This window comes from Trueperella pecoris (assembly GCF_014926385.1).
GTDB classification, from domain to species: domain Bacteria; phylum Actinomycetota; class Actinomycetes; order Actinomycetales; family Actinomycetaceae; genus Trueperella; species Trueperella pecoris.
This window is the reverse complement of record NZ_CP053291.1, coordinates 1,148,681-1,264,023: the sequence shown is the minus strand read 5'-3', so window position 1 is coordinate 1,264,023 and position 115,343 is coordinate 1,148,681. Positions and strand designations below refer to the sequence as shown.

Annotated in this window: 102 protein-coding genes, 3 tRNA genes, 1 other RNA gene and 2 pseudogenes (2 of these 108 running past the window's edge); 78 read left to right on the top strand and 30 right to left on the bottom strand. The window is 61.0% G+C overall.

The window, feature by feature from the left end:
- The 4 genes from HLG82_RS05995 to HLG82_RS05980 all read left to right on the top strand — a co-directional run.
- Window positions 1–1,123: the 3' portion of a hypothetical protein gene (locus HLG82_RS05995; RefSeq protein ID WP_193325975.1), read on the top strand. It extends 326 nt beyond the left edge of the window; only the last 1,123 of its 1,449 coding nucleotides appear in the window; the start codon falls outside the window, past its left edge; it ends in the stop codon at window positions 1,121–1,123.
- Between the two features lie 9 nt (window positions 1,124–1,132).
- Complete coding sequence (gene dapA, locus HLG82_RS05990) at window positions 1,133–2,026, top strand: 4-hydroxy-tetrahydrodipicolinate synthase (protein ID WP_193325974.1); 894 nt, start codon at window positions 1,133–1,135, stop codon at window positions 2,024–2,026.
- Window positions 2,027–2,132: 106 nt separating this feature from the next.
- On the top strand, window positions 2,133–3,809 hold the full coding sequence (locus tag HLG82_RS05985; RefSeq protein WP_197551607.1) for a ribonuclease J: 1,677 nt from the start codon (window positions 2,133–2,135) through the stop codon (window positions 3,807–3,809).
- Between the two features lie 177 nt (window positions 3,810–3,986).
- Entirely contained in the window at window positions 3,987–6,611 is a 2,625-nt protein-coding gene (locus HLG82_RS05980) for an FtsK/SpoIIIE family DNA translocase (RefSeq protein ID WP_193325973.1), read from the top strand.
- 139 nt (window positions 6,612–6,750) lie between these two features.
- Here the strand turns inward: HLG82_RS05980 and HLG82_RS05975 are convergent, their stop codons facing one another.
- Complete coding sequence (locus tag HLG82_RS05975; RefSeq protein ID WP_255313832.1) at window positions 6,751–8,037, bottom strand: CapA family protein; 1,287 nt, start codon at window positions 8,035–8,037, stop codon at window positions 6,751–6,753.
- A gap of 13 nt (window positions 8,038–8,050) precedes the next feature.
- Here HLG82_RS05975 and pgsA point away from each other — a divergent pair, with 13 nt between their 5' ends.
- The 8 genes from pgsA to miaA all read left to right on the top strand — a co-directional run bounded on the left by pgsA (window position 8,051) and on the right by miaA (window position 14,400).
- Window positions 8,051–8,629: a CDP-diacylglycerol--glycerol-3-phosphate 3-phosphatidyltransferase gene (gene pgsA / locus HLG82_RS05970; RefSeq protein ID WP_246462391.1), complete on the top strand. Its 579-nt coding sequence runs from the start codon at window positions 8,051–8,053 to the stop codon at window positions 8,627–8,629.
- The gene (locus HLG82_RS05965; protein ID WP_193325970.1) at window positions 8,619–9,116 is read left to right on the top strand and encodes a CinA family protein; all 498 of its coding nucleotides are present in this window, start codon (window positions 8,619–8,621) and stop codon (window positions 9,114–9,116) included. The genes pgsA and HLG82_RS05965 overlap by 11 nt, the downstream gene beginning before the upstream one ends.
- 108 nt (window positions 9,117–9,224) lie before the next feature.
- Window positions 9,225–9,602 carry a helix-turn-helix domain-containing protein gene (locus tag HLG82_RS05960; protein WP_281388957.1) on the top strand — a complete coding sequence of 126 codons (378 nt, stop codon included), beginning with the start codon at window positions 9,225–9,227 and terminating at the stop codon, window positions 9,600–9,602.
- Window positions 9,599–9,823, top strand: a complete 225-nt coding sequence (locus tag HLG82_RS05955) for a DUF3046 domain-containing protein (RefSeq protein WP_193325969.1) — start codon at window positions 9,599–9,601, stop codon at window positions 9,821–9,823. The genes HLG82_RS05960 and HLG82_RS05955 overlap by 4 nt, the downstream gene beginning before the upstream one ends.
- Window positions 9,824–10,202: 379 nt before the next feature.
- Window positions 10,203–11,258 carry a recombinase RecA gene (gene recA / locus HLG82_RS05950; protein WP_193325968.1) on the top strand — a complete coding sequence of 352 codons (1,056 nt, stop codon included), beginning with the start codon at window positions 10,203–10,205 and terminating at the stop codon, window positions 11,256–11,258.
- Window positions 11,258–11,842, top strand: coding sequence for a regulatory protein RecX (locus tag HLG82_RS05945; protein ID WP_193325967.1), 585 nt, complete (start codon window positions 11,258–11,260; stop codon window positions 11,840–11,842). The genes recA and HLG82_RS05945 overlap by 1 nt, the downstream gene beginning before the upstream one ends.
- Window positions 11,843–11,932: 90 nt before the next feature.
- Complete coding sequence (gene miaB, locus HLG82_RS05940) at window positions 11,933–13,462, top strand: tRNA (N6-isopentenyl adenosine(37)-C2)-methylthiotransferase MiaB (protein WP_193325966.1); 1,530 nt, start codon at window positions 11,933–11,935, stop codon at window positions 13,460–13,462.
- Complete coding sequence (miaA, locus tag HLG82_RS05935; protein ID WP_193325965.1) at window positions 13,462–14,400, top strand: tRNA (adenosine(37)-N6)-dimethylallyltransferase MiaA; 939 nt, start codon at window positions 13,462–13,464, stop codon at window positions 14,398–14,400. The genes miaB and miaA overlap by 1 nt, the downstream gene beginning before the upstream one ends.
- Window positions 14,401–14,476: 76 nt before the next feature.
- Here the strand turns inward: miaA and HLG82_RS05930 are convergent, their stop codons facing one another.
- On the bottom strand, window positions 14,477–15,085 hold the full coding sequence (locus tag HLG82_RS05930; protein ID WP_193325964.1) for a class I SAM-dependent methyltransferase: 609 nt from the start codon (window positions 15,083–15,085) through the stop codon (window positions 14,477–14,479).
- An 84-nt stretch (window positions 15,086–15,169) separates the two neighbouring features.
- On the opposite strand from HLG82_RS05930, the gene hflX reads away from it, so the two are divergent.
- Both hflX and HLG82_RS05920 read left to right on the top strand, forming a co-directional pair.
- On the top strand, window positions 15,170–16,627 hold the full coding sequence (gene hflX, locus HLG82_RS05925; protein ID WP_193327744.1) for a GTPase HflX: 1,458 nt from the start codon (window positions 15,170–15,172) through the stop codon (window positions 16,625–16,627).
- Window positions 16,620–18,569: an ATP-dependent DNA helicase gene (locus HLG82_RS05920; protein ID WP_193327822.1), complete on the top strand. Its 1,950-nt coding sequence runs from the start codon at window positions 16,620–16,622 to the stop codon at window positions 18,567–18,569. Before hflX ends, HLG82_RS05920 begins: the two co-directional genes overlap by 8 nt.
- Window positions 18,570–18,590: 21 nt before the next feature.
- On the opposite strand, the gene lexA is transcribed toward HLG82_RS05920, so the two are convergent.
- Window positions 18,591–19,307, bottom strand: coding sequence for a transcriptional repressor LexA (gene lexA / locus HLG82_RS05915; protein WP_193327743.1), 717 nt, complete (start codon window positions 19,305–19,307; stop codon window positions 18,591–18,593).
- A gap of 185 nt (window positions 19,308–19,492) precedes the next feature.
- On the opposite strand from lexA, the gene HLG82_RS05910 reads away from it, so the two are divergent.
- The gene (locus tag HLG82_RS05910) at window positions 19,493–20,047 is read left to right on the top strand and encodes a LysM peptidoglycan-binding domain-containing protein (RefSeq protein WP_193325963.1); all 555 of its coding nucleotides are present in this window, start codon (window positions 19,493–19,495) and stop codon (window positions 20,045–20,047) included.
- Window positions 20,048–20,093: 46 nt separating this feature from the next.
- Window positions 20,094–20,543, top strand: a complete 450-nt coding sequence (gene nrdR, locus HLG82_RS05905; RefSeq protein ID WP_193325962.1) for a transcriptional regulator NrdR — start codon at window positions 20,094–20,096, stop codon at window positions 20,541–20,543.
- 50 nt (window positions 20,544–20,593) lie between these two features.
- On the opposite strand, the gene HLG82_RS05900 is transcribed toward nrdR, so the two are convergent.
- The 3 genes from HLG82_RS05900 to HLG82_RS05890 all read right to left on the bottom strand — a co-directional run bounded on the left by HLG82_RS05900 (window position 20,594) and on the right by HLG82_RS05890 (window position 26,000).
- Complete coding sequence (locus tag HLG82_RS05900; RefSeq protein WP_193325961.1) at window positions 20,594–22,489, bottom strand: AMP-binding protein; 1,896 nt, start codon at window positions 22,487–22,489, stop codon at window positions 20,594–20,596.
- A gap of 65 nt (window positions 22,490–22,554) precedes the next feature.
- Window positions 22,555–23,760 (bottom strand): phosphoglycerate dehydrogenase, encoded by a 1,206-nt coding sequence (serA, locus tag HLG82_RS05895; protein ID WP_193325960.1) that lies wholly within the window; start codon window positions 23,758–23,760, stop codon window positions 22,555–22,557.
- Between the two features lie 14 nt (window positions 23,761–23,774).
- Window positions 23,775–26,000, bottom strand: a complete 2,226-nt coding sequence (locus HLG82_RS05890; protein ID WP_193325959.1) for a HelD family protein — start codon at window positions 25,998–26,000, stop codon at window positions 23,775–23,777.
- 157 nt (window positions 26,001–26,157) lie between these two features.
- Here HLG82_RS05890 and HLG82_RS05885 point away from each other — a divergent pair, with 157 nt between their 5' ends.
- A complete protein-coding gene (locus tag HLG82_RS05885) occupies window positions 26,158–27,222 on the top strand; it encodes a PAC2 family protein (protein ID WP_193325958.1) in 1,065 nt (354 codons plus the stop codon).
- Between the two features lie 8 nt (window positions 27,223–27,230).
- Window positions 27,231–28,571 carry an MFS transporter gene (locus tag HLG82_RS05880; protein WP_193325957.1) on the top strand — a complete coding sequence of 447 codons (1,341 nt, stop codon included), beginning with the start codon at window positions 27,231–27,233 and terminating at the stop codon, window positions 28,569–28,571.
- Window positions 28,572–28,612: 41 nt separating this feature from the next.
- On the opposite strand, the gene HLG82_RS05875 is transcribed toward HLG82_RS05880, so the two are convergent.
- Window positions 28,613–29,470 carry a spermidine synthase gene (locus HLG82_RS05875; protein WP_193325956.1) on the bottom strand — a complete coding sequence of 286 codons (858 nt, stop codon included), beginning with the start codon at window positions 29,468–29,470 and terminating at the stop codon, window positions 28,613–28,615.
- Between the two features lie 52 nt (window positions 29,471–29,522).
- Between HLG82_RS05875 and dinB the strand changes: the two genes are divergently transcribed.
- The 23 genes from dinB (at window position 29,523) to dnaE (ending at window position 55,285) form a co-directional block, all read left to right on the top strand.
- Window positions 29,523–30,809, top strand: a complete 1,287-nt coding sequence (gene dinB, locus HLG82_RS05870) for a DNA polymerase IV (RefSeq protein WP_193325955.1) — start codon at window positions 29,523–29,525, stop codon at window positions 30,807–30,809.
- A 96-nt stretch (window positions 30,810–30,905) separates the two neighbouring features.
- On the top strand, window positions 30,906–31,280 hold the full coding sequence (locus HLG82_RS05865; protein ID WP_193325954.1) for a DUF3040 domain-containing protein: 375 nt from the start codon (window positions 30,906–30,908) through the stop codon (window positions 31,278–31,280).
- Between the two features lie 600 nt (window positions 31,281–31,880).
- A complete protein-coding gene (gene mraZ, locus HLG82_RS05860) occupies window positions 31,881–32,312 on the top strand; it encodes a division/cell wall cluster transcriptional repressor MraZ (RefSeq protein ID WP_193325953.1) in 432 nt (143 codons plus the stop codon).
- Window positions 32,313–32,413: 101 nt separating this feature from the next.
- A complete protein-coding gene (gene rsmH, locus HLG82_RS05855) occupies window positions 32,414–33,433 on the top strand; it encodes a 16S rRNA (cytosine(1402)-N(4))-methyltransferase RsmH (RefSeq protein ID WP_193325952.1) in 1,020 nt (339 codons plus the stop codon).
- Window positions 33,430–33,822 carry a cell division protein FtsL gene (ftsL, locus tag HLG82_RS05850; RefSeq protein ID WP_193325951.1) on the top strand — a complete coding sequence of 131 codons (393 nt, stop codon included), beginning with the start codon at window positions 33,430–33,432 and terminating at the stop codon, window positions 33,820–33,822. The genes rsmH and ftsL overlap by 4 nt, the downstream gene beginning before the upstream one ends.
- 10 nt (window positions 33,823–33,832) lie before the next feature.
- A complete protein-coding gene (locus tag HLG82_RS05845; protein WP_193325950.1) occupies window positions 33,833–35,725 on the top strand; it encodes a peptidoglycan D,D-transpeptidase FtsI family protein in 1,893 nt (630 codons plus the stop codon).
- 11 nt (window positions 35,726–35,736) lie between these two features.
- Window positions 35,737–37,248, top strand: coding sequence for a UDP-N-acetylmuramoyl-L-alanyl-D-glutamate--2,6-diaminopimelate ligase (locus HLG82_RS05840; RefSeq protein ID WP_193325949.1), 1,512 nt, complete (start codon window positions 35,737–35,739; stop codon window positions 37,246–37,248).
- The gene (locus HLG82_RS05835) at window positions 37,245–38,633 is read left to right on the top strand and encodes a UDP-N-acetylmuramoyl-tripeptide--D-alanyl-D-alanine ligase (protein ID WP_193325948.1); all 1,389 of its coding nucleotides are present in this window, start codon (window positions 37,245–37,247) and stop codon (window positions 38,631–38,633) included. The genes HLG82_RS05840 and HLG82_RS05835 overlap by 4 nt, the downstream gene beginning before the upstream one ends.
- 4 nt (window positions 38,634–38,637) lie before the next feature.
- Entirely contained in the window at window positions 38,638–39,723 is a 1,086-nt protein-coding gene (mraY, locus tag HLG82_RS05830; RefSeq protein ID WP_193325947.1) for a phospho-N-acetylmuramoyl-pentapeptide-transferase, read from the top strand.
- Window positions 39,705–41,186 (top strand): UDP-N-acetylmuramoyl-L-alanine--D-glutamate ligase, encoded by a 1,482-nt coding sequence (murD, locus tag HLG82_RS05825; RefSeq protein ID WP_255313830.1) that lies wholly within the window; start codon window positions 39,705–39,707, stop codon window positions 41,184–41,186. Before mraY ends, murD begins: the two co-directional genes overlap by 19 nt.
- Window positions 41,173–42,405 carry an FtsW/RodA/SpoVE family cell cycle protein gene (locus HLG82_RS05820; protein WP_193325946.1) on the top strand — a complete coding sequence of 411 codons (1,233 nt, stop codon included), beginning with the start codon at window positions 41,173–41,175 and terminating at the stop codon, window positions 42,403–42,405. The genes murD and HLG82_RS05820 overlap by 14 nt, the downstream gene beginning before the upstream one ends.
- On the top strand, window positions 42,405–43,517 hold the full coding sequence (gene murG, locus HLG82_RS05815; protein WP_193325945.1) for an undecaprenyldiphospho-muramoylpentapeptide beta-N-acetylglucosaminyltransferase: 1,113 nt from the start codon (window positions 42,405–42,407) through the stop codon (window positions 43,515–43,517). The genes HLG82_RS05820 and murG overlap by 1 nt, the downstream gene beginning before the upstream one ends.
- Window positions 43,514–44,845 (top strand): UDP-N-acetylmuramate--L-alanine ligase, encoded by a 1,332-nt coding sequence (gene murC / locus HLG82_RS05810; protein ID WP_193325944.1) that lies wholly within the window; start codon window positions 43,514–43,516, stop codon window positions 44,843–44,845. Before murG ends, murC begins: the two co-directional genes overlap by 4 nt.
- Complete coding sequence (locus HLG82_RS05805; RefSeq protein WP_193325943.1) at window positions 44,842–45,957, top strand: cell division protein FtsQ/DivIB; 1,116 nt, start codon at window positions 44,842–44,844, stop codon at window positions 45,955–45,957. The genes murC and HLG82_RS05805 overlap by 4 nt, the downstream gene beginning before the upstream one ends.
- A 144-nt stretch (window positions 45,958–46,101) precedes the next feature.
- The gene (gene ftsZ, locus HLG82_RS05800; RefSeq protein WP_193325942.1) at window positions 46,102–47,292 is read left to right on the top strand and encodes a cell division protein FtsZ; all 1,191 of its coding nucleotides are present in this window, start codon (window positions 46,102–46,104) and stop codon (window positions 47,290–47,292) included.
- Between the two features lie 65 nt (window positions 47,293–47,357).
- Complete coding sequence (locus tag HLG82_RS05795) at window positions 47,358–48,113, top strand: purine nucleoside phosphorylase YfiH/LACC1 family protein (RefSeq protein WP_193325941.1); 756 nt, start codon at window positions 47,358–47,360, stop codon at window positions 48,111–48,113.
- A 77-nt stretch (window positions 48,114–48,190) separates the two neighbouring features.
- Entirely contained in the window at window positions 48,191–48,616 is a 426-nt protein-coding gene (locus HLG82_RS05790; RefSeq protein ID WP_193325940.1) for a cell division protein SepF, read from the top strand.
- Complete coding sequence (locus tag HLG82_RS05785) at window positions 48,616–48,900, top strand: YggT family protein (protein ID WP_193325939.1); 285 nt, start codon at window positions 48,616–48,618, stop codon at window positions 48,898–48,900. The genes HLG82_RS05790 and HLG82_RS05785 overlap by 1 nt, the downstream gene beginning before the upstream one ends.
- A 261-nt stretch (window positions 48,901–49,161) precedes the next feature.
- Complete coding sequence (locus tag HLG82_RS05780) at window positions 49,162–49,752, top strand: DivIVA domain-containing protein (protein ID WP_193325938.1); 591 nt, start codon at window positions 49,162–49,164, stop codon at window positions 49,750–49,752.
- A 54-nt stretch (window positions 49,753–49,806) separates the two neighbouring features.
- Window positions 49,807–50,286, top strand: coding sequence for a signal peptidase II (gene lspA, locus HLG82_RS05775; RefSeq protein WP_193325937.1), 480 nt, complete (start codon window positions 49,807–49,809; stop codon window positions 50,284–50,286).
- Complete coding sequence (locus HLG82_RS05770; protein WP_193325936.1) at window positions 50,283–51,200, top strand: RluA family pseudouridine synthase; 918 nt, start codon at window positions 50,283–50,285, stop codon at window positions 51,198–51,200. Before lspA ends, HLG82_RS05770 begins: the two co-directional genes overlap by 4 nt.
- Window positions 51,201–51,656 carry a GNAT family N-acetyltransferase gene (locus tag HLG82_RS05765; RefSeq protein ID WP_193325935.1) on the top strand — a complete coding sequence of 152 codons (456 nt, stop codon included), beginning with the start codon at window positions 51,201–51,203 and terminating at the stop codon, window positions 51,654–51,656.
- Window positions 51,657–51,742: 86 nt separating this feature from the next.
- Window positions 51,743–55,285 (top strand): DNA polymerase III subunit alpha, encoded by a 3,543-nt coding sequence (gene dnaE / locus HLG82_RS05760; protein WP_193325934.1) that lies wholly within the window; start codon window positions 51,743–51,745, stop codon window positions 55,283–55,285.
- On the opposite strand, the gene HLG82_RS05755 is transcribed toward dnaE, so the two are convergent.
- From HLG82_RS05755 to HLG82_RS05730, 6 genes are read right to left on the bottom strand one after another with little or no spacing between them, the layout of a single operon-like run.
- A complete protein-coding gene (locus HLG82_RS05755) occupies window positions 55,282–55,491 on the bottom strand; it encodes an RNA-binding S4 domain-containing protein (RefSeq protein ID WP_193325933.1) in 210 nt (69 codons plus the stop codon). The genes dnaE and HLG82_RS05755 overlap by 4 nt on opposite strands.
- 42 nt (window positions 55,492–55,533) lie before the next feature.
- Window positions 55,534–56,052, bottom strand: a complete 519-nt coding sequence (locus tag HLG82_RS05750) for a DedA family protein (protein WP_193325932.1) — start codon at window positions 56,050–56,052, stop codon at window positions 55,534–55,536.
- A gap of 41 nt (window positions 56,053–56,093) precedes the next feature.
- Complete coding sequence (locus tag HLG82_RS05745) at window positions 56,094–56,489, bottom strand: Fur family transcriptional regulator (protein WP_193325931.1); 396 nt, start codon at window positions 56,487–56,489, stop codon at window positions 56,094–56,096.
- A 21-nt stretch (window positions 56,490–56,510) separates the two neighbouring features.
- Window positions 56,511–57,440 carry a metal ABC transporter permease gene (locus tag HLG82_RS05740; RefSeq protein WP_193327741.1) on the bottom strand — a complete coding sequence of 310 codons (930 nt, stop codon included), beginning with the start codon at window positions 57,438–57,440 and terminating at the stop codon, window positions 56,511–56,513.
- A gap of 11 nt (window positions 57,441–57,451) precedes the next feature.
- Window positions 57,452–58,234, bottom strand: coding sequence for a metal ABC transporter ATP-binding protein (locus HLG82_RS05735; RefSeq protein WP_193325930.1), 783 nt, complete (start codon window positions 58,232–58,234; stop codon window positions 57,452–57,454).
- A 12-nt stretch (window positions 58,235–58,246) separates the two neighbouring features.
- Window positions 58,247–59,410 (bottom strand): metal ABC transporter substrate-binding protein, encoded by a 1,164-nt coding sequence (locus tag HLG82_RS05730; protein WP_193325929.1) that lies wholly within the window; start codon window positions 59,408–59,410, stop codon window positions 58,247–58,249.
- A gap of 210 nt (window positions 59,411–59,620) precedes the next feature.
- Here HLG82_RS05730 and HLG82_RS05725 point away from each other — a divergent pair, with 210 nt between their 5' ends.
- The 3 genes from HLG82_RS05725 to dusB are packed head-to-tail and all read left to right on the top strand — an operon-like array spanning window position 59,621 to window position 63,493.
- Window positions 59,621–61,015, top strand: a complete 1,395-nt coding sequence (locus HLG82_RS05725; protein ID WP_193325928.1) for a glycine--tRNA ligase — start codon at window positions 59,621–59,623, stop codon at window positions 61,013–61,015.
- 4 nt (window positions 61,016–61,019) lie between these two features.
- Window positions 61,020–62,213 carry a YibE/F family protein gene (locus HLG82_RS05720; RefSeq protein ID WP_255313829.1) on the top strand — a complete coding sequence of 398 codons (1,194 nt, stop codon included), beginning with the start codon at window positions 61,020–61,022 and terminating at the stop codon, window positions 62,211–62,213.
- Window positions 62,210–63,493 (top strand): tRNA dihydrouridine synthase DusB, encoded by a 1,284-nt coding sequence (gene dusB / locus HLG82_RS05715; RefSeq protein ID WP_193325927.1) that lies wholly within the window; start codon window positions 62,210–62,212, stop codon window positions 63,491–63,493. Before HLG82_RS05720 ends, dusB begins: the two co-directional genes overlap by 4 nt.
- An 18-nt stretch (window positions 63,494–63,511) precedes the next feature.
- Here dusB and HLG82_RS05710 read toward each other — a convergent pair whose 3' ends face one another.
- Window positions 63,512–64,570, bottom strand: coding sequence for a LysR family transcriptional regulator CynR (locus HLG82_RS05710; protein ID WP_193325926.1), 1,059 nt, complete (start codon window positions 64,568–64,570; stop codon window positions 63,512–63,514).
- Between the two features lie 35 nt (window positions 64,571–64,605).
- Between HLG82_RS05710 and HLG82_RS05705 the strand changes: the two genes are divergently transcribed.
- Together HLG82_RS05705 and dnaG are read left to right on the top strand one after the other, a co-directional pair.
- Window positions 64,606–65,853, top strand: a complete 1,248-nt coding sequence (locus HLG82_RS05705; RefSeq protein WP_193325925.1) for a deoxyguanosinetriphosphate triphosphohydrolase — start codon at window positions 64,606–64,608, stop codon at window positions 65,851–65,853.
- 89 nt (window positions 65,854–65,942) lie between these two features.
- Window positions 65,943–67,895: a DNA primase gene (dnaG, locus tag HLG82_RS05700; RefSeq protein WP_193325924.1), complete on the top strand. Its 1,953-nt coding sequence runs from the start codon at window positions 65,943–65,945 to the stop codon at window positions 67,893–67,895.
- Here the strand turns inward: dnaG and HLG82_RS05695 are convergent.
- The 4 genes from HLG82_RS05695 to HLG82_RS05680 are packed head-to-tail and all read right to left on the bottom strand — an operon-like array spanning window position 67,892 to window position 69,621.
- On the bottom strand, window positions 67,892–68,155 hold the full coding sequence (locus tag HLG82_RS05695; protein WP_193325923.1) for a DUF6457 domain-containing protein: 264 nt from the start codon (window positions 68,153–68,155) through the stop codon (window positions 67,892–67,894). The two genes, dnaG and HLG82_RS05695, sit on opposite strands and share 4 nt — an antisense overlap.
- A gap of 2 nt (window positions 68,156–68,157) precedes the next feature.
- Entirely contained in the window at window positions 68,158–68,898 is a 741-nt protein-coding gene (tatC, locus tag HLG82_RS05690) for a twin-arginine translocase subunit TatC (protein WP_193325922.1), read from the bottom strand.
- A gap of 32 nt (window positions 68,899–68,930) precedes the next feature.
- Entirely contained in the window at window positions 68,931–69,278 is a 348-nt protein-coding gene (gene tatA / locus HLG82_RS05685) for a Sec-independent protein translocase subunit TatA (protein ID WP_193325921.1), read from the bottom strand.
- Window positions 69,279–69,315: 37 nt separating this feature from the next.
- A complete protein-coding gene (locus HLG82_RS05680; protein ID WP_193325920.1) occupies window positions 69,316–69,621 on the bottom strand; it encodes a twin-arginine translocase TatA/TatE family subunit in 306 nt (101 codons plus the stop codon).
- Window positions 69,622–69,688: 67 nt separating this feature from the next.
- On the opposite strand from HLG82_RS05680, the gene HLG82_RS05675 reads away from it, so the two are divergent.
- The 16 genes from HLG82_RS05675 (at window position 69,689) to HLG82_RS05600 (ending at window position 86,729) form a co-directional block, all read left to right on the top strand.
- On the top strand, window positions 69,689–70,315 hold the full coding sequence (locus HLG82_RS05675) for a TorD/DmsD family molecular chaperone (RefSeq protein ID WP_193325919.1): 627 nt from the start codon (window positions 69,689–69,691) through the stop codon (window positions 70,313–70,315).
- Window positions 70,308–71,171: a 4Fe-4S dicluster domain-containing protein gene (locus tag HLG82_RS05670; protein ID WP_193325918.1), complete on the top strand. Its 864-nt coding sequence runs from the start codon at window positions 70,308–70,310 to the stop codon at window positions 71,169–71,171. Before HLG82_RS05675 ends, HLG82_RS05670 begins: the two co-directional genes overlap by 8 nt.
- Window positions 71,172–71,200: 29 nt before the next feature.
- Window positions 71,201–71,274 (top strand) — tRNA-Ile (locus tag HLG82_RS05665).
- A gap of 953 nt (window positions 71,275–72,227) precedes the next feature.
- Window positions 72,228–75,290 carry an HtaA domain-containing protein gene (locus HLG82_RS05660; RefSeq protein ID WP_193325917.1) on the top strand — a complete coding sequence of 1,021 codons (3,063 nt, stop codon included), beginning with the start codon at window positions 72,228–72,230 and terminating at the stop codon, window positions 75,288–75,290.
- A 111-nt stretch (window positions 75,291–75,401) separates the two neighbouring features.
- Window positions 75,402–76,487 carry a heme/hemin ABC transporter substrate-binding protein gene (locus tag HLG82_RS05655; RefSeq protein ID WP_193325916.1) on the top strand — a complete coding sequence of 362 codons (1,086 nt, stop codon included), beginning with the start codon at window positions 75,402–75,404 and terminating at the stop codon, window positions 76,485–76,487.
- A gap of 12 nt (window positions 76,488–76,499) precedes the next feature.
- The gene (locus HLG82_RS05650) at window positions 76,500–77,549 is read left to right on the top strand and encodes a FecCD family ABC transporter permease (RefSeq protein WP_193325915.1); all 1,050 of its coding nucleotides are present in this window, start codon (window positions 76,500–76,502) and stop codon (window positions 77,547–77,549) included.
- 50 nt (window positions 77,550–77,599) lie between these two features.
- The gene (locus HLG82_RS05645) at window positions 77,600–78,346 is read left to right on the top strand and encodes a heme ABC transporter ATP-binding protein (protein ID WP_255313828.1); all 747 of its coding nucleotides are present in this window, start codon (window positions 77,600–77,602) and stop codon (window positions 78,344–78,346) included.
- Between the two features lie 264 nt (window positions 78,347–78,610).
- On the top strand, window positions 78,611–79,123 hold the full coding sequence (locus HLG82_RS05640; RefSeq protein ID WP_193325914.1) for a DUF6318 family protein: 513 nt from the start codon (window positions 78,611–78,613) through the stop codon (window positions 79,121–79,123).
- Window positions 79,120–79,971, top strand: coding sequence for a hypothetical protein (locus tag HLG82_RS05635; protein ID WP_193325913.1), 852 nt, complete (start codon window positions 79,120–79,122; stop codon window positions 79,969–79,971). Before HLG82_RS05640 ends, HLG82_RS05635 begins: the two co-directional genes overlap by 4 nt.
- A gap of 58 nt (window positions 79,972–80,029) precedes the next feature.
- Window positions 80,030–80,269, top strand: coding sequence for a hypothetical protein (locus HLG82_RS05630; protein ID WP_193325912.1), 240 nt, complete (start codon window positions 80,030–80,032; stop codon window positions 80,267–80,269).
- The gene (locus tag HLG82_RS05625) at window positions 80,253–80,747 is read left to right on the top strand and encodes a hypothetical protein (RefSeq protein WP_193325911.1); all 495 of its coding nucleotides are present in this window, start codon (window positions 80,253–80,255) and stop codon (window positions 80,745–80,747) included. The genes HLG82_RS05630 and HLG82_RS05625 overlap by 17 nt, the downstream gene beginning before the upstream one ends.
- A gap of 194 nt (window positions 80,748–80,941) precedes the next feature.
- Window positions 80,942–81,016, top strand: a tRNA-Asn gene (locus HLG82_RS05620).
- A 434-nt stretch (window positions 81,017–81,450) separates the two neighbouring features.
- The gene (locus tag HLG82_RS05615; protein WP_193325910.1) at window positions 81,451–84,672 is read left to right on the top strand and encodes a CAP domain-containing protein; all 3,222 of its coding nucleotides are present in this window, start codon (window positions 81,451–81,453) and stop codon (window positions 84,670–84,672) included.
- A 58-nt stretch (window positions 84,673–84,730) separates the two neighbouring features.
- On the top strand, window positions 84,731–85,222 hold the full coding sequence (gene def, locus HLG82_RS05610; RefSeq protein WP_193325909.1) for a peptide deformylase: 492 nt from the start codon (window positions 84,731–84,733) through the stop codon (window positions 85,220–85,222).
- The gene (locus HLG82_RS05605) at window positions 85,219–86,142 is read left to right on the top strand and encodes a TIGR01777 family oxidoreductase (protein WP_193325908.1); all 924 of its coding nucleotides are present in this window, start codon (window positions 85,219–85,221) and stop codon (window positions 86,140–86,142) included. The genes def and HLG82_RS05605 overlap by 4 nt, the downstream gene beginning before the upstream one ends.
- Before the next feature lie 83 nt (window positions 86,143–86,225).
- Window positions 86,226–86,729, top strand: coding sequence for a DUF3145 domain-containing protein (locus tag HLG82_RS05600; RefSeq protein WP_193325907.1), 504 nt, complete (start codon window positions 86,226–86,228; stop codon window positions 86,727–86,729).
- Between the two features lie 244 nt (window positions 86,730–86,973).
- Here HLG82_RS05600 and HLG82_RS05595 read toward each other — a convergent pair whose 3' ends face one another.
- Entirely contained in the window at window positions 86,974–87,426 is a 453-nt protein-coding gene (locus HLG82_RS05595) for a hypothetical protein (protein WP_193325906.1), read from the bottom strand.
- A 66-nt stretch (window positions 87,427–87,492) separates the two neighbouring features.
- Here HLG82_RS05595 and HLG82_RS05590 point away from each other — a divergent pair, with 66 nt between their 5' ends.
- From HLG82_RS05590 to HLG82_RS05580, 3 genes are read left to right on the top strand one after another with little or no spacing between them, the layout of a single operon-like run.
- A complete protein-coding gene (locus tag HLG82_RS05590) occupies window positions 87,493–88,122 on the top strand; it encodes a hypothetical protein (RefSeq protein ID WP_193325905.1) in 630 nt (209 codons plus the stop codon).
- Window positions 88,122–88,742, top strand: coding sequence for an L-threonylcarbamoyladenylate synthase (locus HLG82_RS05585; RefSeq protein WP_193325904.1), 621 nt, complete (start codon window positions 88,122–88,124; stop codon window positions 88,740–88,742). The genes HLG82_RS05590 and HLG82_RS05585 overlap by 1 nt, the downstream gene beginning before the upstream one ends.
- A complete protein-coding gene (locus HLG82_RS05580) occupies window positions 88,743–89,447 on the top strand; it encodes an HAD hydrolase-like protein (RefSeq protein WP_193325903.1) in 705 nt (234 codons plus the stop codon).
- Between the two features lie 36 nt (window positions 89,448–89,483).
- Here HLG82_RS05580 and HLG82_RS05575 read toward each other — a convergent pair whose 3' ends face one another.
- Both HLG82_RS05575 and HLG82_RS05570 read right to left on the bottom strand, forming a co-directional pair.
- Complete coding sequence (locus HLG82_RS05575) at window positions 89,484–91,292, bottom strand: ABC transporter ATP-binding protein (RefSeq protein ID WP_193325902.1); 1,809 nt, start codon at window positions 91,290–91,292, stop codon at window positions 89,484–89,486.
- Window positions 91,289–93,061, bottom strand: coding sequence for an ABC transporter ATP-binding protein (locus HLG82_RS05570; RefSeq protein WP_255313827.1), 1,773 nt, complete (start codon window positions 93,059–93,061; stop codon window positions 91,289–91,291). The genes HLG82_RS05575 and HLG82_RS05570 overlap by 4 nt, the downstream gene beginning before the upstream one ends.
- A 76-nt stretch (window positions 93,062–93,137) precedes the next feature.
- Between HLG82_RS05570 and HLG82_RS05565 the strand changes: the two genes are divergently transcribed.
- On the top strand, window positions 93,138–94,481 hold the full coding sequence (locus tag HLG82_RS05565; protein ID WP_193325901.1) for an MFS transporter: 1,344 nt from the start codon (window positions 93,138–93,140) through the stop codon (window positions 94,479–94,481).
- Between the two features lie 73 nt (window positions 94,482–94,554).
- On the opposite strand, the gene aceE is transcribed toward HLG82_RS05565, so the two are convergent.
- Window positions 94,555–97,311: a pyruvate dehydrogenase (acetyl-transferring), homodimeric type gene (gene aceE, locus HLG82_RS05560; RefSeq protein WP_193325900.1), complete on the bottom strand. Its 2,757-nt coding sequence runs from the start codon at window positions 97,309–97,311 to the stop codon at window positions 94,555–94,557.
- 223 nt (window positions 97,312–97,534) lie between these two features.
- Between aceE and HLG82_RS05555 the strand changes: the two genes are divergently transcribed.
- The 5 genes and pseudogenes from HLG82_RS05555 to HLG82_RS10640 all read left to right on the top strand — a co-directional run.
- The gene (locus HLG82_RS05555; RefSeq protein WP_193325899.1) at window positions 97,535–97,948 is read left to right on the top strand and encodes a DUF3052 family protein; all 414 of its coding nucleotides are present in this window, start codon (window positions 97,535–97,537) and stop codon (window positions 97,946–97,948) included.
- 97 nt (window positions 97,949–98,045) lie between these two features.
- A tRNA-Val gene (locus tag HLG82_RS05550) sits at window positions 98,046–98,118 on the top strand.
- A 364-nt stretch (window positions 98,119–98,482) separates the two neighbouring features.
- Window positions 98,483–98,665 carry a hypothetical protein gene (locus tag HLG82_RS05545; protein ID WP_193325898.1) on the top strand — a complete coding sequence of 61 codons (183 nt, stop codon included), beginning with the start codon at window positions 98,483–98,485 and terminating at the stop codon, window positions 98,663–98,665.
- Window positions 98,662–99,657: an alpha-1,6-glucosidase domain-containing protein gene (locus tag HLG82_RS05540; RefSeq protein ID WP_193325897.1), complete on the top strand. Its 996-nt coding sequence runs from the start codon at window positions 98,662–98,664 to the stop codon at window positions 99,655–99,657. The genes HLG82_RS05545 and HLG82_RS05540 overlap by 4 nt, the downstream gene beginning before the upstream one ends.
- A 36-nt stretch (window positions 99,658–99,693) precedes the next feature.
- Window positions 99,694–99,786 (top strand): annotated as a pseudogene (locus tag HLG82_RS10640) (hypothetical protein); the annotation flags it as partial.
- A 381-nt stretch (window positions 99,787–100,167) separates the two neighbouring features.
- On the opposite strand, the gene HLG82_RS05535 reads toward HLG82_RS10640, so the two are convergent.
- Both HLG82_RS05535 and HLG82_RS05530 read right to left on the bottom strand, forming a co-directional pair.
- The gene (locus HLG82_RS05535; RefSeq protein ID WP_193325896.1) at window positions 100,168–100,533 is read right to left on the bottom strand and encodes a fluoride efflux transporter FluC; all 366 of its coding nucleotides are present in this window, start codon (window positions 100,531–100,533) and stop codon (window positions 100,168–100,170) included.
- Window positions 100,530–101,009, bottom strand: coding sequence for a fluoride efflux transporter FluC (locus HLG82_RS05530; RefSeq protein ID WP_193325895.1), 480 nt, complete (start codon window positions 101,007–101,009; stop codon window positions 100,530–100,532). Before HLG82_RS05530 ends, HLG82_RS05535 begins: the two co-directional genes overlap by 4 nt.
- A gap of 48 nt (window positions 101,010–101,057) precedes the next feature.
- Between HLG82_RS05530 and HLG82_RS05525 the strand changes: the two genes are divergently transcribed.
- The gene (locus HLG82_RS05525; RefSeq protein ID WP_193325894.1) at window positions 101,058–101,852 is read left to right on the top strand and encodes a Nif3-like dinuclear metal center hexameric protein; all 795 of its coding nucleotides are present in this window, start codon (window positions 101,058–101,060) and stop codon (window positions 101,850–101,852) included.
- Window positions 101,853–101,854: 2 nt separating this feature from the next.
- The gene (locus tag HLG82_RS05520; protein ID WP_193325893.1) at window positions 101,855–102,589 is read left to right on the top strand and encodes a zinc ribbon domain-containing protein; all 735 of its coding nucleotides are present in this window, start codon (window positions 101,855–101,857) and stop codon (window positions 102,587–102,589) included.
- On the opposite strand, the gene HLG82_RS05515 is transcribed toward HLG82_RS05520, so the two are convergent.
- Window positions 102,586–103,371: a YaaA family protein gene (locus HLG82_RS05515; RefSeq protein WP_193325892.1), complete on the bottom strand. Its 786-nt coding sequence runs from the start codon at window positions 103,369–103,371 to the stop codon at window positions 102,586–102,588. The genes HLG82_RS05520 and HLG82_RS05515 overlap by 4 nt on opposite strands.
- Window positions 103,372–103,409: 38 nt before the next feature.
- On the opposite strand from HLG82_RS05515, the gene rnpB reads away from it, so the two are divergent.
- An RNA gene (gene rnpB, locus HLG82_RS05510) (RNase P RNA component class A) lies at window positions 103,410–103,762 on the top strand.
- A gap of 44 nt (window positions 103,763–103,806) precedes the next feature.
- On the opposite strand, the gene ppgK is transcribed toward rnpB, so the two are convergent.
- Window positions 103,807–104,580, bottom strand: a complete 774-nt coding sequence (ppgK, locus tag HLG82_RS05505) for a polyphosphate--glucose phosphotransferase (RefSeq protein ID WP_193325891.1) — start codon at window positions 104,578–104,580, stop codon at window positions 103,807–103,809.
- A gap of 43 nt (window positions 104,581–104,623) precedes the next feature.
- Window positions 104,624–105,535 (bottom strand): type I methionyl aminopeptidase, encoded by a 912-nt coding sequence (gene map, locus HLG82_RS05500; RefSeq protein WP_193325890.1) that lies wholly within the window; start codon window positions 105,533–105,535, stop codon window positions 104,624–104,626.
- A gap of 66 nt (window positions 105,536–105,601) precedes the next feature.
- Here map and HLG82_RS05495 point away from each other — a divergent pair, with 66 nt between their 5' ends.
- From HLG82_RS05495 to HLG82_RS05480, 4 genes are read left to right on the top strand one after another with little or no spacing between them, the layout of a single operon-like run.
- Window positions 105,602–105,817 carry a hypothetical protein gene (locus tag HLG82_RS05495; RefSeq protein ID WP_193325889.1) on the top strand — a complete coding sequence of 72 codons (216 nt, stop codon included), beginning with the start codon at window positions 105,602–105,604 and terminating at the stop codon, window positions 105,815–105,817.
- Window positions 105,817–107,151: a glutamine synthetase family protein gene (locus tag HLG82_RS05490; RefSeq protein WP_193325888.1), complete on the top strand. Its 1,335-nt coding sequence runs from the start codon at window positions 105,817–105,819 to the stop codon at window positions 107,149–107,151. Before HLG82_RS05495 ends, HLG82_RS05490 begins: the two co-directional genes overlap by 1 nt.
- An 8-nt stretch (window positions 107,152–107,159) precedes the next feature.
- The gene (locus HLG82_RS05485) at window positions 107,160–110,159 is read left to right on the top strand and encodes a bifunctional [glutamine synthetase] adenylyltransferase/[glutamine synthetase]-adenylyl-L-tyrosine phosphorylase (RefSeq protein WP_216858922.1); all 3,000 of its coding nucleotides are present in this window, start codon (window positions 107,160–107,162) and stop codon (window positions 110,157–110,159) included.
- A gap of 2 nt (window positions 110,160–110,161) precedes the next feature.
- Entirely contained in the window at window positions 110,162–110,773 is a 612-nt protein-coding gene (locus HLG82_RS05480) for a histidine phosphatase family protein (RefSeq protein WP_193325886.1), read from the top strand.
- 397 nt (window positions 110,774–111,170) lie between these two features.
- Here the strand turns inward: HLG82_RS05480 and HLG82_RS05475 are convergent.
- The 3 genes and pseudogenes from HLG82_RS05475 to HLG82_RS05465 all read right to left on the bottom strand — a co-directional run.
- Window positions 111,171–111,383 (bottom strand): annotated as a pseudogene (locus HLG82_RS05475) (integrase core domain-containing protein); the annotation flags it as partial.
- 84 nt (window positions 111,384–111,467) lie between these two features.
- On the bottom strand, window positions 111,468–112,538 hold the full coding sequence (locus HLG82_RS05470; protein ID WP_193325885.1) for an IS110 family RNA-guided transposase: 1,071 nt from the start codon (window positions 112,536–112,538) through the stop codon (window positions 111,468–111,470).
- Window positions 112,539–112,934: 396 nt separating this feature from the next.
- Window positions 112,935–115,343, bottom strand: the 3' portion of a protein-coding gene (locus HLG82_RS05465) for a family 20 glycosylhydrolase (RefSeq protein ID WP_193325884.1). The gene runs 996 nt beyond the window's last position; the window shows 2,409 of its 3,405 coding nt (coding positions 997–3,405); its start codon lies beyond the right edge, outside the window; its stop codon occupies window positions 112,935–112,937.

Below are 115,343 nucleotides of genomic sequence, written 5' to 3'. Positions count from 1 at the left end.
GGGCGCATTCGTTACCTTCCCGGTCATCGCGAGATGGGATCGGACGCACATCGATCGCTTGGCCAGGGAGGCGGTTGCCGACCTGATGAAACAATTTCGCCTCAAGGACCGACGGGCTGAGGCGAACAAACCGGAGAGCTTCAGGGTGGCCATCGGTGATATTTCCAATCGGATCGAAGTGTGTGATTCGTGGGGAGCTCGGCGGTCTTCCGGGCCCGCGGAACCGACCTTGCATGAAGCCGTGAACATCTCTACCGCCGTTCTGGCATTTTTCGCCGTCTCTTCGGCTGGCATAGTCGCGAAACCTGGCGAACCTCCTCTTCTTTCGTGGCAGTCACTGAATCTAATTGAAACCGCGGTAATTGGATTGGGGCTGATGCTAGCTGCTTTCCTGCCGCGCATCTTCGCCCGATTTACCGATGCGATGAGTGGCGTTCCACAGTATTGCGAGGGGCTCCGCGTCAGCTCACACGATCTCGAAAGAGGCAGGGAAATTGCTGAGATGGGGTGCGATTTCGTAGTCAAGGACTACCTAAAATCCAAGGAGAACTGCCTGGACAAAAACGAGAGGCTCATTTGGGTTGAAAGGACACTTCGTTACGTCTTCCGCCGCGCCTGGTGGCTCGTGGGGCTCTCGTGTGTTTTCCTCGCGGTTTCCCTGTGGAGAGTCATCGAACATTTTGGCGAGTATGGCGGCATTGTCCGCGTCGTTGCGTTCTGGGTCGTCATTGCCCTTCCCTTGATCTACTCTGCAATTGTGGGAGCGGGTGACCTCGTGCGCATGGTCATCGACAGGATCAGTGGCAGGTCCATCGTTATTTCCGGTTATGGTTTGGCCATCTTAGGATGTCTCTTTGCTGCTCTCTTTTCTGGCATTCCTTTGTTCGTTACTCTGCGCTTCCGGCCGGATTGGTGGGAGCTTGCGGTCCTGCCGGTCTCCCTGGCATGGGTGATCCTCGTCGTGATGCTACGGATTTTCCTGCCGCGGCGCGTCGACAAGCGACTTGCCGAGAGATTTACCAAGGCTGCGGAGTCGATCACGGCGATTCTCGAGTATCACGCCACCCGAGAGAACGAAGTCCACATGACGAAAGCCTCACCTCGAAAGGGAAACGCTAGGTAGAGTAAGGCCATGGATACTCCTTCGCGTTCATTTGGCTCCGTCAGCGTCGCTATGGTCACGCCGTTCCATCCGGACGGTTCAATCGATATCGATTCGGCCTGCAAGGTGGCGGTCAAGCTTGTCGACGACGGCTGCGACGCTCTCGTCCTGTCTGGCACGACCGGCGAGTCGCCGACCACCCACCAGCCTGAAAAGAACGAGCTCGTGCGGGAGGTTAAGGCCGCTGTTGGCGGGAGAGCGATGATCATCGCGGGCGCGGGCTCCAATGACACCGCCCATGCCGTACGCATCGCCAGGGGCGCGGAAGAATCTGGGGCGCAGGGCCTCCTCGTCGTTGCTCCCTATTACAACCGCCCCTCCCAAGAGGGCGTCTACCAGCACATTGTGGCAGTCGCCGAATCGACGTCACTGCCCGTCATGGTCTACGACATTCCTGGCCGAACCGGTGTTGCCATCTCCGACGAGACACTCGACCGGCTTGCTGCGCACCCGCAGATCAAGGCCGTTAAGGACGCCACCGGGAACGTGCCGCAAGGATTTGAACGGCTCAACCGCACCGGCCTCGAGTATTACTCAGGTGACGACTCGCTGAACTTTGCCTGGCTCGCCCACGGAGCATCCGGCGTCGTGTCCGTTGCCGGCCACGTCATCGCTTCCGGCCTGCGCGCCCTGGTCAGTGAGGTCGATTCGGGTGACCTGCCCGCCGCTCGCGCCGAGTTCGCCAAGCAGGCCGGCATCATCGAGGCAATCATGGGCGGGGGACAGGGCGCAGTCATGGCCAAAGAGGCGATGAAGATGCTCGGCGTGATCGAGTCCGCCACCGTTCGCCTGCCGCTCGTCGGCGCCTCCGACGCCGAACTCGCAGGACTGCGCCGAGCGCTCGAAGCCGAGGGCCTGCTCTAAGGCGGTAGTGGTCCGACGACGAGACGGAAGCAACTCACTGATCGTGACGGGACCCGACGGCGTCGTGGACGTAACAGGAAGAGCGTAAACGTGAGACAATGGGAAGGTGACTAAGACGAAACTACCTCCTCCCATTGACAACGGCACTCTACGCATCGTTCCGCTCGGCGGAATTGGCGAGATCGGCCGCAACATGACGGTCTTTGAGATCGACGGCCGAATGATCATCGTCGATTGCGGTGTGCTATTCCCCGAAGAGTCCCAGCCGGGAGTCGACCTCATCCTTCCCGACTTCGATTACATCAAAGACCGTCTTCACCAGGTGGACGGAATCATCCTCACCCACGGCCATGAGGATCACATCGGCGGCGTGCCTTACCTCCTGCGCCTGCGTGAAGATATCCCGATCATCGGATCCCAACTGACCATCGCGCTGGTCGAAGCGAAGCTCGCCGAGCACCGCATCAAGCCCTACACCATGGTCGTCGAAGAAGGCGACATCGAAAACCTCGGCAACTTCGAGTGTGAATTCGTCGCGGTGAACCACTCCATCCCGGATGCGCTCGCGGTCTTCATCCGCACCAACGCGGGCACGGTTCTGCACACGGGCGACTTCAAGATGGATCAGCTGCCGCTCGACGGGCGCATTACCGACCTGCGTTCCTTCGCCCGCCTCGGCGAAGAAGGCGTGGACCTCTTCATGTGCGATTCGACCAACGCCGAGGTTCCCGGCTTCGTTGCCTCGGAGGCGAACATCGGGCCGGTGCTCGAAAACGTCTTCGCTCAATCGAGTGGAAAGATCGTTGTCGCCTCGTTTGCCTCCCACGTTCACCGCGTCCAGCAGGTGTTGGACGCCGCCTACAAGTTTGACCGCAAGGTGTGTTTCGTGGGCCGGTCAATGGTGCGCAACATGGGCATCGCCGAAGAACTCGGCTACCTTTCGGTGCCTGAAGACACGCTCATCGACCTGAAGAACGCAGATTCGGTTGCCGACGACGAAATCGTCTACATGTCCACCGGCTCGCAGGGCGAGCCCATGGCAGTGCTCGCACGCATTGCCTCGGGCAGCCACAAGACGATCTCGGTCGGCCAAGGCGACACGGTCATCTTCGCCTCCTCACTCATTCCCGGCAACGAAAACTCGGTATTCCGCCTGATCAACGGGCTGATGAAGCTCGGGGCGAAGGTCGTCCATCAGGGCAACGCCAAAGTGCACGTCTCCGGTCACGCGGCCGAGGGGGAGTTGCTCTACTGCTACAACATCCTCGAACCCGAATATGCCATGCCCGTCCACGGCGAAGTCCGACACCTCGTGGCCAACGGTGCGATTGCCGTGCGCACGGGCGTCCCGGCCGAAAACGTCATCCTTGCCGAGGATGGTTCGGTCATCGACATGGTTGACGGAAAGTGTGCCATCGTCGGCGAGGTGCCCTGCGGTTACGTGTACGTGGACGGTTCCTCCGTGGGCGAGATCGGAGAGGCCGAGCTCACTGACCGCCTCACGCTCGGCGAGGAGGGGTTCATCGCGATCTTCGCCGTCATCGACGCCCAAGAACGCAAAGTCCTCACCGGCCCCCACATCCAGGCTCGTGGCATGGCGGAGGACGACTCCGTCTTCGAAGAGATCCTCCCCGACGTGCGGACCGCCCTCGACGAAGCCATCTCAAACGAATCCGCCACCACCTACCAGATGCAACAGGCCATGCGCCGCGTCGTCGGGCGATGGGTGGCGCGAAAGCTCCGCCGCAAGCCCATGATCATCCCGACCGTGATCGAGGCCTGAGCGGGCGCGAACCGGCCGGGCGCGAACCGGCCGGGTACGGACTGACTGAATACATACAATAGGCGGTGGCCGCCTCCCACACAGCTCACATTTCGGAGCCTCCGGCGCGTGAGATACAGAAGTGTCGGAGGCGGCCACTAGGCTCAAAGTGATCTATTGTGCCACGGAAGAGGAGATATGGCTCGGACACCTAAGCCGACCAATTCGCGCGCCTCGTCTGCCAAACGCAACGCCCCGGCAACGAAAAGGCCGGATGTTTCAGATGCGCCACGCAGTTTCGAGGGGCTGGCTTTTATCATGCTCGCGCTCGCGATCGTCGTCGCGCTACGCGAGTGGTTCGGCCTGTCCGGGCTGTTAGGAGATGTCATCCATCATGCGACGGCAGGCGTCGTTGGCGCGCTGTCGATCTTCGTGCCCGTCATGCTTATCGGCGTCTCCGTCAAGCTGTTCCGCCGATCGGTGGGAAACACCAACCAGCGATTCGTCATCGGCCTTGGGCTCCTGACCATCGCAATCACGGGCGTCATGCACGTGGCTCTCGGCCAGCCGAACCCCGCCCAGTCGTTCGCCGGCATCGAGGCGGCTGGCGGAGTAGTCGGCTTCCTCGCTGGCGGTTCGCTTGCCGCGCTTGTTTCGGTGTGGGGTGCCGTGCCGCTTCTCGTGCTTCTTGGCACGTACGCCATGCTCTTCTCACTCGACACCTCTGTCCGGGACATCATCGACTGGTTCAAGGCTCGCCGCGAGGCTCGCCTTGCAGCGATGGAGCTTCACGACGCCGAAACCGAGGTCATCGAACGGCCCGCGCGTTCGCGCGTGCGACGCGGAAAGCCTGAAGAGGCCGAGATCGCTAGCGATTCGCCGGAGTCAGCGGATGCCGACGCCTCTCCGGCGGACGTGCCTGCCACGCAGGCGTTCTCGCCCGCTGCCGACCCCGAGCCGAAGTACCAGCCGGTTCAGCGGCCCAAGGTCAAGGTTCCGGCTATCGTCAAGAAGGCACCCAAGCCGGAGCCGTTGCCGCCGCGTGTCGAGCAGCTCGAATTGTTGTCGAACATTACCTATACGCTTCCGCCCGGGGAGCTGCTGGTTGAGGGCCCTCCCGGGGTGGAGCGCTCGGCTGCCAACGACCATGTGGTCGAATCTCTCACCCGCGTCTTTAGCGAATTCTCCGTCGACGCCGAAGTCGTCGGCTTCTCCCGTGGCCCAACGGTCACCCAGTACGAGGTCGAGCTCGGCCCGGGTGTGAAAGTCGACCGCATCACCTCGCTGTCGAAGAACATCGCATACGCTGTCGCCTCCGCGGACGTGCGCATTCTGTCTCCGATCCCTGGCAAATCAGCGATCGGCATCGAGATTCCGAACACGGACCGTGAGACGGTCATGGTCGGCGACGTCCTCAAGAGCTCGGTGGCCCGGAAGCAGGCGCACCCGCTCGTCGTCGGCGTTGGGAAGAACGTTGGCGGGCAGTACGTCGTGGCGAATCTCGCCAAGATGCCTCACCTGCTGGTGGCCGGCGCCACCGGCGCTGGTAAGTCGTCCTTCATTAACTCGATGATCACGTCGATCATGATGCGCGCCACGCCTGAGGAAGTGCGCATGATCCTGGTCGATCCCAAGCGGGTGGAACTGACGATCTACGCAGGCATTCCGCACCTGATCACGCCGATTATTACCAACCCGAAGAAGGCCGCCGAGGCGCTCGAATGGGTGGTTCGCGAGATGGATCAGCGCTACGACGATCTGGCCCACTACGGCTTCAAGCACATCGACGATTTCAACGACGCCGTCCGGTCCGGCAAGGTCACCGCCACACCGGGATCGGAGCGCAAGCTCCAGCCATACCCCTACCTCTTGGTCGTGGTCGACGAGTTGGCGGACATGATGATGGTCGCCCCGCGCGACGTCGAAGCCTCGATCCAGCGCATCACTCAGCTGGCGCGAGCCGCCGGAATCCACCTGGTGCTGGCGACGCAGCGCCCGTCAGTCGACGTCGTGACAGGCCTGATCAAGGCAAATATCCCTTCGCGTTTGGCGTTCATGACGTCCTCGCTTGCAGACTCGCGAGTCATTCTCGATGCCTCCGGCGCAGAAAAGCTCATCGGTATGGGTGATGCGCTCTTCATGCCCTCAGGTGCCTCGAAGCCGATGCGTGTTCAGGGCGCGTGGGTGACCGAAGATGAGATCGCCGCGGTGGTCAAGCATGTCAAGGAGCAGATGCAGCCGGTTTACCGCGAGGACGTGATCCCGAAGGCAGAGAAGAAGGTCATCGACGAGGAGATCGGGGACGACCTGGATACGCTGCTTCAAGCGGCGGAGCTCGTGGTAACTACCCAGTTCGGCTCGACATCGATGCTGCAGCGTAAACTGCGCATCGGTTTCGCCAAGGCTGGGCGAATGATGGACCTGTTGGAGTCGCGCGAGATCGTTGGCCCGTCGGAGGGCTCGAAGGCGCGCGACGTACTGGTCACTCCCGAGCAGTTACCGACTGTCTTGGCCTTCATCAAGGGGGAGGACGTCAAGCTGCACACGGGCGAGACGTCCGAGGATGAAGACGATCGATACGCGGACGCCGATTTCGGCGACGTCGACGTTGCCCGTGAGCCCGACGCCGATTCTCGCCCGTATGCCAACGGCGAGGCAGGCGCCGGGGTTGACATGGACGCTGCATCGGCAGACGAGCCCGATGAGGGCCGCACCGTGGTGATCAACAACGACCGTTATGCCACCGACCCTCTCGCCTACGACGAGACCGAATGGGACGACGACCCGGACGAGGACGCCTGGCAATTGACCGGCCGGCAGTGACGCCCGTCTCCGTTGGCGTCGCACTTCTCCGCTCGTGACGCACCTCAAACACGGGTGTGAGGTGCGCCGTTAGGCGAGAAGTGCGTCGTGAGTGGGCAAATGCGCCACGAGCGCGCCTCGACCCCTACTTGCGCGGGCCCTACTTGCGCGACGCCGAGAGCGTCGCGCCGGTGGAGGTCGGCGCAACGGTGCGCTCGGGCCCGGAGGTCGCCATGACGGGGTAGGTTACGTCAGCGCGGGCCTGAATCTCGGAGGCACTTAAGCCGAGGCCCTCGGGCCGTTCCCCGCGAACGAGTGGCTGGAGCGGCCAGAGCTTTTCGCCTGCACGGCGATCGTGAGTGACGGCCATCCAATCGAAGTCGACGACCGAGGCTCCCGCCTCATTCGCCTCAATGGTGGCGGTGGTGAGCAGGCCCGTGGTCACGCGGTGTCCGTGGTTCTCGACGCTCTGGCCCGAAATCTGGTTACCCATTGAGTACACCACCCACATGCCCTGGCCCTTTGGTCCGCCGGGCAGTTTGTCGAGCGGTTCGGGGACGTGGCTGTGATTGCCGAACACGAGGTCGACCTGCCCGGAATCGGCAAGAACGCGGGAGATCTCGAGCTGCTCTTCGATCGGCTCCGAGACATATTCAGTTCCCCAGTGCATAGAGACGATGACGATGTCCGCGCCGAGCGAGCGTGCCCGTTTCGCGTCCTCAACGACGCTCTGGACGGGAGCTCCCAAATTGCCCACGACGTTCCACGAATATGGGTGCTGCGCCGGAATCGGGATGCCGTTGGTGAGCGTCGTGGCTGAGATGTGTGCGATCTTGACCGAATGGTTTTTGCCTGTGAGTGTGTAGAACTGGATCTGATCGGCTTCTTCTTGAGTGCGTGCGGCACCAGCCCAGCCCAGGCCCGCTTCGCTGAGCGCGGCCACCGTGGTTTCGACGCCGCCGAAGCCACGATCCATGGTGTGGTTGGTGGCGAAGGCGCATCCGTCAAATCCGACCGCGGCTAACGATTTCGCCAGGTCGTGGGGAGCGCCGAAATTCGGATAATTCGAGGGCTGTTGGTCAGGGGCGACGATCGGGATCTCCAGCGCGCACAGTGCCAGGTCGGAGTTCGCGATGAAATCCTTCATTGGCGCATAGTACGGGGTGTAGTCGTAGTGTCCGTCGCCGGTTCGCGCATCTTCATTGACGGAGAGATGGAGGAGAATATCGCCGCCCGAGCTCACCGTGAATCGCTCCGGTGGGGCAGTGGGGGTCGGTGTCGGCGTCGCCGTGTGCGCAGACGAAACGCGCCCCGACGGCGTCGTTGCCACGGAAGCTCCCGTGGAATCCGTGCAACCGGCCATCAGCGCCAAGACAGCAACAGAGGTGAGGAACCGCAAGTTCATGCGCGCCTCCAGCGAGCGTAGTTCGGAAAATCTTTTCTTCATCTACAGTAGAGGAGTGGAAGAAAAATCTCAGGTGCCTGTCATCAATATCGCTAATGCTTTAACGGTTCTTCGGCTCGTGCTCGTTCCCGTGCTCATTTGGGCATTTCTTGACCCGACGCCGGAGCGTCGCTGGCTGACGTGGGGGATCTTTGCACTCGCCGCAGCGACCGACCAGCTCGACGGGCATTTGGCCCGTAGCCGTGGCCTCATCACGAATTTCGGCAAGCTCGCCGACTCTATCGCTGACAAGTTCCTTATTCTCTCCACGATGGTGATGCTCTCCATCCACGGTTGGCTGTGGTGGTGGGTAACGATCGTCTTCATCATTCGCGAGCTTGGCATCACGCTGATGCGCATGGCGATGGTGAAGAAGAAGGTCATGGCTGCCGGGCGTGGTGGCAAGATCAAGATGTGGGCCCAGTCGCTGGGCGCGGGCGGAATTATCATTCCGTGGCACGCGTTTTTGCCGGTGGTGGTTGCGAACGTCGTCGTGTGGCTGTGCTACGCGCTGATCGCGGTTGCGCTTTTCTATGCGATGAGCTCTGCGCTTGAGTATGTATCCGAAGCGCGGCGGATTTCTCATGAAGTTTAACGACGCCGTCGTGCGCGTCCCAGCCATCCTCGCCGATTTGGTTGCGCGGGGGATGAGCCTCGCTGTCGCGGAGTCGCTCACGGGCGGGCGCTTGGCATCGATGTTTGTTTCTGTGCCGGGTGCCTCGACGTGTTTCCGTGGGGGAGTCGTCGCTTATGCGACCCAGGCAAAATCGGTGGTGCTCGGCGTGAGCGCTGCGCGCTTGGAGGAGACTGGGCCGGTAGACGGCGTCGTTGCCGAGCAGATGGCCGCTGGGGTGGCTGCTTTGATGAAGAGCGACTACGGCCTTGCGACGACCGGCGTGGCGGGTCCGGGGCCGGCCGTTGGGCATGAGGCGGGGACCGTGTGGGTGGGCTTGTCCACCCCGGCGGGGACGTCCTCGCATGAATTTCACTTTGATGGAAACAGGGAGTCGGTGCGCAATGAGAGCGTGTTGGCGGCGATTTCCGTCCTCGCCGAGGCCCTCGAAAATAACGGCGAACTCTGACGAGCCTTTCAGGGAACTTTCAGAAAGCTGTGGGAATATTTTCTCGAAAGGCGAAGTTAGCTTGATTGAGCGAGTTCGCTAGATTGGAAGAAGAGAGTAGATAAGAGCATGACAATGAATGAATCCACCCGCACTGAAACGGTCCTGTTCCGCCGCGAGCTTGGTGATGTCCTGCGCGATTACCGTCAGCGTCAGGGGCGCACCCTGCGTGAGGTCTCTTCGGATGCCCGCGTTTCCCTTGGCTACCTGTCCGAGGTCGAGCGTGGTCAGAAGGAGGCCTCCTCGGAGCTCCTTCAGTCGATCTGCAGGGCGCTGAACGTGCCGATGAGCCACGTTCTTCGTCTCGTCGCTGATCGCATCGATCTTGCCGAGGGGCGCACCCCGCCGATGCTCCGCAAGGTGCAGGCTGCTCGCGCCGCCGGCGTGCGTATTCCTGATACGGCCGAGGCCCTTCTCGCTGGTGAACTTGCCCCGATGGGTGCATGAGGCACACAGAGTTTTGGGCGGTTGTAGAGCGCGCCTTTCCGGACGGGCGCGGCCGGGCGTTAGCGGCTGACCTGCTTTTGGTGGAGCTGGGTTCGCGGACTGCCGAGGAGGCGCTCCGGGACAACGTTGAACCGCAGGAAGTATGGCACGCATTGCGCGTGGCGATGGATCTTCCGGAATCCTATGAGTTCTTGCACCGAAAGAACCCGAGGGATAAGTAAATCTCGTATGAGGGCGGGCCTGTGGGTCCGCCCTCATTTTTGTTTTGTCTTGATTGAGGCAAGACCGTTTCGGCCTGCGAGCGAGGCGCTTGCGTAGCTAGAGCGGGACAAGCGTGGACGAGGCGTGCGCGGGCGTGAGACACAGCGTGGGTGTTTGAGATGGGGAACACACTAGTCACGATGCCGTGTTCGAACGCATGTTCGGATAGAGTTATCCACGGCAACTCGTTTCGCTTGGTGAATCCACAATTGGGGAAAGTGAAATAAAAATGTCGGAGGTCAGGCATAACGTTGCTGGTGTACCGCTCGGAGAGGGCGGGAACCAAAAAGGACCTGTTCTATCCGTCGGCCGCCCGGCCACCTAACATGAAGGAATCTCATGGCAAAGAAAGAAACAGCTGATCGCGAAAAGGCGCTTCAAGCTGCCCTGGGTCAGATTGACCGTCAGTTTGGAAAGGGCTCGGCCATGCGGCTGGGCGATGCGCCTGAGGTGCGCGTGAAGGTCATTCCAACTGGCTCGCTCGCGCTCGATATCGCTCTCGGCATTGGTGGCCTTCCGCGCGGGCGCGTTGTTGAGATCTACGGCCCGGAATCGTCGGGTAAGACCACGGTTGCTCTGCATGCTGTGGCCTCGGCACAGCAAGCGGGCGGCATCGCGGCTTTTATCGACGCTGAACACGCTCTCGATCCGGAATACGCGAAGAAGCTGGGCGTGGATACTGATGCGCTTATCGTCTCCCAGCCTGATACCGGTGAGCAGGCACTCGAAATTGCGGACATGCTGATCAGGTCCGGGGCATTGGACATCATCGTTGTTGACTCGGTGGCCGCGCTCGTCCCCAAGGCGGAAATCGAGGGCGATATGGGAGACTCTCACGTCGGTCTGCAAGCCCGCCTCATGTCGCAGGCGCTTCGTAAACTGACCGGTGCCCTTTCGGCCTCCGGCACCACCGCGATCTTCATCAACCAGCTTCGCGAAAAGATCGGTGTTTTCTACGGCAACCCGGAGACCACTACGGGCGGGCGCGCCCTGAAGTTCTATTCGTCGGTGCGTTTGGACGTGCGCCGAATTGAGACCCTGAAGGAGGGGTCTATGCCGGTCGGCAACCGTACGCGGGTCAAGGTCGTCAAGAACAAGATGGCTCCGCCCTTTAAGCAGGCGGAGTTTGACATCCTCTATGGTCAGGGCATTTCGAAGGAAGGCGGCATCATCGATATGGCTGTCGATGCCGGAGTCGTGCGCAAGTCTGGCTCCTGGTACACCTACGAAGGCGATCAGCTCGGCCAGGGCAAGGAGAAGGTGCGCCAGTTCCTCCGCGATAACCCCGAAATCTCCGAGGAAATCGAATCGAAGGTCAAGTCGGTGCTTGGTATTGGCGCTCCGCTGGAGTCTGAGACGGACAACCCGGCTGATGGCGAATTCGTCGACGAATAATGGTCAACTACGCCGAGGAAGCAGATTTCGTCGGCAAGCAACGCAGGCGGCGGTCTGCGCAGGAGATCGCCGCCCGCAAGGCGGAGCGCGCCGCCGCGCGCAACGACGAGCAGTGGCGCAGTTACGCCCGCGATTTGTGCTATCGCCAGCTTGCCATGATGGAACGCTCATGTAAGCAGCTCGCCGATGCGATGGAACGCAATCTCGTTCCACAGCAGATTGCGGACGAAACATTGCAGGCTTTTGTTGACGCCAATCTTGTCAACGATCAGCGTTATGCGGATGCTTTTGTTCGCTCCAAATTTGCGGGCAAGACCACCTCGCGAAAGGTTCTTCGCCAAGAACTTGAACGCAAGGGGATCAGCGGGGAGATAGCTGGCGAGGCACTCGAGCAGATTGACTCCCAAGATGAGGCACAGGCGGCAACCGACTTCGCAATTCGTAGAATCCGTTCCATGCGTCATCTCAGTGAAGAAGTGCGCCGAAGGCGCCTTTACGGCGCCCTTGGCAGGCGAGGCTTTTCTTCCGCGCAGATTCGCAACGCAATAGAAACGGCGTTCGCGCAACTTGAGGCGGACGAATAGGCGTAGCTGATGCGATCGGGACTTCAGGTGCGTTGCATCTCGCAATCCTGGAACGCGAATTGGATGACCTTTCCCACTAGACTGACCACGATGACTGAGCAAAAGACATATGCGGTTCGCACCCTCGGGTGCCAGATGAACGTCCACGATTCCGAACGGCTGGCCGGCATGCTTGACGCGGCTGGCTATGTCCCCGTGTCCCAGGTTCCGCACAAGGCAGCGCGCGCCACCGATGCAGGTGACGAAGGTGCGGACGTGCTTGTGATCAACACTTGTTCGGTGCGTGAAAACGCCGCCACTAAGCTCTACGGAAACCTCGGGCAGCTCGCCGCTGTCAAACGCGAACGGCCCGACATGCAGATCGCCGTCGGCGGCTGTTTGGCTCAACAGCTGCGTGGCGGAATCGTTGAGAAGGCCCCATGGGTTGACGTCGTGCTTGGTACTCACAACCTCGACGTCTTGCCGGCACTCCTTGAGCGTGCTCGTCACAACAAGGAAGCGGCAGTAGAAATCGAGGAGTCACTCAAAGTTTTCCCCTCCACGTTGCCGACGCATCGCGAATCGGCCTACGCGGCGTGGGTGTCCATCTCAGTGGGCTGCAACAACACCTGCACGTTCTGCATCGTGCCGCACCTGCGTGGCAAAGAGCGCGACCGTCGGCCGGGAGAAATCCTCGCCGAAATTGAGGCGATTGCCGCCGAAGGCGCAATTGAAGTGACCCTCCTGGGGCAGAACGTCAATTCGTACGGGGTAAGTTTTGGTGATCGCGGAGCCTTCGCCAAGCTACTGCGCGCGGCAGGTCATGTCGACGGCCTCGAACGTATCCGCTTCACCTCGCCCCACCCGGCGGCGTTTACTGACGACGTCATTGACGCCATGGCGGAGACTGCCAATGTTATGCCGTCCTTGCACATGCCACTTCAATCTGGTTCGGACCGCATTCTGCGCGCAATGCGCAGGTCCTACCGCTCCGAGAAATTCCTCGGTATCCTTGATCGCGTGCGCGCGAAGATCCCGCATGCGGCCATTACGACGGACATCATCGTCGGCTTCCCGGGGGAGACCGAAGAGGATTTCCAGGCGACGCTCGACGTGGTGGAAAAGTCCCGCTTCTCGTCGGCCTTCACCTTCATCTATTCGCCCCGACCGGGAACCCCCGCAGCCGACATGGCGGATCAGGTTCCCGAGGAAGTGGCCAAGGATCGCTTGAACCGGCTCCTTGCGCTCCAGGAGCGCATCGGTGCTGAGGATGCGAAGAAGCTCGAGGGGAGCACCGTCGAGGTTCTCGTTTCCGAAGGTGAGGGGCGTAAAGACGGTGCCACGGAACGCATCACGGGCCGCGCACGGGATAACCGGCTGGTGCACGTGGCGCTACCCGCCAACCTGGCCGACCATGAGCGCCCGCGCCCGGGCGACTGCGTCACGGCAACCATCACCTATGGCGCTCCACATCACCTCTTGGCAGACTCAGCCCTCGATGGCGGAACGTTCGAGGTTCGTCGCACTCGTGCTGGTGACGCGTGGGAGCGAGCCGAGAAGCGCAAGGCCGAACTAGCTGACGAAGCGGCCGGAATCGCCCCGGTCACGCTGGGCCTTCCGACGATCCGAATCGGCCGATAATGGTGCCGATTGTCGCGGTAGTTGGGCCGACGGCGTCGGGAAAAAGTGCGCTCTCGCTGGAACTGGCCACACAACTCGGTGGCCCCGACGCGGTGGAGATCGTGTCAGCCGACGCCATGCAACTCTATCGGGGCATGGACATCGGCACCGCTAAGGTGCCTCTCGACGAGCGAGCGGGGATCATCCATCACCAGATTGACGTCCTCGATGTCACGGACGTAGCCTCCGTCGCCGCCTACCAACGCCACGGACGAGCGGACATCGCGCAGGTCATGGGCAAGGGCAAGATCCCGATGGTCGTCGGCGGATCTGGCCTTTACGTCTCAGGCCTGCTCGACGAACTCAATTTCCCGGGCACCGACCCCGCCATCCGTGCAGAACTCGAACAGATTCACGTCACCCACGGCCTGGGCCCACTCATCGCCGAGCTTCGTGAGAAGGACCCCGTCTCGGCCAACACGATCAACCTGTCCAATCCCAGGCGCGTTATCCGGGCGCTCGAGGTTGTGCGGCTGACGGGCTCCTCCTACACGCCAGTTTTTCCCCGGCACACCAGCCATTATCCCGACGTCGTCGCGCTCGGCCTGCGCCGGGACAAGGACTGTCTTGACGCCGACATACATGCCCGTGCCGCGGCTATGTTTGCCGACGGGCTCGTCGAGGAGACGGAAGCTCTCATCGCTCGGGGTCTGCGCGACGGTGAAACGGCCCGCAAGGCCACCGGATACGCCGAAGCTATCGCAGTGATTGACGGAAAGATGAGCGTCAGTGAGGCCATCGAATCGGTCGCCTTCGCCACGCGTCGGCTGGCGAAGAAGCAACGCACCTGGTTCGGCCGTGACCCGCGGATCGCCTGGATCGATATCGGGGGGTGCGCGGACCTGCCGAAGGCAGTTCAACGGGCACGCGCAATCCTCGGCCCACTCACGGATCGCTAGGCGAGCCCAGCATCGGCCTGCTGGCAGGCGAACTCACCTATATTTTCGGCTGGGGAGAATGCCCAGCGGTGTGGGACTACGCCAATCGGCGTGGGCCAACCTCAAACACACGGAAGCCTTTCTGTGAGCCGAGCTTCGTCGTCGGGAAACCTTGATCGCTCAGCCACGAGGCGAGGGAGTCCGCGCCGAGGTTACGCTGAACCACGAGGTAGGCCACTCCGGTGGGGGCAAGGCGCGTCAGCCAGGCTATTAAGAGCGTGTGCAGGGAATCCTTGCCGATGCGAATCGGTGGATTGGACCACAGCAAGTCAATGTTTTCCACGCTTGCCGCCGACTCCTCGGCGACGTCGACGTTGGTCAGGCCAGCCGCGGCGGCATTCTTAGCGGTGAGTTCAAGCGCGCGCTCGTTGACATCGATGCCGGTCACGTGGGAATCGCGGTAATGAGAGGCCAGGGCCAGGGTCAGCGGGCCCCACCCGCAGCCGAGGTCGACGATGGTCGAGCCCGCGGGCAGTTGCGGCAGGGGAGCCTTGTGCAAGAGGACGGCGGTACCCTTGTCTATGCCCTGTGGCGAAAATATTCCCGACGTCGTGCTCACGCGGTAGTCTTCACCCAGGATGTGAACGTCAACCTCGCGCGGGGCGTCGGCCGAGGTGGGATGCGCAGAAAAGTAGTGGTCACTCACGCCTTTACGATACCCCGCCCGCTACACGTTTCCCATTTTCTTCGTCGCTGAGGGACAATAGAACAGACATAAGGAGAAGATCCCATTAACGATAAGAGCTTCGAGATTTCCCACGCCGGAACGGCCCTCCAGGCCGACCCGGCCTATCACGGCACCTGGGCGGGCGATTCGTTCGAGCGCGATGAACGCTCTTCTTTGCGTCGTGTGGCGGGTCTATCCACGGAACTTGAGGACGTCACCGAGGTTGAGTACCGAAAGCTTCGCCTCGAGCGCGTAGTGCTAATCGGCGTTGTGACGGACGGCGACATGAAGGCCGGCGAGGAATCGTTGCGCGAACTCGCCGCGCTCGCCGAAACTGCCGGCTCGCAGGTGCTCGACGGGGTGATTCAACGCCGTCAGAATCCTGACCCGGCGACCTTCCTTGGGTCGGGCAAGGCCGCCGAACTCGCCGAACTCGTCGCCACAACCGGCGCCGATACCGTGATTGCCGATTCGGAGTTGGCGCCCTCTCAGCGCCGCGCGCTGGAGGACATCGTGAAGGTGAAGGTCATTGACCGCACCGCGCTGATCCTCGATATCTTTGCCCAGCATGCCAAGTCGAAGGAGGGCAAGGCACAAGTCGAACTTGCGCAGCTCGAATACCTCCTGCCTCGCCTTCGCGGCTGGGGCGAATCGATGTCACGCCAGGCGGGTGGCCGCGTAGCCGGCGGCGAAGGCATCGGATCGCGCGGCCCGGGCGAGACGAAGATCGAACTTGACCGTCGGCGAATCCGCCAGCGGATGGCCAAGTTGCGCAAGGACATCGCGCACATGCTCAACTCGCGTGAGACTAAGCGTGCCGTGCGGCGCAGAAACAACACCCCGTCGGTGGTCGTGGTCGGATATACGAACGCGGGCAAGTCCTCCCTGCTCAACGTGTTGACGGATGCGGGCGTCCTCGTGGAGAACGCCCTGTTCGCCACGCTCGACCCCACGGTTCGCCGCGCGCAGACCACTGACGGACGCGAATTCACACTCACTGACACGGTGGGCTTCGTGCGCAATTTGCCGACCCAGCTGGTCGAGGCCTTCCGCTCCACGCTCGAGGAGGCGGCAGAGGCTGACGTGCTCCTTCACGTCGTTGACGCCGCCCACGACGATCCTGCCGGCCAGATCGAGGCCGTCCACCAGGTACTTGCCGACGTCGAGGGAGCCCTCGATATCCCGGAGCTCATCGTGTTGTCGAAGGCTGACATCGCCGACCCGATCACCGTCGCGACGATGCGCAGTCGTTACCCAGATGCGATCCTCATCTCCGCAGTGACGGGGGAGGGTATCGACGAACTGCGCCACCGTATCGAGGAGGCGCTGCCGCGGCCGGAGTACTCTGTCGATCTGGTCATTCCCTACGATCGTGGCGACATCGTTAGCCGCATCCATGACGAAGGCGAGATCCTACACGAGTCACACGAGGCCGAGGGCACGCACGTTATCGCGCGCGTTACCCCGGAAGTGCGCGGGTTGCTGGCCGAAGCTGGCCTGGTGGAGGCGCTCGGTGAGTGAGGAGCTCGATCCGCGGGCGGTGCTCGCCCACGTCGTCGAGGCGATCGGGGGTAAGCCACGCGAGGGACAAGAACAGATGGTCGACGCCGTCTACGAGGCCCTTACCTCGGAGGCCCACCTCATGGTCGAAGCCGGAACGGGGACCGGTAAGTCGCTCGGTTACCTCGTTCCGGCGATGGTGTGGTCCGCGCTCAGCGGGCAGCGCGCCACGATCTCGACGGCGACGCTGGCCCTTCAGCGCCAGATCATCGGCCAGGACGCGCCTGCGGTTGCTCGCGCGATTCGCTCGCTGTCCGGCAAGCACGTCGAGGTGGCGCTCCTCAAGGGCTGGAACAATTACGCCTGCCTGCGCAAGGTGGACGGGGGATACCCCGAAGATGACGCGCTGCTTTCGCGAGCGGAGGGTGAGGTTGGCGCCACCGCCACGGGTGAGGAGGTCATGCGTGCGCGCGAGTGGGCGCTGGGATCTGACACGGGCGATCGCGACGACCTGGTTCCCGGCGTCTCGGATCGCGCGTGGAATCAGATCTCCATCCCCAAGCGCGAGTGCATCGGCGAACGATGTCCGTTGCGGGCAGAGTGTTTTCCTCAACTTGCGCGCGTGAAGGCGGACGAGGCCGACGTCGTCGTGACAAATCATGCGTTGCTCGGCATCCAGTCTTCGGGAATGCCGGTGCTGCCGGAGTCGGATGCGTTCGTCGTCGACGAGGCTCACGACCTCGTTGATCGGGTGACCACTCAGCTCACTCGATCGTTGGCTGGCTACGATCTTCGATCGTTGGCTCGGATGTTGCGCCAGGCTGGCCTCGATGACGAGGGGTTGCCGGACGCTTCGGACGAGCTGACCGAGGTGCTCGCCGGCATGAACGAGGGCCGCATTCTGCGGGTGAGCGAGCCCTTGCGAGACGTGATGGCCCGCATCTTGGGAAAGGTGCAGTCGGCAGGCGAGCAGGTCTCATCGCTGTCGAGCTCGAATGAGGAGGCGAATGCGACTAAGCAGGTGCTGCGTTCGAGGATCACGGTCACGGCGGAAATGTGCATGGACTTTCTCAGCGACGCCGTCGAGCAGGGCAAGCTCGTGGCCTGGGTGAGCGAATTCAACGAAAATTACACCCTTTACCTCGCGCCGCTGGATGTGTCGGTGTCCATCGCGACCAATCTTTTCGAGAACACGGGCGTCGTCTTGACCTCGGCGACATTAAAGGTGGGCGGTAGCTTCGATCCGGTTGCGGGCCGCGTGGGCTTTACCTACCCCAGTCAGGGGCCGTGGACGGGTCTCGACGTCGGATCGCCATTTGACGCGCCTAAACAGGGCATTTTGTATGTTGCCTCCCACCTGCGCGCACCCGGCCGCGACGGCTATGGCGAGGGCCATCTTCAAGAGGTCCTCGATCTCATTGAGGCGTCGAAGGGTGGCGCGTTGTGCCTGTTCACGTCGAAGGCGGGGGCTGTGCGCGCGGCCGAGTATGTGCGTGAACGAAGCGACCTTCCCGTCCTGTGCCAGGGCGAGGATCAGCTGTCGACCCTGCTGGAGGATTTCGCTGCGGACCCTTCGGCCTCCTTGTTCGGCACGCTGTCGCTGTGGCAGGGAGTCGACGTTCCTGGCCAGACATGCCGGCTGGTCATCATCGACCGCATTCCTTTCCCTCGTCCCGACGATCCGCTGATTCAGGCCCGCACGCAGGCCGCGAGCGAGGCTGGCCGCAATCCTTTCATGACTGTCTCCGCCACACACGCTGCGCTCCTGTTGGCGCAGGGAGCGGGCCGGTTGCTTCGACGCGTCGACGACCGCGGTGTTGTTGCCATTCTCGATTCGCGGCTGCGCACGGCTCGCTACGCGGGCTTCCTCCTGGCCTCGTTGCCAAATATGTGGCGGACTGTGGACCGAGAGCTCGTGTTGTCCGCCCTCGATCGCCTTTCGCCGCAGGAAAAGGCAGAGTAACGACGCCGTCAGGCCGCGGCGCTATAGCGCGCGCAAGACGGTGACGACCTTGCCGAGGATTTCGGCCTCGTCGCCGGGGATCGGTGCGTAGTTCGTGTTGCGAGGCAGGAGCCAGACATGGCCGTCCTTGCGGGAGAGCGTCTTGACCGTGGCTTCGCCGTCAATCATCGCGGCGACGATCTCGCCGTTTTCAGCCACCTGCTGGCGCCTGACAACTACCCAGTCCCCGTCACAGATCGCGGCGTCGATCATGGAGTCGCCATGGACGCTGAGCATGAACAAGTCCCCGCCTCCGGTCAGTTGGCGAGGGAGCGGAAAGACGTCTTCAATGAGTTGCTCGGCGAGAATGGGGCCGCCGGCGGCGATGCGGCCGACTGCGGGAACATTCACCGGCGCGCTGACCGTGTATTCGACATCGTCCATCCGGAACGTCTCGTCGTGATCTACCACCTCGCGCAGCGAATCGCTTGAGGGAACGCGGGTGGGGGCCGAGGCGTGGGGAAGCCCGGCGAGGGCGAGGCCTTCGTCGGTGACTTCGATCGTTCTCGGCCGGCGCGGATCCCTGACGATGAGCGCGAGGCTCTCGAGGCCGTCGAGGTGGTACTTGACGGAGGAGGGGGAGTTGAGGCCGACCGCCTCACCGATTTCACGGACCGTGGGAGGGAAGCCGCGATCGGCGATCGCGTGGCAAATGACGCGAAGAATCTCGCGCTGGCGTTCGGGCATCGCGTTCGTCATCATTCCTCCTCGGGGCCGACGAAAAAATGTCGGAGGCCCCTGTTTGACTGTTGCCAAGCCTATCGGGTCAACCGAGGGAGTTCAAACACCTGTTCTAGAGTGTCGAACGCGCGTTCTAGACAGGCGGGCTTTTCTTGGGTAGTATACAAACAGATGTTCGACGAACAGTTGTTCGAGGAGGAAAGATGACCGCACTTCGAATGGAAGCAGTCAAGGTTCAGCCCTCACGCCTTCGCGCAGTCACGGGGCAGGCGCAGGTAATCAGCTACGGTGCGCCCGTGCGGCCGGATCGCCCCGCATCTACCCAGGTGCGCCACCTGCATGCGGTCGCCACGCCTGCATCGGCCGATTCGGCGAGCGTCGAATGGAACGTCGCTTCTCCGGTGCGCGCTGATCGGAGCAGCATGCGCCGGGCCGCTCCTCGTCCGCAGTCTCAGCCCCAGCCGCGGTCTCGGGCGCGGGTGCGTCCGCAGCTGCACAGTGCTGTGCTGGCAACGTTATTCGTGGCGGGCATGCTTGCTACGATGGCCCTTGGCATGTTGCTGTACACGGCCCTCGGTTTCGGGATGGAAGCTGGCTCTGCCATCACGGTGATGAGCGGAGAATCGCTGTGGTCCATCGCCGATGCGATGGGTGTGGATGTACCCACCTCGCAGATTGTCAATGACATCGTGGCCCTCAATTCTTTGGACGGGGCACACATCGAGGCAGGATCCACGCTCCTCCTGCCCGCCTACTAATGGTGGCGTTTGCTCATTAATGACATGGGGCGGTAGTTTAATGAACATGTTCTGCCCCTTTTGTCATCATGAAGACTCCCGCGTGATCGATACGCGCACGTCAGACGACGGCCAGTTGATCCGGCGTCGTCGCGAGTGCCCATCGTGTGGGCGCCGATTTTCTACGGCGGAAACCGCCATGCTGATGGTGACGAAGCGATCGGGGACAACCGAACCGTTCTCGCGAGACAAGATCATCTCCGGCGTTGGGCGTGCGTGCCAGGGGCGTCCGGTCACAACCGACCAGCTCGCAGTGTTGGCGCAACGGGTCGAGGAAACGATCCGGGCGTCGGGTGCCGCACAGATTGATTCCCAAGATGTTGGCCTGGCCATTCTGGAGCCGCTTCGCGAACTCGACAAGGTGGCCTACCTCCGCTTTGCCTCCGTCTACTCTGACTTCGATTCGCTTGAGGACTTCGAGAAGGCAATCGCCGATCTCAGGCAGTCGCAAGACTAGTCCTCGAAGACTCGCCCCCAGAGGCGAGCCCCCAAAGACTTCTTCAAGGCTTAGGCGTCGCCTCGCTCGTCATCCTTCCCGGAAGGGCGTTCTGGCGACACCAGCGGGCTTGCGTGCTTTGCGTGTGATTCGGATGCGTGGCCGGTGGATATCGAGGAACGCGCGGCAGCAGCCTTTTCCTTGACTGTGGCGACGTACTCGTCGAGCAACTCGGCGCTCTTGGCCGAGGCTTCCGACATGCGCTCGCGCCACTGCCCGGACACCAGCTCCAGGTTCTGCAGGCGTTCCTTGACGTTCTTTCGCAGTACCTTTCCCAGCTGCGAACGAGGCAGGTCGTCGAAAATCGCGATCGACTTCGGCATCGCATAATGTGAGAGCTTGTCCTCCGTCCACTTACGCACGGCTTCGAGGTCTACCACCGCGCCCGGCTCGAGAACCAGGGCAGCGACCACCGACTCGGAGAACGTGTCTGTCGGCATGCCAACCACGGCAACATCCACCACGCCCGGCATCTGGCGTACCGCCGACTCGACCTCCGAGGGGTAGACGTTGAAGCCTGAGTTAATGATCATCTCCTTGCGGCGGTCGGCCATCACCAGGAAGCCGTCATCCCAGCGGGCAAGATCGCCGGTCAGGAGCCAGCCGTCACGGATTGCGTTGGCCGTCTCCTCAGGATTCTTGAAATACCCGGCGAACACCTGCGGCCCGCGCACCGCGATTTCGCCGACCTCGCCCGGGGCGACCTCCACGGTGTGATCCTCCGGGTCAACGATCTTGACCTCGGTCGAGGGGAAGGGCAGGCCGAGCGTGGACGGACGGCGTCGTTCGGACAGTGGGGAACCGGCGATGACCGGGGACGCCTCCGTCATGCCATATCCCTCGATCATGTAGCCGGCGCATGCCTCCCAGCGTGTGGCGAGTTCAGGGTCGAGCGCCATCGCGCCGCACACGGCGAAACGAATGCTCGAAAGGTCGGCGGCCTTGCCCTCATCGATCGCGTCAAGCATCTTGCGGAACATCGGGGGCACGCCGCCGAAGAACGTGATGGGGTGGCGGCGGTGGGCGGCGAAGAGAATATCGACGTCGAAGGATGGCGTCATCACCTGAGTGGCGGCAATGTTGACGCACATGAGCATCGACAGCTGCATGCCGAAGGCGTGGAAGAAAGGCAAGACGGCCCCGACTGTCTCTTGACCGTAGACGAGGTCGTTGAGCCAGAGCTCGACCTGCTTCGTGTTTGACAGGAGCGTGCGGTGCGTCAGCGACACGGCCTTCGGCGTGCCCGTGGTGCCGCCGGTCATGAGGAGGGCCGCAATATCGTCGAGAGAAGGGCCCTCAGCTTGCGCGAAGTCAAACGGCGCATTGTGCTTGACCTGGTTATCCCACGAATGCACCCCTGCGGGCACGCGCCCGCGAAGCTTATTGCGCTGCGTGCGGGCAGCCTTGAACGGGAGCTTGAGGAGCATCTGCGACTTTTTCGGCAGTGCCTTAGTGAGGTTTACCGCCAGGTAGGTGCGTCCCTTGAAGTCGCCGTCGGCGAGTAATTTGCCCAAGGTCTGTTCCCACCCGATGACGACGGTCGAGCCCACGAGTTTGATCTGGGCCTCGATTTGGGCCGGCGGGGCAAGCGGATTGTGCTCGGCCACCGTCACGCCGAGGAACTGGGCCGCGTAGAAGGCGACGTAGTGCTGGGGGCAGTTGGGCAGGATGAGCGAAATGACGTCGCCCTTGCGCACGCCGCACATCGTCAGAACCTGGGCGGCGCGGCGGACCTCGTCGAGGATCTGAGCGTAGGTGTATTCGTTGGCGAGGAAGTCGATGGCCACCCGGTCGGGGAAATCGCGAGCGGCCCGAAGGAGCAGGTGGTCGATCGTTGTCTGAACGGGCTCGATCTCGGTTGCCACGCCCGGCGCATAGTAGGAATGGGCTAGCTCCATCTGGTCCATGATTTTCCTTCCGTTGGTAGAACCAGATTACTCCGTCGAGGTGGCTACGTCAGAACCGTAGTCACCTATTGCCGCGTCAACAAGCGCAGCTTGATGTGGGCTTTTGCCTGCTCGAGGCGTTCGAACACTGCCTCCGGAATCTCGGTGGCAGTGTCCGTGACCATGTATCCGTACTCGCCTTTGGTTGCCAGCGACTGGAAGGTGACGTTGACGCCTTCCTCGGCGAAGAGGCGGTTGACGTCGGCCAGAGCGCCGGGAGTGTTCCAATGGAACCACACCACGCGGTGGAGGGAATCGGCGTCCGGAGATGTAGAAATATTGGGGATGTTGACCGAGAGTTCGGTCGATCCCTTGCGCCAATAGTTGACGAGCTTGGCTGACACGAAGCTGCCGATCGACTCTTGGGCCTCGAGCGTCGAGCCGCCGATGTGCGGGGTGAGGATCACGTTGTCGAGTCCGACGAGGATCGATGAGAAAGGATCGCCGTTCTTGAGCGGCTCGGTGGGGAAGACGTCGACCGCGGCGCCGGCGACCTGGCCGGTCAGGACGGCTTCGTGAAGGGCATCGAGGTCCATGACGTGCCCGCGGGCAAGGTTGAGTAGGATGACGCCGTCCTTGAGCTTGGAGAACTTTTCGGCGTCAAAGTAGCCGGTGTTCGAGCCGCGCCCGTCGATGTGGATGCTGACGACGTCGGAGGTGGCCAGGAGCTCATCGAGCCCCACGCGGGTGGCGTTACCGAGGGCGAGTCGCTCGGCGATGTCGTGGAAGATCACCTTCATTCCCAGTGCCTCGGCAACGACGGATAGCTGGGAGCCGATCGAGCCGTAACCGATGATGCCGAGCGTCTTCCCGCGCACCTCGTGGGACCCTTCGGCGGTCTTCTGCCACACGCCGGCGTGAAGGGCTTTGTTCTTTGAGGGAATGCGCCGCACGAGAGAGATGAGCTCGCCGATGGCCATCTCCACCACGGAGCGGGTGTTGGAGTAGGGGGCATTGAAGACGGGGATGCCATAATCGGAGGCCGCCTCGAGATCGATTTGATTCGTGCCGATGCAATACGCACCGATGGCAGCGAGCTGTGGGCACGCCTCGATGACTTCGCGGGTGACGTTCGTCTTCGAGCGGATGCCGAGCATGTCCACGCCTTGTAGCTTGTCGATCAGCTCGGCTTCGGTGAGGGACCCGGCCACGCGTTCGACCTCGATCCCGTAGCGGGAGAAGACCTCGTCCGAGACTTCGTGGGGACTTTCAAGGAGCAGGATCCGTGCCACTGTTCACTCTTTCGTTAGAAACCCTTCGGCAGTGGGCCGCGCGAGAGGACGTCGAGTCTCCTAGTCGGACGGGTCATGGCGACGTAGAGATCGCCGGGCCCGTCGCCCAGGATTGCCTCGGGTTCGACGAGCACGACGACGTCGTACTCCAGCCCCTTGGACATCCACGCGGTCAACATATGTATTCTCGCCGAAATCTCAGAACCCGTGCGATCCAGTGTCCACGTGGTGAGACGAGGGGTGTTTGCGAGTGTGTCTCCGACCCGGTCGTAGAGCTCCTTCGGGGCGATCACGCCCACCGATCCCCTCCCCAGGCCAAACTCCTCATCCAGCTCGAGGCACGCCTTCTCGATAAGGTCGATCAGTACCTCCTCGCCGCCACGGTGATATGCCAGCGACCCTTCGAGGTCGCGTGCTGCCCGCATGAAACCAACCGGGTAGCCGTTGGCCTCCATGACCTCTCCCGCCTTCGTTAAGACGGTGGACGGGGTGCGATAGGAAATAGTCAGCTGGTCGACGCGGTGAAACTCCGTGAGCGGCCCGAGCGCTGACGCCCAGCCGCCGTCGGGTGCGCCAGAGGGGCGCTGATCGAGATCACCGACGAGCGTCATCGACCGCGACGGATTGCGCCGCGCGATCATACGCCACTGCATGGGTGAAAGCTCCTGGGCCTCGTCGACGACGACGTGGCCGTACGTCCACGACCTGTCGCTTGCCGCCCGCTCGGCGAGTGTCTCACCCGCACCCGCCTCGGCGACGCGTTGGGTAATCATCGCCGAATTGACGATTCCGCCGCCCAATCCCATCGAGTTCATCGTTTGCGAGACATACTCGGACAGCTCGTGGTCGGCGTTTTCCTTGGCCGCCAGGCGGCGTCGATCCTCGTCCGAGGCGAAGGGGCCAAGAAGCTCGGCCAGCTCGTCAATAATCGGGATATCTGCCGGCGTCAGGCCGTTGCCTCGCTCGCGGCGAAGAAGGGAACGCTCCTGGGCGGTGAGCTCAGGGGCGATGCGCTCAAGCAACTCGGGGAAGTGGTAGATGCGCTCCAGCAGGGTGACGGGGGAGGACGGAAGCCAATGCAGGTTGATCTCCCGGCGAGCGTCGGCAGAACCGGCGACGTCGGCAACCAGCCAATCGGAATCCTCGAGCGTGGTCTCAAACGCCTCGGCGAGCTGCCCGGCGAGGGCACTCACAAGGCGCTTGGCATAGATATCGCGAGCTTGGTTGTGAGGCTTGCCCGAACGGCGTGCGCGGCGCTGGGCGTCCTCAACCATAGCCGGCGTCAGCGTCAGCTTCTTACCATTGACGGCAAAAGATACAGGCGTCGCAAGCGGTTTCTGGACGATCCTGCGGATTGCACGCTTGGCGAACTCACCCCAGATGGGACGCCCCTTAATCCGGGCCACCTGCTCGGGTTCGCTCGCCGAGGCGCGCACGCCAGGAACCAGATCCTCGATCGTTGCCCCAACCACGTCGGACTCGCCCAACGAAGGCAGGACCTGGTCAATATAGCGCAAGAAGACGGGGGAGGGGCCAATGATGAGCACCCCGGAGCGAGCCAGGCGCTCCCGGTGAGTGTAAAGCAGGTACGCGGCACGGTGGAGCGCCACGGCCGTCTTGCCAGTGCCGGGCCCGCCCTGGACCACGAGGACGCCCGCCGCGTCAGCGCGAATAATGCGATCCTGTTCGGCCTGGATAGTGCCGACAATATCGCCCATCTTTCCTTCACGCGCCTGCGACATGGCCGCCATGAGTGCGCCCTCGCCCGTGAGGTTGAGGTCGGAGAAAGGAGCCGTGTTTCTCAACAGTTCGTCTTCGACACCGGTGACCTCACGAAGGCGCGTCTGAATGTGACGGCGTCGCACAATATCTTCTGGATGTGCTGCCGTTGCCTGATAGAACGGCTCAGACTGTGGCGCGCGCCAATCCGTCAGAAGGATGTTCTGGTCCTCGTCGCGCAACGTCATGCGCCCGATGTGGGTGACAGTCTCGTCCTCATGGTCAAGGCGGCCCATGACGAGGCGATTTTCCACGTTGCGCAAACGCAGCAGATTATCCTCGTAATGGCTGGCGAAAGAGTCACGCTCCGACACGGCCCCCGGGGTTCCTCGCCCGCCCTGCGCGCGAACACGCGTAAGCTGATCGCGGTAGTAGTCGTGCTGACGGTCGAGAGCGGCGTATGCAAGGTCAACAAAGGCCTGTTCCTCGGCGATCGCGCGCTCAATGGCGGTTTTTTCCACTGGATACCCCCAAACTTTGTGGCATTCAATTATTCATGATTCCGCCCCAAGATGCACATCGAATCCGGTAGCGTGAGCCGCAGGGTGAGGGGCGCAACCAGCGGAATATTTCGCCAAAGTCTCTGCGTTGTGAGAATGTAGAAAGAGGAGGGTATACGTGGCACATTTCTTCACACTTGATGACATCGCCAGCGGGTTGCGCGTGCGTACGCTCGTCATTAACCTCATTGACCCGCTCATCGACGCCGGCGACACGGCACAGGCCATCAACGCCACGATCGACACGCTCGATGCCGAACTGATCGGCACCTTCGATTCGGACAAGCTTTTCGATCTGCGCGCCCAGCGTCCGATCGTCAGCTACGCCGACGGGCACATCGTTGCCCTGACGATGCCACAGATGCGCCTCATGCTCGTGACGGACGTACACGGCGAGTCATTCCTTTACCTGACCGGGCAGGAACCCGATTTTCGTTGGTGCGCCGTCAGCGAGGACATCCTCGAGATCATCGAACGCTTCGGGGTGGAGAACGTCTTCTCCTTCGCGGCCATGCCCGCGCCCATTCCGCACACCCGTCCCGTCGATATGCTCATTCGCACCACCGCCTCGGCGGGGGACCACCCCGTCGTCGAGGGCTTTGCCGAACACTTCGCGCAGCTGTCCGACGTCTTCGAACACATGGCCGGAGAAAAGTCGATCTCGGTGGTCAACATCCGCGTGCGCGTCCCCTTCTACCTCGTACGAGGAGAAGCCCCCTTCTTCGCCGGTGCGCTCGCGGCTATCAAGATGCTTGCCGCGCGCGGTGGGCCCACCTTCCCACTGGGCGATCTCGAACAGCTCGAAGATTCACAACGCGCCGCGATCTCGCAGCTACTGGTAGAGGGCTCCGACTTCGATCAGCTCGTGACCAAACTTGAAGAAGACTACGACGCTTCCGAGGCGGGCTTTGTCAAGAACGAGGAGACCATCCCCGTTATCCCCTCGTCAGACGAGATCGGCGACGCCGTCGAGCAATTCCTCGCCTCGCACGATTCCTCGCCGCTCGAGCGAGTCCACAAAGACAAGCCCGAACGCAGGCACTTCTCCGACGAGTTCCGCCGCATTGGCCAGGGCTTCCGCGTGGGCTTGGGCCGGCTCTCACGCGAGGACAAGACGCAAGCCAACAGCCCCGAGGGAAACGACGGCCCAGCAAGCGAATCCACGAAGGACCACGAGGAATAAAAGTACGCATGAACCGCCACAAAGCGGCACTCGTCGTGTGGGGCATAGCCGTCGCGGTCTACGCCGTGGCGGTTGCTGGCCGCACCTCGTTCGGCGTGGCCGGCCTGAGCGCCATCGATCGCTTCAACATCACGGCCGCTACGCTGTCACTTTTCACGATCGTCCAAGTCGGGGTATACGCCGTCGCTCAACTGCCCGTTGGCCTGCTGCTGGACCGTTTCGGAGCGCGCATGCTCCTGGGATGCGGCGCCATGATTTTGGCCGTCGGGCAGGTGGGAATGGCGTTCGCGGACACGGTGGGCTGGGCACTGGTGGCGCGTTTCTTGATCGGGCTCGGGGACGCCACGGCGTTCACCTCGGTGATTCGACTCGTGCCGTCCTGGTTCAGCCCGCGCAGGGCGCCCCTGATCACCCAACTGACCGGAATCGTGGGAGGCTTTGGGCAGTTCATTTCCTCTCTGCCCTTCGCCTTTGCCCTCGCACATGTCGGTTGGGCGCCTGCCTTCTCGGCGTTGTCCGTGATCGGCGTGGTCGCCGCTGCCGCCGCGTTTGGGGTGATTCGTGACGCGCCGGGCGGTGGCGTGACCGGTGACGCGGCTGAGTCGGGCGACGTCGTGACGCAGGCCCACCCGACGATCGGTGACACCCTCCGTGAGCCGGCAACCTGGCTCGGCTTTTGGACCCACTGGACGTGTAACTTTCCGCTGACCGTATTCACGCTCCTCTGGGGCGTGCCCTTCCTCCAAATTCACAACGGGTACGGGCCGGCCGTGGCGTCGGCGCTGCTCGTGGTCATCACGGGCTCGGGAATGGTCTTCGGCCCGCTGATAGGGGAGCTGACAGCCCGGCACCGGCTCCGGCGCGTGTGGCTGGTCAACGCAGCGGCGATCATGGTCCTCCTCGCCTGGGGCGCCGTGATTATCCTGCCCGCACCCGCACCCGGCTGGCTGACCATCCTGCTCCTCTTGACCATCTCCTTCGCGGGACCCGCCTCGTCGATCGGCTTCGATTTTTCTCGTACGGCGATTCCCGTCAGCCGCCTCGGCACGGCTAACGGCGTGATCAACACCGGCGGGTTTATCGCTTCGCTCATGAGCGCAGGCCTCATCGGTCTCGTTCTCGACTGGTCCGCCGCGGGTCAGCCATTCAGCGCGGGCGATTTCAAAATCGCGATGTCCACCCAGCTCCTAGCGTGGGCTATCGGCATGCTTAATATCGAGATTTATCGCCGCCGGGTGCGCAAGAACGACGCCGCCCACGGAATCGTCGTCCCGTCTCTGGCCGAGGTGGCAGCGCGGTATCGGTCGCGAGCAAGGGGAAACACGCGCGGCGGTGGTTGCGGGCTCTAACCGTCGCAGGCTCACCGGTGCACCCTTAAGAGGCCACAGGCTCAGGCCGGCGCCGAATGACGCGATCGCTCATCGACCGCGCCAGGCTGAGGCGGCCAGCCGACGTCGGCGTCGTGAATAAGTTGCGCCCCTACCGCGCGCTCTTCGAGTGGCGCCTGGCCTAGGGCGACGGTGGGAAGCGGAAGACGCCGCACGGCCCGCGAAATGGACTCGAGCGGAATCGGGCGCTGGCTCGCCAGAAGAATGACGTTGCCGAAACGGCGACCCTTGACGATGGCCGGGTCCGCGATCGCCGCGATATGAGCGAAACTCTCCCGCAGCGCCCTGACCTCCCGGTATACCGGAGCCAATCCCGCCTCGCCGGCAATATTGAGCGCGAATAACCCATCGTCGGTGAGGAGGCGAGCGGCGCGTGCATGTGCCTCAACCGTTGCCAGGTGTCGAGGAATGCGGCCTGAAGCAAAAGCGTCCCGAACGATGAGGTGCCACGAGCCCTTGTTCGTCTCCAGCGTCAAGCGCGCGTCCTCTGCCCGGATCCGCAGCCGGGGCGCCGGCGGCAGATCGATCCAGTGGCGTACCTGGGCGGCGAGCTCGGCGTCGATCTCAATCGCCAACTGGCGCGAACCGGGGCGCAAAGCATCGATCGCGCGAGCCAACGCGCATCCTGCCCCGCCCAAATGCAACGCACGGATCGCAGACCCAGCTGGGAACAGGGAGTCTAGCGCAATCTGAATATGTTGCATGTACTCGAACTCGAGATGCGTCGGATCGTCGAGGGCCAGGGCTGAGGACTCGACACCGTCGACATACAGAGTCAGAAGGCCATCGCGCTCAACCAGATCGATCGTCGACATCGCGGTCTGGACGCGCGTAGGGGATGCTTTGGACTTGCGTGGCATAAGAGCAGTCTAGACTCTTCAATGGCAGGACCGAGAACGCGGAAGGAGGGTCATGTCACGGGCACCGAGATCACAGACAGCCAAACGAGATTGGGGAAGCGACGACTCGCGCACCAACATTCTGCACGTGGATATGGATGCCTTCTTCGTGTCCGTCGAGCTCCTCACAAAGCCCGAACTGGTTGGTAAGCCCGTAGCCGTGGGTGGGCAAGAACGCGGCGTCATTTCCGCCGCCTCCTACGAGGCGCGCCGCTTCGGCGTCAACTCCGCCATGCCGGTGGTGCGCGCCAAACGGCTGTGCCCGCACCTCATCATTCTCCCCGCCACTCACGGGCTCTATGGCGAGGTGTCGGATCGGATCATGAAGATCCTCGGGGACGTAACGCCCCTGGTTGAGCCGTTGTCCGTGGACGAAGCCTTCCTCGACGTCTCAGGCGCGCGCAAGATCTTCGGCCCACCCGTGGACATCGCCGAGCACATCCGGGAGCGAATCCGTGCCGAGGAGCACGTGCCCGCGTCCGTCGGTATCGCCTCCACCAAACACGTCGCAAAAATAGCCTCCGCCCATGCCAAACCCGACGGCCTCCTCCTCATCCCCGAAAATCGCACCCTTGAATTTCTTCACGGCCTTCCCGTGGGAGCCCTCTGGGGTGTGGGGGAGAAGACCTACGACAAGCTCGAGCGCAAGGGAATCCGCACGATCGGTGATCTGGCTGCCCTCGGCGAGGTCCGACTCCGCCGCCTTCTCGGGGAGGCCGCCGGGTCGCACTTGTACGCGCTCGCGATGGGCGTCGACGTCCGGCGCGTCACGCCCGAGCGTCAGGAGAAGTCAATCAGCCGGGAACAGACGTTCTTCGGCCCAATCCACGATCCGCAACAGGCTCACAAGGTCTTGCTTCATCTTGCCGACGACGTCGCCCGCCGCCTTCGTTCACACCATGTCGTGTCTCGGACCATCGGGATCAAGGTCAGGTCCGCCGCGGACTTTTCGACCGTCTCCCGCACGGTGACGCTCGGTGCCCCCACTGACCTCGCCTTCGATGTCTACGACGCCGCCCGGCGTCTTTTCGACGCTTTGACGCTGCCGGGGAATCGTGACGGGCTGGGGAAGCCGGGAGACGGCGTCGGGTCGGGGGTGCTCGCCGGGGGTATTCGGCTGTTAGGTGTGAAGGCAGAAAACCTCTCCGACGCAGATGAGGGCGTACAGCTTTCCCTGGGCGATGACGGTCGGCGTGGCAGAGCCGAAGCGGCGATGGACTCTATCCGCTCGAAGTTCGGGCGAGGCTCTTTGAGCGCGGGTTCCCTGCTCGGGGGCTTTGACGATCCGCGTTCGCTATAAGCGCGCGTGAGCGGAGCTGGTTCTGCGAGGCTGGCTTGCCCTGTGTTTTCATCGATGGGGTATGGTTGAAATGACCAACGACCGCTGGGGGTAGACATGGCTCTTTCTGATTACGAACGCAAGATGCTCGAACAACTTGAGGCGCAGCTTGCTGACGATGACCCGACTCTTGCGCAGTCGCTTGCGACCGACGAGCACGCTCCGACAGCTACGGCGTTTTCACCCAAGCACCTCGTGATCGGCCTCATTGTTGCGGTCCTCGGGCTACTTATTGTCCTCGGTGGGGTTGCGGCCGAGATCATCCTCGTCGGGGTGCTCGGCTTCGTTGTCGTTTTTGCCGGCCTGTGGTATCTGTCGGAAGGTGTTACCAAAGTTGCGGTCCCGGCCGGGGGCCAGGCGCCACGGCGTAGTCAGGGGCCGAGTTTCATGGAACAACAGATGGAGCAGTGGCGCAAGCGCCAGCAAGGCTAGCGTTCATTGCGGGCAAGGCTGGGGTGCCGGCAGATGAGGCTGGCAATTCGTCTTCACAGAGCTAGCGATGCCCTAAGTGTCAAACACGTCAGAGTGCGGCTTCGGCCGCACTCTTTTTATATGTAAGCCGTGGGGGTGTGGGGGTCGCGGCTGTGTATGGCGCCCGGCCGCTGATGCCGTGGCTGGTTCCTTCCGCCTGCCCGCTGATGCCGCGGCTGCATTAACCTGCTCGGCGCTGTATTAATGTGCGGCAGATTACTAAAGTGCGGGTCAGGTTACTACAGCACGGGCCCCGGCCAGCCAGCGGGCCCCTGCGAGGCAGCGCTGGACGGTAATCGCCAAGCTGTCCCTCCACTTTGCCCCACCGCGGGCCCCTACCCGCGCGACCTGAACGTTTTGCGAGGTCTGAGGCGCGCTTGCTCGCTGTCCAGGGCATGTTGCGCGGCCGAAGCGCGCCCGAAATGGCCGCACGTCACAAAAATCCCTCCACCTGAGTTTTCCCTGAAACTACGCAGAAAAGTATGTTGCAAAGGTGTGTGTAGGTCTTGCAAAGGGAGCGAAGTGGAGTAAAGTGGAGCCTACTGGGAAAAGGGGGTGACGATGTTCCTTGGTACGTACGAACCGCGTGTTGACGACAAGGGTCGTCTGATCCTCCCTGCGAAGTTTCGTGACCAGCTCCAGGGCGGTCTCGTCATGACGCGTGGACAGGAACACTGCCTGTACATCTTTCCCATGTCGGAGTTCGAAAACATTCTCGAAAACCTCCGCCAGGCACCGATGACTTCGAAGGAGGCGCGCACCTACACTCGCGTGTTCCTCTCCGGGGCCAACGACCAGGTTCCTGACAAGCAGGGGCGCATCACCATCCCAGTGGCGTTGCGCGAATACGCCGGCCTTGGCCGCGACGTAGCTGTGATCGGATCTGGTGCTCGTGTCGAGGTGTGGGATTTGGAGAAGTGGAACTCCTACCTCAATGTCAACGAGTCCGAATTTGCAGATCGGGAAGATGAGCTCATTCCGGGGCTTATCTAATCCACGAGTTCGGTCGGCCTTTCACCGATGTCCTGCGGCAATTCCCCAGCTTCAGGCCAACGGTGGAGGACCGATCGATCCCATGAAGGAAGGGAACGGCGGTGCTGAACGCTGAAAATAACGCACTACACGTGCCGGTCCTGACCCGTACCTGCCTTGATCTGCTTGCGCCCGCGCTCGAGGGCGAGGCTGTGCTCATCGACTGCACACTCGGGATGGGAGGACACTCAGAGGCCTTCTTGACCGAGTTCGCCGCCATCCACGTGGTTGGCATCGATCGCGATCCTGCCGCCATTTCGCTCGCTTCCGATCGTCTTGCCCGGTTCGGTGATCGTTTCACCGCGGTTCACACCACCTACGACGACGTCGACCTCGTGGCGGCCGAATTCGGGCGCCAGGGCAAGGCGGATGCGATTCTCATGGATCTGGGCGTTTCTTCGCTCCAGTTGGACGAAGAGGAGCGCGGGTTTTCTTACTCGGCAGACGCGCCGTTGGATATGCGCATGAACCCGTCGGTGGGCGTAACGGCAGCCGATATTCTCGCCACCGCCACCAAGTCTGAGATCGCTCGTATATTGCGGGTGTATGGCGAGGAGAAGTTTGCCTCGCGGATTGCGGAGGCCATTGTGCGGCGTCGTGAGCAGGCTCCGTTGAGTCGAACCCGGGAGCTGGCAGACCTCGTCCGTGACTCGATTCCGGCTGCAACTCGCCGAACCGGCGGCCATCCCGCAAAGCGTACGTTCCAGGCGCTGCGCATTGCCGTCAACGAGGAGCTTGATGTCCTCGAAATTGCCGTCCCGCGGGCGATCGAATCGTTGCGTGTCGGTGGGCGTCTCGCGGTGGAGTCCTATCAGTCCCTCGAAGACCGCATTGTCAAGGAGGCCTTCGCGCTTGGCACGACCTCGACGACACCGGCTGGGCTCCCGATCGAACTCGACGATCACAAGGCTTATCTCAAGCCGCTGACTCGAGGGGCGCTCAAGGCTGATAAGGCAGAGCTCGCTCGAAACCCGCGAAGCGCCTCGGTACGTCTACGCGCCGTCGAACGTGTCGCGCAAACGCCCACCCACTTGTTCAACCCAGACCACTACCGCCCCGAGCCTAAGCGAGGAACGAAATGAGCATTGCACTCGATCACCAACGTGCATGGAGCGCGCCGTCGTCTCGACCCGTGATCGAGATGCCGGGCCTGTCCGTCGTTCCCACTCCGGCACCGGCACGCGGATTCTGGGGCGCGGTATTCCTGTGCCTGGCGCTTTTCATCGGTTCTTTGAGCGTCGCATTTCACCTCAACACGCGTATGGTTCAAGGTGCATACGAAATTAAAAACATTAGTGTTGAACTGAACGAGGTTGCGGCACGCGAAGCCACCCTTACCAAGGACGTCATCGCTGTCTCGACTCCGAACGAACTTCGTGCACGGGCGGAGCAGCTTGGTCTGGTTCCCGCGGTCGATGCGCGCCACGTGGATCTCGAAACCGGGGTGATTACCGCCCCGGCCCAGAACTAGGGGATGGCTTATGGCAAGGACGAACGACCTGCAGGTCAGTTCTGCCATCATAGCTAGTGTCCGCCGGGGTTTCGGGACCGGACAAGGGCCAGACATCGCCGCCCGGCGTACCACGAATCGCCGCCTGCGCACGATCGTGGGGATCGTCCTCGTGCTCGCGTTAGTGCTGGGAATGCGACTTTTCTACCTGCAGGTTGTTCAGGCCGATACGCTGTCTGAAACTGCGAGGCAATTCCGTTCGCGAACCTATCCGCTCGAGGCCAAGCGAGGAAATATCCTCGATGCGAAGGGAGCCGTCCTGGCAACCTCGCTGGAGCGGTATAACGTGCGTGCAGATCAGACGGAGATTGCGGAATTCATTGCCCGTGACGAGAACCGGATCATCACCGGCGCCGGGGCCGCTGCCGCGGCCCGCGTTCTCGCACCCGTGCTGAAGATGGACCCCGCCGAGCTAGGCGGCCTGCTCCTAGGCGGAGAGAAGAAGTCCAAGTGGCAACTCCTCGTGTCTGATATTTCTCCCGACGAGTGGCGCGAGATCAACGCGCTCGGTATTCGCGGGATTTACCCCGAACGCTTCATGCAACGCCAGTACCCGAACGGGACGACGGCTGGAACAATCTTGGGGTACTTGGGGCAGACCGAAGACTCTGCCAGCCCCATCGGCCGGGCCGGCATTGAGCAGCAGTTTAACGACCTGCTCTCTGGAACAGAAGGAATGCTGCAGTTCGAAGCCGCGGCAGGGGGAACGGTGTTCCCCAATTCGAAGCGGCGCGAGACACCCGCGATCGACGGTGGCTCGGTCCGCCTCACGATTGACGCCGATTTGCAGAAGGCGACGGAGGACGCGCTTAACGCTGTCGTGCGTAGCCAGGGCGCCGAGTGGGGAACGGCCGTGGTGATCGAGAAGGGCACCGGGCGAGTGCTCGCGCTTGCCGACTCGAATTCGCCCGATCCGGCCAACCTGGCCGCCTCCAATCCCAAGGACTGGAACTCCCGGGCGGTGTCGGCAATCGTTGAGCCGGGATCGACGGGCAAGGTCATCACCTATTCGGCGGCAGTCAACGAAGGCAAGGTCAAGCCGCTAGACCTCTTCCTCGTTCAGACTCCCATGAAGATGCCCAATGGCGAGGTCATCAAGGACAACGACGACCACCCGGCGGAGAAGATGACGGTCGCTGGAACCCTTGCGAAGTCCTACAACACGGGCCTGGTTCAGGTCGGTGACAAGCTCGAGGATTCGGTGCGCTACGAGTACATGATGAACTACGGGCTGGGCCAGCCCACCGGAATTGAGCTGCCCGGTGAGCAGTCCGGCGTCGTTCACCCCTACGATAAGTGGGGGCCGCGCGGGCATTACACGACGATGTTCGGCCAGGCATGGAGCGCGACGACGCTCCAGCTGGGGCAGATGATGAGCGTAGTCGCTAATGGCGGCGTCTACATTCCGCTCCATATCGTTGACGGTGTGGAGAGCGTGACGGGCGAATATACCCCGACGACGATGGGGCAGTCACGCCAAGTCATCTCGGCCGAGACTGCTCGGACGATGCTCGATATGATGCAGGCGGTGACGGATCCTTATTCGACCGGCTGGAAGGCTCGCGTTGACGGGTTCAACGTGGCGGGTAAAACAGGTACCGCGCAGGTACCGGACGCTAACGGTGCTCTGACGAAGCGTGCGGGCACGTTCGTGGGCGCCATCCCGGCAGAGGACCCGAAGCTGATTTTCGCCTCCGTGGTCTATAACGCGCAGGGAGCGGGCTACGGTGGCGACACGGCGGCCGCCGTCTTCGACGGTACGGCCGAGTTCGCGATGCGTCAGATGAAGATTCCGCCGTCGAAGGTTCCACTCGTGCGTTTGCCATGGACCGCGGCCGAACTGCAGGCGCAGGCCAACAAGTAGATGAGGCAGTGATGAAACGTCCTAGCGCACCGAGTACCGAACTTTCGGATGTGGCTCTTGTCTTGAACGTCGATGCAGTCGACGGGGTGGTGACCGGGGTCAGTTCTGACAACAGAGAAATCGAGCCCGGCGATCTCTTCATCGCGATTCGTGGCGCAACCGTGCATGCGGCGAGGTTCGCCGCCGATGCTGTCAAGGCGGGTGCTGCGGCTGTCCTCACGGACACCGAGGGCGCGCAGATCGCGGGAGAACTTGGCGTGCCCGTGCTGGTGGTTGACGATCCGGCCCGCGTGGCTGGCTTGGTGGCCTCCTCATGTTTGGGGCGCCCGTCGGAGTCGCTGACGTCGTTCGCGGTGACGGGCACGAACGGCAAGACATCCACCGCCTACATGATCGACGACATTCTCACCAAGCTCGGCGCTCGTACCGGTCTGATCGGCACCGTTGAGGTCAGGATCGCTGGCGAGACGGTGCCCGCCGCGCTCACCACGCCGCAGCCCGTTGATCTCCAACAGATGCTCGCCCTCCTCGTTGAACGCGGGGGCAGCCACCTCGTGATGGAGACTTCCTCCCACGCGTTGGCACAGGAGCGAACGAGGCCGATCCACTTCGACGTCGCCGGCTTTACGAACCTGACCCAGGACCACCTGGATTACCACAAGACGTTCGAGGAGTATTACCGGGCCAAGGCGACGTTGTTTGACGAGGAGTATTCGAGCCGCGGCGTCATCATCGTCGACGACGAGTGGGGCCGCCGGCTGTTCGAAGAAACGAAGGCGCTTCGCCCGGACGCGGTTGTCTCCTTGTCGGTTGCGGGTAACGACGCCGACTGGCAGGTCATGGCTGCCGACCGGGAGAAAACAGCCGGTGGACCCGGAGGACATTTTACGGTCGAGGGGCCGGGCGGCAGGCTGGAGACCTTCACGGCACTGCCGGGCGATTTCAACATAGCCAACGCAGCTCTCGCAGCCGTCATGGTGATCGAATCCGGCACGGACGTGGACACGCTCAGCGAGGTTTTGAAGGACAGCGGTATCAGCCCGCAAGTTCCGGGGCGCATGCAGGTTGTCGGACAGCGCCCCTACACTGTGGTCGATTTCGCGCACAATACCGACGCCCTGGTAAAGGCAATGGTAGCGGTCCGGGGCAAGGGATCGGGCAAGCTGATCGTTCTGACGGGAGCTGCGGGGGATCGAGACCGTGGCAAGCGCCCCATGATGGCGGCGGCCGTGGCGCAGTACGCGGACATGGCCGTCATCACTGACGATGATCCCCATTCGGAGGATCCGGCCAAGATTAGACGTGAAATGATCGCGGGTATTCCCCAGGGATTTTCCTACGTCGAAATCGGCGACCGTGAGAGGGCCATCACCGACACGGTGCTGGGTGCCGCGCCCGATGACATTATCCTAATTGCGGGCCGTGGCCACGAGACCATTCAGGACGTGGCTGGGACGGCTGTAGCTATCGACGATCGTGTTGTTGCGCGCCGGGCACTGGCGCGGCGCATGGAGGAAGAATGATTCCGATTTCAATCGAACAAGCTGCTCGCGACGCGGGTGGCCACACGCTTGCCGCTGCCGCCTCGGATATGGTGAGCGCCACCGTCTCTGACTCGCGCCAGATCAGGGGCGGAGAGCTGTTCGTTGCCATCGCGGGCGAACGCGTGGATGGATCTGCGCTAGCAGGGGCGGCGATCGAGGCGGGCGCGAGCGCCGTGCTCACCGCCGCCCCGGAGGTTGCCTGCGCGAGCGGGGCGCCGGCTGATCGCATCATCGTCGTCGACGACGTGATCCTCGCCCTGGGTTCACTGGCTCGCGAGTCTCTTGCTCGTGCGCGCTCTGTTAACGACCGCCTTAAGGTGGTGGCGGTGACTGGTTCGGTTGGAAAGACGACAACCAAGGATCTTCTCGCTTCGCTGCTGGCCGTGCGCGGCCCGATTATTGCCCCGCCCGGCTCGTTTAACAACGAGATTGGCATGCCTTTGACGGTCTTGCGGGCCGGCGCTGATACCGCAACCCTCGTCCTCGAAATGGGCGCCGACCACGTGGGCAACATCGAATACTTGACGTCGATCGCACCGCCGGACGTCGGCGTCGTGCTCATCGTCGCCCGCGCCCACTTGGGCGAATTCGGCGGAATCGACAACGTCGCCCTCGCCAAGTCCGAAATGGTGAGCGGAACCCGCGGGACCGTGGTGCTCAACGCCGCCGATGCACGCGTGCGCGCCATGGCCGAGCGGGCCCATGGCAAGGTCGTCTTCTTCGGCGAGGACGGCCAGCGGGTGTACGCCGAGGATGCCACGGTGGATGAGTCTGGCCACGCGCAGTTTACGCTGGTCGCCTCCACCGGCCGTGCGCGTCTCACGCTGGGATTGGTCGGCGAGCATCACGTGTCCAACGCCCTCGCGGCCGCCTGCGTCGCCGACGTCTTCGGCATCGGCGTTGAACAGATCGCCGCCGTCCTTGAAACGACGGGGCCAGCCAGCCCGCATCGGATGGACGTGCACAGCCACAAGGGCATGACCATCATCGACGACTCCTACAACGCCAATCCAGACTCGATGCGCGCGGGCCTCGACGCCCTGGGACGCTTGGGGGAGGGCCGGCGCAAGGTTGCCGTCCTCGGTGCCATGCTTGAGCTCGGTGACGCCTCGCAAGGCGAACACGAGGCCATCGGGCGCTATGCCAAGAGGTGCGGCGTCGACGTCGTTCTCACCGTCGGCACGGAGGCACGCCCGATCGCGGAGGTCGCCCGCGAGGAAGGAATCGAGGCCCACGAGGCCGGCGCGGACAACGCCCTCGACGTGCTTGCCACGTTTGTTGGCGAAGGTGACGTAATCTTGCTTAAAGGTTCACATGGATCGGGCGTGTGGCGTGTTGCTGACGCACTGGTGGGAGAGGAATAGCTAAATGCTCGCAATTCTCATCGCGGTGGCAACATCGCTTATTGTCGCTTTGTTTGGAACGCCGTTGCTCGTGCGCGCGTTGCGCAGGCGTTCCTACGGTCAGTTCATTCGCGAGGACGGCCCGACGACCCATCTGGTCAAGCGCGGTACCCCGACGATGGGTGGCATCGTCATCATATTGGCCACCTTGCTCGGATACACGGTGGCCAATATCGTCACCGCCCGCGCGCCCAACGCCTCCGGCATCCTCCTGCTGGGACTCATGGTCGGCATGGGATTGCTCGGCTTCCTCGATGATTTTGCGAAGATTCGCAACGAACGATCCCTGGGCCTGACGCCCGCGGCTAAAGTCATCGGCCAAGGTCTGGTGGGCGTGGGCTTCGCGGTCGCGGCGCTCCAGTTTCGCAACGATCTCAATCGCACCCCCGGCTCGATGCGCATCTCCTTCGTGCGTGATTCGGGAATCAACTTGGCCTTTGCGGGTACAACCGTGGGCCTGATCCTCTTCATCCTGTGGGCGAACTTCCTCATCACTGCATGGTCGAACGGCGTCAACCTGACCGACGGCCTCGACGGGCTCGCGGCCGGCGCCAGCGCCATTGCCTTCGCCGGCTACACGATCTTGACAATCTGGCAGTCATACCAGACCTGCGTGTCCGTGGTGAACCCCGCCCACGGCTGCTACGACGTGCGCGATCCGCGCGACCTGGCCATCGTCTCGGCCGCCATCATGGGCGCCTGCCTGGGCTTCTTGTGGCACAACACCTCTCCCGCCGCGATCTTCATGGGCGACACTGGCTCCCTCGCCCTCGGTGGAGCATTCGCCGGTTTGACGATCCTGACCCAGACCCAGGTGCTCGGCCTGCTCCTCGGAGCTCTCTTCTTCATCATCACGATGTCGGACGTCATCCAGATTGGTGCCTTCAAGATGACGGGCAAACGAGTCTTCCGCATGGCGCCGCTCCACCACCATTTCGAGCTCAAGGGCTGGGAAGAGGTGACGATCGTGGTCAGATTCTGGTTGATTCAGGCACTGATGGTCGCCGGAGGTATTGGTATCTTCTACGCTGAATGGCTGGCAAAGCAATGACGAGGACGATTCCAGGGGCGGCGGCATTTGACGGCCGCCGCGTCGGCGTGCTCGGCCTGGGCATGTCGGGGCGTGCGTCGCTCGAGGCGCTGAGGCAGCACACCGGTGCCGTGCTGTCCGCGTGGGACGCTAAGCCCGAGGCGAGGAGTGCCTACAGCGAGCTCGAGGGGATCGCCGATCCTGATCCGACTTGCCTCATGGACGCCCTCCTAGGGTGGAACCCTGACCTGGTGATTATCGCCCCGGCCTTTCGCCAAACAGGGCCCGAGTGGGCCGCGTTGCGCTCCGCCGGCATCGAAGTGTGGTCGGAAATTGAGCTTGCCTGGCACATGCGCGCAGCCAACGACGGCGCATTCGCGCCCTGGCTGTGCATCACCGGAACCAATGGCAAGACGACGACGGTGACGATGACCGAGTCGATCTTGAAGGCGGCGGGCCTGCGCGGCCGTGCCATCGGCAACGTGGGCACACCCGCGGTCACCGCCGTGTCGGATCTTTCGGATGACGCGCCGGCCGCGTTCGCGCTCGAGCTTTCCTCCTTCCAGCTGGCGGCGACGTATTCGATGGAGCCCACCGCCTCGATCTGCCTCAACTTCGCCGACGACCACCTCGAGTGGCACGGTTCGCGCGAGGAGTACCGGAAGGCAAAGGCCCGGATTTATCATCACGCTCACGTGGCGTGCCTGTACCCCGTGGGGGACGCGAACGTTCAATCGATGGTTGATGACGCCGACGTCGTCGACGGCGCCCGCGCCATCGGCCTGTCCATGGGGGTGCCTAGCGTCGGACAGATCGGCTTCGTCCACGACGCCGTGGCTGACCGCGCCTTCACCGCCAACCGCCACGTCCATGCCGAGGTCCTCTTCGATCTGGCCGACATTGAGCATCTCGCGCCGGAGGGCAACCTGCCGGTTCACATCGCCAAGGACGCGCTCGCCGCGGCGGGCCTGGCCCGGGCAATCGGCGTCGATCCGGCGGCGGTTCGCGAGGGGCTTCGCAGCTTCAGCGGTGGACACCACCGTATCGAGACGGTGGCTGTTGTGGACGGTGTGCGCTATATCGACGACTCCAAGGCCACCAACGCTCACGCCGCCGAGGCGTCGGTTCGCGCCATTGACGGCGCCGTGTGGATCGTCGGCGGGCTCGCCAAGGGCGCGCGCTTCGTCGACCTCGTCGCCAAGGTCAAGGATCACCTGCGTGCCGTCGTCGTCATTGGCGCCGACCAGGAGCCGTGGCGCGAGGCGCTCGACGGGGTTGGCGTGCCCGTACATTACGTGGATACCGACGCTCAGGCACCGATGAACGACGCCGTCGCCGCGGCGTCCGCCTTTGCCCGCAGTGGCGACACGGTCATTTTGGCGCCGGCGTGTGCGTCGATGGATCAGTTCGTCTCCTACGCGGACCGTGGCGACAAGTTCGCCGCGGCCGCGAACGAGCTGGGCGGTGGCCATGCCGATTCTTGAGGCCCCGGCCCTGACAGACAAGGCCCGTCAGCGGCGCGACGACGTGCAGCGCGCACTCGTAGTGCTCCTCGTTAGCACGGCTATCCTGACCATTTTGGGTGTCGTGATGGTGTTCTCGGCGACCGCCCCGTCCTCCATTCGCGCGGTGGACGCCAACCCGGACCTTCAGCTGTTCAAAGTTGCAACACGCCAGGCGTTCACCACGCTGGTTGGCGTCGTGGGCCTGGTGCTGATGGCACTACTCCCGTTTCAAACGACCCGCCGTTTTGTTCACGTCTTCTTGGCCATCGGCCTCATGCTGCAGGGCGCGGTGCTCGTCCAAGGCGGCGAGGGCGTAGGCGGAAACAACAACTGGTTGTCGATCGGTTCGTTCTCGGTCCAGCCCTCGGAGTTTTTGAAGATCGCGCTCGTGCTGTGGCTTGCCCACATGTTGGGGCGCCTGCCGCTGTGGGAGGTCGAGGAGCCCAAGACGCTGGTCCTCCCGGCGCTGGGCTTCATTGCCGCTGTCGGGTCGGTCGCTGCGGGCGGCGACATGGGCACGGCCATCATCTTCGTGGCCATCGCCGTGGGAATGTTCTACCTGGCCGGAATGAAGCTCAAGCATCTGGCGATCCCGATGGGCTTGGGCGCGCTGGCCGCCGGCATGCTGATCGCGGCAAAGCCTTCGCGCCTTCGCCGAGTCGGAGAATTCTTCAACGACCTGTTCTCACTGCCTGACACGATCGCGCCTACCCAGTCGGAGTTCGCCCAGTTCGCCTTCGGAACGGGCGGTATCACGGGATCCGGTATCGGTGCGGGCAAGGAGAAGTGGCGTGATCTATCCGAGGCCCATACGGACTTCATCTTCGCCGTCATCGGAGAAGAGCTGGGGCTGTTTGGCGTGCTGACCGTCATTGCGATCTTCTTGGCGATGGGGTGGGCGCTGGTGACCATCATCCGCAAGCATCCCGATCGTTACGCCCAGCTGATGGCCGCGGGCGCCGGGTTGTGGCTGTGCGGGCAAGCCTTTGCCAACATGTTCGTCGTCTCGGGGCTCCTGCCCGTCTTCGGCGTGCCATTGCCGTTCATTTCCATGGGAGGCTCGTCCATGTTGGCCACGTTGGCCATGATTGGCTGTGTGGCAAGTGCGGCGCTCGCCGTGCCGGGCGTCAGGGAAAGCTGGCGAGTACGCGGTAGGCTTGCCCATGGAGCACGAACGCTAGTGAGGAGTAATCGATAATGGCAACAATCGTACTTGCGGGTGGAGGAACGGCCGGTCATATTAACCCCCTCCTGGCCACGGCAAATGCCATTGTTGAGGAATATCCCGGCACGCAGGTACTGGCGGTTGGAACCGATGCCGGCTTAGAGACTACGCTCGTCCCGGCCGCGGGCGTCCCACTGGAGACCATTCCGCGCGTTCCGCTGCCACGTTCGATGTCGCTCGATATTCCCAAACTGCCGTGGAGGATCCGCAGCGCAACGATGGCGGCCGGCTCGATCCTCGATCGCCACAAGGCCGACGTTGTGATTGGCTTTGGCGGATACGTCTCCACCCCGGTCTACCTTGCGGCGCGCAAGCGCAAGATCCCAGTCATCGTGCACGAGGGCAACGCTCGCCCGGGCATGGCCAACAAGCTGGGCGCGCGATTCGCCACCACCGTCGCCTTGACCTTCCCCTCCACGCCATTGCGCGCTTCGAAGGGGATCACCGTTAGCGTCGGTCTGCCGCTGAAGAGGGCCATCGAGAAGCTTGCCTCGCGTCCGGGTGGACGCAGGGCGTTACGCAGGGACGCGGCTGCACGTTTTGGGTTGGATCCCGCCCAGCCGGTCATGCTTGTTACCGGCGGCTCCTCGGGCGCCCAGCACCTGAATGAGGTCTTCGCTGAGGCCGCAGCGGACCTTCGCGCTGCCGGCATCCAGGTCATCCACGTAACGGGCAAGGGCAAAGAGGAGGCCGTTCGCCAGGCGGCTCCCGACGCCGGATACGTCGTTCTCGACTACCTGACGGATATGGAAAGCGCCTATGCGCTCTGCGATCTTGCCGTGTCCCGTTCGGGTGCGGGCATGGTGGCTGAACTGTCGGCCCTCGGCATCCCGGCCGTGTTCGTCCCGCTCCCGGTGGGTAACGGGGAACAGGCCCTCAACGCGCGCGACGTCGTCAACGCCGGCGGCGCCACCCTGATCGACAACAAGAATCTGACTGCCGACAAGGTGCGCTCGCAGATCATCCCGCTGTTCGACGGGGCGAGCCTCGATGTCATGTCCGAGCGTTCTCAAGGTATCTCCCCACTGAATGCCGCTAGCCGTTTGGCTGGCATTGCGATGCACCTTGCGGAGGCAGTGCGATGATCTATCACCTCATCGGGGCCGGTGGTGCCGGCATGTCCGTCGTCGGCCAGCTTCTGCTCGAGCGTGGCCACGTCGTCGTCGGCTCGGACCGCAACGACTCGGCCAATCTGCGTCGTTTGGCCGCGGCCGGGGCGACTGTCTATGTCGGCCATGACGCACACCAGGTGAACCCGGCGGCGACCGTCGTTGTCTCCACGGCGATTAAGGAAACCAATCCCGAATGGCTGGTGGCAAAGGAGCGCGGACAAGACATCATCCACCGCAGCCAGGCGCTCGCCATCGCCGCGGCCGATAAGGACTTCATCGCTGTGGCGGGCGCTCACGGGAAGACGACGACGTCGGGCATGCTCGCCGTGGCCTTCGACCAGCTGGGACGCGACCCCTCCCGCGCCATCGGCGGCAGCCTCGCAGGAGGAGCCTCGGGCGCCCACCTTGGAAGCGGGACGATGTTTATCGCGGAGGCCGACGAGTCAGACGGTTCTTTCCTCAACTACGCTCCGCGCGTGGCGCTCGTAACAAACGTCGAGCCCGATCATCTTGACCATTACGGGTCCGTGGAGGCGTTCCATGAGGCCTTTGCCAAGTTCGCTGCCCGGATCGAGTTCGGGGGCCTCCTGATCTGTTGCGCGGATAGCCCCGGCGCCCTTGCACTGGCGCGTCGCGCGCGCGAGGAGGGCATCCGTGCCTGGACCTACGGGCATGGCGAGGGCCTCGAAAACCACGCCGCCATCGAGGACACTCCAACCGGCGCTCGAGTCGTCTTCAACGGCAAGCCGATTGAGCTCGAGCTGGCCGTGCCCGGCCGACACAACATTCTCAACGCCACGGGTGCGCTGCTCGTTGGCATCGAGTTGGGGGAGGACCCTGCGCAGATGGCAGGGGCGTTGGCAAAGTTCGTCGGCACGGGCCGGCGCTTCGAGCTACGCGGCCACGCCCACGGCCGCCGCGTCATTGACGACTACGCGCACCACCCGACCGAGGTTCGCGCCACGCTCGAGACGGCGCGCAACGAAACAGAAGGAGCGGTGCGTGTGCTCTTTCAGCCACACCTTTATTCGCGCACCCAGATTTTCGCCAAGGAGTTTGCCCAGGCGCTGTCCCTTGCCGATTCCGTGGTCGTGACCTCGGTCTACGCTGCGCGCGAGGTGCCCGATGACGGCAGCGAAGCAAACGTTATCACCGACCTCCTGCCCGGCTCCGAATACGTGGCGGACCGCCTCGAGGCCGCGCGCCGCATTGCCCAGCTGTCCGAGCCGGGAGACATCGTGCTCACCATGGGCGCGGGCGACGTGACGGAGCTGGCCGGTGTCGTGGTGCAGGCGCTATGAGGGCTCCCCGCCAACCGAAGAAGCCGCGGAGAATCACGCCCAACTCTCCGGCCGAGCGTGAGGGTGGCGGCGAGCTGACGCAACGCCCGCGCACGCACCAGGATTACATTCCCACGGCGCCTTACGTGGCCGAGGAGTTCTTTGAGGCGGAGACGGATGAGCCCCCCGCTCCGAGTGCCAGCGCGGGCGCCCCTTCCGAGGCGCGCGAGCCGGATACCCGCGCGTTGCCGGCTCCTGCGGGCGATGAGCCGCGCCAATCCGGGCTGCGCAATACCGTGGCAAGGATTGGGCCGGGGCTATCGAGCCTGGGCCGGGGGATTCGGAATCGTGTTGATCACGTGCGCGATCGCTGGCAGGTTCAAGAGATCGTCATCGGCCGGGCCGATAGCCTGGATGCCCGGCGCGAAGAGCGGCGCCTCGAAACCCGGCGCTTGCGCATCAAAAAAGCGGGTATCGCCGGAGCGGGGATCGGCGCCCTTGTGGTGACTGCCTGGATTCTTTTTGGCTCCCCGCTCCTGCGCTACCACTACGATCCGGCCCAGATTGAGGGCTATGCGGCGCCCTCTATCGTCAACCGCGCCGAGCTCGAAGCGCTCGTGGCTGGAAACGACGGGAAGAACCTGCTGAGCCTGGACACGGACGCGATCGAACGGAACATCACCGATTCCATCCCCGAAGTTGCTTCGGTGAAGGTGACCAAGCAATATCGGCATGGCCTGAAAGTCGCCATCACCGAGGCGGTTCCCGTCGCCTGCCTCGGATCGACGCCGTGCACGGCGGTGACGGCCGATGGAGTCAAGGTTGATGTTCCCCTCGAGCTGGCCAATGCACTGCCGCGCATCGGCCAGATCGGCGACGAGATTGATTCGACCCGCGCGGTCAACGATGCGCTGACCGTGCTCGGCTCGCTCAGCCCGTCCGTGCTCGGCCAGATATCGCAGATTTCGATCGCCAACGGCTCGCTGGTGACCCTGACACTCAACGAAAATCGGACGGTGTATTGGGGCGGCCTTGAGAAGGCGAGTTTCAAGGCCGCGGTTCTCGAGGTGTTGCTGACCCAACCGGCGTCGTTCTACGACGTGTCCGTTCCTGACGCGCCCGTGAGCAGGTAAAGGCCTCGGCCACGGATGTGAAGTGAACCAATCTCGCAACACACCGTCCAGATGATTGCAATTGTCTGTCCAGATCTCTAACTTTTGCGCGAGGTTGGAGACAGAAAACTTCAAGTTCGACTTGAAGTTCGGAAGGAAAGACTTATGTACGCTCTGAATAATTCCGCAAGCATCAAGGTTGTTGGTGTTGGCGGCGGTGGCGTGAACGCCGTCGATCGCATGATCCAAGACGGCCTGGCGGGAGTTGAATTCATCGCGGTCAACACGGACAGCCAGTCTCTGGCTAAGTCCGAAGCTGAGACGAAGATTGACATCGGCCGCGATGTCTCGAATGGTCTCGGGGCCGGAGCCGATCCCACGGTGGGCCGCCGTGCTGCCGAGGAGAACCTTGACGTCGTTGAGCAGACCCTTGAGGGCGCCGATATGGTCTTCGTGACGGCCGGCGAGGGCGGCGGCACCGGCACCGGCGCTGCTCCTGTGATCGCCAAGGCCGCCCGCGAACAGGGCGCGCTCACCGTCGGCGTCGTGACCCGCCCGTTCTCCTTCGAGGGCCTTCAGCGTTCACGCAACGCCAATGACGGCATCAAGGCGCTTCGCGACGCCGTTGATACGCTTATCGTCATCCCTAACGATCGCCTCCTCGAGGTCACCGACGAGGATCTGTCCATCATCGAGGCATACCGCCTTGCCGACGAGGTCCTCCAAAACGGAGTGAAGGGCATTTCCGATCTCATCACCATGCCAGGCGTGGTCAACGTCGACTTTGCCGACGTCAAGACCATCATGAAGGACGCCGGAACCGCGATCATGGGTATCGGTTCGGCGAACGGCCCGGATCGCGCCCTGCGCGCCACCGAAAACGCCATCTCGTCCCCGCTCCTCGAGGCCCGGATCGACGGCGCCCACGGCGTCCTGCTTGCCTTCACTTCCTCCACGGATCTTGGCCTTCGTGAGCAGGCCGAAGCCGCCCAGATGGTCAAGGAAGCCGTGGATCCGAACGCCAATATCATCATCGGCATCATTGTGGACGAGTCGTTGGGCGATGACGTGCGCGTCACGGTCATCGCCGCGGGCTTCGACGAGGCCGACGACGTCCTGCTTGACACCCCGCAGCGCCCCGCTCAGAGCGCGCCCGCGGCTGCGGTGCCTCCGGTCGTTTCGGCGCCGGCAGCGGAGCACGTTCCCGGCCAGGTTTACCAGCAGGAGCAGCCGGTTGAGACTCGCCCGGTCGTCAGCGGCGGCCAGGCGCCCTCGCTCGAGGTGCCCAAGGTCGAAGAGTCGAAGAGCCACCGCCCGGATCTCGATATCCCGCCGTTCCTCTTCGGCGACGAGTAGAGCTTTCCTCCAACCTTTTCCCCGGTGCGTGCTACGCACCGGGGAATTTTGGCACAATAGGCACTATGAGCATTGCTGATCTGGGGTCCATCGTCGATTGGTGTTCTCCCGCGTCGCTTCCTAGGGGAGCGCGTGCTGGGTTCACCTCGCGCCGTGGTGGCCGATCAGATGGGGGATATGCCTCGTTGAACCTCGGGTTTCATGTGGGCGACGATCCGGGTACCGTCCGCACCAATAGGCACCTGCTCGAGGAGGAGGTCGGCCAGGAGATCGTCTGGATGGATCAGGTCCACGGCGCCACGGTCGTTCCCGCGGACCGCGCCGAACGCGACGCCAACGGTTTCCTGTCCGTGGGCGCGGCAGACGCCATCGTCGTCGGCAAGGGGCAGGCAGCGGCCGTCATGGTGGCCGATTGCGTCCCGCTGATCCTTGTCGCCCTCGACGGCTCGGCGGGTGCGGTGGTCCACGTCGGCCGTGCCGGACTCGACCTTGCCATCGCCTCCCGCGTGCTTGACGAGCTGGGAAGCGAGGTGAGGGCGATCCTCGGGCCGTCAATCTGCGGGCGTTGCTATGAGGTTCCGCCGGCCATGGCCTCGGACATCGCCAGCCGCTGGCCCGGCGTCGAGACGCTCACGTCGGCCGGTACGTCCGGGCTCGACATTCCCGCTGGCCTCGAAGCGCAACTGAGGGCCGACGGCGTCGTTGATATCGTGCGCTCCCAGGCATGCACGTACGAGACCGCCAGTTGCTTCTCCCATCGGCGCGCGAGCCATGCAGGAAGCCAGACGGGCAGATTCGCCGGCATTTTGCAGATCTCCTAGCGACACACCGCCCCTCATCGCCGTATCGGCCCGATTCTCTAATAGTTTGGAGTCAGCCGATTCGAAAGGGGCGCACGATGGGAATTTTTGACCGAATCACGGCCAAGGCTATGCCATATGAGGACGACTACTACGACGAGGACGTCGTCGACTATGGCGAATATGACGAAACTGGCGAGGAATATCCGGAATCCGAGGCGCCCGTGAGCTCGATTCGCCCCGTTTCTCAGGCTCCTGAAGTGGCTCGTATCGTCACGGTGTGGGTTGCGAACTACAAGGAGGTTCGCGACTTCGCGGTCGAGTTCCGCAACGGGCTTCCCGTGGTGCTTAACCTTTCCCAGGCTGACGACGCCGAACGCACCCGCATCGTCGACTTCGCAGTCGGCCTGTGCTTCGGTCTTGAGGGAGACTTCAACCGAATCTCTGACGACGTCTTCTTGCTGACGCCGAAGTCGGTCAAGATTGATTCCCACGGTTCGGAAGCTCCGCACACCTTCGCATAATGACTATTCTCGGACAACTGCTCTTCTGGGTTTGCCAGATTTACATTTTGATCCTGATCGGGCGAGTCATCCTCGACTTTGTGCAGATTCTCTCGCGTGATTGGTATCCGACGGGCGTCTTGCTCGTTGTGGCAAACCTCGTCTACGCGGTGACGAATCCGCCGTTGAAGCTGCTGGCCAAGTTTATCCCGCCACTGAATCTTGGGGGAATAAGTCTTGACCTTGGCTTTATAGTTCTTTTTATCGCCGTCCAGATCATTCAACGTTTCGCCTATTTTCTCTAGGTAGTGTGCAAAATCGATGCCTGGCTTGCGGTTGCCCCTCCGCAAGCCGGGCATCACAATGCTGGAGCTAAACCTGACAGCGCCCGTGTCCTGATGGCGACGACGTGGCCTCGCTGTGATAAGTTAAACGAGAAATCCGAAGGGCATCTTTGCTATTCACTATGTGCGCAAAGGCGTCCTCTAGTAGTCTAGCCGGGGAGGATGGCTATACCTGCGGGTGTACCGTCCACAACAGTCCTTTTTATTTATGAGGTGAAGAACATGGCTCAGCTAACCGAGCACGATGTCGTCAATATGCGCTTCAACGAGCCTAAGCGCGCCGAGGATGGATTTGATAAGGATCAGGTCGATTTCTTCCTCGATGAGGTTGCGGAAACCATCGCGGCTCTGACGAAGGAGAAGGCGGAGCTTCAGGCTCAGCTTCAGACGGCCCAGGCTCGTGTCACCGAGCTTGAGAACCAGCTCGGCCTCGCCCAGCCGCAGGCCGATCAGGTCGCGCCCACCGTTGCGACGTCGACGGTGCAGTTCGCTCCGGTCGAGCACGCTGCCGGTGATACGGCCTCCAACGCAACCTCGATGCTTGCACTGGCCCAGCGCCTCCACGATGAGCACGTTGCCAACGGCAAGGCCGAAGAAGAGCGCATCATCACTGAAGCCAACGCTGAGCGTACGCGCATCATCACCGAGGCTGAGGACATCCACAACCGTACCCTGACTAAGCTGGAGGAGGAGCGTTCGCTGCTCGAGCGCAAGATCTCCGAGCTACGCGAGTTCGAGCGCGACTACCGCACGCGCCTGCGCAGCTACCTCGAGTCGCTGCTTCAGAACGTCGAGTCGCAGAACAACCAGTAATTTTGCGTGATTGAGGAGGAGGACACGCACGTGTCCTCCTCCCTTCTTTTTGTTATGAAACGACTTCTTCTTCCACTTCTTTTGGGCCTTGTGACCATTGTGGCTGATCAGCTGACCAAGGCGTGGGCGCTCAGCGCGCTCGGAGATGGCCGCACGGTCAACATAATCGGCGATTTCCTTTCCCTGCACCTGACCTTCAATTCCGGTGCGGCGTTTTCCCTGGGCAACTCCAGCACGTGGGTGATCACGCTGATCGCCGCGATCGTCTCGGTGGGGCTCCCGTTCCTCATCGCCCGTTCTGCGCGCGTGCCTGCGATCATGCTTGGCTTCATTTGGGGCGGCGCGATCGGCAACCTGATCGATCGTCTTTTCCGGGAACCTGGCTTCCCACGTGGCCACGTGGTGGACATGATTAACTACAACGGCTGGTTTATCGGCAACGTTGCCGATATCGCGCTGGTTGTGGCCGTCATCGCTCTCGTTGCGTACGAATTTTTCTCCCGCGACGAGGCGGTTGAGGCGGGTGCTCAGTGAACACGTACCTCATTCCTGACGGTTTCGAGGGAGGGCGCGTGGATGCGACCCTTGCTGCGATGACGGGCCTGTCGCGTGCCAAGTGCGCCGAGCTGATTGATGGTGGCGACGTGCGCCTTGACGGCGTCGTGCCGAAGAACTCGACGAAGGTCAACGCGGGTAGTGTGTTCGAGGTGAGCCTGCCCGTCGAGGAGCCCGCGGTCGTGGAGACGCCCGTGGAGGGCATGGGCATTTTGTACGAGGACGCGGACATCATCGTCGTCGATAAGCCATTGGGCGTCGCGGCGCACGCCTCGCAGAACTTCGAGGGCCCCAATGTGCTTGGCGCCCTGCTTGCGGCGGGCGTGACGTTGACGACGTCGGGGCCGCAGGAACGCCAGGGGATCGTGCATCGGCTGGACGTGGGAACGTCGGGGGCGATGGTGGTCGCCAAGTCAGAGATCGCCTACTCGGTGCTCAAGCAGGCGTTTCGCGACCGCACGGTGAATAAGATCTATCACGCCTTGGTTCAGGGCCATCCGGACCCGATGTCGGGAACCGTGGACGCTCCGATTGGGCGCGACATGCGCCACCAGTGGAAGATGGGGGTTCGCGCGGACGGCAAGCATGCGATCACTCATTATGACGTGGTCGAGTCCATGGCTGGTGCCTCGCTCGTCGAGGTTCACTTAGAAACAGGGCGGACCCACCAGATCAGGGTGCACATGTCGGCGATCAAGCATCCGTGCGTCGGCGACGTCATGTATGGTGCCGACCCCTTGCAAGCCGACAGGCTTGGCCTGGAGCGCCAGTGGCTGCACGCCGTCCGGCTCGGCTTCGCACATCCGCGGACGAGGCAGTACGTCGAGTTCGCCTCGCGTTATCCTGAGGATCTTCAACACGCGTTGGACATCGCTCGCGAGGGAATGTTCTAGATGCAAGCGTGGGAAGTTCGCTCGCCCGAGGAGCTCGAACGCTGCTTTGCGATTCGCCTCAAAGTCTTCGTTGAGGAGCAAAAGGTGGCGGCGGAGAACGAGATCGACGCCCTGGACTTCGCCGATTCAACTAGGCATGTTCTTGCCCAGGTCGATGGTAACGACGCCGGAACGGCGCGCCTCCTTGTTGACGGCCCCGGCCACGTGCATGTGGGGCGGGTGGCGGTTCACGCGTGGGCGCGCGGCAGCGGCGTCGGGCGCCGGGTCATGTTGACGATTCACGACATGGCGATGGACTATGCAGTCTCCGGCGTTGTGCGTCTCGAGCTGTCCGCGCAAGAGGCGGCTTTCGGCTTCTACCGCAGCCTAGGGTACGAGATTACGACGGGCGAGCGCTATCTCGACGAGGGGATCTGGCACCAGGACATGCACCTCGAATTGCGACGCGCCGAGTAGCGGTATTTTGCGCCGGGCTTTCGCCTCACGAGCACATCACACCGTGTGGACCAAAAAGTGTCGGAGCGGATCAATACACTAGTGGCATGGCTAAGAACTTCGCGCACCTTCACGTTCACACCGACTACTCGTTGCTCGATGGGGCAGCGAAAATTGACCGGCTGGTGAGTGAAGTTGCTGCCTTGGGCCAGCCCGCGGTGGCGATCACGGATCACGGCAATCTCCACGGCGCCTATGAACTGTATAAGGCGGCGAACAAGGCCGGCATCAAGCCGATCATTGGCCTTGAGGCGTACATGACGCCGGGAACTTCGCGTCATGACAAGTCGCGCGTTTTCTGGGGTACCGAGGCCCAGCGCAGAGATGACGTGTCTGCTCGCGGCGCTTACACGCACATGACGCTCTTGGCCGAGACGAACGAGGGCATGCACAACCTGTTCAAAATGCAGTCGCTGGCCTCGATTGAAGGCACGATGGGCAAGGCTGCTCGCATCGATCGCGAACTTCTTGATCAGTACCACCATGGTCTGATCGGTACGGCGGGATGCCCATCGGGAGAGATTCAGACGCGTCTGCGCCTGGGTCAGTATGACGAGGCACTCAAGGCGGCGGCCGAGTTTCAGGAAATCTTCGGTAAGGAGAACTTTTACTTCGAAGTGATGGACCACGGGCTGGATATCGAGCGCCGGGTCAAGGATGAGATGCTTGCGATCGCGAAGAAGATCGGGGCGCCGTTGCTGGCAACCAACGATTCGCACTACGTCACGCAGGATCAGTCCACTGTTCAGGATGCGATGCTCGCATTGAACTCCGGAAGCACGCTCATGGATCCGGATCGTTTCCGCTTTGAGGGCACGGGATACTACATTCGCACGGCGGAGGACATGTGGAACACCTTCGGCCACCTCGAGGGGGCATGCGAGAATACGCTGGAAATCGTCGAGCGATGCAACGTGCGCTTCGAAACCACCGCGGACGGCATCAACTACATGCCCAAGTTCCCCGTGCCGGAGGGGGAGGATGAGAAATCGTGGTTCGTGAGGGAGGTCGATGCGGGCCTGCACCGCCGATACGGCGATGTGATTCCAGACGACGTGCGTGCGCGCGCCGACTACGAGGTGGGGATTATCCTTCAGATGGACTTCCCGGGATATTTCCTCGTCGTCTCTGACTACATTCGCTGGGCACGCCGGCACGGCATCCGGGTGGGGCCGGGGCGCGGTTCGGGCGCGGGATCGATGGTGGCCTACGCCCTGGAAATCACACAGCTCGATCCCATCAAGCACGAGTTGCTCTTCGAGAGGTTCTTGAACCCCGAACGTATTTCCATGCCCGATCTTGACATCGACTTTGACGATAGCCGCCGTGACGAGGTCATCGAGTATGTGGAGAACAAGTATGGTAAGGACAAGGTCTCCCAGGTTGTTACGTTTGGCACGATTAAGGCCAAGCAGGCGCTGAAGGATTCCTCGCGCGTGTTGGGATACCCCTATGAGATGGGTGACCGATTGACGAAGGCGATGCCGCCCTCGGTGATGGGCAAGGACATCCCCGTCAATCAGCTCTTCAACCCCTCCCACCCGCGCTATGCGGAAGCGGGGGAGATCCGCGAGCTTATCAGCAACGATCCCGATTGCAAGAAGGTTTACGACCTCGCCTGTGGCTTGGAAGGCATGACTCGCCAAACGGGCATGCACGCCTGTGCGGTGATTATGTCCTCCAAGCCGCTGACGGACGTGATCCCGGTGATGATGCGCCAGCAGGACGGGGCGATCCTCACTCAGTTCGAATATCCCGAATGCGAGGAACTTGGGCTGATCAAGATGGACTTCCTTGGCCTGTCGAATCTCACGGTCATTGAGGCTACCCTGAAGAACATCACGCTCAATGACAAGGCTGCACCGGATATCGACAACGTCCCGCTTGACGATCCGACCACCTACGAGCTTCTCGCGCGCGGAGATACCCTGGGCATCTTCCAGCTTGATGGCGCCGGTATGCGCACATTGCTCAAGCAAATGAAGATGGATACCTTCGCGGACATCTCCGCGGTGTCCGCCCTGTATCGCCCAGGTCCGATGGGCGCGAATTCTCACACGAATTATGCGCTGCGAAAGAACGGTCTCCAGGAAAAGACGCCGATCCATCCCGAGCTCGAAGAGGCGTTGGAGGATATCCTCGGTTCGACGCACGGCCTCATCGTCTTCCAAGAGCAGGTCATGCGTATCGCCCAGAAGCTTGCCGGCTTCACTCTGGGCCAGGCAGATCTTCTGCGTAAGGCGATGGGTAAGAAGAAGGCGGATGTGCTCCAGCAGCAGTTCGCGAGCTTCTCTCAGGGAATGCTGGACAATGGATTTTCACAGGAGTCGATTGAGACCCTGTGGAACATCCTCTTGCCCTTCTCCTCGTACGCGTTTAATAAGTCCCACTCTGAGGCTTACGCGCTGGTCTCGTACCAGACGGCCTACCTGAAGGCGCACTTCCCGGCTGAATTCATGGCGGCGCTACTGACCTCCAAGATGTCGGATAAGACGAAGGTTTCCACCTACCTTTCCGAGTGCCGGCGCATGAGAATCAACGTCCTCGTCCCCGACGTCAATAGCTCCTTGGCTGACTACACGGCCGTGGGCGATGAGATCCGCGTGGGGCTGCGGGCCGTGCGCAATGTGGGCGCAAACGTGGTCGAGGGCATCATTCAGGCGCGCCAAGAGAAGGGGCCGTTCACGTCCTTCCAGGACTTCCTCGATAAGATCCCGCTGTCGGCGTGCAACAAGCGCTCGATCGAATGTCTCATCAAGGCGGGAGGATTCGATTCCCTCGGCGAATGCCGCCGCGCCCTGGTGGCGATCGTTGATGAGGCAGTCGATGCGGTGACGCCGATCAAGCGCAACGAGGCGGCCGGTCAGTTTGATTTATTTGGAGATCTCGGCGCTGCGACGGCCGGGAACGGTTTCGACGTCGTCATCCCGGACATCCCCGAATGGGACAAGCGGGAGAAACTCAACTTCGAACGCGAAATGCTCGGCCTATACGTGTCCGATCATCCACTGAGCGGCATGGAGAATTTCCTCAACCGCGCTGCGGACATGACGGTCGTTGACCTCCTTGACGAGGGCAACGTCCGTGACGGGATGGCGGTCACGATCGCGGGGCTCATCACCTCAGTGCAGACGAAGATCACGAAGAAATCGGGCAAGGCTTGGGCGATCGCCACGATTGAGGATCGTACCGGTCCGATCGACGTCAACTTCTTCCCCAACACCTATCAACAGGTTTCTTCGATGCTCATCCCGGACACGGTGGTCATCTTGGAGGCAACCGTCCGAGTCGAGGATGAGAGCGCCGTCAAGCTCTTTGCCAAGAACATGACGTTGCCGCCGATGGGGGAGATTGATGTCGATTTCCCGATCGATCTGGCCATCGACGAGCGCGCGTGCTCAAACGAAAAGCTCGATCACCTCGCCGAAATTCTTGCGCGCTATCCGGGTGAATCTCCGGTTCGCCTTCACGTGCGTCAGCAGGCCAAGACGACGATCGTGCAGCTTTCGCCGCAGTACTCGGTCTCGCCGGAGCCGTCCCTCTACACGGACCTGAAGGTGCTTCTTGGGCGCGACTGCGTGATGAGTTAGGCCTGTTGCACCCGTACGGTGTAGCCGCCCGCCTCGACGACGTCGCCCGCTTCGAGCTTGTGAGAGCGCCGAGTTTCGCGGGCGCCGTTGACATAAACCTCGCCGGCGTCGATGAGCTCGTGAGCGTGCCCGCCGGTTTCGACGAGGTTGGCGAGCTTGAGAAACTGGCTGAGCTTAATGGGCAGGCGTACGGGCAGATCTTCCATGTGTCTATCGTGGCTCATGGGCGGGTCTGATCGCAATCTCGATTACGGGGTGGCCACGGCCTTCCGAGCGCGGGTGTGGCGCCACCAGAAGACGAGCCCGGCAAAAGAAGCGAGCGCAATCAGCGCCCACGGCGAACCAGCCACGGCTTCCAGCGTCGCTTCCCAGACGGCCCATCCAACCGTCGTGTAGATGAATGCCCACGCGAGCGTTCCTGGCACCAGGGCGAGCGTGTAACGCGGCCACGAGATGCTGAGGATGCCAGCGGCGAACTGCACGACGGTTTGCAAGCCGACCGTGAGGAAGGACAGCGGGATGATTGGCCAGCCACGGCGCTGGAGGACTCCGATGACGCGGGCGGTCGAATCGGCGTGGATGGCGTGATAGAGCTTGAGCCGCCAACCTCCCGCCGGGCGCCCACGTGTGCTGACAATGTGCCACATGTATCGGCCCAGCCAGTACGTTCCTTGGGCGCGCAAAAAGACGCTGACGAGGAGGAACAGGTAGACGAAGACTACCGGCCCCGTGGCGATGAAACTCTTGATGTCGTCGATGAGTGGCACATGGACTACACTACGCGACACTCAGCAGAAAAAGGAAGTGATTAGCCTTCCAGCTCGGCGGAGCATTTGGCGCAAAGACCGTAGATTTCGATGTCGTGAGACACATTCGTAAACCCGTGCTCTTTAGCGACAGCCTGTGTGAGCTTCTCCAGTTCGGGGGTGGAGAGTTCAACCGTGTGGCCGCAGTTTCGGCACAGTAGGTGGTGATGATGGCCCGTGTCTTCGCAGTAACGGAACAGCTGGACGTCCGTGCCTTCTTGACGAAGCACGTCCAACACGCCCTGATCGGTCAGGGCCTGAAGGTTTCGGTAGACGGTGGCGAGGCCAACCTTTTCGCCGCGGTCTACCAACAACTCGTGGATCTTTTGCGCAGAAAGAAACTCGTCAGTGTCTCGCAAGAGATCGCTGATCGCGCTGCGCTGTCGTGTCATTCTCATGAAAACCTCCGAACCTCCATCCTAATGCACGTTGGGGGTGGCGCACTCGGCGTCGTGGCGAATATTGTCCACGGAGACGTCTGGCTCGTGGTGGGGATGCGGATGGCGGTGAACGTCTCGCTGCAGGAGAGTTAAGATGATCGGGCGTAGCAGAGCCACCAGGGCGTAGATGAATACGGCGAGGACGACGATCGTCGCGCCCGGCGACCACGGGTTGATGTAGGTGATAACGAGGCCCGTGACAGCCACGAATACGCCAATGCCCATAGCCGCGTGCATCGTCGTCGTGAACGAGCGGGTGAGCGTTTGCGCAATGGCGACGGGGATAATCATCAGCGCCGAGACGAGGAGGGCGCCGACGATGCGCATCGCGACAGCGACGGTCAGGGCGGCGGTGACAGAGATAAGCACCGAGAGCAGGACGGTCGGCAGGCCTGAAGCACGGGCGAATTCTTCGTCGTGACACAGTGCGAAGAGAGCAGGGCGTAGCCCGAGCCCGACCAGCAGGATGAAGACGGTCAGGCCGATCGTCAGGTAGGTGTCAGTCTGGGTGACGGTGGATATCGAGCCGAAGAGGTAGGCGTTGAGGTTCGACGTCGTTCCGCCGGCGATACCGATGAGCAAGACGCCGCCAGCGATACCGCCGTAGAAGAGCATGGCGAGGGCAACGTCGCCTGAAGCGTGCCCGCGATTGCGCATCCACTCGATGAGAAGTGCGCCGAGCACGGAAGCGACGATCGCGCCCGGGACAGCCCAGGCATCTTTGTCCGCGGCATCGGCGGCGTTGGCGGTCAGCCAGCCGAGCGCCACGCCGGTCAGTGCCACGTGTCCGATGCCGTCGCCCAGGAGGGTCAAGCGGCGCTGGACGAGATAAGTTCCGACGACGGGCGCAGCGAGCCCCACGAGGACGGCGACGATGAGTGCACGCTGCATGAACGTGGAAGAGAGCATGTCGAGAAGAATCACAGGAGGCCCTCCACGTACGGGGTGCGGTAATGCGGCGCCGAATCGCCGTGGCTGTGTTGATGATCGTGGTCCGGAAGGGCGTGATGCCCCGAGCCACGCAGATCGGATATCGCGCTGGTGTGTTCGAGAACTCGCCCGCCATCGAGGATGAGCGCCTCGTCGACGAGGTCGAGGTACTCGTGCACTTCGTGCAGGACAAGGATGATCGTCTTACCGGCCGCGTGCTGAGCATGGAGAACGTCGAGAATCGCCCGCCGGGAGAGCGTATCAACCCCGGCAAAAGGCTCGTCGAGGATAATCATGTCGGGGTCACGAACAAGCGCACGTGCGGCGAGAATGCGTTGCTGCTGTCCGCCCGAGAAGGTCTGGACGGATTCGTTGGCTCGTTCCGCCAGCCCGACCGTGGCTAGGGCTTCCATGGCGCGGTCCTTGCCGTTGCGCCGGCCACGCAGGCAGTGGCCATATACGAGGCCTCCCATGACGGTTTCAAGAGCAGTTGCAGGGACGCCCGAGGTCGCCGTCGTGCGTTGGGGAGCATACCCGATGCGATCCCAATCGACCTTTCTGCGCTTCTTAAGCGGTGCGCCAAAAAGCTCGATGCTGCCAGCCGACGTAGGGATGGCCCCGACAAGCGCACGAACGAGCGTGGACTTGCCGGAGCCATTGGAACCAAGGATGGCGAGGGTGCGCCCAGCCTCAAGATCGAAATCGATGCCGAGGAGGATGTGGGCCGAACCCAGCTGGACGTGGACGCCCCTCGCGCTGACTGCTTGTGTCAAAGGAACCTTTTCTTAACAACCCATAGATGAACGAAGAAGCTCAATGTTGTGCTTCATAACATCAACATAGTTCATCTTCGGGTCGCGCTGGGTGGCGGCGGGGTCGAGAATCTCAACCTTGAGGCCAGCCTCATCACCGATCGCCTTGGCGGTCTTCATCTCGCCGTCCGAGGTTCCAAAAACGGTGTCGATCTTGTGCTCGGAAACTAGCTGCTGAATCTCGCGGATGCGGGCCGGCGATGGCTCAATCTCGGGATCGAATCCAGCGATGCCGATCTGATCGAGGCCAGATTCGAGGGCGAGGTAGGAAAACGCCTTGTGCGAGACGAGGAACGCGTCGGTGCGGCACTGCTTGGCGTCGATAGCCTTGAGCTCGTCCACGAGGCCCTTGAGTTCGGACTTCACCTTCTCTGCGTTTGCGGTGTAGGTGTCCTTGTGTGCCGAGTCGAGCTTGGACAGTTCGGCGGCGACTTCGTCGGCCGCGAGGATCATGCGCGACGGATCGGTCCAGAAGTGCGGATCGTGGGTTCCGTGGTCGTGGCCAGCGTGGTCGTGGTCGTGTGCCTCGCCGGTGGCTTCGGCCGCGTGGTCGTGATCGTGGTCGTGTGCCTCACCGGTGGCTTCGGCCGCGTGGTCGTGGTCGTGGTCGTGTGCCTCACCGGTGGCTTCGGCCGCGTGGTCGTGGTCGTGGTCGTGTGCCTCGCGGGTTGCCTCGGCTTCGTGGTCATGATCGTGATCGTGTGCCTCGCCGGTGGCTTCGGCGGCGTGGTCGTGATCGTGATCATGCGGATCCCCACCGAGCTCGGCGAAGGGCAGGAGGTTGACGTGCTCACCGATGTTGATGGCCGAGACACCGGAGGCCTTGATTGCATCGTCAATCGCCGGAGAAAGCTTAGCGACGTAGAAAACCAGGTCGGAGGATTCGAGGCTGGCTACTTCTTTGGGGGAGAGCTCGACGCCGTGGGCATCCGCTCCGGGAGGCGTGAGGTCCGTGATCGTCACGTGATCGCCGCCGATCTCCTGAGTGAGGTAGGTCAGCGGATAGAACGACGTCGTCACCTTCAGGCGGTCTGCGGCGGCAGATGTGGTCTCTGCTGCCTTCTGCGCACTCGTGGAACACGCGGACAGGGCCAGGGCGCTGGCGAAAAGTACGGACACAATCTTAGTAGTCTTCATAGGAACCATTTTCAACACAACTGAGAATGAAAGTCCATCTCCGGTGATCGCTTACACACGGCCGATCGGGAACCTGCCGATGCTTCCCACGTAGAATGAAGTCTGACTTTATTCACAGTCTGGCCACCGGGTTTCCGGTGCTTACGCAACAGCCAGTTGCGCACAACATGACCCGCATCATCCAGATGCGGCTAAGAAAGGAGCGAAACAGTGGCCAAGCCGGCACCTTCGCGTCTCGAACAAGTTATTTCCCTCGCCAAGCGTCGCGGATTCGTCTACCTCTCGGGCGAGATTTATGGAGGCACGCGTTCCGCGTGGGATTATGGACCGCTCGGTGTGGAGCTGAAGGAGAACATCAAGCGTCAGTGGTGGAAGCGTAATGTGCAGGGCCGGGCCGACGTCGTCGGGCTGGACTCGTCGATCATCCTTCCGCGTCAGGTCTGGCAGGCGTCGGGCCACGTTGATACCTTCTCGGACCCGCTGGTTGAGTGTCTCGAATGCCACAAGCGCCTGCGCGAGGATGAGCTGATCGAGATTCACGCCGCCAAGCACGGTGTGGACGAGTCCGACGTGACCATGGCCGAAGTGGTCTGCCCCAACTGTGGTAACCGCGGCCGGTGGACGGAGCCGCGCGAGTTCTCCGGCATGCTCAAGACCTACCTCGGTCCGGTCGATGATGAGGCGGGCCTGCACTACCTTCGTCCGGAGACGGCGCAGGGAATCTTCGTCAACTTCAATAACGTCATGACCTCGGCTCGCATGAAGCCGCCGTTTGGCATCGGCCAGACGGGCAAGTCCTTCCGTAACGAGATCACCCCGGGTAACTTCATCTTCCGCACGCGTGAGTTCGAGCAGATGGAGATCGAGTTCTTCGTCAAGCCTGGCGAGGACGAGGAATGGCACCAGAAGTGGATTGACGATCGTCTCGCTTTCTACACGGATCTGGGTATCTCCCCGGAGAACCTGCGCCTGTACGAGCACCCGAAGGAAAAGCTCAGCCACTACTCGAAGCGGACTGTGGACATCGAGTACCGATTCGGCTTCCTCAACAACGAATTTGGGGAGCTCGAGGGCATTGCGAACCGAACCGATTTCGACCTGGGCTCCCACTCGGCGGCCTCGGGGAAGAAGCTCGAGTACTTCGATCAGCAGACCGGCGAGCGCTACACCCCCTATGTCATCGAACCGTCGGCCGGGTTGACCCGATCGCTGATGGCCTTCCTCGTCGAGGCCTACGCCGAGGACGAGGCTCCCAACACCAAGGGCGGAGTGGACAAGCGCGTCCTGCTCAAGCTCGATCCGCGTCTCGCGCCGGTGAAGGCTGCGGTCCTGCCGCTTTCACGCAAGGAAGAGCTGACCCCGCTGGCCAAGGATCTCGCGGCCGAACTGCGTCAGTTCTGGAACATCGATTACGACGACGCCGGCGCGGTCGGTCGCCGTTACCGCCGCCAAGATGAGATCGGCACGCCGTACTGCATCACGGTCGATTTTGACTCGCTCGAGGACAAGGCGGTCACGATCCGTGAGCGTGACACGATGGAGCAGGTTCGTATCCCGATCGATGAGGTCAAGAGCTTCCTCGCGGGCAAGCTGATCGGTTGCTAGTTTCGTGAGCGAGCACGAGAACGAGGCAAAGGTGGGCCATGTGCATTCGCATTCGGCCCGCCTGAACCTTCGTCCTAGCGATCGCCGCCGGGTCATCGCGATCCTGGCGGCGATCGTTGTGCCGCTCGCGCTCGCCACGCTTGTGGGCCTGGCGATCTTCTGGCCACGGGGAACGACGCCGGTGGGGTCGGTCCAGGTGGCTGACACGGGCGTGCAGATGGCCGTGGGCCAGGTGACGTCGATCGGGGCGATGGACGAGCTCGGCCAGACCAAGGTGATGATGAAGGTGGACGGGGTCGACGTCCCGGTTCATGTGCCCTTCGACGTGGTGGGCAATGGCCTCGACGTGGGTGACTCGATCAAGGCGATGTTTAATCCCGGCGCGCTGGACACGGGCACGCCCTATATCTTCGTCGATTTTGTTCGTGACGTTCCGCTGGCCGCTCTTGCTGCGCTGTACGTGCTCGTCGTGGTTCTCGTCGCGCGTTGGAAGGGCTTTGCCGCCCTGCTCGGCTTGGGCAGTTCGCTCGCGGTGGTCGCCCTCTTCATGCTTCCGGCGCTGATGGCCGGATCCTCGCCCATCGGCGTCGTGACTGTGGGGGCCTCGGCGATGATGTTTTCGTCCATCTATTTCGCCCACGGGGTCTCCATTCGAACGACGACGGCGGTGCTCGGCACGCTGGGCGGCCTCGTGCTGACGGGTCTCCTGGCCGTGTTTGCCGTGCGTGCAAACAACCTGACGGGCACCCTTTCTGACGACGCCGTCTCGCTCGCCGGCCAGCTCGGATACCTGCAGATGAGCGATATTTTGCTGTGCGGAATCATCTTGGCTGGTCTGGGGGCGCTCAACGACGTGACGATCACGCAAGTTTCGACCGTGTGGGAGTTGCATTCGGCCAACGAGCAGGCCAGCCGGAGGCGAATCTTTCGCCAGGCGATGGTTATTGGCCGCGATCACATCGCCTCGACCGTCTACACTCTCGCTTTTGCCTATGTCGGCACCTCGTTGCCGTTGCTGATGAGCGCGGCGCTGGTGGACCGCGGCTTCCTGGACCTGCTGACGGTTGGCCAGATTGCGGAGGAGATTGTGCGCACGCTCGTTGCTTCCGTAGGCCTGGTGCTGGCCATTCCCATGACGACGGCGATCGCTGCTATGCTCGCGCCGGTAGCACCCGCACGAAAGGTGATGGACGTATGAGTTTTCCGCCGGCTCCGCCACGGTCGACCGCTCTGGCCAGCGGCCAGGCATCCGTGAAGATTGGCGGGCTAGGCCTGGGAACGCCTGTCATGCTTGCGCCGATGGCAGGCGTGACCAACCCGCCTTTCCGGCAGGTCTGCCGAGAATTTGGCGAGGCCGCGCTCGCTGATCTTGCAGGAACTGGCGCGGGGCAGGCACAGCCCGAGCATGATGGTTCCGAGGGCGTGAGACACGGCAGCTTTGCGCCCACTGGACTGTATGTGTGCGAAATGATTACCTCGCGTGCGCTGGTGGAACGATCGCCCGAGACCATGCGCATGATCGAGCCCGACCCGGGGGACCCGGTGCGGTCGATTCAGATTTACGGCGTGGCCCCGGCGAGCGTCGGTGAGTCCATCCGCCTCCTCGTGGCAAACGGCTACGCCGACCACATTGACCTGAATTTTGGCTGTCCCGTTCCTAAGGTCACCCGCAAGGGCGGTGGCTCGGCGCTGCCTTGGAAACACGATCTGTTTGAGATGATCGTTTGCTCGGCCGTCGAGGCTGCATCCCAGGCCTCCGGCGGGAGCGTGCCGGTGACGGCGAAGTTCCGCATCGGCATCGACGACGACCACGAGACTTACCGAGACGTGACTCGTATCTGCGAAGACGCGGGTATCGCAGGGCTCACCCTCCACGCCCGAACAACCGCCCAGCACTACTCGGGCAAGGCCCAATGGCAGTACATTGCGGATCTGGCCGCCACGAGCTCTCTGCCTGTTTTCGGCAACGGTGACGTCTTCGAAGCCGAAGACGCGCTGGCCATGATGGAAACCGGTGCAGACGGCGTCGTTGTGGGGCGCGGATGCCAGGGGCGGCCGTGGCTGTTCTACGACTTGGTGGCCGCCATGCACGGCTCTGATCGTCGGATGCGGCCCAACCTGGGCGAGGTCTGCGAGATCATTATGCGCCACGCGCGCCTGGCCGTGGACCATTTTGGGGACGAGGGCCGTGCGATGCGCGAAATGCGCAAGCACGTGGGCTGGTACATGCGCGGCTTTTCGGTGGGGGGCCAGCTTCGCCGCGATCTGGGCCTCGTCGACACGCTCGATGATCTGCGAGCCAAACTCGATCGGCTCGACCTTGACCAAGACTATCCGGCGGCGGCCAGCGGCCCGCGCGGCCGGGCAGGGGGAGAAAAGAGGCCACACCTACCCGAATTTTGGCTCGACTCCCACGAGCTCTCAGAGCAGCAGAAGGCGAAGATTCACGAGGCCGAACTGGGAATCTCAGGCGGCTGATCGCAGGATCCCGGCCCGCTAACGGCGAATCCAGGCCGCCTCTCCGGGTGGCACGATCAGGTGGTCGCCCTCTTGGGGAAGCTCAATGAGGGACGAGATCAGCACGCGGCCATCGTTAGGAACGTGGTACGGGTAGGGCCCGAAATTGAGAAGCATTCGCACGTTATCGGTGACCAGCCAGATGAAACCGTCGTGGGCCAGCTCCGCGTCAAGAAGGATATTGGCCCGGTTCAGCCCGAGGGAGTCGCGCATGCGCAAGCCGTGGCGAACCGAGGGGGAATGGCCAGGAATGTTCTGCTCGAAGTTCAAAAAGCCGGGGAAGAAACTGTTGGCGAGGAGGACGGCTCCCTCAGATAGCTGGGTGGCGGCCCGCTCCAGCGTGGCAAACGAACAGTTCCAGGAGGGAATCGTTCCCGCCGCCTCAAAGAGTTCGAAGTTCGCCGCGGTCTGCTCGTAGTAGTTCTCTGCTTCCAAGCCCGGGGCGCCGGTTACCTCGAAGCGGACCACGTCGACGGCGTCCGAGGCCAGGTGTTCCTTGATCTCGTCGAAGGTGTTGGCCTGCAGGTTGACGGAGACGAGCGCGTCCGGGTGGGAGGCGTGGACGAAATCCATGAGCTCACCCACCTCCCAGCCGGCGTGAACGTGACGGCCCTGCTCGTTGATGTCCGTGGTGGTGGACAAATCGAACGTGCCGAGTTCGACTCCGTGTGCGCCGTGGGCAAACCACTCCTCGAGGAGGGCGCATCGTTCTGCGTAGCTCAATCCGGTGGCGCCACGTTCTTCGAAGACGTCGCCTCCGACGTTGGGGAAGATACGCACGCCGCGACGCGAGGCCCTGCGCATGACCTTTTCGACATAGTCCGGATCGCCATCTGCGGGAATCGCCGGCAGGGTGAGGATGTGCATCCCCAGGCGCGCGCACTCCGCGATCAGGCCCAGCGCGACATCGGTGTTGTGGACCTCGTGGGGTTTTGCCTGGTACCACAGATGGTGGCTCGACCAGGGCCCTAGTTCGCGCGGTGCGCGGTACAGGGGGACGGCGGACGTAGTTGCGGTGTCATCGGTATCGTGTGGCACGTGTTCTATTGTGCCACAGCGGGTAAGGTTGAGATGTGATCTATTCTGACAGTGATACTGAGCGGTGGGCTCCCGAGCCGTCGAAGAACCCGACTCGCACCGATTTTGAACGCGATCGTGCCCGCGTGCTCCACTCCTCGGCGCTGCGTCGCCTCGGCGCGAAGACGCAGGTGTTGGGCCCGGAATCGAACGATTTCATTCGCACGCGGCTCACGCATTCGTTGGAAGTTGCCCAGATTGGGCGTTCGCTGGCCAAGAACCTCGGGGCAGATCAGGACCTGGTCGAGGCGGCGTGCCTGTGTCACGACATCGGCCATCCGCCGTTCGGACACAACGGCGAGCGCGCCCTGGATGACATCTGCGCCGATATTGGCGGCTTCGAGGGAAACGCGCAGACGTTGCGCGTCATCACGCGTCTAGAGCCCAAGCGTTTCCACCCCGACGGCCGGCCGGCCGGCCTCAACCTGACCCGTGCGACGATCGATGCGACGGTGAAGTATCCGTGGGCGCGCCACGCCGGGCCGAAGGGAACAGAAAGCCCGAAGTTCGGCGCCTACGATTCGGATGAGCCCGTCTTTTCGTGGGTTCGCCCGGGCGGCGAGACGGGTAGGTGCGCTGAGGCGCAGATGATGGATCTGTCCGATGACATCGCCTATTCCGTGCACGACATCGAGGACGCGATCGTGCGAGGCAAGCTCGTGCCCCAGGATTTCGGGCGCCAGCGCGCTGCCCACATCGACGACGTCGTCGCCTCCACGTTGAGCTGGTACGGGTCTGCCATTTCGGGAGACGAGATGGTTGCGGCCGCCGAGCGCATCTTCGCCATGAACTCCTGGCCGGTTTCCTATGAGGGAACGTTGCGCGATCTGGCCCAGCTCAAGGATCTGACCTCGGATCTCATCGGCCGATTCGTCTCATCGGTGTGTGGCGCGAGCTTGGAAAAGAATGGCGGCGAGCCAATTTTCCGCCACAACGCCGATGTGACGGTTCCGCGCCAGACGCTGGCAGAGATTACGTTCCTCAAGGGTCTTGCGGTTCACTATGTCATGGCGCCGCGTGAGTCCGAGCCGGTGTATTTCGAGCAGCGCACCCTCTTGATGGACTTGGTCGATGCGATCTTCGAAGATCCAACCGAGAGGCTTGAGATGCAGTTCCTCGACATGTGGCACATGGCTCAGAGCGACGAGGACAGGCTTCGGGTCGTCGTCGATCAGCTGGCTTCGCTGACGGACCAGTCCGCTCGGGCGTGGCACGCTCGCTACTGCGGCATGCTTCGGCACTAGTTTTCCACGACGCCGCCCGCGCAGGCTCGCGTCCACAGCCGTCGCCTTGAGCACAGCACACGTGGCCTTCACAGGCTAGGATAGGGGCCGTGGCCGGGCTGATTAAGAGACATAGTATTGACGAGGTGCGTGAGCGTGCGCGCATTGAAGACGTGGTCAGTCAATACGTGACGTTAAAGACGGCCGGCGTCGGTTCCCTCAAGGGGCTGTGCCCGTTTCATGATGAGAAGACCCCCTCGTTTAACGTCCGCCCGCACGTGGGGCGGTGGCACTGTTTCGGTTGCGGCGAAGGTGGCGACGCGATCTCTTTTATCGAACGCATCGAACACATTTCTTTCGTCGAGGCCGTGGAACACCTTGCCGAAAAGTTCGGCGTCAACCTCATGTACGAAGAGGGGTCCAAGGCGCCCGATCGCGGCCCGCGGGACGTGAGCCGTTCCCGCCTTGTCGACGCCCATCGCGTGGCAGAAGAGTTCTACGTCAAACAGCTCCACACCCCCGAGGGCGAACCGGCCCGCAAGCTCTTGGAGGAGCGCGGATTCGACGCCGCGGCGATCGCTCACTTCCGGGTGGGATATTCGCCTAATTCGTGGGACGCGTTGCTGAGCGAGCTTCGCCGCAACGGTTTCACCGAGAAAGAGATCTCGGCCTCGGGGCTCGTCACAGCGGGCACTCGTGGACACTACGATCGTTTTCGCAATCGGGTGATGTGGCCGATCCGCTCCATCACCGGTGATCCCATCGGATTCGGCGCCCGCAAGCTCGGGGATGAAGAAGGGCCGAAATACCTCAACACGCCCGAGACGATGATCTATAAGAAGTCTCAGGTCCTCTACGGACTCGATCTCGCCAAGAAGGATATCGCCCGAGATCGGCACGTTGTCGTCGTCGAGGGCTACACGGACGTCATGGCCGCACACCTCGCCGGGATTCCGCACGCCGTGGCAACCTGCGGCACGGCGTTCGGTGAGGACCACGTCAAGATTGTCCGGCGCCTCTTGGGCGATTCAGCCAATCCTGCGGCCGGCGTCATCCTTTCGAGCGGGCGAGCCTTCGGCGGCGAGGTGATCTTCACCTTCGACGGGGATGAGGCCGGGCAGAAGGCCGCTTTGCGTGCTTTCCATGAGGACCAGAGTTTCGCGGCGCAGACGTTCGTCGTCGTCTCACCAGGAGGCCTCGATCCGTGTGATTACCGACTTGCCTACGGGGACGAAGCGCTACGAAAGATGATCGAGGGGCGCGAACCGCTTTTCGCCTTCGCCATCCGCTCGGTGCTGGCGGGCCTTGCACTGAACACCGCCGAAGGCCGCACCGCCGGGTTACGTATGGCGGCGCCCATCGTGTCCTCGATCCGTGATCGGGTGCTTCGCGGGGAGTACGTTCGAGAATTAGCCGGTTGGCTCGGCATGGACGAGCGCCTCGTCGCCCAATCTATGCGAACGATGAGCCAACTTGTCCAACAGCTCGAGTATGAGGACTGCACTGTGGGGTCTGCGGCCACCAGCCCGCTGCCTCCGCGCGATCAGCTCAAGGATCCGGTCGAGCGCGTGGAGAGGCAGGCCCTCGAGGTGATTCTCCAGCTTCCCCAGCTGGCGCGCGCCGCTAACGCGCACCTACTTCCGGCGCGTACCTTCACGGTGCCCACCCACCAGGCCGTTCATGATGCGATCAGGGCCGCGGGCGGGGTCGACATCTTCCTTGAGCGTTTTGCTCAGCTCCAGCAAGCGGGGGATCCGGCCGCTGAACAGCGCGCGAGCGCGTGGTTCGTTGATCAGGTGATGGAGCAGGCGAACGGCGTCGTGGCCCAGGCCGTCACCCAGCTCGCGGTTGAGCCCTTGCCTGAGTTCAAGCAGGAAAACCAGTGGCCCTACGTGCGAGGAATCTTGATGTCCCTCGTTCGCCAGGGCATTACCCGGCAGATCGCCGAAGTGCGCTCCCAGATGCGAAGAACCGCCCCGGATTCTCCCGATCAGGACACTCTATTCATGCGCCTGATGGAACTGGAGAATCAGAGGCGGGCCTTCGACGAAACGGATACCTAACGCTCCTGGGGAATGTAGGACTCGACCAAAGCGTTGACTTTGGTCACGAGTTCACTCACGTCCTCGCCGGCTCCGGCGCGCAGGCCGAGGAGGAAGAGCGTCATGGGGGCGCCTGGGCGGGAAGGACCGTGCGCTATTGCTCCGACTAGGTCGAGTAATTCGTCCCGATGTGCAGTGATGAGAGCTGGGTCGGCGTCAATCTCTGTGGCGACGGCACCCAGCCAGTCGCTCATGATAGCCATCTTCGTTGCTTCGTCCATGACTACTCCTTTACTAGTTCGCGGTTCTTGGACATTTTATCGTGGCGCCTGTCGTGGATATACGCGACGAGGACAGCCACGAGGTAGAGGGCGATGAGTCCGAGGGCCTGGAAAGTCATAGGCCAGGGCGAGGGCAGTGGGTTGGCGATCGCGGCAAAGACGAAGCAGGATACCACCGCCCAGCGCCAGTTACGCAACATGGACTTCCATCCGAGGATCCCAAGGAAGTTGAGCACGACGAGGATCTCTGGCAATAAGAAGGACACTCCGAACGCCAAGACGAGGCGCATGTAGAAAGTGATGTACGTCGTGGCACGGAGGAAGCTCGCCGAGTTCTCCGGATTGAAACTGGTGAGAATTTCCACGGCAAGCGGAGCCATACGCAGACCAGAGTACACGCCGGCTCCAAACAGGAGTACGCCCACGGCTCCGAAGGCGAGGACGTGCACCTTTTCGCGCCTCTTCAGCCCCGGGGATATGAACGCAAACATCTGGTAGACCCACCAGGGACTCGCCAGAATCGTGCCGATCCAGAAGGCCACCCGAAGCTTGAGATCAAAAGCTGCGCCGATGGTATCGAAGTTGAGGATCGCCTCTTGCTTGGTGACCTGCGTCAGGGGTTTCGAAATGAACTCCATCGCCTGGTCATAGAGGTACCAGCCGGCGACGGCCCCGATGAGGATGCCGAGGACCGAGAGGAGCAGCCGCTTGCGTAACTCGCGCAGGTGGGCGCGAATGGGCATGTTCCCTTCGGGGTTGGAATGCCGACGCCCGCTCACTGATTCTGGGGGGTGCCGTTCGCGTCACCGGAGGGCTGGCCACCCTGGGAGAACTGCTGCGGATTTTGCGGGTAAGGCTGCTGGGGAATCTGCTGGCCGGGAATCTGCGAGCCAGGCTGATACCCGCTAGGCTGAACGCCTCCTACGTAGGGCTGTTCTGGCTGCTGGGCCGGAGTGGCTTGTGACGGCGGGAGCTGCTGAGGATCGTCCTCGTTGAGTTCGCGCAGTTCCTTCTTCAAAACCTTTGCCGATTGGCCAAGCGAGCGCGCGATATCGGGCAGCTTTGCCGTTCCGAAAATGATGAGGATAACGACGAGAAGGACAATGATGTGCCAAGGCTTCATGAGGATTCCTTTCTCGGCCAGGCCGAGTGGTGATGGGTCATTTCTTTTTCTGGTTCAGAGCGCTTGTCTGCTGTGCCCACGCTTGCATTTCTTCGTGGACAGCTTCGCGGATGACTTGCCGCGGGTCGAGACCGCGCATGTCTAATGCGGAGAGATCAACATCCGAAAGTCCGTGCAGGTCCGCCGTCGTTTCTTCGCGAACGCGCGCAGAGAAGCTTTTCGCCGCGTCCACGACCGTTCGGAATCCGCGTAGGGCGCCAGTGATCGCCTCGGGCCCGAGCACAATCACCGCCACGACGAGGATGATCATAAATTCCCCGCCTGAGATACCGAAAAACTCCATAGGGCGATCTTAACCGCCTACAGTGACATTTTCCGAGACGGAGGGGGAGGCATTGTAGAGTGGAGCAATGACTTTGACAGGAGACATGGAGACGACGTCGTGGCAGGACAACCTTCCCGCATCAAAGTTGCGCGGGGTTCAGCTAGCCACGGCTCTATTCGCGCTTGCCCGTTTGTATGCTGAGGCCCCGAGCCAGGACGTCGTGGCACGTTTCGTCGATCCGGCGATGGCCGCCACGTGGCCGGTGCGTGATGAAGCATCCCTCGAGGCGTTGGCCCAGATGGGCAAGGCGAGTGATATGGGCTGCCTCAAGTCCGAGTTTGCTACGCTGATCGGCCCAGGAGGAATTGTGCCGATGGCTGAGTCACACTACCTTGGTGTCGATCCATTGCCGCTGTCTCAGGAACTCGCACGCTCGTATCGGGAAGAGGGATACTCGTCACCCAAGATGGCAACGCTCCCACGCGATCACGTCGCCGTGGAGTTAGGCTTTCTGGCACATCTCGTGCTTGGCACTCAGGAAGATTCCGGACTCGAGCAGGTGTGGCATTTCCGGGAGGGGCACCTCGATCGTTTCATCTCAGACCTGCTGGGCTGCCTCGAAGAGAACGCGACGAGCGTGATCCGTGCTCTGGTACAGCTGACGCGTGCCACGCTGGCCAACCTTGAGGAATTCACGGCCGGCCATGAGTGACGACGTCTCGGCACTGCTGCGTTGGCTGCATGCACACGATCTTCCTTCTGAGGTTGTACTGTGTTGCGAACACACACCCGTACCGCGCCTGGGCAGGCGCCGTCAGGCGGTTGTGTGGCGGGGATGTTTGGACGGTGCCTCGATCGGCGTCGTTGCACAGCTCCTTGCGCTGGGGATAGAACGCGTCGCCGTAGCACCCTGTAGCCGCGCCGGCAACGAGGTATATGCCCAGGTCAAGCGATGGCAGTCGCTGACGCCCAGTCTGGTTGACTTTCTCGGACCGCGCAAGAGGCCCCTCCTTACCGGACCTGAACCGCTGCGCCTCGGTCACGTGACGATTCCTCGCCGAGTGCTCCTTGGCCTTGGTCTGCGCGACACCCCGCCGTACTCGCTCAAGGCTGACGACACGGCGCGAACGCTCGCCTCGATCGAGCTTCTCACCGCCCGCGGCCTGATTCGCCGCGGTGAGGGAATCGAATCGAAACTCGGCGGTGTCCAGCTGGCTACCACGGGCTGCACCGCCTGCGGTGTATGCGTCCAGGCGTGTCCCCACTCCGCGCTCGAACTCGTTCACGACGCCGGTGGGTCGGTTCTCTGGCAATCTGCCGACAGCTGCCGAGGCGAGCAGGCGTGTGTCCGCCTATGCCCGGTGGACGCAATGTGGGTGCAGGGCCCGACGAGGCTCGCGGATCTGCTTGACGAGCCGCGCCGCCGGATCGGCATCGTGGAAAGTAAGCGATGCGGACGGTGTGGGGCTCGTCACCCAGCCAGCGATGGTGAGTTGTGTCAGGTGTGTACTTTCCGTGCAGCCAATCCATTTGGTTCGGTATTGCCGTCGAATGGAATGTCATTTTAGTGCCCTGCGCTGGTACACTAATCGCGCAAGCCCCCATAGCTCAGATGGTTAGAGCAGGGAACTCATAATTCTTTGGTCCCGGGTTCAAGTCCTGGTGGGGGCACTCATCTCCTCTTCGTGTTGGCAGTGGATGTTGCTGCCTTGCTTGCCGTAGTCAACGCTCTTGGCGACGTTTAATTCGTGCTCGTGCACGTCATGCAACGTCTTTGTTGAGCGCATCGCTTTGGCTTGATTTGCCCGTGACAATAACAATATTTCCCAATCCGGTCTATTAGCGCGTGTGCGATTTGTGGGGTGGCATTGTCGTCAATTTTCGGTATAGCGACGACTGTCAGCCTCGTGTGAGTCAGCTTGGCGGTTTGTGGGCGATTCCGGGGTTGTTGGTTGCTGGGGCTTGGGAATGGTCGGACGGGCCCGCGCTTGCGCCCGCGCAGTCCCAGCGGCTGCCGTCAGCGCGCGCTATATTAAGGTGTTTGGCGCTGTATTGATCCGTTGCACATTAATACAGCGCCAAACACCTTCATGCGGTTTTGGGAAAGCCGCCTGGGAGAGTACGGCATAAATAGAACTGTTGGAGAGCGAAATCAGCCAAGCCGTCTCTGGGCCCGCCGCAGCTCAAAAGCCTCGAAATACCGCACCTTATAAAATCCTCAAACTAGCTCGTAGGTATCTTGGGAGAGGGAGACGTCAATCACGGGTGTTCACCGTATTCTATTTGGCATTTAGGTGACTAAGTGTCGCAAAAGAATTACGTGTAGTGTTGATCGTGTCGCGCTAAGTATGCTGATCAGGCAGGCAAACGAAAGCTAAAAAGAGTCGGTGTAGCGTAACGTGGGTGTTTACGCTTCAATGTGTCGCGATGCCGGCTTGTTTTTGGGGTGGGTGTGGATCTTTGGTGTGACGTTGTGGTATGTAGCACATATACACCCTTCGTCCTAGTGCTCACCTGGGGTTATCTGTGAACATTGAGGAGTTAGGGCGCCCTTACTAAGGGTGGCCTAACTAGAGGTTCTAAATCGTTCCTTTCGTCTAGGAGGAAAATCTATGGGGGGACCCATGAAACGAATAGCGGCAGCCGCAACCCTTGCATTGAGCTTGGTTGCAGGTAGCTGCGTTCCGGCTTTTGCTGCCGACAAGGTAGGGCAGCCGGTGTCCAAAGCCCAGAATAAAGAAGTCGAAGTTGCTGATACCTATGCAAATTGGGATTTTCGTCGTTCTTTCCGTGAATACGTGGGCACATCGTGGGAGAAAGGTGTCGAAGAAGGCGAACGGTTAGAGGGAGGTGTACAGCTTCTCGAGCCCAAGTCGCATCTCATGTGGAAGGCGCGAGCCGGGCAGAAGCTAGACCTCGGCGGTGCAAAGGGCCAGCTCCATTTCGATGGCAAAGTGTCTTGGCGTAAGTACGGCGGCATACTTGATGTGTGGATCGCTAATCCGACAATTGATTTCGAGAAGAAGCAAATCCTTGTCGACGGCTACACCAAGGGAACCATGGCGAAGGCCGGCGTCGTTGAGTTCAAACAAACTGCGGTTGCTAGCCTTGAAGATCTGAAAATAGAAGATCGTGGAGACTACGCGGTCATTTCTTCGGCTAAAACGATCCTAAATGACAAAGTAAGCTCTTTGGTCGGTTTCTATAAGGGAGAAGAAGGAGCTCCTTTCGTGGCAACTGTGCCGTTGAAGAAGGGCCAAAAAGCGCCACAGCCAGTCTTGTGGAAGATTTTCCCTAAGGTGTTCCCTGATCCAACGGCGAAACCAGGACCTGCCTACAGCGGAAATCCCACAAAAGAAGTTCGCTTGCCTGACGAGGGCCTTAGGAAGTGTATTCACGAGCAGTTCGACATCAAGAGCGAGATGCCAATCACTAACACTGACCTCGAGGGAGTTCGGGTATTAAACTGTCAGGTGCACAATATCAAGAGTTTGGAAGGCCTCCAATACGCAATTAACTTGGAGTCGGTCAATTTCTTCCGCAACGAGATCACGGATCTTTCTCCTCTTGCCCAAGCACACAAGCTTGCTCGAATCGATGTCCGTAGTAATTATCTGACGGATCTTCACAGCTTAAAAGGGTTGAAAAATGTTGAAGAGCTCAAAGCGCAACATAATTTGTTGAAGGATATCTCTGCGGTGCAGAACATGCCTAAGCTGTACAGGCTCGAGCTCGATTACAATCTCATTTCGGATATAACCCAGCTTCCAGTGCAAGCAAAGCTTGACGGTGCGCTGGATACCCTTACGCTTTCGCATAACAAGATTAGCGATCTGAGCAAGTACAAGGATGTCGCGCCTGTTGCTCTCGAAGCAGATCTTTCCTTCAACCAGATTTCAGATCTTGGTACTCTGGCAAAGTCAGAAAAAGTTGTCGAAAAACTGAATCTGAAGGGGAACAAGCTTACGGATGCGACGCAGCTCGTTGATGGTCCGCTTCTTAAAAAACTGGAGTCACTCGACGTCACCGGCAACCCCTTTACAACATGGAAGCCGCTGGAGGAATATAAACAAATCATCCGAAATTTCCCGAAGCTCAACGATAACGGGGAGCCACTGGAAAAAGTCGAACTAAAGGCTAAGCCTCACGACGAAAAGTCGACGGCTGATCGTGAGAAAGGTCTTCAGGAGCTCGTCAAAAAGGCTGAGGCTCTCAAAGCCACTTACCTGAAGTCTGAAAAGGAAATCGCAGACCAGCAGGCCAAGCGTAATGCTGCGAAACCGGACGCCAAGAAAGAGCAGGCTCCCGCTGGTACTGAGTCTAAGACTGACCGCATGATTGGGCTGAACTGGGGTCTCAAAGAAAGCTTCCGTAACTATGTCTCAGGTGATTTCGCTCAAGGCAAGTGGGATCTTTCTGATGGTGCAACAGGGACTTTCACGTTCCCGCTGAAGGATCCGAAGCAATTCACCGTAGATAAATTCGAGAACCTCGACTTTGCCGGAAAGGTTCATTTCACTGCGCACCACGGCCTCCTCGATCTTGCGATCGAGCAGCCCACCGTTCACAAGGGTAATTCTGGGTGGGAGCTGGTCGTGACAGTCGCCGTCAACCCATTTGATAAATCCAAGATTGCTGATGTGCTGGCCGGGAAGATCACGATGGACAAGTCGAAGATCGTTACCAAGCGTGTCACACTGGCAACATTGGGTGAGCCGGAAATCTCCGGATCGAATGGTGATCAGACGATCCGTTTCAACACTGTCAAACTCACTGCAGAAGGCGCAAATAGCTTTGCAAACTTCTACCAGGTAGGCCAAGAACTGGATCCGATTACCATTTCTGCCACCGCCGTTAAGGCAAACGATGCAGACAAGTCTAAGAAAGACGAGCAGTCGGCGCCGAAGGACAAGGCAGACACCAACACTTCGCGCGCAGAGGCCCCGAAGGGGGACAACACTGCTGGGGGTAAGACGACGGCCAAGCAGTGCGTGGTTGATCCCCACAAGAAGCGCATTACACAAGGAACCCTAAATTGGGGACTACGTTCGTCCTTCACCACGTATATCCGTGGCGCAATCGCACACGGTAAGTGGGATCTGAATGGAGCCAGCTGGGATGGAAGCAACTTCAATTTCCCCGCCTCCGGTGGCACTTTCAACACACAAACCAAGGCTGGAACTGTCTACTACAGTGGATCTGTTCATTTCACCGGGCACGACGGAGTTCTTGATTTGACGATCTCACGTCCGTCTTTGGAGATCAAGGGCAACACCGGGGCGCTGTACATGAACGTCGTCGGATCAGATATGAGCGGAAACAAGTTCGACCTTGGTCGTGTTCACTTCGCTAATGCTGCAATCAACAAACTCTCTGCAACCGACAAGGCGTTGAGTTTCAGTGCTTCGTCCGTGACTCTCACGGCAGCTGGCGCTAAGGCCTTCGCCGGTTTCTACAAGGCTGGTGAAGCGCTTGCTCCTCTATCTGGTACGGCGACTCTCGTCCCAGCGACATCCTGTGATCCTAAGACTGGCGAGCTCGTTGAGTTTGACGCGTTCGGCAAGAAGCTGGCTCATACCGGAGCCGAATTGCCGGCAATCATTCTTGCCGCGCTCACGATGCTGGTCGTAGGTACGGGATTGGTTGTATCTCGTCGTCGTGAACTCGATAGTGCAATCAAAGAATGATCCATATGCGATGAATCGCCTATGGTGATGGCATAAAGCCAAGTCAATTTGAAAATCGGGTGCGGAGCGTAACATACGTTGCGCTCCGCACCAACCTTGATGTGAGGAAAGATGAAGTCCAAAAAATTTGTGTTAATGCTGGTCTTCGCAATCGCAATAGCTGGATGCTCAGTACCGCAGCATCCTCAGAGCCAAGATGCGATATCGAGTAAGGCACATCCTGAAACGATTGAAAGCCCACACACAAATACGGTAGCCCTACCCAACCCGCATCAGCTCAAGGGACTGACCGTTGTTCCCGACATCGCAGACCCCGAACCTCTGAAAGAAAAGTTTCCACAGACCCTGCCAGTGTCGGTCACTGATTTTGAGGGAAATAAGGTCACTGTTTCAGACACTTCAAGAATCTTGGCCATGGATTTGGAAGGGACGTTGACCAGAACGGTCATCGCACTCGGATATGGCAACAGCATCGTAGGCCGAACGGTATCGTCGACTGAAAAGCAACTTGCACACGTGCCCGTTGTCACCCAAAACGGGCATACCCTCAATGTTGAAGCCATTCTTGGATTAAAACCATCCGTCATCATTATGGATCGAAGCATTGGTCCGACGGAGGCCGTGGACCAGCTCAAAGCTGCAGGAATACCAGTCGTCTTTGTAGATCCCGCGCGTGGAATTGATAAGAATACGGCGCTGATAACATCTGTAGCGCAAGCTCTCGGCTCTGAGGACGCTGGTCGTGCTCTAGCTCAGCGAACTGAAAAAGAAACCCAGGAAGCATTAGAGAAAATCAAAACATGGGTTCCAGCTGAGCCGATTGAGGGCGCATTTTTGTACGTGCGTGGTACAGGGGGTGTCTTCTTCATCCTCGGACAGAAAGAGGGAGCCACCGCACTTATACGTGCTGTAGGAGCAAAGGACCTCGCCACTGAACAAGGCATTAACGGAGTCACGCCAGCAAATGCCGAAGCCTTGGCAAAGCTGAATCCCGAAGTCATATTTACGATGAGCGGTGGTCTTGAATCGACTGATGGTCTTCAGGGCTTGCTCGCCCGCCCAGGCGTCGCCCAAACACGAGCCGGACAGAATCAGCGCGTTATCGCAATCCCAGATGGTTTATCGTTGTCTTTCGGTCCACAAACTGCCCAGACATTGTTGGCCGTCGCACGAGCACTCTACGGTGTCTCTGAGTAAACGTATAAGCGAATGAAAGTAAATACTGTTTCTTCTGCCCGACGCCGTCTTCGGATTCTTGTCGTATTCATCAGTGTCATTGTTGTCCTTTTTGTATCAACTCTAGTTTCTGCGCTGCTCGGTCAGTACCACGTGAGCGTCGGCGACGTTTACCGCTCGATATTGGGGCCCCTCAGTCTTACCTCTTATCCGGATGATCCAACAGCTTTTTCAACGTTGTGGAACATACGTTTTCCTCGGATAATGTTGGGAATACTCGTCGGGGCTGGGCTCGCAGTCGCAGGCGCACTCATGCAGGCGGTGTTTTCTAACCCACTGGCAGAACCAGGAATCATCGGAGTGTCTTCGGGAGCGTCTGTGGGGGCTGCTTTGGCTTTGGTCTATGCGCCACACGCATTGGGCGGTTTTTCGGTGCCGATGGCTGCGTTTTTGTCTGGGTTAGGTGCAGCAACACTGGTTTATATTTTGGCGAGAAATGGCGGCAAAGCTGACGTGATCGTTTTAGTTTTAACCGGTATTGCCGTCACCGCGGTGTGTACTGCATTGGCGTCAATAGCAACGTATCTCGCCCCGGTTACGGTTCGCGACCATATCGTTTTTTGGCAAATGGGATCACTCAACGGCACGGTGTGGAAGCATGTGTGGATCGTCGCAGTGATTGTTGTTAGTGGAATTGTTTGTGCCCATACATTAGCGGAGAAGTTAGATACTCTATCGCTGGGTGAGCAGGCAGCCGGTCACGTAGGCGTCAACGTTGGCAGGTTACGACTAGTTGCCATTTTGCTATCCACTTTGCTGACAGCTGCAGCAGTCTCTCACGCTGGAGTTATCGCATTCGTAGGACTGATCGTTCCTCATGTCATGCGCTTGGCATTGGGGCCTCGCAATCGGTATCTGATTCCAGCCTCTATGTTCGCTGGGGCGGTGCTGATTACGATTTCGGATCTTGCGGCACGCACACTTATCCCGTTTGCGGACCTTCCTATCGGTATTTTCACCGCCTTAGTTGGCGGCCCGACCTTCTTTATCTTATTACGCACTCGTTTACGCGTGGGCAAGTAGGGAAAATAGTGAGGAGAGAAGTTGTTATGGGTAGTTGTGAGCCATATGCAGTGAGCGCTCATGATGTGAGCTTTTCGTATGGACAAAGATCTATTCTGTCTAGCGTTTCCCTAGATGTCTCGTTCGGAGAAGTGGTCGGTTTGTTGGGGCCGAACGGCGCGGGAAAATCGACATTGATGGCGGTTATGGCTGGTGACCTCGCCAATCAGACAGGAACCGTAGAATACGGCGGTGTCGCGCTCACAGCGCACAGCCGTAAACAGTTGGCACGGACGCGTTCGGTGATGCCTCAGAGCAATGAATTCCCTTTTTCCTATGTGGTCCGAGATATTGTTGCGATGGGAAGACATTGTTGGGACACAGATAAGGCGACTGACGACGTCGTCATCGATGAAGCTATGGCAAAAACCGACGTTACTGGCTATGACGATCGTGATGTCACTCGTATATCTGGTGGAGAGAAGGCTCGAGTGACTTTTGCCCGTGTCTTAGCTCAGCAAGCTGGGGTGGTTTTCCTCGATGAACCGACGGCGGCCTTGGATATTTCCCATCAAGAACGAACGATGCACGTGTGTCGGAAACTAGCAGAAGATGGGCATGCGGTGATCGTGGTGATGCATGATTTGCAACTCGCTGGAACTCACTGTGATCGTGTGGCTTTATTGTCTGGTGGCAATGTTGTGCGCGTAGGAGCTCCGCAGGATGTCCTTACGGGAGAACTGCTTACTGAAGTATACGAATGGCCTATCGAAGTCATGCAAGTCGCCGATGGAAGAATTGTGGTTCTTCCTCAATAAAATAGCTCTCATTTTGGACCGTCTGATGTGGATCCTAGTCAAATCGGTGTGCGTACGCTGTGTAGATAAGCGACTGTATCTAGAGGTCTGAGGAGTGGCCGGGAAGCCTGTATGTTCCCCGGCCACTTTTCTGTGGAAAACGTGGACGACTGCAAGCTTTATGGAGCTAAGTTGTTCTGTATGAATACGCGCAGACTTTTAGCAGGGGCTCTCGCAGGAATTGTGCTTGGGCTGTCAGCATGTTCGGGCAGTTCGCCTACTACCGTGACCATGCCATCGGCGGCGCAGAGTATTAGCCCAACATCCTCCTATACGTTGCCTCCTCGCCCGCAGCTGGACCCGCCAAAGGAACCAGCGCTGACGGGGACTGATATAGACAGTGCCTATGAACTCGCGAAATTCTACTTTCATCTCTATGCGTACGTAAAAGCAACGAGTAAGACCGAGCTATGGGAAAAATATGCCCACCCGGAATGCAAATACTGCCAAAAGGTCCTCAACGCCGCGGTCAACGACAACAAGACCGGTGCGTGGTCGGAAACGAAGCTCGGGATCCTTGATACCGCCACGTTCTATTCAACTGGTGATGTTGACTATCGAATCGATTTCTTAATTGAGCGTGGCGAAATGGTTTACCACACACCCAAAGGTGACAAGCGATTTGAAGCTGGGAAAAACACACTAGTCATTGGCATCAAAGAGGAAACGGGAAAACTACTCGTTAGGTCTTTTGACATCATCGAATCAACCTATTTTGGCAAAGAGAAACTGCCATGAAGAAAATCGTAGCTCTCATCGCCCTTCTTTTGCCCTTTGCGACCAACGGTTTCGACGATGCTACTGTAGGCGACTGGTCAGTTGGAGTCAGTGGCAGAGAAGTTAGTATCAGCGCAGAAAGTCGAGTCGGGGGCGAACCATCGACACGAGTGCCTGTCAGGGGTAAACACGCTAAGCCAGTCTCTCAAGCGAAAGCGCCGGCGAAGTCGCGCGGCCAGGTACTCGACGCGCTGGCGAAACTGACACCCGATCAGATGTGCAATTCATATTTCGGCTCGAACAGCGGCACCGCTTATTATGAGGTTAGCCGGATGTCAGGCCCACTCGCGGAATACTGCGAGAATCGCACAAAAACTATGGCGCAGGATGAGGCAAGAGAAGTAGCACAACCGCAGATGACAATCGCGGACCTCGGACTTTACGTTCACGACCATGCCCAGTCGCTCATCGATGGGGGTGCTTTTGAAATCCAGCCGGCCTCGCCTGAAATCATCATCAACAAGGACGTTTACTTTCACTCCACTGCAGTTGCATACACAGGCACAGTCACCGTCCTCAATACGCCCCTCGAACTGCGCTTCACGCCAGTGACTTTCGAATGGCACCAAGGAGACGGTTCCTCCTTTACTACCACAGACGCGGGAGGGAAATACCCTGACGGTAACGCGAAGGCGCGATATGAGCGGCCGGGCCAATTTGTCCCCAGCGTCAATATCGGCTGGCAGGTATCCATCAGAGCAATAGGAAGCAATGAGTGGTACCCCGTTCCCGGATCTGCTGTCACCACAACGTCTTCCACGCCGATTACTGCTATCGAAGCAGAGGCGGTGCTGACGGCGAATCGCTAGTGACGGCGTCGTTCCACTAGGCTTGAGCACATACGTGCCAATAGTGGAAGGAAGGCCGATGTCAATCGACGGCAATCGACCAGAAGAACCCGCCGAAGCGCCGGGAACCAACAAATTCGGGCTCACCGAAGACGAAATGAACCAACTCCGTCGCGCACAAAAGCGCAACCTGGTGCTGGCGATCGTCGGCGGGCTGATCCTCTTCGTCATGGGCTACTTCGCTGCGCAGAATCTTTCCGACGCCGCCGCGCTCGTGGCCAAGCCTTCGATGGAGGTCGTCAATGTTTGGCCGCTCTAGGCTGCCCAAACACCTCGCCGATGAATCCGGGCGCATGCCGGCGGCCGCCACACCCATCGAACCTGTCTCTGATGGGACATGGATTGCTGGCTGGGATGGGTACTTTGCCGTCGTGCCGTCTGAAGGCAAACGGCAGATTCACATGTGGTCCGACTTCGAAGCGGGGGCATGGGATGACGACACGAACACAATGTCGCTGAGCTTCGTCGACCCACGGGTGGCGTCACTGAAATTCTTGATCCCGCGCGAAGCTGACGGACTAGCGCTCATGATGATTCGAGAGCGCATAGAGCGGTCAATTGTTTATACCCAGGTCACCGAACTTCCCAGCGGGGCCGTGGCACGGGGGCAAGTGCGGCGCAACCCAGACGAGTCCCTCTTCACCCAGATCATTATCGACTCGGATATCAGCGAAGCCGACCGCGTCGCGCTCGATGTTTTCGAAGGCGAGCTGCGTGAAGCAGTGGGTCTCGACTAGTCGAAACGTGCCGGCGGGTGCACGAGGTACGCGCGGGGGCTTCGTTGGTGCATCGCGCGAATCTGCGTCCACCCAAGAGTGGGAGCTGACACGCCGTTTCGGGGCCGTGTGTGTAGAAACACACAATGGATGAAAAAGTGCCGATTCGATTTCCCTTTTCGGCCGACTTCTGATTAAAGTATTACCCGTCGCCTTCCCGCGTAGCTCAATGGCAGAGCATTCGACTGTTAATCGAAGGGTTGTTGGTTCGAGTCCAACCGCGGGAGCCACACCCGCCCCGATAACTAGGTGAGAGACTAGATATCGGGGTTTTCGTTATGCTTCCGGCTGGGTCGTCTGAGGCCAATAGGGCAGTCGGGGCTCCGGATTCTCGTTGGGGGTGTCCGCGCGCCATTAAGCTGATCGGCGCTGTAGTAAAATCGGACAATTTAATAGGGGCGCGCCCATGTTGGTACAGCGCGGGTGAAGGGGGCGGCGAGAGCAGTGCGACGGGGGCTGCGAGAGGGTGGCGGGAGCCGGCCCAAGGGGTCGGAGCGAGCAGGTGACGAAGTATATGGTGTTGCGCAGCGAAGAGAGAGAAGCGCCGGGGTGTTTCGTGTCTCGATCGCCACATTTGCATCGCGAACGCAGGCCGCTTTTCTGTAGCATGGATGTCGGAATGACGTTGTCAGCAGGCCAATCATTGAACCGATGGGAATTCGACATGGCAAATACTAAGAGTAAGACGTTCTTCGCAACTGCGGCTGGTGTCGCGATGCTGATGCCGTCGACGACGGCGCTTGCCGCGGATGAAAAGCCGACAACGAACGACGATCCGGCTCGTAATGCAGAGCCGGCGCCATCGCAGTGCGTGCCAGGTACTTCCGTCGAGGAGACAGCGGCTGCTTACGAGCAGATGACGAATGCAGAGGTGCTGGTTGGCGAGGCCTCAGCAGCGCTTGCGCGTGTGGATGCCAACGTCAAGCTCGTCGAGGCCAAGCGTGAAGTGGCCAATAAGAAAGTTGCGGAGGCGGATAGCGCTGCGGCTCGGGCTAAAGCTCACGCCGAAGCAGAATATAACAAGTTCGTGGAACGGGCTGGTGCCGCTACAGATACATCCGCACCTGAAAACGAAGCGGCCGATGCACTCAAGGCGGCCCAAGCAAAGCTGGCTGAGGCTAAAGCAACATTTGATGAGGCAAGCTCGACGGTGACGTCAACGAAGGCCGAGCTAGAGCGCGCCCAGGCTAATCTAGCGGAGCTCAAGGAAATGCTGGCCGATGACAAGGCCCGTGTGACTGCAGAGAAGGCCGTTGCTGACGCGCAGAGTGCATTCGATCAGGCCAAGTCTGCCGAGGAGGAAGCACGTAAGCAGGCTGAGACGGCCCAAGCCGCCCTCGATCAGGCGGAAAAGAATCGGGCAGAGAAGGAAGCGGCCCGCGGCGATGCACGCGCTGTGGCTGACGCCGAAGAGAAGAAGCTCCAGGACCTGCAGGTGGCGCTCAAGAATGCCGAGGCGGAGCACGCCGTAGCAGTTCAGAAGCTCGACGAGGCCAAGCGCGCCGCCGGCAAGCAGGCTGATGGCGGTGCTTCCGAAGCGAGGAAGGCGCAGGCGCAAAAGGCGGTAGACGACGCAAAGGAGGCGGCTCGCCTTGCAGAGGCCGCAATCGCGCCCGCGCGCGCCGAGGCTGAGAAGGCCGCAAGGCTCGTTGAACGTTCCAAGGCCGACGCCAAGAAGCAGATCGAGCAAGGCTCCTTGGGCTTCTTTAAGCAGATGGCCGCTGAAAACTCGGGTAGCGCGGCGCAGGCCGTCAAGGTGTTGACCACCCCGAACTACACGACGCCTGAGAATCGCAATATCCTCGACTCCACCATTATTGGCCCGTCAAGCGATGCTACTTCGCTGGTGAACATGGAAAAGGCTTTCAGCGTCATCCAGCGCATAAACGAGCTTAGGACGCAGGGCGGCCGTGGCGGAAAGACCCTCAAGCCGATGCTTGTGGACGATTATCTCATGGCCCGCGCGCAGCTCGCTGCGAACTGGGTGGCCAAGGTCAAGCGCTCGCACCCCGACCTCAAGGAACCGCCCGTCGCGGAGAACATCGCGTGGGGTCAGGCTACCGGTGCGGGGGCTGTGGACCGCTGGTACAGCGAGAAAGCGGACTACGAAGCGGCGCGGGCTGACACCGCTAAGTATCCTGGCCTCGACAATTTGAGTCTTGGACAAATTTACAAGACTTACCCAGATCTGTTCCCGAAGATCGGCCACTACCTCAACATTGTCGACGACGTCTACGGGGCTTCCGGCGCAGGGTACTCCGATACGAATCCCTCGATGCCGAGCTGGAGCCAGGACAACGCGGTGGCACCTGCGGCGATGCCTCTTGGCCAGTACATCGAACGCTTTAACCTCTATTACCAGCCGCTTAAGGAAGCGGTGGAGCAGGGCTCGGCGGATGCGCGTCGCCAGCGTGATGAGGCTCAGCGCCAGTTGGCTGACAAGCAGGCCCTAGCGGAGCAGCGCAAGAATGAGATTGCTCAGCGTGAGCAGGAGTTGCGCGACCTATCCGACGCCACGGCGGAAAATTCGGCCCCGAACTCGGGGCAGGATCTGGCCGCCGCTGAGGCCAACGTCGTCGCGAAGGCTGAGAATGTTGACAAGGCACGCCGTGCACAATCCCAGCAGGCCCCCGTTGCGCAAGCTGCTCGTGATAACGCGGCGAAGGCGGAGGGGAGCCTCGCGCAGGCCACCGAGGCGATTGCCCCGTTGAAGGCTACGGCGGAAGAAAAGGCTGGCGAACATGAAAACGCACTGAAGAACGTTACTACGAGGAGGGCCGAGCTTGACCAAGCCAAGGGCAAGGAAGCAAGGCTTCGGGCGGCCATGGATGATTCTGTGTCGGCGCTCGCGCGCGCGAGCGCGGCGGTGGAGAAGGCCAACCAGGCTGTTACCGATGCGCAGGCCGGTCTGAAGTTGGCGCAGCAGAATCTTGACAAGGCACAGGCGGCGGAACGCGCCGCGGCCCGCAAGGCGGCAGATGCCGGACAGGCGACCCCACCCACCAACGCGACCCCCGAGGGGCTGAGCCTTCAGGCGTGGCTGGAGAGGAGGAAGCCGGTAGCTGACGTGGCGGCCGAGGTAGCCGAGCTCTATCGAGCATATGAGGCCTACGCACAGGCTGTGGCGGAATCCGTCGAGCTGAAGGCGATGGCGGAGCGTGCTGTGGCGGCGGCGTCGGAGGCACGCGCCGAGCGTGAGGCAGCTCGGTCCACATACGACTCGACGCAGCAAGCGTTTATGGCTGCCAAGGAGGCCTACGAAGAGCTTCGCGATGTGTGCACGACGGCGACCGGGCCGGTCTACACCGATTCGACCGCAATCGAGGCGGCTCTGAAGGAGGGGAGCCTGAGCTTGGCAAGGGAAGCAACGCTACGCCAGGGCGAGCCGGTGACGCTGACCTTCGCGGGCCTGACCCCTCACGCAGATGCGCGCGTGTACCTCTATTCCGAGCCGGTGTTCGTCGATAACCTGCGCGCCGATGCCGAGGGTCGGGTGCGCGTGAGTATCACGACCAGCGCCTCGACGCGGCCGGGCAGGCACTACGTGGTCGTCACCTCGAATGTTCCTGGCGAGCAGCCGACGGTGGTTGCCGGGCTCAACGTCCTGGCCGAATCGTCGGCCAAGCCGGGTGAGGGACCGAACGGGATGACGATCGTGCCGGCGCCGCGGCAGAATCAGGCGACGACGAAGACGACGCCGGAGTCGGCCACGCCTCCTCAGCAGAAGGCGAAGTCGGGTCGTGGCGAAACGACGGGCGAAGGGCCAAAGCTTGCCAACACGGGAGTGGACACCACGGACGCGGCGTTCCTTGGCTTGGCCGCGATGAGCGCTGGTGTCGGGCTGATGCGTCTTCGTGCGCGCCGAGATTCCGCGGCTCGCCCGTAACTTCGCGATTCTGCGGCTCGCCGCTGACGCCGAGCGAGGGATATGAGAGAATGTCGCTATGACTTATCGCGATATCCGTATCATTGGCGACCCCGTCCTGCGTACTCCCTGCGAGCCGATCACGGAGGTCACCGCGGGCATCAAGCAACTCGTTGAGGATCTACTTGAGAACGTCGACGAGGAGGGGCGCGCCGGTCTCGCGGCTAACCAGATCGGCGTGTCCTACCGCGCGTTCTCGTGGAATATCGAGGGGGACATCGGATACGTCCTCAACCCCGTGATTGTGGAGCTCTCGCAGGAGGAGTTTCAGGACGACGCCGAAGGGTGCCTCTCTGTTCCGGAGCTGTGGTTTCCGACGAAGCGGGCCATGTATGCGCGTGCAGAGGGGATCGACCTTGACGGGAAGAAGGTCGTCGTCGAGGGGCGGGAGATCTGGGGGCGCCTCATTCAACACGAGGTCGACCATCTCGATGGTCATCTCTACATCGACCGCCTTGATCGCGCGCTGCGCCGTGAGGCGTTCCGCCAGCTGCGGGAGCAGCAGAAATGACGCCGCCCGTTCTTGTCCTCGCGGGTGCGTCCGGATTCATTGGATCGCGCCTGGTTGAGGCCGCGCTCAGTGCTGGCTACCGTGTGCGTCGGCTCGTTCGGTCGGCGGACGCGACTGCCGTTGACGGTGTTGAGGACTTCCTGTGGGATCCCTCAGCCGGGACGATTGACGACGCCGTCTTGGCCGGCGCGTACGGCGTCATCTGTCTCAACGGGGCGGGTTTGCTGTCGCGGCCGTGGACGCCGTCGTATAAAAAGGTCTTGTGGGATTCTCGCATCGATTCGGTGACGACGTTGGTGAGCGCCTTCGCCAAGGCTAATCACAAGCCGAAGGTATTCATTTCGGGATCGGCGATTGGTTACTACGGCGCCGATCGGGCGGGGGAGTATCTGTCCGAAGGTAGCGCGAGTGGCGAGGGGTTCCTCGCGGAGCTGTGCCGGGCGTGGGAGGAAACCGCCGGACCGGCGTCGGGCATGGGCATCAGGACGGTCGTGGTGCGTACCGGCTTGGTCATGGGCCAGGACGGCGGGATGCTGGGCTTGCTGCAGCATCCCTACCGTGCGGGATTGGGAGCCCAGCTCGGTGATGGGACGGGCTGGATGTCGACGATCGCACGAGACGATTACGTACGAGCCTTGCTTTTCCTGCTACGTGAGGACGACGTCGAAGGACCGGTGAATATGACGAATCCGGATCCGGTGCCAAACAAGGCGTGGAACAAACTGTTGGCCGAGCACGTGGGGCGGCGCGCCTTCTTGGCGGTGCCGCGCCCGGTGTTGATGCTGGTCGCAGGGCAGATGGGGCGTGAAACGATGCTTGCGAGCCAACGCGTGTATCCAGACGTGCTTTTCGATCATGGCTTTGAGTTTCTCGCGCCAACGGTGGAGGACATCTTCAGCCATGAGCTGCCCATGAGGTGACTTTCCGGCGTACCTGTGGCATCCTTGAGATATCGAACCTCGCTTGAGTGTTAAGGGGAATTTCACCCAAGTAGGAGGTTACGGTGAACAACAAAGCCACACGTGGCGTCATATTTATTCATTCTGTGATACCGGCTGTTCAACCTCACGTTGAATGGGCGGTCACAAGCGTACTTGGCTACCCTGTGCATTTTGAGTGGACCAAGCAACCCGCCGTGCCCAATATGAACCGCGGCGAAGTCTCGTGGGCCGGGCAGGCCGGGACCGGCGCTCAGATCGCCTCGGCGCTCGGCGGCTGGGAGCACCTGCGTTTCGAGGTGACCGAGGAGCCGACGTCGATGACGGACGGCGGCCGGTGGTCGTGCACGCCTGGGCTTGGCATTTTCTATGCGCAGACCGATCTTTTGGGTAACGTCGTGGTGCCCGAGAATCGAATCCGCGCCGCAATTGAGGATTCGAATGGCGATGCCGAAGAGCTTCGCCGGCTCCTCGACGTCGCGCTTGGACAGGCGTGGGATGACGAGCTTGAGGTCTTCCGCTATGCCGGTGCGGGTGCTCCGGTGCGTTGGCTTCACCGAGTCGGTTAACAAACCTGGTTGGCAGTTCCTCCGGCTGGCAACTAGCGATGAGGCGGGGCCCACGCACTAAGCCCCGCCTCATGATCGGCCATCATCGTGGTGAGAAATCGATGTCCATGGGGGTGGCACATGACCGATGTGTGATGCACAAGCAACACGGGTTTTACTTTAACGCACGAGGGCGCCACGCACCTACGCCGTGAGGTGGGTGTCGCGAAGAATTTTGTCTTTGAGCTCGCTCCGCGCTCGAATGTTAGTTGTTAAAAAGCGCTGCCAAGTCCTGCATTGCTGCGTTGAGATCGTCCTCGCCGGCGAATTTTTGACCGTCCTCCACTTCTGCAGGCTGGGAGGTGTCTCCGCGTAGCGCGGGGTCGGTGGGCGTTTCCGCGGCCGAATTATTCCCAGACTGGGGTTGCGGGCTCTGGGTCGGCGAGCCGTTTGTCTCACGAAAATCGAGTGGCACGTCCGTCAGCGCATGTTCGAGCAGATCGCCTAGTGTGCGGGCCGCGCAGATATCGGCGTCGAGGATCTCAACCTTGGCCAGCTTCTCCAATCCGTTGGCCAGAGCCCAGACCGAAACGAGATCAAGGCGGAGGTCGTCAGTGAGGTTGGCCTCGGCAACGATGTCGGCCTCGGGAATCTCGGGCGCGATGTCGGACAAGAGGACGCGTGCACGTGCGAGCGCGAGGTCGTGGCGGTCTACCATGTTCACTCCTAGGATGAAGATTGAAGCTAGTCCGTGCCGAATACGTCAATCGGCTAGGCTAAGGGTATGGCATTTCTAGATCTTATGCGTCAGCTCTTCAACGCAGTTCCCCACGACGTTCATGACCCCAGCGTTGTCGAGCGGGCGGCTAGCCTACGCGAGCGCCTTTCAGATGATCCTAACGACGTCGCGTCCTTTGAACAGCTTGCGGCGCTCATCAACGGCGCCGCCGTCGATCGCCAGCCAGTTGATCCGTTGACCAGCACCGATTCTTCGGAAGGGCCGGATCCAGATCTGATCCTGTGGGCGCTCAGTGAGGAAATTGGCGGGGATTCCCGGGCGTGGTATCCGCTCATCCAGCTGGCCCGCCTGGCTCAGGCAGAAGATCCGCAGGCCGCGCGTCGTTACCTCGAAACCGCCGCCGACCGGGAGGACACCGGGATTGCGCTCGCTACGGGAATCCGGCTCCTGCGCGAGGCCGGGCAGAACGAGGCAGCGATTGAGCTGGGACTTGGGCGCTGGAATCCCGCTGAGCAGAGCACGGAAGTTGCCATGGAACTCGTTGAGTCGGCTCTTGAGGCGAAGAAGACCCCCTCGGCTCGCCGATTCGTGGAAATGCTGAAGGAGGCGGGCGCGGGAGCGGAGCTTGTTGACAGGCTTTCCGTCCGTATCGCCGCTGTGGAGGAGGGCAAATAATGGCGACGTTCATTGATATTCATCCCGAGGATCCGCAACCGCGCCTAGTGAGCAAGGTCGTCGATCGGCTTCGCCGCGGCGAGGTCGTTGCTCTTCCCACCGATTCGGGCTACGCAATCGTATGTACGCTGGCGAACAAGGAGGGCCTTGATCGCATTCGGACCATCCGCCAGGTTGGCGAAAAACACCACTTCACGTTGCTGTGCGCAAACTTCGCCCAGCTCGGGCAGCTTGTCATTATCGACAACGCATTCTTCCGCCTGATCAAGTCGCTTACCCCCGGTCCCTACACCTTCATCTTGAAGGGAACGAAGGAAGTGCCGCGGATGACCCTCAACCCCAAGAAGAACACGGTGGGCGTGCGCATCCCTGACCACAAGATCACGCAGGCGGTGGTGGGCGAACTCGGTGAGCCGCTGTTGTCCTCCACGCTGATTTTGCCCGGTGAAGATGAGCCGATGGAAGAGGGATGGGTGGTCGATGACCGGCTCGGCAACGCGATTGACGTCGTCGTTGACGGCCCGGTCGGCCAGGGACCGACCACGGTGATCAACCTGTCCAGCGGCGAGGCCGTCATCTCGCGCGAGGGCGCTGGCGATATTTCGATGTTTGAGTGTTAAATGGTACAAGCAGTTCTTTTCGATCTTGATGGCACACTGACCGATTCGGCGCCCGTCGTCACGCGGATTTTCGCGGACACGATGAAGGCGCTGCGTGGGCTTGATTGGCCTGCGAACAATTATCGAAAGTATGTTGGTCCGCCCCTGCAAGAGAGCTTCAGGGAGTTGGGTGCCACCGACGCCGACGTCAATGATTACGTCAATGAATATCGCCAGCGTTACGCCGTGGTTGGCCACGAGACTCGCCTGTTCGACGGGGTGGCGGAGCTTCTCACGCACGTGCGTGCCGAGGGGCTGGCCCTGGCCTTGGCTACGTCGAAGTTCCAGCGGGCCGCCAAGAGTGTCTGCGAGCACCTCGGAATCGCTGATCATTTCGACGCGTTGTGCGGCGACACGACCGAGAAGAACCTCTTTGGCAAAGCCGAGGTGGTTGGCATGGCACTTGACGAGCTGACAGCGATGGGCATTCTTTCCGCCTCCGATGTCCCTCGCACGGGGGAGTTTCGCGACGACGTCGTGATGGTTGGCGACAGGATATACGACATCGAGGGAGCGGGCAAGCATGGCGTGCGGACCATCCTCGTGGGGTGGTCGGACGTGTGGCCTGAGGAGCAAGAACGAGCCTGGGCCACCGTCGCTGACCCGCAGGAACTGCTTGAGCTTCTGCGCAAGCTGAAGAACGAGGGCTTTTCCGCCGAGCGCTAGCCCGGAGACGCTCAGGCGAACACGACGGCGCCCACGCTAGCCGGTCCTCTCCGGCCCGCTGAACTGGGACTGGTAGAGATCGAAGTACGCCCCGCGGCGAGCCAAGAGCTCGTCGTGCGTTCCCTGTTCGACGACGTCGCCGTCGACCATGACAATGATGACGTCGGCGTCGCGGATGGTGGAGAGCCGGTGGGCGATGACGAACGATGTGCGTCCTTCCCGTAGCTCGCCCATGGCCCCCTGGACGAGCATCTCGGTACGGGTGTCGACGGACGAGGTTGCCTCGTCAAGGATAAGCACGGCCGGATCAGAAAGATAGGCGCGCGCAATCGTGATGAGCTGTTTCTCGCCCGCGGAAATGTTGCCGCCTTCGTCGTCGATGAGCGTGTCGTAACCGTCGGGAAGTTGGCGAACGAGCCTATCGACCCCGGTGGCCTTCGCGGCCGCAACAACGTCATCGTGCGTGGCGCCTTCCTTGCCGAAGGCGATGTTGTCCTCGATCGTGCCCTCGAACAGCCACGTGTCCTGGAGGACCATCCCGATCTGCGAGCGCATGGAATCCTTGGAGACCTCGCTGATGGAAACGCCGTCAAGGTTGATCGTGCCACCATCGATCTCGTAGAAGCGCATGAGGAGGTTGACTAGGGTCGTCTTGCCTGCGCCCGTGGGACCGACGACGGCTACTTGCTCGCCACGCCGGACGGCCAGGGAAAGCCCCTTGATGACGGGAACGCCTTCCTCGTAGGCGAAAGTGACGTTGTCGAACGTGATGTTGCCACGGTCGGCGCTGGCGGCGTCTGCGCGGACATCGGCGGCCGCGTCGGGCTGCATTTCCTCGCTGTCGAGGAAGTCGAAGATTCGCTCGCCCGAGGCGGCGCCCGACTGAAGCATCGGTGTCACCGAAGCCAGGGTGGATACCGGGCGGTTGAGTTGGCGGCTGTATTGGATAAACGCCTGCATGCCGCCGATGGTCAGTTGCCCGTTCATGACCTGTATGCCGCCCATGATCGCCACAATGACGAAGCCGATGTTGGACACGAAGCCCATGGTCGGCTGCGCCAGCTGGGAGATGAATTGACCTTTGTAGCCGGCCTCGAAAAGCTCCCGGTTGGATGTATCGAACAGTTCCTCGAACTCCTCTTGCAGGCCGTAGGCGGTGACGACGTCGAGGCCCGTGAAGGACTCTTCCACGATGGAGGACACCTCGCCCGTCTTCGTCCATTGCGCGCGGAACTGGGGGCGCGACTTGCGCAAGATAAAGATCAGCGCGACGATCCCGAGCGGCATGACGGCCAACGTGGCGCCCGTGAGCGACGGCGAGATCCAGATCATCATTGCGAGGATGCCCACGAGGGAATAGAAGGACAGGAGTATCTGGCTCAGCGTCTGCATCAGGGTCTGAGTGATGTTATCGATGTCGTTGGTGACACGGGAGAGGAGGTCACCGCGTGGCTGTTTGTCCAGCCAGGAGAGGGAAAGCCGGTCGATCTTTGCCTGGGCGGCCTGGCGCAGGTTGTATCCCAGCTCTTGGACGGTCAACCGGATGAGGTAGCCCGCGGCGAAGTTTGCCAGCGAGGACACGAGGTAGATCGCCGCGATGATGAGTAGCAGCTTAGCAAGCGCTGCGAAGTTGACTCCGTCCGCCGCCACGCCGTCGACGATCATGTCGGTCGCGTCCCCGAGAAACTTCGGGGCGAGGGCACCTCCCGCAGCGGCCACGGCCATGAGCACGACGACGATCGCGATACGCAGCTTTTCGCGCTGAAGCATGCGAGCAAGGCGCTTAAGCGCACCCTTGAGATCCCGGGCGTCGTTTGCGTAAGGGTTAGCTCCGCCGTGTCTCATCGTGCCTCCTCAGCGCTCAACTGCGAAGCGACGATCTCTTGATATGTCTCGCAGGTATCGAGGAGGTGCTCGTGCGTGCCGACTCCGACGATGCGACCCTGATCGAGCACGTGTATCTCGTCGGCGTGGCGAATGGTCGAGATCCGCTGGGCAACGATGAGCACCGCTAGGTCGCCGACGAATTGGCGCAGTTCGCCGCGCAGTCGGGCGTCCGTTTGAAAATCGAGAGCGGAAAAGGAGTCATCAAAGACGAGCATGTCCGCCTGCCGGCGACCGTCGGCGTCGGGCAGGCATCGGTAGATGGCGCGGGCGATCGTCAGCCGCTGGCGCTGGCCGCCCGAGAAGTTCTTCCCGCCGGACTCGACGTCGGCCTCGATGCCACGGTCGATCTTGCTGACGAATTCCCACGCCTGGGCCGCCTGCAACGCGAGCTTGACGCGCGCGGCGTCGTAGACGGCGTCGTTCTTCGCGGAACCGGCCACGTTCGAGGCGATCGTGCCCGAAAACAAGAAGGCCCGTTGGGGAACGAGGGCGATGCGCGAACGTAGCTCGCGCGGGTCGAGGCCGGTGACCGGAATGCCGCCGGCGCGAACCATGCCGCCCGTCGCGTCAATGAGCCGCGGCAGAAGTTTGACGATCGAAGACTTGCCCGATCCCGTCGAGCCGATCAGTGCCACCTGACGGCCGGGAGCGAGCGTCATCGAAATCTCGCTGAGCACGGGCTCCTCGGCGCCGGGGTATTGCAGGCAGGCACGGTCAAGCTCGAAGGTGAGGGGCCCAGCGGGAAGACGCACGGGGGAGGAAGGTGCCTGAATCGACGGCGTGAGGTCGAGAATCTCTTGGATTCGCTTCGCCGAGACTTGCCCGCGAGGGAACACCATCACCATCATTCCGGACATCATGACGGCCATGAGGATCATGACAAGATAGGTGATGTACGCGGTGAGGGCGCCGACCTGCATGGAGCCGGCAGAAATCAGATGGGCGGCGAACCAAACCACTGCGGCGGAGGACAGCCCCAAGATGAACGAGGCCGCCGGCATCAAGAACGCCCACAGCACCCCGATCTCGAGCCACACCTGGCGCAGGTTTTCGTTGGCCTCCTCAAACTTGTGTCGCTCGCTGCCCTGGCGCACGAAAGCGCGAATCACGCGTACGCCGGTCAGTTGCTCGCGCAGGAGAGTGTTGATTCGGTCGATGCGTTCTTGCTGGATCGTGTAGCGCGGAACGAGGGCCCGCATGACCGTGAAGATGAGAACGCCGAGCAGGGGGACAATAACAAGCAGGAGTAAGGAGAGCGTGGCGTTTTGCTGGATCGCCATGAACACGCCACCGAAGCCCATGAGCGGTGCCATGATGATGACCGTAAACGTCATGAGGATGACCATCTGCACTTGGGTGACGTCGTTGGTGACGCGGGTGATCAGCGTTGGGGCGCCGAATCTGTGCTGATCGGTGGCGGAAAAAGATTGGACCTGGCGGAATGTCTTGCGGCGTAGCTCGCGCCCGAGCTCGAGGGCCGTGCGTGCGCCAAGGAAGATCGCCCCGACCATGGCCAGGATCTGGAGCAACGCGATGCCCGCCATGAGAGCTCCCATTTGCCAGACTAAGGTCACGTTACCGGCCAGGACGCCGTCGTCGATAATCTTAGCGTTGATGGCTGGCAGAACGAGGCTGAGGAGAATCTGGAGCGTCTGAAGAGCGATAATGGCGAGGAAGGCCATTTTCTTCTTGCGAAGAAAATCCCAGCCGATATGGATAAGAGTCACGACACTCCTTACGAATTGAAATACCAAGACAGTCTAAGCGTTTTATGCCGCGCACGCTGTTGGAGGAGAAATACATATGACCAACGAAACTGGGGAGAAAAAATTCCTCACGCGCGGCGAGCGCCTAGAACGCCTCCCGATGACGGGGCGGCTGCGCAGGCTCGTGGCGACGACGGGCGTCGGGTGGGCACTCGACGCCATGGACGTCGGTCTGATCTCATTCGTCGTCGCGGCCCTCGCACAGCAGTGGGGGCTGAGCGCCACGGAGCGCTCCTGGATTATTTCCATCGGATTCGTGGGTATGGCTATCGGTGCGACGGTCGGCGGTCTACTCGCGGATAAGCTGGGCCGTCGGATGGTTTTCGCACTGACCCTCCTGGTCTATGGGCTTGCGACCGGCGCCTCGGCCCTCGCCGGATCGGTCGTGGTCTTGATGCTCTTCCGCTTCATCGTGGGTATTGGACTCGGTGCTGAGCTGCCCGTTGCTTCGACGTTTGTCTCGGAGTTTGCCCCGCGCAAGATTCGTGGCCGGGTGATCGTTTGGCTTGAGGCTTTCTGGGCGCTGGGCTGGATCGCAGCCGCACTCATCGGCTATTTCGTCGTGGCGCCCTATGGCGAGGGCTGGAGGTGGGGACTCCTTATCGGAGCGGTGCCGGCGCTGTATGCGCTGGTCATCCGCCTGAACACGCGGGAGTCGGTGCGTTTCTTAGAGTTGCGCGGCCAGTTCGGCGACGCCGAAGCGACAGTCCGCCTGTACGAAGATTCCGCTGGGCCGGATTACCGTTATGACGGGCCGGCCAGTGATGACATCGGGCGCGGTGCGGGCGAAGAAGGCGAGCTGACGATCTGGTCTGCGCCGATGCGGAAGAGAACCATCGCGCTGTGGACCATTTGGTTCATGATCAATTTCTCATATTACGGGGCTTTTACGTGGATTCCCTCCCTGCTGACGGCCCAGGGCTTCACGCTGGTGCGTTCTTTTGAATTCACGCTCATCATGACGCTTGCACAGATTCCCGGCTATGCGGCCGCAGCGTGGCTGATCGAGGTTGTGGGACGACGCCGTACGCTCGCCTTGTTTCTCGCAGGCTCGGCTGTGTCTGCGCTCATGTACGGCCAGGCGGCCGAGCCGTGGCAGATCATCGCGGCGGGTATGGCGTTGAGCTTCTTCAACCTCGGCGCATGGGGCGCCCTGTATGCGATCGGCCCGGAACTCTACCCGACCACCGTGCGCGGAACGGGAACGGGAAGCGCGGCTGGCTTTGGGCGCATCGCGTCCATCCTCACCCCGCTGCTGACACCGGTATTGGTTTCCATGGGTGGAAACATGCTCGCCTTCACCGTGTTCTCGTTGGCCTTTGCCTGCGCGGCGCTGGCCGCCTTCGCGCTTCCTGAACAAAAGGGAGCGTCACTGCGATAAGCGAGTGCCCCGCGGCAAAGCCGCGGGGCACTCATCTCGAGCAACGTTAACTCGTGCGAGCTACACCAAGCCTTTAGACAGCGGGCTCGTTGGGCGAGGCCACGCCGTCGTCGCCAGCTTCGGGGTTAAGAAGCTCGTACTTGTCGATTGCCTGCTGGACCGTTGCGCGATCGAGCTCGCCGCGATCGGCGAGCGCCTGAAGCGCCCGGACGACCATGGAGGCAGAGTCGATGCGGAAGTGACGGCGAGCGGATGCGCGAGTATCTGCGATACCGAAGCCGTTGGCGCCGAGGGTGTAGTAAGCCTCGGGGACCCAGGGGCGAATCGAGTCGTGAACCTGCTTCTCCCAATCGGAGGTCGCGATGATCGGACCGGTTTCGCCCTCGAGTTTGGTGGTGATGTAGGCCTTCTTCGGCTCCTCCATCGGGTGAAGGTAGTTGTACTCGTCGACCTCGAGGCCGTTTTTACGTAGCTCATACCACGAGGTGATGGACCACACCGAGGCGGAAACGCCCCAGTCGTCGCGGAGCATCTCGCGGGCCTCGCGGGCCCACGGTACGCCGACGCCGGATGCGAAGAGTTGCACCTTCGGGCCCTCCCCCTCAGCGTCCTCAAGCTTGTACATGCCCTTGAGGATGCCCTCGACGTCCACGTTCTCCGGCTCGGCAGGCTGATGGATCGGCTCGTTGTAGATCGTGATGTAGTACATGACGTTCTGGTCGCGCCCGTCCGAGCCATCGCCGTACATGCGTACCAGGCCGTCGCGGAAGATGTGGCGGATTTCGTAGGCGTAGGCCGGGTCATACTGGACGACCGCCGGGTTCGTCGAGGCGATCACATGGCTGTGGCCGTCCATGTGCTGTAGGCCTTCACCGGTGAGGGTGGTACGGCCGGCAGTGGCACCCATGACGAAGCCGCGAGCCATCTGGTCTGCGGCGTGCCAGAACTGATCGCCCGTGCGCTGGAAACCGAACATCGAGTAGAAGATGTAGACCGGAACCATCGGCAGGCCATGCGTGGCGTAGGAGGTGCCGACCGCGGTGAACGCCGCGTTCGAGCCAGCCTCCGTGATGCCGGTGTGCATGATCTGGCCCTTGGTGGACTCCTTGTAGTTCAGGAGGAGGTCCGAGTCGACCGCCGTGTAGTTCTGGCCGTGGATGTTGAAGATCTTCGCGGTGGGGAAGATGGCGTCCAGGCCGAAGGTGCGGGCCTCGTCGGGGATGATCGGGACGAAGCGGTATCCGAAGTCCTTATCGCGCAGCAGGTCCTTGAGGAGGCGGACGAAAGCCATCGTCGTCGCGACCTTCTGCTTGCCCGAGCCGCCCTTGAGAACATCCCAGTGCTTTTCCGCAGGAAGGGTCACGCCCTGTTCGACGACGCGACGCTCCGGCAAGTAGCCGCCGAGCTTGCGGCGTTGCTCGTGCATGTATTCAAGAGCCGGATTCTTCGGAGACGGCTTGAAGTACGGAGCGGTGTAGGGGTCTTCGAGCTGCTCATCGGCAATGTCGAGCTCGAGGGTGTCACGCAGGAGCTTGAGGTCGTCGGAGTTGAGCTTCTTCATCTGATGGGTCGAGTTACGACCGGCGAAGTTCGAGCCGAGCGCGTAGCCCTTAATGGTGTGGGCGAGGATGACGGTCGGCTGACCCTTGTGCTCGGTTGCGGCCTTGTATGCTGCGTAGACCTTGCGGTAATCGTGGCCGCCGCGCTTGAGCTCCCAAATCTTTTCGTCGGACCAGTCGGCGACCATGGCCTTCGTGCGCGGATCGCGCCCGAAGAAGTGCTCGCGCACGTAGGCGCCATCGTTGGCCTTGAAGGTCTGGTAGTCGCCGTCGAGCGTCTCGTTCATGATGTTGACCAGCGCACGGTCCTTGTCGGCGGTCAGAAGCTCGTCCCACTCGCGGCCCCAAATGACCTTGATGACGTTCCAGCCGGCGCCCTTGAACTGGGCTTCGAGCTCCTGGATGATCTTGCCGTTGCCACGGACCGGGCCGTCGAGGCGCTGCAGGTTACAGTTGATAACGAAGGTGAGGTTGTCGAGGTTCTGGCCCGCCGCAAGGTGAAGAACGCCGCGGGATTCGACCTCGTCCATCTCGCCGTCGCCCATGAAGGCCCACACGTGCTGCTGGGAGGTGTCCTTCAGGCCGCGCTCGTTGAGGTAACGGTTGTACCAAGCCTGGTAGATCGCCGAAATCGGGCCGAGGCCGAGGGAGACCGTGGGGAATTCCCAAAAGTCAGGCATCTGGCGCGGGTGGGGGTAGGAGGGCAGGCCACGGCCGCCCGAACGGCGTGAGGCCTGCTGACGGAAGGAGTCGAGGTCCTTCTCCGTCAGGCGCCCCTCAAGGAACGCGCGGGCGTAGTTGCCGGGGGAGGAATGTCCCTGGAACATGACCTGATCGCCGCCGCCGGGAGCGTTCTTTCCCTTGAAGAAGTGGTTAAAGCCGACTTCGTACAGCGTTGCTTGTGCGGCGTAAGAGGAGATGTGGCCGCCGACGGCGATGTCGGGATCCTGTTGGCGGGTGACCATGACGGCGGCGTTCCAACGCGTCCAGCGCCGAATTTCCTTCTCGAGGGACTCGTCGCCGGGGTAGTACGGCTCGTCGTCGATGCCGATGGTGTTCACGTAGGGGGTGACGATGTTCGGGGGAAGGGAGATCCCCTTGCGACGCGCGTGGTTCTCCATCGCCGTCAGAAGGTAACGGGTACGCGGGGCGCCTTGGCTATCAATCAGTCCATCAACCGAGTCGATCCATTCCTGGGTTTCTTCGGGGTTGATGTCTGGAACCTGGCTGAGCAAGCCATTAATGAGAGGCCTAATTGGCTGTTGACTCACGATTACTCCTCTATGTCTTCGGCCGCATGGTAAACGTCATGCGCTGATACCTAGGTTACCTTTTTAGGTCCAAAGACCCCACTGTTAAGGTGAAGAAAGATATAGGTGACTGCTCACATCGTCCAGACATCCGGTGGTCTCGGGGGTCGTTAAAACCTGCGTACCTTCACCTTGCGTCTTAGACTGTGTTGTACATATCAACATTGCGCGAAAGGCGGATACAGTGTCCGGTTCGACCGGTAAGGATTTCGGATTTGGCTCCGGCCAGATCATTCAGGAGTTTGGTTTCGACGACGACGTCGACATGAGCTTGCGTACTGCAATCGAAGAGATCACCGGGGAGCAGCTTGAAGACGAGGAGTACCGTGGCTCAGCCGACGGCGCGATCGCGTGGTGGAGGTCCGACGACGGCGATGTTGACGACCTGACGGATCTCTTTGTTGATTGTGCCAGTGGCCTGGCGGAGGAATCTGCCCAGATCTGGTTGATGGTTCCCGAACAGCGCGCGCAGTACAGCGTGCCCATGGAGGATGTAAAGGAAGCCGCAGACACGGCCGGCCTGTCAGTGACGCGCACGCGTCATCTGGAGTCTGGGTGGACCGCCTTCAGGGTCGTCAGTCACGGCCGCACCTTCTAACCTGACGTCAGGAGTCTTGGCCGGATTTAAGCGGGACTCAATCGCGCGAGGTAGAGGCGATTTTTCATCTGAGCGGTTGCCGGGTAGCATGTTCCTCGGACCCTTAGCTCAGTTGGTAGAGCACCTGGTTTACACCCAGGTTGTCATCGGTTCGAGTCCGGTAGGGTCCACGCTTGCAAAAACGCTTTCCAGATTTCAATCTGGAAAGCGTTTTTGCATGTCAGCTGCCATTTTTCGGGGGCCAAAGATGAACGAGTTTGCAGTTTCCAACCAGCTCCTATTTTTTGACGGAGACTGGTTTTACAGTTGGAGCAATACCCTTTGCACAAGGATGTGCGTAAAGCAGACGAGGGAGTCTGACATTGATACTGTCAGGGCATCAGGGGCCTCAGCGCTTCCTAGGATTGTCACTCGCGTTTGTGGTGAGTCTACCGGCGTTGGTTGGGTTAGCAGCGGCGCCGGCAATTGCGGCCGCCTCAAATGTGACCGTCGCTGGAACATTCCAGGATGAATTGGGATGTTCGAAGGACTGGGATGATCGGTCAGTCTCCATTCTTCTGGCACGCAGGTACAGACTTGTTGCGTTCGAAGTCAATGGATCGTAATACCTACAACTCGGGCGATCATTTCAACGCCATCGATTGGACCGCGCAGAAGCATAACTTCGGTGTAGGGCTTCCGCCTAAGCGAGACAACGAGGCGCGTGGGCGGCCATGAAGCCTTTCCTCGCCAACGGCAATAATGTTGCGCAGCCGGCGGATCTTGGCAAGGCTCATCAGCAGGCTCTTGAACTGCTGCGGATGCGTCATGCATATCCGTTGTTGACGCTTGGCAAGTCTGAGCTCATTAAGGAGAAAGTCAGCTTCCCGGGCGCGGGTCGCGATCAGCAGGCCGGTCTCATCCTCATGGGCGTCGACGACACCAAGGGTGCGGACATTGTCAAGAACTTTGATGGCCTGCTCGTGGCGATCAATGCTTCTCCCAACGCCATCAGCCAGCCGATCTCGGAGATGAAGGGGCTTGAGTTGAAGCTCTTTCCGGTTCTGACAGACGGAGTCGATGACGATCCGCTTCTCAAGGAGTCGACGTGGAACGCGGAGACGGGCACTGTCACGATCCCAGCGCGTTCCGCCGTGGTCTTCGTCCAAGAGCAGAAGGCAACCGATCCTGAGAATCCCACTCCAACCGAGCCTGGTCCGGGGGATCCGAGCACCGATCCGACGAATCCGAACCCGGGTGAGCCGTCGCCAGGCATAGTGATTCCGAACGCACCTGTTTTCCCGGATGCATCTGATCCTGTCTCGTGCGCGGTCAAGCCGTTTGTCACCATCGTGCCGATGAAGGGCGTGTCCTACTCGGTAACGGTGGACGGCAAGCCGTTGACGGCGGTGAAGGGTAACCCGTCGAAGTTCGAATACCCCTACGGTAAGACTGTCGTGGTCAAGGCCAAGGCACTCGAGGGCTACCAAATCGCTAAGAACGCCAAGTCGCAATGGTCCTGGACCGCGCCCCCGCTCGACGAACTCAAGTGTGTAACACCGGACCCCAAGCCGACGCCGGATCCGAAGCCGACGCCGGACCCCAAGCCATTACCGGACCCCGTGGTACCCGATGATGAGCTCAACAAGAAGGTTGATGCCTTGATCAAGCAAATCCTCGGTCGTCTGGTCACGGATCCATCGAATCAAGACACGACGATTGTGGAGTAGAAGGACAGCCGCAAGCCCTCGAAGGATCTTGCTTCAACTGGATCCGCAGTTGAGGGCATGGCATATGGAGCGATTATCACTCTCCTTGCCGGTTGCGCCGTACTAGCTGTCCGGCGCAGGAACGGATAGCAACGCGCCGCCCAGCTAAGGAGCGCGTGTGAGTGTGGGGATTAGCCTCGTGGGCTGATCCCCACACTCACATTTAGCGGAGAATAATTGTTGTTGTCCAAGGCCTGGCGCCGTGTTAGCTCGCATGGACGCAGGTGCCTTTCTTGGTCGGAATCAGCGGTGAAAGACCCGGCAAATCTCATGGGGTCCTGATGCCTGCTATCCGACCGTGGCTGAGCCGGGCTGCCCCGTGCCCGCGCTGTGTTAAGGTGGCTCGCGCTGTATTATTCTGCGCCAGATTACTACAGCGCGGATCAGCTTAATGCGGTTTCGGCGCGCCCGGGCGCGGTTTCCAGATGCCCGCGTCCGGTTCCGAGGCACGCAGGCCCATGGCGCTCGCCGCTAGCGGGCGATGAACAGGCCCAACGCCATTCCAAGAGCCGCGAGCGCGACTGAGCCGATAGCCATTCCCACCGCGAAGATGACGGCGCGCTGAGCGCTGTCGTTATGGCCGATCTTCAACACCTCGAGGGATGCAGTAGAGAAGGTAGTAAATCCGCCGCAGAATCCGGTGCCGAGGAGGGCATAGGTTTCGGCTTCAGCTCGTAGGTCGATGTTCGCGAGAACGCCGACGACGATACCCAACAGGAATGAGCCCAGGAAATTGACCGCTACCGTTCCCCACGGTTTGGGGAGAGCTTGGTCGACGCCGTACCGAGCCGCGGCGCCGAATCCCGCTCCTAACGCAACGAAAAGGATCTCGATCATTCCTCACCCCGTTCCTGCGAAACGGACGCCTGCTGCTCCCGCGAAACGGCTGCCTGGCCAAAACAGCCAGCCTGGCTGCAAAAGGCATCCAGATCGCGAGAGACATCGGGCGCGGGCACAGCCCGGGCTTCGAGACGTTCCTGGATCTTGGTTCCAGACAACATGCCAGCGCCCGCGGCTATCACGCCGATAGCTAAGGAAGCGACGAGGTAGAGCAGGCCGAGCGGGGCGGCGTCGTGAAGTAGGCGAACCGTATCCACGGCGAGCGCGCTGTAGGTGGTAAAGCCACCGAGGATACCCGTGCCGAGGAAAAGCCGAGGCTTGCCTGAGACAGTCGCTGCGAGCAAGCCCAGGAGGAACGCACCGGCGATGTTGATGCCAAAGATCGCTACGACCGGATGGGCGGAACCGAGGGTCATCAGGTGACGTAGGACGGCGCCGATAGCGCCTCCGAGTCCAACGAGTAGTGCGTTCACGAGTCCAGACTAAACCGTCCGGGGCGGTCCTCCGGTAGTGTTGAGACCATGAGCACTGTTGCAGACGTCGTCAGAGTAATGAATGACCATTTTCCGCCATCGCTCGCGGAGGAATGGGACCGGGTAGGGCTGGTGATCGGTGTCCCGGGGGACGAGGTCACGAAGGTTGCTTTCGCCGTCGATCCGTGCGAGCCCGTGGTCGATGAGGCAATCGCGGCCGGTGCCCAAATGATCGTCACTCATCACCCGCTTTTTCTGCGCGGAACCTCCTCCGTTGCCGCGGATACGGCGAAAGGTTCGTGGGTGCACAAGCTGATCCGTCATGGCGTGGCTCTCTTCGCGGCACACACCAACGCTGATGCGGCGGAGCAGGGCTCGGCGGTCGCCCTCGCGGAGCTCCTTCGCCTGAGCAATACGCGCCCGATTGAGCCGAATAAGGATCATCCCGAGCTGGGGCTCGGACGAGTGGGGGAGCTCGAGCTAACGATGAGTGTGCGCGAGCTTGCCCACCGGCTCAAGGCTCTCATTCCTCAGACCCCGGCCGGCATCACAATTGGCGGAAACCCAGACAAGATTGTCAAGACTGTGGCGGTCTCCCCGGGCTCTGGCGATTCGTTCCTCGAGGCCGCTGATCGTTCTGGCGCTGACGTCTACATTACCGCGGACCTGCGCCACCATCCGGCCACCGATCACCTGTGGGCAGGCCGTTGCGCGCTGATCGGAGCCACGCATTTCGCTTCCGAGTGGCCGGTTTTGCCGAAGATGCGCGACGCCGTCGCTCGGCTTGACCTTGACACCTACATTTCCACGATCGTCACCGACCCATGGACCGAAAGGATCTAGCCATGGCACGAGCACCACGCCAGGACCAGTTGCAGCTTCTCCAGGTTGCCGACATCGACGCTCATTTGGCGCGCCTGAAGATCCACAATGAGCGTCACCCGTTGCGTGCCGAGGTTGGTGCGCAGATGAACCTCGTCGCGGCAAAGGCCCGGGAACTGACCGAGGCGAAGAAAACGCTGAGCGAAGCCGAGAAGACGCTCGAGGCGGCTTCGGCGCGCACCAAGGAACTGGCCACCGTCATCGCCGCCAAGCACAAGCGCCTCAACGAGGGAGTCGGCATGGACTCGCGCGAGTTGCTAACTCTCCAGAGCGAAATCGTCACGAACCAGGCGCGTCTTGATCAGGACAACGACGCTGAATTCCTCGCCCTCGAGGCGGTTGAGGAAGCGCAGGAATCGATCGCTGCGATCGAGGCCGAACAGAGGCTGATCAATGAACGAATTGTGGCTGGTCGAGCTGAGCTGGAGGAGGAGATCGAGCGCCTCGAGCGGAAGGCGGAGGACCTGCGTCGGGAGCGTAACACGCTCTACTCGCCGCTGGCGGATGAACTAAAGAATGCCTACGAGCGGGCCCAGCACACGGGTGGTCTAACAGTGATTGCGCTTCACCACAATGGGCAGACCTCGGGCGGTGTCCAGCTCTCCCCGATCGAGGTCAATCAGATAAAGAACGCCGACCCGGAGCAAATCCACATCTCCGACGATTATCAGTGCATCGTCGTCCTCTTGGACTCCTAGCCGAGGTCCTCAACGAGGGTGAGCTTGGCTGGTCGGCGGCCCTCGGCGGGGGAGAACTCAATTCCTGTGATGTGCCCCGTGCCGATGAGGGTGCGGGCAAAGTCGGCTAGCTCGTTTCCACTGCGGGGAGCGTTTGGCTCGCGTAGCAGCGCGCCCGTGAGGAGCCCACGGTAAAACTTTGCTGAATGGGAGACGACGGAACGTCTGCCATTCTTGATGCGTGCCGCGGCGATCGTGACGTATTGGGCAGAGGAGGCCGGGTTCCACACCTGGTACTCAGCTGAACGTGCGTCGATGACGAGTTCGATGGCTGACAACTCGGCCAGTTCGGCCTCCCGCAGGGCCTTCTTCCAGAAGCCTTGTACTTTTCCCACCTGGGGCAGGGTCGTGTTCATTGCGAGTCGGTAGGCAGGGATGAGATCCGTGGGTGCGCTGAATCCGAAGACGCCGGAGAAGATCCGAACGACGGCGTCGGCGCGGCTCATCTGCGCATCGTTGAGGCCGGCGAAGTCAGCCGCGGAATAGAGCACGCCCGTGTAAACCTGCCACGCGGGCGCGCACGGCTGGTCATAAAAGTCGATCTGGGCGCGGATTTCACTTTCCAACGACGGGCCCACCTCGAGGATCGACAGCGCATCGGGGCGCGCCGATACCTGTTGCACGTCGTCAATGACGCGTTCTCGAAGTGACGTCAACTCGGGCGCGGTAAGCCCTGCGAGGTTGAGCGAGGGCCCGGACGACGGGCTCGTCTTACCGGCGGAGGGAGGCAGAAGGATCAGCATGTTTCATGTATATCGCGCCGGGTTGTATAATCCAAAGCGCAGTTGGCCGGGCGGCCGCGTGGGCTTTGCCCCCGAGGAACGTCCGGGCTCCATAGGGAAACGGTGGTGGATAACGTCCACTCGGAGCGATCCGCAGGAAAGTGCCACAGAAAGCAAACCGCCTCCCGGCTCGGCCGGGAGGTAAGGGTGAAAGGGTGAGGTAAGAGCTCACCGCGCGTCAGGTGACTGACGTGGCAGGGTAAACCCCACCGGGAGCAAGACCGAGCAGCGCGCTATGAGGTTCCCGCTCGCGCGCGGGTTGGTTGCTTGAGCCCGTCGGCAACGGCGGGTCTAGATAGATGGTCGCCGCCGCCTAGCGGTACAGAACCCGGCGTATAGGCCAGCTGCACCAGTGGCCCGCTCAGCGCGGGCCACTATTCCTTGCGTAGCGTTCGCTTATTCCTCGGGTAGCATCTGCTTGGCGTAGAGGGCCGAACCGACGATACCTGCGGTATTGAGCAAGTCGGCGGGAACGATGGGCGCGTTCGTGTCGATCAGCGGCAGGAACTTCTTGTGCTTCTTCGACACGCCGCCACCGACGATGAAAAGGTCGGGTGAAAACAACATCTCGTAGTGGGAAAAGACCATCTGGAGCCGCTCGGCCCACTGCTCGAAACTGAGTTCTTCGCGCTCGAAGACCGCCGAAGACGCGAAGTGCTCGGCCTCCATCCCGTTGGGCAGGAGGAGATGACCGAATTCGGTATTCGGCACGAGGGTGCCCTTCGAGAGGAGCGCCGAACCGATGCCCGTGCCGAGAGTCAGCATGAGGACGGTGCCCTGGTGGCCCTTGGCGGCGCCGTAGTAGACCTCGGCGTAACCGGCGGCGTCGGCGTCGTTCATCACGGCAACCGGGCGGTGGATGTTCTCCGCGATCAGCCTGGCTGGGAAAACGCCCGCCCACTCCTGGGAAAGGTTGGCAATAAACGGGATCTGGCCGCGAACGATCGGTGCCGGGAAGGATACGCCCACCGGGACCTCGTCGGGCAACCCGAAGCTGTCGACGATTTCGCCGATGATCGCGGCGATCTCCACGGGTTCGGCATTTTCCGGGGTGGGAATGCGCACGCGCTTGTCGATGAACTGCCCAGTCTTGAGGTCGACCGGCGCGCCCTTGATGCCCGAGCCGCCGACGTCGACGCCGATGGCGACCTTGCGGAACTTCTTCTTCATGATGACTCCTCCCGAGGCTGTGACCACAGCCGTCCGAAAGTGACTACTGCCCGGCGGGGATCGCCGCGGTGGTTTGGCCCATGGAGGGCAACGTGAGAATTTCTGCTCCGGTTTCGGTCACCACGATGGTGTGCTCGAACTGAGCGCTACGGCCGCGATCCTTGGTCAGGACGGTCCAATCGTCGTCCCACTGGAACCAGTCGATCTCTCCGAGAGTGAGCATCGGCTCGATCGTGAAGACCATGCCCGGTTCGATGATCTCGTTGTGGCGCGGCGCGGCGTCGTAATGTGGAACGATGAGACCGGAGTGGAACGCCTCGCCGACGCCGTGGCCGGTAAAGTCTTCGACCACGCCGTAGTCGAAACGCTTTGCGTAGGATTCGATAACGCGGCCAATCACGTTAATTTCGCGGCCCGGCTTAACGGCCTTAATGCCGCGCATCATGGACGTGTAGGTGCGCTCGCACAGCAGCCGAGATTCGGGATCGACCTCGCCGACGTAGAACATGGCGTTGGTGTCTCCGTGGACGCCGTCCTTATACGCCGTCACGTCGAGGTTGATGATGTCGCCCTCTTCGAGCGGGCGATCATCGGGGATGCCGTGGCAGATAACCTCGTTGATGGAGGTACAGATGGACTTGCGAAAGCCCATGTAACCCAGGCAGGACGGGTAGGCGCCTTGGGAAACCATGTAGTCGTGGGCGATGGCATCGAGCTCATCGGTGGTCACGCCCGGCTTGATAGCGGCGCCGGCAAGGTAGAGGGCGTCAGCGGCAATCGTGCCGGCCGCGCGAATCTTCTCAATGGTCTCCGGGGACTTAATCTCCGGGGCCGTGACGACCTCCGGGCCGTCGTGGAACATATATTCTGGCCGCTCGATGTAGTCGGGCACGCGGCGGGTGGCCGAAATCTTTCCGGGCTTGAGGTTACCTAATGGAGCGCGATCTGCTTGCATACGATTAAGCTTAGTCACATGCGTGGCGTGCACAAACCCGCCGCCACAATCGACGATGGAGAAATCATGGCGTTTTGGTTTAACACCAGCACAGGCGAGGTGGCGGAGTCGGATTCGCCGATGTTCGACGCGTCGGTTCGCATGGGGCCCTACAAGACGCGCGCCGAGGCAGACCACGCTTTTGCGCTCTCCGCCGCCCGCAACATCGCAGCCGACGCGGACGAGCGCGCCCGCGAAGACTCCTACGATGCCGCCGAGCGCGAGTGGAAAGAGAACTGGTGATGGACACGCAATCTGAATACGTCCTCAGGCAAGTCGAGGATCACGATGTGCGCTTTGTACGGCTGTGGTTCACCGACATCACGGGTACGCTGAAGTCGGTGGCGATCGCTCCGGCCGAATTGGAAACGGCGCTCGAGGGTGGCATCGCCTTCGATGGCTCCGCCGTCCAGGGGCTGACACGCGGGCATGAGTCGGATATGGTGATGCGCCCCGATCCGTCCACCTTCCAGTTGCTTCCGTGGGGCGACGACGACACGCGTTCTGCACGCATGTTTTGCTCGATATATACGCCCGACGGCGAACCGGCGCGCACCGACCCGCGTGCGGTGCTCGAACGCCAAGTCGAGCGGGCGGCCAAACTCGGGTTCACTTTCTATGCGCAGCCCGAGTGCGAGTTCTATCTTTTCCATCCCACCACCAGCGAGGACGAGGTTCCAGTTCCGATCGATAACGGCTCGTATTTCGATCACGTGACGCGTTCGATCGCCCAAGGGTTCAGGTCGCGAGCGGTCAAGACGCTCGAAGATATGGGCATATCCGTGGAGTTTTCTCATCACGAGATTGGGCCAGGGCAAAACGAAATTGACCTGCGCCGGACCGACGCATTAACCATGGCGGATCAAATCATGACGCTCCGGGTCGTCGTCGAGCAGGTGGCGATCTCGCAGGGAGTCATGGCCAGCTTCATGCCTAAGCCGCTCATTGATGCGGCCGGATCGGGCATGCACACGCACTTTGCCCTGTTTGAGGGGAACAAGAACGCATTCTACGATCCCTTGGGCGACTTCAACCTGTCAGCGACGGGGCGAAAGTTCGTGGCTGGCCTGTTGCGTCACGCTCCCGAGATCACGGCGATCACCAATCAACACGTCAATTCCTACAAGCGCCTGTGGGACGGCTACGAGGCGCCGAACTACATTTCCTGGGGCAATAGCCACACGTCCCTGGTGCGTATTCCGGCGCTCGTGCATGGCGATCCGGAGACGGCTCGCGTGGAGTACCGAGCGCTCGACTCGGCTGCCAATCCCTACCTGGCGTTCGCGACCATTCTTAACGCGGGCTTGGCCGGAATCGAGGGGGACTACGCGTTGCCTGAGGATCTGGATGTGGACGTCGCGGAGCTGACCGAGCTCGAAAGGCGCGCGATGGGGCTGAAGGCATTGCCGGCCTCGCTCTCCGACGCCTTGAAGGCGATGAGGGAATCGGAGCTGGTGGCCGAGACGCTGGGGGAGGACGCGTTTGCCTACTTCCTGCGCAACAAGCGCCACGAGTGGGAGGAATACCGTCATCAGGTCACGCCGTTCGAGCGGCGTGCGTTCCTCATGTCGAAATAATGGGGGAGATGGTCTCGCAGCTGAGGCGGTTGGGCTTCTCGCGACCCGACCGCGCTGAGAGTCTGCTGGGAAGTGATTCCCTGGCCGGCGTGGACCGCGAATGGCTAGTGGAATATGCATCAGAAAGCGCTGACCCGGACCAGGCTCTCTTGGGCTACCTGAGGCTCTTTGAGTCGGCCCAATGCGAGGGCGAGGAGGCTCAGCGGGCGCTGTATGCCACATGTGAGTCCACGACGTCGACGCGGCGGCTTTTTGCCATTCTTGGCATGTCGGCCACGCTCAGTGAACGCCTCATCATTCACCCCGCGAACGTCCACATTCTGTGCGACGCGAAGATCGCTCAAGGGGGTGTCCACACAACACTCGAGGGCGAACAGGAGGCTGCCCTGGCCGCCGTCCACGCCACCCGTGACGGCGCTGGCTTCCCTCGTGCCGACGTCGAAAGCTTGGGCGGCGAAGAGGCAGCGATTGAGGCGCTCCGGGAGCACTATTGGTACAGGATCACCCAGATCGCGGCGGAAGACCTCACGGCCGGCCCGGCCCCGGAGCATCTGGAGCTCATCGTGCGTGCCTTGTCGGACGTCGTCGGGGGAGCTCTGGAAGCCGCCCTCGCCATCGGACGCGCGAGGTACGACGCGACTCAGGTCGGGCTGGCCGTCATCGCCATGGGCAAGACGGGCGGGCGTGAGGTCAACTATATTTCCGACGTCGACCTGATTTACGTGGCGCGCTCCCTCACCGGCGACGACGAGGACGCGCTCGGCACGGCGGCAAAGCTGGCGGAGTTTATCTCGCACGCGGTTGGCGCCCCGGGGCACACCCCCGCGATCCTCGAGATCGACACGGCGCTGCGACCCGAGGGCAAGGCAGGCCCGATCGTGCGCACGCTCGAATCACACGAGGCCTACTACGAACGTTGGGCGGAGAATTGGGAGTTCCAAGCCTTGCTCAAGGCTCGGCCCATCGCCGGCGACCTTGAGTTGGGCCGGCGTTACGTTGAGGCCCTGACCCCCTACGTGTGGAGCGCCGCCGGGCGTGAGGGGTTCGTTGAGGAAACGCGTGCGATGCGGCGTCGTGTGGAGCGCCTGGTTCCGCCGCGCGAGGCTGATCGGCAGATCAAGCTGGGCCGCGGGGGCCTGCGCGACATCGAGTTCACGGTCCAGCTTCTTCAACTCGTCCACGGCCGCACGGACGACACCGTCCACCAACGTTCCACCCTCGAGGCCCTCGCCGCCCTTCGCGACGCCGGCTACATCGGCCGGACCAGCGCGGCGACGATGAATGCCCACTATCGATTCCTGCGCTCGCTCGAACACCGCGTCCAGCTGCACCGCATCCGCCGATCTCACGTGCTTCCCACCGCCGACGCCGACCTACGCCGGATTGCGCGTTCGCTCAACATCGACGGCCTTGCCACCGCCGACGAGCTCAAGGCCCTCTGGGCGAAGGTTCGCCGAGAAGTGCGTGCCTTGCATCTGGAGATCTATTACCGGCCCATGTTGCCAGCGACCGCCAAGCTCTCTGCCGATAACGCCGCCCTTGAGCCTGAGGCCGCCAAGGCGCGTCTGGCAGCCATCGGCTATGGGGATCCCAGCTCGGCCTATGCCAACGCGCTGGCGCTGACCACCGGCCTCAACCGCACGGCGGCGATCTCCCGCCAGATTATGCCCGTCATGCTCGAGTGGCTGGCGGACGGCCCGGAGCCGGATTTCGGGCTGGCCTCCTTCCGGGACGTTTCGGAGGCCCTGGGGACGACGTCGTGGTACATGCGCCTGTTGCGAGATTCGCGCGTGGTAGGTGAGCGGCTGGCGAAGCTCCTATCCACGTCGCGCTACGTTGCGCGTGAGCTGCCTTCCCTGGCAGAGGCCATCGCCTGGCTCGACGAGGACGCCTTGCTTAAGCCGAAAGACCCCGCCGACCTTTCGGCCGAGCTCGATGCCCTCCTTGCGCGCCGCAGCGAGCCGGATCAGATTGCGATCGCGGGCCGCGGGCTTCGGCGTCGTGAACTATTGCGCACCTCGATGGCAAGCGTCCTGGGGCTCGTCGACGAGGCGGAGAGCCGCCGCGCAATCTCCACCGCCGGCCAGATCGCCGCGGAGGCGGCGTTGCGGGCAGCGCGGTTAAAGGTGGGCGCACCCAAATCGCTTCGTTTCGCCATCATTGCCATGGGCCGTTTCGGCGGCGAGGAAATGGGCTACATGTCGGACGCGGACGTGCTTTTCGTCTACGACGCCCACGGACTGGCCGCACAGGAGGCCGGCGCGATGGCGATTGACATTGCGCGTAACGTGATGGCGATGCTGTCTTCCCCGGCCACCGAGCCCGCATTCCTCGCGGATGCCGATTTACGCCCCGAAGGAAAGAACGGGCCTCTTGCGCGCTCCCTCGAGTCCTACCGCGCCTACTACGACCAATGGGTCGAGACCTGGGAACGCCAGGCTCTCCTGCGGGCACGATTCCTCACGGGGGATGCGGGCGTGGGCGCGGCGTTCATCGAGCTCATCGACCCGGTGCGTTACCCGGAGGGCGGCCTGCAGGCCACGGAGGTCACCCAGATTCGTCGGATGAAGGCTCGCGTGGAGTCCGAGCGCATTCCGCGTGGGATCCAGAGGAATCGCCATCTCAAGCTCGGCCCGGGTGGCCTGTCGGATGTCGAATGGGCGGTGCAACTGTTGCAGCTGAGGTACGCGGGCCAGATCGCCGCGCTGCGCACCCCCAGCACGCTCCGCGCGATCGAGGCGGCGAGCGCGGCTGGGCTCATCACCCGCGACGAGGCTGATAGGCTCAGCCAGACTTGGTCGTTTGCCTCCGCTTTGCGTGACGCAAACGTGCTCGGTAGCGGTCGCACGCGCGGCTCCAAACTCGACGTGCTTGCCCACACCACACGCGAGCTGGCGAACGTGGCCGCCCTCCTTGGCCGGGCAGAAAAGCATTCGATCGAAGAGGACTACCTGCGGGCTGCGCGCCGCGGCCGGAGAGTGGTTGAGAGAATTATTTACGAGGAGTAAATGTGCAACTGATTCTTGTCCGTCACGGCCAGACATACCTGAACGCCAAACATACGCTCGACACGGCGGTGCCCGGGGCTGCGTTGACGGAGGAAGGGTGGACGCAAGCAAACGACGTCGTCGCCACGCTTGCCGCCTACGAGCCGGAGGCCATCTGGGCTTCGAACCTGACGCGCACTCAGCAAACCGCCACACCGCTGGCCACGCGCCTAGGGCTCGATATCCAAATTCACGAGGGTTTTCGCGAGATCGCCGCCGGCGCGTTGGAAGGCGGGACGAGCGAGGAGGACTATTTCGCCTACACCAACACCATTGTCACGTGGCTGAAGGGTGATCTTGAGCTACCTATGGGTGGAGATAGCGATGTAACGGGCATGTCGGTGCTGAGCCGCTTTGACGACGCCGTCCGCGCGGCTGAGGCAAGCGCGCAGCACACGGCCGTGGTCTTTTCCCACGGGGGAGCGATCGCATATTGGGTAGGCGCGCGTGCTAGGGATGCCATGGTCGGCGCCGAGGGATTCATTCCGCTGACCAACACAGGTTTTGCTCGGCTCGAGGGGACACTTGAGGGCGGGTATCGCCTCAAGTCATGGATGCACCACGAGGTCGATTGAGGCGAGCTGGACGCCCCGGCGCCCGGACCGTACCGGGCTATTTATTCTGCCCGTTTCTTGGTGCGGTAAAAATCACAAATGTGCGCTAATTAATTCCTGAATACGGCTACCTATTTTGGCTACCCACAGCATGATAATTGCAGGGTATGCGGACGTATTGCCCGCGTTATCAACGGTTGCGAAATTGTGGGGAACAAGTGGCGAATAAATCCGGATTGTCTAGGTGTCTGCAGTCGATTCTGCTGATTGTCACGCTTGTCGCAACATTTTTGTGGGAGTAGTGGCCACCGGTGCCACTCCCGCCAACGCCACCGCGTCAGCCTTGAACTGCTCGCTATACAACTTCGGCAGGGACTGCTGTAGGTTTGGTTGATAGTTTTCTTTCTGGTTTTTGGGCCGCGATTGATACGGCTGGTTCCATGATTGTTTCGTATTCGATGGGTGTCAATTTACCCAGCGCTCGCTGGCGTCGCTTCCGGTGGTAGGTGCGCTCGATCCAGTGAGTGATCGCGGCGGACAGCTCGCTACGGGTGGCCCAGAACCTACGGTCCAGAACATTCTTTTGCACCAGAGCGAAGAAGGATTCCATCGCTGCGTTATCCCCACATGAAATGGTCCAGCTTTTCTTCCGTTTAAGTAGATGGGAAAATCTGGGTTATACCGAAGAATTTTGATCAGGATTCTTCTATGTTTGTCAAGTGGTTGTGGCGAGCGAGTGCTGGGCATTGAGTGTGCGATAGACCCGGCGAGCTATATAGCGTTTGAGGCAGCGCCGGATTTCCCGGTCAGTTTTTCCTTCCTCTCGCCTTCTCGTAACGTATTTTTTCGTCTCCTCGTCATGGGGCATTTTCACGATGGCGACCATGTGTAGCGCGCTATTGAGCTTACGATCTCCTCCACGATTAAGCCGATGTCGAACCGTGTTTCCCGACGAGGCGGGTATTGGATTGACTCCAGCAAGGGAAGCGAACTCTGCCTCAGTTCTGATTCTGCCGTAGTGAGACCACGCCGTAAGACACTTCGCCGCGCTCACAGCACCAAAGCCTTTCTCTTGCAGTAATGGTGCAGCTTCACTGATCTGGACTAGTCCAGCAAGATCGCGTTCGTTGGCCCCAAGCTCACAATCGAGGTCGAGAATCTGGCGAGCAAGCCTTTTCGCTTCGGCTCTGGCAACTCGGATCTCGATATCCTCATCGCGCATTCGCCACGAGGCAACCTGTTCGATCTGAGCCGATGATAACGAGCTACGCGCATCAATACCCAATGGGTTGCTACGCACAAGAGCAGTCAACGCGTTCACATTCCGGGTACGCTCGCCTGCCAAGAGTTCTCGAGATGCGACAAGGATTCGGATTGCTTGACGAACCCCGCGACCAAGGCGCGGACGACGCAACTTATCCACCGGCAAACCCAAGGTTGCTCGCGCGATCCTTGCACAGTCCAATTCATCGGACTTTCCCGTGCCGTAGCGATGCTGGGAATCAACACGGGGCGCCTCAGCAACAGAAAAATTACGTGCTAGCACCTTGCCGGTCAGGACAGCACCATAAGAAGAGGTGCCCTCTATGACCCACAAAGTATCGTCATGGGAGTGGGTGCGACTAACAACCCATCTCATGGCGCGCTTTATCCCTGCCTCAGTCGTGGGGAACTTCTGCGATCCCAACAGTTCGCCCGTGGCCGAGGCAAGAACTGAGTACACATGGTTGCGAGCATGGGTATCAACGCCAACGACATACGGGTGAATATGAGCAACAATAGACATAGCGGTTATCAACCTTCCCTAATATGCGGAAACAAACGACCGTCAGGCCGGTACCGACCTAGGAAGGAATCACCTCGGAACATGTCTGTAATGAGTCACGAATTCACACGGACAATCTTCTGATCAAGCTACCGACGTGGGCTAGGCGGTACCGGCCGCACCATCGGAGGACGGACAAATCCTGAGAAAGACAAACCTGTCAAACGCTTCAAGAGTCACACCACACGACAGTCACGGCCAATACCAATCCTGCCAGCCAATCCCAGACCAGCCACCACAAGACTTACAGACGCTTCACCTGGACCTAAAAACCTAGGGCACTCCAGCACTCCAATAAAACAGTGGTGGCTAGGAAAATCCTAGCCACCACTCAACTCAGTGGATGATCTGTCAGCGTTACTTCTTGGCGCGACGGTTAAGGATCATTAATCCTGAACCGAGAACAAGAATTCCGGCCATGATTGCAGAAAGTGCTCCAATGGTGATACCTGTTTTGCTCAATTCTTTAACAACACGAGTTTCAGGTGTTGCCTGTAGGGCATCTTTACTAGCAGGTGTAGGAGTTGGCTTTGCTTCAGGTGCTGGCTTCTCTGGAGTTGGCTTTGCTTCAGGTGCTGGCTTCTCTGGAGTTGGCTTTGCTTCAGGTGCTGGCTTCTCTGGAGTTGGCTTTGCTTCAGGTGCTGGCTTCTCTGGAGTTGGCTTTGCTTCAGGTGCTGGCTTCTCTGGAGTTGGCTTTGCTTCAGGTGCTGGCTTCTCTGGAGTTGGCTTTGCTTCAGGTGCTGGCTTCTCTGGAGTCACTACTGGGTTGTCTTTTGGCTGTTCAGGATCAACTAGCTCAACAGCAGGGACCTTAGAGGAAACACAAATGCTTGCAGCAGATGTGTATGGGGGATTTGCCTGATCCAAACTACGGTGGTTTGAAAGGATTTCAAGTTTGACGAACTTTGCCTTTGTTCCTGCTGGGAAAGATGCACGCTGCCAATCAGCGTTATTTTCCCAGGCGCCTTGTGCAACAGGCTCGCCCCAAGCAGCCTTATCATCGGCCTTTGCGTTGGTATCCGAAACGTAAACCTTGTAGTTTTCAATACGTCCGTTTGGCTTTCCTTGGCGTGGAAGATACTCAACAGAGAGCATGTCGTTAACGACGGTGTCCTTGGTCAAAGCCTTTGTTGGATTGAAAATTAACCAGTGTGGTGGTTCTGGCGATTTAGACTTCCATTCCGTGTGCCAGTAGGTATCTGGATTGTTGTCAAAAGCTGCCGTGGCAACGCCGTTTGGACGTGGTTCACCGCTGGTTTCTTCTGAATCAGTTGAAATATCCTCAAAGCCTTCGCATACGCGTGGTCCGAGAGTTGCAGAAAGAGCTACCTCAGTGGTGAGGGTCTTTCCCTCAATATGCCATGTAAGAGTTGCTACACCGTCGGTTGCTGTTGTGTTAACGACGTTGAATACAACCTTTGCACTCTTTCCCTTTGGAATAGCTTGAAGATTTACTTCGGCAGGTAGAGCTTTCCAGCCTTCTGGTACTGCAATGTTGACTTTAGAAGCTTCGGCATTCTTTGTTCCAAGAGCAGACACTGTGGCAGTGATCTTTCCTGGGATGCTTGGGTTGAGATCGCTCAACTTGGTGACGTCTGTGGAAATACCAAGTTCTTGCGTGATAGAGAACAAAGCGTTGCTCTTGAATGCGCTGGTTGACTTCCCATCCACAGTGACGAGATCGCGTGGGAACTGTGCAAGTTTGCCCTTAGCGATCTTGTTTCCGGATCGAGAAAGTGTTGCGTTGAGAAGTTTTTCGTCCGTCTTTACTTTTTCAGCGGAAACACCCTGAATGTCAACATGCTTTTCTTCTCCAGTTGCAATTGCTAAGTACTGAAGTGTGAGAGCGTTGCGAAGAGTTATGGCACTATCCTTAGCCTGAACTTGCCATTTTTGGGTGTTACGAGCTTCTGCAGCGTCACGACCAGTAACCCAGGTGCGATTCATATCTGCACAGTCACGGAGGTTTGGTTGAGCACCGACTTCGGTGACAACTTTCAAATGCTTCGATCCTGTGTCAAGAGCTAAGCATTTACCGGATGCTGTGTCTTCGATTTGGTAGTAATCGTCATTGGTTGGCGTGAACTTCCATGGTCCCTTGCCGAGTGTGGCGAGCTCAGGAATTGTGTATGTTCCTGCTGGAAGATCGGTTGATGGCATTGCTGATCGAATGTATGGATCGCCAATTGAGACTGCAGCAGCCTTCATATCTTTCCATGTATCCCAGTGGTAAGAGCCGCTCCATGTCATCTGGGAAATGAAACGTAGGGATGACCAAACTTCTTTCGCTACTTCGTTTTCTGTTTGGTAGGTGGATTCATCTGGCCAGATTGAAATTTTCGCACCAGTGAGGTTTTTATGTTCGGGATCAATTTGTACGTTGCCAGGGAAACTGCCAACGTTCCACTTCTTGGCGTTGTAAGTGGTTTCAATCTTGGCATCGTCGAATTTGTAACCAGGATTTTGACGTGAGAAGTAAAGAAGATCATTTGCATTCATGACCTTGTAACCGCGATCGAATAATTGGTTTGGTTTCAAACCTTCAGTGAACCAGTATTCAACGATAATGTCTTTATCTAGAGTTACTGCTTGAGTTTCTTGAACACCGTCATTCCAAATGCGGAGCTGCTTCTTTCCTCCACCAGGAGCATCCTTACTTTTAACATGAGTGTTAATCTCATTTAGAAAATGAATGAATGCATCTTTACCAGTAGCATTTGGGTTTTTAGTTACTTCTTTTGCGTATGTAGCTAGTTGTGGAAAGTC

Excerpts from the sequence above, each read along its gene's own strand:
- dapA (WP_193325974.1), top strand. The coding sequence starts at position 1,133 with ATGGATACTCCTTCGCGTTCATTTGGCTCCGTCAGCGTCGCTATGGTC.
- HLG82_RS05980 (WP_193325973.1), top strand. The coding sequence starts at position 3,987 with ATGGCTCGGACACCTAAGCCGACCAATTCGCGCGCCTCGTCTGCCAAA.
- HLG82_RS05975 (WP_255313832.1), bottom strand. The coding sequence starts at position 8,037 with ATGAAGAAAAGATTTTCCGAACTACGCTCGCTGGAGGCGCGCATGAAC.
- HLG82_RS05965 (WP_193325970.1), top strand. The coding sequence starts at position 8,619 with ATGAAGTTTAACGACGCCGTCGTGCGCGTCCCAGCCATCCTCGCCGAT.
- HLG82_RS05960 (WP_281388957.1), top strand. The coding sequence starts at position 9,225 with ATGACAATGAATGAATCCACCCGCACTGAAACGGTCCTGTTCCGCCGC.
- HLG82_RS05955 (WP_193325969.1), top strand. The coding sequence starts at position 9,599 with ATGAGGCACACAGAGTTTTGGGCGGTTGTAGAGCGCGCCTTTCCGGAC.
- recA (WP_193325968.1), top strand. The coding sequence starts at position 10,203 with ATGGCAAAGAAAGAAACAGCTGATCGCGAAAAGGCGCTTCAAGCTGCC.
- HLG82_RS05945 (WP_193325967.1), top strand. The coding sequence starts at position 11,258 with ATGGTCAACTACGCCGAGGAAGCAGATTTCGTCGGCAAGCAACGCAGG.
- miaB (WP_193325966.1), top strand. The coding sequence starts at position 11,933 with ATGACTGAGCAAAAGACATATGCGGTTCGCACCCTCGGGTGCCAGATG.
- miaA (WP_193325965.1), top strand. The coding sequence starts at position 13,462 with ATGGTGCCGATTGTCGCGGTAGTTGGGCCGACGGCGTCGGGAAAAAGT.
- lexA (WP_193327743.1), bottom strand. The coding sequence starts at position 19,307 with ATGACGAACGCGATGCCCGAACGCCAGCGCGAGATTCTTCGCGTCATT.
- HLG82_RS05910 (WP_193325963.1), top strand. The coding sequence starts at position 19,493 with ATGACCGCACTTCGAATGGAAGCAGTCAAGGTTCAGCCCTCACGCCTT.
- nrdR (WP_193325962.1), top strand. The coding sequence starts at position 20,094 with ATGTTCTGCCCCTTTTGTCATCATGAAGACTCCCGCGTGATCGATACG.
- HLG82_RS05900 (WP_193325961.1), bottom strand. The coding sequence starts at position 22,489 with ATGGACCAGATGGAGCTAGCCCATTCCTACTATGCGCCGGGCGTGGCA.
- HLG82_RS05880 (WP_193325957.1), top strand. The coding sequence starts at position 27,231 with ATGAACCGCCACAAAGCGGCACTCGTCGTGTGGGGCATAGCCGTCGCG.
- HLG82_RS05875 (WP_193325956.1), bottom strand. The coding sequence starts at position 29,470 with ATGCCACGCAAGTCCAAAGCATCCCCTACGCGCGTCCAGACCGCGATG.
- dinB (WP_193325955.1), top strand. The coding sequence starts at position 29,523 with ATGTCACGGGCACCGAGATCACAGACAGCCAAACGAGATTGGGGAAGC.
- HLG82_RS05865 (WP_193325954.1), top strand. The coding sequence starts at position 30,906 with ATGGCTCTTTCTGATTACGAACGCAAGATGCTCGAACAACTTGAGGCG.
- mraZ (WP_193325953.1), top strand. The coding sequence starts at position 31,881 with ATGTTCCTTGGTACGTACGAACCGCGTGTTGACGACAAGGGTCGTCTG.
- ftsL (WP_193325951.1), top strand. The coding sequence starts at position 33,430 with ATGAGCATTGCACTCGATCACCAACGTGCATGGAGCGCGCCGTCGTCT.
- HLG82_RS05845 (WP_193325950.1), top strand. The coding sequence starts at position 33,833 with ATGGCAAGGACGAACGACCTGCAGGTCAGTTCTGCCATCATAGCTAGT.
- HLG82_RS05840 (WP_193325949.1), top strand. The coding sequence starts at position 35,737 with ATGAAACGTCCTAGCGCACCGAGTACCGAACTTTCGGATGTGGCTCTT.
- HLG82_RS05835 (WP_193325948.1), top strand. The coding sequence starts at position 37,245 with ATGATTCCGATTTCAATCGAACAAGCTGCTCGCGACGCGGGTGGCCAC.
- mraY (WP_193325947.1), top strand. The coding sequence starts at position 38,638 with ATGCTCGCAATTCTCATCGCGGTGGCAACATCGCTTATTGTCGCTTTG.
- murD (WP_255313830.1), top strand. The coding sequence starts at position 39,705 with ATGGCTGGCAAAGCAATGACGAGGACGATTCCAGGGGCGGCGGCATTT.
- HLG82_RS05820 (WP_193325946.1), top strand. The coding sequence starts at position 41,173 with ATGCCGATTCTTGAGGCCCCGGCCCTGACAGACAAGGCCCGTCAGCGG.
- murG (WP_193325945.1), top strand. The coding sequence starts at position 42,405 with ATGGCAACAATCGTACTTGCGGGTGGAGGAACGGCCGGTCATATTAAC.
- murC (WP_193325944.1), top strand. The coding sequence starts at position 43,514 with ATGATCTATCACCTCATCGGGGCCGGTGGTGCCGGCATGTCCGTCGTC.
- HLG82_RS05805 (WP_193325943.1), top strand. The coding sequence starts at position 44,842 with ATGAGGGCTCCCCGCCAACCGAAGAAGCCGCGGAGAATCACGCCCAAC.
- ftsZ (WP_193325942.1), top strand. The coding sequence starts at position 46,102 with ATGTACGCTCTGAATAATTCCGCAAGCATCAAGGTTGTTGGTGTTGGC.
- HLG82_RS05795 (WP_193325941.1), top strand. The coding sequence starts at position 47,358 with ATGAGCATTGCTGATCTGGGGTCCATCGTCGATTGGTGTTCTCCCGCG.
- HLG82_RS05790 (WP_193325940.1), top strand. The coding sequence starts at position 48,191 with ATGGGAATTTTTGACCGAATCACGGCCAAGGCTATGCCATATGAGGAC.
- HLG82_RS05785 (WP_193325939.1), top strand. The coding sequence starts at position 48,616 with ATGACTATTCTCGGACAACTGCTCTTCTGGGTTTGCCAGATTTACATT.
- HLG82_RS05780 (WP_193325938.1), top strand. The coding sequence starts at position 49,162 with ATGGCTCAGCTAACCGAGCACGATGTCGTCAATATGCGCTTCAACGAG.
- lspA (WP_193325937.1), top strand. The coding sequence starts at position 49,807 with ATGAAACGACTTCTTCTTCCACTTCTTTTGGGCCTTGTGACCATTGTG.
- HLG82_RS05765 (WP_193325935.1), top strand. The coding sequence starts at position 51,201 with ATGCAAGCGTGGGAAGTTCGCTCGCCCGAGGAGCTCGAACGCTGCTTT.
- dnaE (WP_193325934.1), top strand. The coding sequence starts at position 51,743 with ATGGCTAAGAACTTCGCGCACCTTCACGTTCACACCGACTACTCGTTG.
- HLG82_RS05755 (WP_193325933.1), bottom strand. The coding sequence starts at position 55,491 with ATGGAAGATCTGCCCGTACGCCTGCCCATTAAGCTCAGCCAGTTTCTC.
- HLG82_RS05745 (WP_193325931.1), bottom strand. The coding sequence starts at position 56,489 with ATGAGAATGACACGACAGCGCAGCGCGATCAGCGATCTCTTGCGAGAC.
- HLG82_RS05740 (WP_193327741.1), bottom strand. The coding sequence starts at position 57,440 with ATGCTCTCTTCCACGTTCATGCAGCGTGCACTCATCGTCGCCGTCCTC.
- HLG82_RS05730 (WP_193325929.1), bottom strand. The coding sequence starts at position 59,410 with ATGAAGACTACTAAGATTGTGTCCGTACTTTTCGCCAGCGCCCTGGCC.
- dusB (WP_193325927.1), top strand. The coding sequence starts at position 62,210 with ATGAGTTTTCCGCCGGCTCCGCCACGGTCGACCGCTCTGGCCAGCGGC.
- HLG82_RS05695 (WP_193325923.1), bottom strand. The coding sequence starts at position 68,155 with ATGGACGAAGCAACGAAGATGGCTATCATGAGCGACTGGCTGGGTGCC.
- tatC (WP_193325922.1), bottom strand. The coding sequence starts at position 68,898 with ATGCCCATTCGCGCCCACCTGCGCGAGTTACGCAAGCGGCTGCTCCTC.
- tatA (WP_193325921.1), bottom strand. The coding sequence starts at position 69,278 with ATGAAGCCTTGGCACATCATTGTCCTTCTCGTCGTTATCCTCATCATT.
- HLG82_RS05680 (WP_193325920.1), bottom strand. The coding sequence starts at position 69,621 with ATGGAGTTTTTCGGTATCTCAGGCGGGGAATTTATGATCATCCTCGTC.
- HLG82_RS05675 (WP_193325919.1), top strand. The coding sequence starts at position 69,689 with ATGACTTTGACAGGAGACATGGAGACGACGTCGTGGCAGGACAACCTT.
- HLG82_RS05670 (WP_193325918.1), top strand. The coding sequence starts at position 70,308 with ATGAGTGACGACGTCTCGGCACTGCTGCGTTGGCTGCATGCACACGAT.
- HLG82_RS05660 (WP_193325917.1), top strand. The coding sequence starts at position 72,228 with ATGAAACGAATAGCGGCAGCCGCAACCCTTGCATTGAGCTTGGTTGCA.
- HLG82_RS05655 (WP_193325916.1), top strand. The coding sequence starts at position 75,402 with ATGAAGTCCAAAAAATTTGTGTTAATGCTGGTCTTCGCAATCGCAATA.
- HLG82_RS05650 (WP_193325915.1), top strand. The coding sequence starts at position 76,500 with ATGAAAGTAAATACTGTTTCTTCTGCCCGACGCCGTCTTCGGATTCTT.
- HLG82_RS05635 (WP_193325913.1), top strand. The coding sequence starts at position 79,120 with ATGAAGAAAATCGTAGCTCTCATCGCCCTTCTTTTGCCCTTTGCGACC.
- HLG82_RS05630 (WP_193325912.1), top strand. The coding sequence starts at position 80,030 with ATGTCAATCGACGGCAATCGACCAGAAGAACCCGCCGAAGCGCCGGGA.
- HLG82_RS05625 (WP_193325911.1), top strand. The coding sequence starts at position 80,253 with ATGTTTGGCCGCTCTAGGCTGCCCAAACACCTCGCCGATGAATCCGGG.
- HLG82_RS05615 (WP_193325910.1), top strand. The coding sequence starts at position 81,451 with ATGGCAAATACTAAGAGTAAGACGTTCTTCGCAACTGCGGCTGGTGTC.
- def (WP_193325909.1), top strand. The coding sequence starts at position 84,731 with ATGACTTATCGCGATATCCGTATCATTGGCGACCCCGTCCTGCGTACT.
- HLG82_RS05605 (WP_193325908.1), top strand. The coding sequence starts at position 85,219 with ATGACGCCGCCCGTTCTTGTCCTCGCGGGTGCGTCCGGATTCATTGGA.
- HLG82_RS05595 (WP_193325906.1), bottom strand. The coding sequence starts at position 87,426 with ATGGTAGACCGCCACGACCTCGCGCTCGCACGTGCACGCGTCCTCTTG.
- HLG82_RS05590 (WP_193325905.1), top strand. The coding sequence starts at position 87,493 with ATGGCATTTCTAGATCTTATGCGTCAGCTCTTCAACGCAGTTCCCCAC.
- HLG82_RS05585 (WP_193325904.1), top strand. The coding sequence starts at position 88,122 with ATGGCGACGTTCATTGATATTCATCCCGAGGATCCGCAACCGCGCCTA.
- HLG82_RS05580 (WP_193325903.1), top strand. The coding sequence starts at position 88,743 with ATGGTACAAGCAGTTCTTTTCGATCTTGATGGCACACTGACCGATTCG.
- HLG82_RS05575 (WP_193325902.1), bottom strand. The coding sequence starts at position 91,292 with ATGAGACACGGCGGAGCTAACCCTTACGCAAACGACGCCCGGGATCTC.
- HLG82_RS05565 (WP_193325901.1), top strand. The coding sequence starts at position 93,138 with ATGACCAACGAAACTGGGGAGAAAAAATTCCTCACGCGCGGCGAGCGC.
- HLG82_RS05545 (WP_193325898.1), top strand. The coding sequence starts at position 98,483 with ATGATCGGTCAGTCTCCATTCTTCTGGCACGCAGGTACAGACTTGTTG.
- HLG82_RS05540 (WP_193325897.1), top strand. The coding sequence starts at position 98,662 with ATGAAGCCTTTCCTCGCCAACGGCAATAATGTTGCGCAGCCGGCGGAT.
- HLG82_RS05535 (WP_193325896.1), bottom strand. The coding sequence starts at position 100,533 with ATGATCGAGATCCTTTTCGTTGCGTTAGGAGCGGGATTCGGCGCCGCG.
- HLG82_RS05525 (WP_193325894.1), top strand. The coding sequence starts at position 101,058 with ATGAGCACTGTTGCAGACGTCGTCAGAGTAATGAATGACCATTTTCCG.
- HLG82_RS05520 (WP_193325893.1), top strand. The coding sequence starts at position 101,855 with ATGGCACGAGCACCACGCCAGGACCAGTTGCAGCTTCTCCAGGTTGCC.
- HLG82_RS05515 (WP_193325892.1), bottom strand. The coding sequence starts at position 103,371 with ATGCTGATCCTTCTGCCTCCCTCCGCCGGTAAGACGAGCCCGTCGTCC.
- ppgK (WP_193325891.1), bottom strand. The coding sequence starts at position 104,580 with ATGAAGAAGAAGTTCCGCAAGGTCGCCATCGGCGTCGACGTCGGCGGC.
- map (WP_193325890.1), bottom strand. The coding sequence starts at position 105,535 with ATGCAAGCAGATCGCGCTCCATTAGGTAACCTCAAGCCCGGAAAGATT.
- HLG82_RS05495 (WP_193325889.1), top strand. The coding sequence starts at position 105,602 with ATGGCGTTTTGGTTTAACACCAGCACAGGCGAGGTGGCGGAGTCGGAT.
- HLG82_RS05490 (WP_193325888.1), top strand. The coding sequence starts at position 105,817 with ATGGACACGCAATCTGAATACGTCCTCAGGCAAGTCGAGGATCACGAT.
- HLG82_RS05485 (WP_216858922.1), top strand. The coding sequence starts at position 107,160 with ATGGTCTCGCAGCTGAGGCGGTTGGGCTTCTCGCGACCCGACCGCGCT.
- HLG82_RS05470 (WP_193325885.1), bottom strand. The coding sequence starts at position 112,538 with ATGTCTATTGTTGCTCATATTCACCCGTATGTCGTTGGCGTTGATACC.